Source organism: Stenotrophomonas sp. 57 (assembly GCF_030291075.1).
Classification (GTDB): Bacteria; Pseudomonadota; Gammaproteobacteria; order Xanthomonadales; family Xanthomonadaceae; genus Stenotrophomonas.
Genome location: NZ_CP127407.1, coordinates 1167306 through 1282341, shown reverse-complemented (window position 1 = coordinate 1282341; position 115036 = coordinate 1167306). Strand labels below are relative to the sequence as shown.

The 115036-nt window shown below is 64.4% G+C and carries 105 protein-coding genes and 1 tRNA gene; 42 read left to right on the top strand and 64 right to left on the bottom strand.

Annotated elements, in window-relative coordinates; all coding sequences use genetic code 11:
- The first annotated feature begins 98 nt into the window (after positions 1–98).
- A complete protein-coding gene (locus tag QP512_RS05890; protein WP_286071311.1) occupies positions 99–386 on the top strand; it encodes a helix-turn-helix domain-containing protein in 288 nt (95 codons plus the stop codon).
- A gap of 753 nt (positions 387–1139) precedes the next feature.
- On the opposite strand, the gene QP512_RS05885 is transcribed toward QP512_RS05890, so the two are convergent.
- Positions 1140–2162: a TauD/TfdA family dioxygenase gene (locus tag QP512_RS05885; RefSeq protein ID WP_286071310.1), complete on the bottom strand. Its 1023-nt coding sequence runs from the start codon at positions 2160–2162 to the stop codon at positions 1140–1142.
- A gap of 111 nt (positions 2163–2273) precedes the next feature.
- On the opposite strand from QP512_RS05885, the gene QP512_RS05880 reads away from it, so the two are divergent.
- A complete protein-coding gene (locus QP512_RS05880) occupies positions 2274–2933 on the top strand; it encodes a hypothetical protein (protein ID WP_152904752.1) in 660 nt (219 codons plus the stop codon).
- Positions 2934–2992: 59 nt separating this feature from the next.
- On the opposite strand, the gene QP512_RS05875 is transcribed toward QP512_RS05880, so the two are convergent.
- The 3 genes from QP512_RS05875 to QP512_RS05865 form a co-directional block, all read right to left on the bottom strand.
- Positions 2993–3436 carry a hypothetical protein gene (locus tag QP512_RS05875; protein ID WP_286071309.1) on the bottom strand — a complete coding sequence of 148 codons (444 nt, stop codon included), beginning with the start codon at positions 3434–3436 and terminating at the stop codon, positions 2993–2995.
- 131 nt (positions 3437–3567) lie between these two features.
- Entirely contained in the window at positions 3568–4341 is a 774-nt protein-coding gene (locus QP512_RS05870) for a nucleotide-binding protein (RefSeq protein WP_286071308.1), read from the bottom strand.
- 11 nt (positions 4342–4352) lie between these two features.
- Positions 4353–6248: an integrase gene (locus QP512_RS05865; protein WP_286071307.1), complete on the bottom strand. Its 1896-nt coding sequence runs from the start codon at positions 6246–6248 to the stop codon at positions 4353–4355.
- 202 nt (positions 6249–6450) lie between these two features.
- Here QP512_RS05865 and mutS point away from each other — a divergent pair, with 202 nt between their 5' ends.
- From mutS to QP512_RS05850, 3 genes are all read left to right on the top strand, one after another.
- A complete protein-coding gene (gene mutS, locus QP512_RS05860) occupies positions 6451–9006 on the top strand; it encodes a DNA mismatch repair protein MutS (RefSeq protein WP_286071306.1) in 2556 nt (851 codons plus the stop codon).
- 325 nt (positions 9007–9331) lie between these two features.
- On the top strand, positions 9332–10843 hold the full coding sequence (locus tag QP512_RS05855; protein WP_286071996.1) for a catalase: 1512 nt from the start codon (positions 9332–9334) through the stop codon (positions 10841–10843).
- Between the two features lie 108 nt (positions 10844–10951).
- Positions 10952–11554, top strand: coding sequence for a DUF937 domain-containing protein (locus tag QP512_RS05850; RefSeq protein ID WP_286071305.1), 603 nt, complete (start codon positions 10952–10954; stop codon positions 11552–11554).
- A 31-nt stretch (positions 11555–11585) separates the two neighbouring features.
- On the opposite strand, the gene QP512_RS05845 is transcribed toward QP512_RS05850, so the two are convergent.
- The 3 genes from QP512_RS05845 to QP512_RS05835 form a co-directional block, all read right to left on the bottom strand.
- Positions 11586–12776, bottom strand: a complete 1191-nt coding sequence (locus tag QP512_RS05845; RefSeq protein WP_286071304.1) for a cellulase family glycosylhydrolase — start codon at positions 12774–12776, stop codon at positions 11586–11588.
- A 141-nt stretch (positions 12777–12917) separates the two neighbouring features.
- Complete coding sequence (locus QP512_RS05840) at positions 12918–13325, bottom strand: RNA-binding S4 domain-containing protein (protein WP_099552426.1); 408 nt, start codon at positions 13323–13325, stop codon at positions 12918–12920.
- Between the two features lie 9 nt (positions 13326–13334).
- Positions 13335–13574: a hypothetical protein gene (locus QP512_RS05835; protein WP_111203361.1), complete on the bottom strand. Its 240-nt coding sequence runs from the start codon at positions 13572–13574 to the stop codon at positions 13335–13337.
- Between the two features lie 62 nt (positions 13575–13636).
- On the opposite strand from QP512_RS05835, the gene QP512_RS05830 reads away from it, so the two are divergent.
- On the top strand, positions 13637–15109 hold the full coding sequence (locus QP512_RS05830; protein ID WP_286071303.1) for an MATE family efflux transporter: 1473 nt from the start codon (positions 13637–13639) through the stop codon (positions 15107–15109).
- Between the two features lie 73 nt (positions 15110–15182).
- Here the strand turns inward: QP512_RS05830 and QP512_RS05825 are convergent, their stop codons facing one another.
- The 10 genes from QP512_RS05825 to ffh all read right to left on the bottom strand — a co-directional run bounded on the left by QP512_RS05825 (position 15183) and on the right by ffh (position 22255).
- Positions 15183–15590, bottom strand: a complete 408-nt coding sequence (locus tag QP512_RS05825; protein ID WP_286071302.1) for a DUF1801 domain-containing protein — start codon at positions 15588–15590, stop codon at positions 15183–15185.
- Between the two features lie 38 nt (positions 15591–15628).
- Positions 15629–16063 carry a DUF1801 domain-containing protein gene (locus QP512_RS05820; protein WP_286071301.1) on the bottom strand — a complete coding sequence of 145 codons (435 nt, stop codon included), beginning with the start codon at positions 16061–16063 and terminating at the stop codon, positions 15629–15631.
- Positions 16064–16143: 80 nt separating this feature from the next.
- On the bottom strand, positions 16144–16524 hold the full coding sequence (locus tag QP512_RS05815; protein ID WP_286071300.1) for a DUF6404 family protein: 381 nt from the start codon (positions 16522–16524) through the stop codon (positions 16144–16146).
- Between the two features lie 82 nt (positions 16525–16606).
- Positions 16607–17008 (bottom strand): 50S ribosomal protein L19, encoded by a 402-nt coding sequence (gene rplS, locus QP512_RS05810; RefSeq protein ID WP_005408597.1) that lies wholly within the window; start codon positions 17006–17008, stop codon positions 16607–16609.
- A 154-nt stretch (positions 17009–17162) separates the two neighbouring features.
- Positions 17163–17921, bottom strand: coding sequence for a tRNA (guanosine(37)-N1)-methyltransferase TrmD (gene trmD / locus QP512_RS05805; RefSeq protein WP_286071299.1), 759 nt, complete (start codon positions 17919–17921; stop codon positions 17163–17165).
- A gap of 8 nt (positions 17922–17929) precedes the next feature.
- The gene (gene rimM / locus QP512_RS05800; protein ID WP_286071298.1) at positions 17930–18442 is read right to left on the bottom strand and encodes a ribosome maturation factor RimM; all 513 of its coding nucleotides are present in this window, start codon (positions 18440–18442) and stop codon (positions 17930–17932) included.
- A gap of 44 nt (positions 18443–18486) precedes the next feature.
- Positions 18487–18747, bottom strand: a complete 261-nt coding sequence (rpsP, locus tag QP512_RS05795; protein WP_286071297.1) for a 30S ribosomal protein S16 — start codon at positions 18745–18747, stop codon at positions 18487–18489.
- Between the two features lie 99 nt (positions 18748–18846).
- Positions 18847–19659, bottom strand: a complete 813-nt coding sequence (locus tag QP512_RS05790) for an aminotransferase class IV family protein (protein WP_286071296.1) — start codon at positions 19657–19659, stop codon at positions 18847–18849.
- On the bottom strand, positions 19656–20732 hold the full coding sequence (locus QP512_RS05785; protein ID WP_286071295.1) for a nitronate monooxygenase: 1077 nt from the start codon (positions 20730–20732) through the stop codon (positions 19656–19658). Before QP512_RS05785 ends, QP512_RS05790 begins: the two co-directional genes overlap by 4 nt.
- 146 nt (positions 20733–20878) lie before the next feature.
- Positions 20879–22255 carry a signal recognition particle protein gene (ffh, locus tag QP512_RS05780; protein WP_014036403.1) on the bottom strand — a complete coding sequence of 459 codons (1377 nt, stop codon included), beginning with the start codon at positions 22253–22255 and terminating at the stop codon, positions 20879–20881.
- A gap of 122 nt (positions 22256–22377) precedes the next feature.
- Between ffh and ccsA the strand changes: the two genes are divergently transcribed.
- Positions 22378–23172, top strand: a complete 795-nt coding sequence (ccsA, locus tag QP512_RS05775) for a cytochrome c biogenesis protein CcsA (RefSeq protein WP_286071294.1) — start codon at positions 22378–22380, stop codon at positions 23170–23172.
- A 99-nt stretch (positions 23173–23271) separates the two neighbouring features.
- On the opposite strand, the gene QP512_RS05770 is transcribed toward ccsA, so the two are convergent.
- The 4 genes from QP512_RS05770 to radA form a co-directional block, all read right to left on the bottom strand.
- Positions 23272–23736 carry a hypothetical protein gene (locus QP512_RS05770; protein WP_286071293.1) on the bottom strand — a complete coding sequence of 155 codons (465 nt, stop codon included), beginning with the start codon at positions 23734–23736 and terminating at the stop codon, positions 23272–23274.
- 94 nt (positions 23737–23830) lie between these two features.
- Positions 23831–26137, bottom strand: a complete 2307-nt coding sequence (locus QP512_RS05765) for a tetratricopeptide repeat protein (protein ID WP_286071292.1) — start codon at positions 26135–26137, stop codon at positions 23831–23833.
- Between the two features lie 48 nt (positions 26138–26185).
- Entirely contained in the window at positions 26186–28042 is a 1857-nt protein-coding gene (locus QP512_RS05760) for an ATP-binding protein (RefSeq protein WP_286071291.1), read from the bottom strand.
- A gap of 155 nt (positions 28043–28197) precedes the next feature.
- Positions 28198–29574 carry a DNA repair protein RadA gene (gene radA / locus QP512_RS05755; RefSeq protein ID WP_014646395.1) on the bottom strand — a complete coding sequence of 459 codons (1377 nt, stop codon included), beginning with the start codon at positions 29572–29574 and terminating at the stop codon, positions 28198–28200.
- A gap of 149 nt (positions 29575–29723) precedes the next feature.
- On the opposite strand from radA, the gene QP512_RS05750 reads away from it, so the two are divergent.
- Positions 29724–31781 (top strand): bifunctional diguanylate cyclase/phosphodiesterase, encoded by a 2058-nt coding sequence (locus QP512_RS05750; RefSeq protein ID WP_286071290.1) that lies wholly within the window; start codon positions 29724–29726, stop codon positions 31779–31781.
- Between the two features lie 114 nt (positions 31782–31895).
- Here QP512_RS05750 and cyoD read toward each other — a convergent pair whose 3' ends face one another.
- From cyoD to QP512_RS05705, 9 genes are all read right to left on the bottom strand, one after another.
- The gene (cyoD, locus tag QP512_RS05745) at positions 31896–32237 is read right to left on the bottom strand and encodes a cytochrome o ubiquinol oxidase subunit IV (protein WP_005408584.1); all 342 of its coding nucleotides are present in this window, start codon (positions 32235–32237) and stop codon (positions 31896–31898) included.
- Positions 32237–32875, bottom strand: a complete 639-nt coding sequence (gene cyoC, locus QP512_RS05740) for a cytochrome o ubiquinol oxidase subunit III (protein WP_286071289.1) — start codon at positions 32873–32875, stop codon at positions 32237–32239. The genes cyoD and cyoC overlap by 1 nt, the downstream gene beginning before the upstream one ends.
- A complete protein-coding gene (gene cyoB, locus QP512_RS05735) occupies positions 32872–34869 on the bottom strand; it encodes a cytochrome o ubiquinol oxidase subunit I (protein ID WP_286071288.1) in 1998 nt (665 codons plus the stop codon). The genes cyoC and cyoB overlap by 4 nt, the downstream gene beginning before the upstream one ends.
- A gap of 2 nt (positions 34870–34871) precedes the next feature.
- Positions 34872–35912, bottom strand: a complete 1041-nt coding sequence (gene cyoA / locus QP512_RS05730; protein ID WP_107230228.1) for a ubiquinol oxidase subunit II — start codon at positions 35910–35912, stop codon at positions 34872–34874.
- 699 nt (positions 35913–36611) lie between these two features.
- The gene (locus tag QP512_RS05725) at positions 36612–42251 is read right to left on the bottom strand and encodes an RHS repeat protein (RefSeq protein WP_286071287.1); all 5640 of its coding nucleotides are present in this window, start codon (positions 42249–42251) and stop codon (positions 36612–36614) included.
- A gap of 233 nt (positions 42252–42484) precedes the next feature.
- On the bottom strand, positions 42485–42802 hold the full coding sequence (locus tag QP512_RS05720; RefSeq protein ID WP_286071286.1) for a hypothetical protein: 318 nt from the start codon (positions 42800–42802) through the stop codon (positions 42485–42487).
- 150 nt (positions 42803–42952) lie between these two features.
- Positions 42953–43348 (bottom strand): hypothetical protein, encoded by a 396-nt coding sequence (locus QP512_RS05715; protein WP_286071285.1) that lies wholly within the window; start codon positions 43346–43348, stop codon positions 42953–42955.
- A gap of 1392 nt (positions 43349–44740) precedes the next feature.
- A complete protein-coding gene (locus tag QP512_RS05710; protein ID WP_286071284.1) occupies positions 44741–45103 on the bottom strand; it encodes an RHS repeat-associated core domain-containing protein in 363 nt (120 codons plus the stop codon).
- Positions 45104–46501: 1398 nt separating this feature from the next.
- The gene (locus QP512_RS05705) at positions 46502–46900 is read right to left on the bottom strand and encodes a hypothetical protein (protein ID WP_286071283.1); all 399 of its coding nucleotides are present in this window, start codon (positions 46898–46900) and stop codon (positions 46502–46504) included.
- Between QP512_RS05705 and QP512_RS05700 the strand changes: the two genes are divergently transcribed.
- Complete coding sequence (locus QP512_RS05700; RefSeq protein WP_286071282.1) at positions 46899–47132, top strand: hypothetical protein; 234 nt, start codon at positions 46899–46901, stop codon at positions 47130–47132. The two genes, QP512_RS05705 and QP512_RS05700, sit on opposite strands and share 2 nt — an antisense overlap.
- A 19-nt stretch (positions 47133–47151) precedes the next feature.
- On the opposite strand, the gene QP512_RS05695 is transcribed toward QP512_RS05700, so the two are convergent.
- The 3 genes from QP512_RS05695 to QP512_RS05685 all read right to left on the bottom strand — a co-directional run bounded on the left by QP512_RS05695 (position 47152) and on the right by QP512_RS05685 (position 49341).
- Complete coding sequence (locus QP512_RS05695) at positions 47152–47568, bottom strand: hypothetical protein (protein WP_286071281.1); 417 nt, start codon at positions 47566–47568, stop codon at positions 47152–47154.
- Complete coding sequence (locus QP512_RS05690; protein ID WP_286071280.1) at positions 47565–48539, bottom strand: RHS repeat-associated core domain-containing protein; 975 nt, start codon at positions 48537–48539, stop codon at positions 47565–47567. The genes QP512_RS05695 and QP512_RS05690 overlap by 4 nt, the downstream gene beginning before the upstream one ends.
- Positions 48540–48906: 367 nt before the next feature.
- Positions 48907–49341 carry a hypothetical protein gene (locus QP512_RS05685; protein WP_286071279.1) on the bottom strand — a complete coding sequence of 145 codons (435 nt, stop codon included), beginning with the start codon at positions 49339–49341 and terminating at the stop codon, positions 48907–48909.
- Between the two features lie 336 nt (positions 49342–49677).
- Here QP512_RS05685 and QP512_RS05680 point away from each other — a divergent pair.
- Positions 49678–50723 (top strand): IS3 family transposase gene (locus tag QP512_RS05680; protein WP_286071995.1). Its coding sequence is split into 2 segments (ribosomal slippage): positions 49678–49876 and positions 49876–50723, totalling 1047 coding nucleotides; the frame shifts between segments, so codons are not numbered across the junction.
- Positions 50724–51595: 872 nt separating this feature from the next.
- Here QP512_RS05680 and QP512_RS05675 read toward each other — a convergent pair.
- The 3 genes from QP512_RS05675 to QP512_RS05665 form a co-directional block, all read right to left on the bottom strand.
- Positions 51596–52000, bottom strand: a complete 405-nt coding sequence (locus QP512_RS05675) for a hypothetical protein (protein WP_286071278.1) — start codon at positions 51998–52000, stop codon at positions 51596–51598.
- Positions 52001–52271: 271 nt separating this feature from the next.
- A complete protein-coding gene (locus QP512_RS05670) occupies positions 52272–52799 on the bottom strand; it encodes an RHS repeat-associated core domain-containing protein (RefSeq protein ID WP_286071277.1) in 528 nt (175 codons plus the stop codon).
- 346 nt (positions 52800–53145) lie between these two features.
- A complete protein-coding gene (locus tag QP512_RS05665; RefSeq protein ID WP_227199533.1) occupies positions 53146–53598 on the bottom strand; it encodes a hypothetical protein in 453 nt (150 codons plus the stop codon).
- Positions 53599–53713: 115 nt separating this feature from the next.
- On the opposite strand from QP512_RS05665, the gene QP512_RS05660 reads away from it, so the two are divergent.
- The gene (locus tag QP512_RS05660) at positions 53714–54274 is read left to right on the top strand and encodes a hypothetical protein (protein WP_286071276.1); all 561 of its coding nucleotides are present in this window, start codon (positions 53714–53716) and stop codon (positions 54272–54274) included.
- Between the two features lie 733 nt (positions 54275–55007).
- Here the strand turns inward: QP512_RS05660 and QP512_RS05655 are convergent.
- A complete protein-coding gene (locus tag QP512_RS05655) occupies positions 55008–55541 on the bottom strand; it encodes a hypothetical protein (protein WP_286071275.1) in 534 nt (177 codons plus the stop codon).
- 149 nt (positions 55542–55690) lie between these two features.
- Here QP512_RS05655 and QP512_RS05650 point away from each other — a divergent pair, with 149 nt between their 5' ends.
- Positions 55691–56032 carry a helix-turn-helix transcriptional regulator gene (locus tag QP512_RS05650; protein ID WP_126927925.1) on the top strand — a complete coding sequence of 114 codons (342 nt, stop codon included), beginning with the start codon at positions 55691–55693 and terminating at the stop codon, positions 56030–56032.
- A 5-nt stretch (positions 56033–56037) separates the two neighbouring features.
- On the opposite strand, the gene QP512_RS05645 is transcribed toward QP512_RS05650, so the two are convergent.
- The gene (locus QP512_RS05645) at positions 56038–57240 is read right to left on the bottom strand and encodes a site-specific integrase (RefSeq protein WP_286071274.1); all 1203 of its coding nucleotides are present in this window, start codon (positions 57238–57240) and stop codon (positions 56038–56040) included.
- A gap of 345 nt (positions 57241–57585) precedes the next feature.
- On the opposite strand from QP512_RS05645, the gene QP512_RS05640 reads away from it, so the two are divergent.
- Positions 57586–57888, top strand: a complete 303-nt coding sequence (locus tag QP512_RS05640) for a hypothetical protein (RefSeq protein WP_286071273.1) — start codon at positions 57586–57588, stop codon at positions 57886–57888.
- Positions 57889–57896: 8 nt separating this feature from the next.
- Positions 57897–58370 (top strand): hypothetical protein, encoded by a 474-nt coding sequence (locus tag QP512_RS05635; protein WP_286071272.1) that lies wholly within the window; start codon positions 57897–57899, stop codon positions 58368–58370.
- A gap of 415 nt (positions 58371–58785) precedes the next feature.
- On the opposite strand, the gene QP512_RS05630 is transcribed toward QP512_RS05635, so the two are convergent.
- From QP512_RS05630 to QP512_RS05605, 6 genes are all read right to left on the bottom strand, one after another.
- Positions 58786–59325 carry a hypothetical protein gene (locus tag QP512_RS05630; RefSeq protein WP_286071271.1) on the bottom strand — a complete coding sequence of 180 codons (540 nt, stop codon included), beginning with the start codon at positions 59323–59325 and terminating at the stop codon, positions 58786–58788.
- Positions 59303–60262, bottom strand: coding sequence for an RHS repeat-associated core domain-containing protein (locus QP512_RS05625; RefSeq protein WP_286071270.1), 960 nt, complete (start codon positions 60260–60262; stop codon positions 59303–59305). Before QP512_RS05625 ends, QP512_RS05630 begins: the two co-directional genes overlap by 23 nt.
- 252 nt (positions 60263–60514) lie before the next feature.
- Positions 60515–60590, bottom strand: a tRNA-Thr gene (locus tag QP512_RS05620).
- Positions 60591–60648: 58 nt separating this feature from the next.
- Entirely contained in the window at positions 60649–60915 is a 267-nt protein-coding gene (locus QP512_RS05615) for a hypothetical protein (RefSeq protein WP_286071269.1), read from the bottom strand.
- A gap of 194 nt (positions 60916–61109) precedes the next feature.
- A complete protein-coding gene (locus tag QP512_RS05610) occupies positions 61110–62114 on the bottom strand; it encodes a 2-hydroxyacid dehydrogenase (RefSeq protein WP_286071268.1) in 1005 nt (334 codons plus the stop codon).
- Positions 62115–62211: 97 nt separating this feature from the next.
- Positions 62212–65079 (bottom strand): autotransporter outer membrane beta-barrel domain-containing protein, encoded by a 2868-nt coding sequence (locus QP512_RS05605; RefSeq protein ID WP_286071267.1) that lies wholly within the window; start codon positions 65077–65079, stop codon positions 62212–62214.
- 236 nt (positions 65080–65315) lie between these two features.
- Between QP512_RS05605 and QP512_RS05600 the strand changes: the two genes are divergently transcribed.
- From QP512_RS05600 to QP512_RS05580, 5 genes are read left to right on the top strand one after another with little or no spacing between them, the layout of a single operon-like run.
- Complete coding sequence (locus QP512_RS05600) at positions 65316–65843, top strand: RNA polymerase sigma factor (RefSeq protein WP_286071266.1); 528 nt, start codon at positions 65316–65318, stop codon at positions 65841–65843.
- The gene (locus QP512_RS05595; protein WP_286071265.1) at positions 65840–66808 is read left to right on the top strand and encodes a FecR domain-containing protein; all 969 of its coding nucleotides are present in this window, start codon (positions 65840–65842) and stop codon (positions 66806–66808) included. Before QP512_RS05600 ends, QP512_RS05595 begins: the two co-directional genes overlap by 4 nt.
- A gap of 14 nt (positions 66809–66822) precedes the next feature.
- The gene (locus QP512_RS05590; protein WP_286071994.1) at positions 66823–69609 is read left to right on the top strand and encodes a TonB-dependent receptor; all 2787 of its coding nucleotides are present in this window, start codon (positions 66823–66825) and stop codon (positions 69607–69609) included.
- 47 nt (positions 69610–69656) lie between these two features.
- Positions 69657–70613: a hypothetical protein gene (locus QP512_RS05585; protein WP_286071264.1), complete on the top strand. Its 957-nt coding sequence runs from the start codon at positions 69657–69659 to the stop codon at positions 70611–70613.
- Positions 70610–71329, top strand: coding sequence for a hypothetical protein (locus tag QP512_RS05580; protein ID WP_286071263.1), 720 nt, complete (start codon positions 70610–70612; stop codon positions 71327–71329). Before QP512_RS05585 ends, QP512_RS05580 begins: the two co-directional genes overlap by 4 nt.
- 22 nt (positions 71330–71351) lie before the next feature.
- Here QP512_RS05580 and QP512_RS05575 read toward each other — a convergent pair whose 3' ends face one another.
- The 7 genes from QP512_RS05575 to murJ all read right to left on the bottom strand — a co-directional run bounded on the left by QP512_RS05575 (position 71352) and on the right by murJ (position 81113).
- Positions 71352–72047 carry a lysoplasmalogenase gene (locus tag QP512_RS05575; protein ID WP_286071262.1) on the bottom strand — a complete coding sequence of 232 codons (696 nt, stop codon included), beginning with the start codon at positions 72045–72047 and terminating at the stop codon, positions 71352–71354.
- The gene (locus QP512_RS05570; protein WP_286071261.1) at positions 72044–73927 is read right to left on the bottom strand and encodes a peptidase M61; all 1884 of its coding nucleotides are present in this window, start codon (positions 73925–73927) and stop codon (positions 72044–72046) included. Before QP512_RS05570 ends, QP512_RS05575 begins: the two co-directional genes overlap by 4 nt.
- Before the next feature lie 228 nt (positions 73928–74155).
- The gene (ispH, locus tag QP512_RS05565; RefSeq protein ID WP_286071260.1) at positions 74156–75106 is read right to left on the bottom strand and encodes a 4-hydroxy-3-methylbut-2-enyl diphosphate reductase; all 951 of its coding nucleotides are present in this window, start codon (positions 75104–75106) and stop codon (positions 74156–74158) included.
- Positions 75107–75133: 27 nt separating this feature from the next.
- Positions 75134–75658, bottom strand: a complete 525-nt coding sequence (lspA, locus tag QP512_RS05560; protein ID WP_006424833.1) for a signal peptidase II — start codon at positions 75656–75658, stop codon at positions 75134–75136.
- Positions 75658–78489: an isoleucine--tRNA ligase gene (gene ileS, locus QP512_RS05555; RefSeq protein ID WP_286071259.1), complete on the bottom strand. Its 2832-nt coding sequence runs from the start codon at positions 78487–78489 to the stop codon at positions 75658–75660. Before ileS ends, lspA begins: the two co-directional genes overlap by 1 nt.
- Entirely contained in the window at positions 78486–79433 is a 948-nt protein-coding gene (locus QP512_RS05550; protein ID WP_286071258.1) for a bifunctional riboflavin kinase/FAD synthetase, read from the bottom strand. Before QP512_RS05550 ends, ileS begins: the two co-directional genes overlap by 4 nt.
- 75 nt (positions 79434–79508) lie before the next feature.
- Positions 79509–81113 carry a murein biosynthesis integral membrane protein MurJ gene (murJ, locus tag QP512_RS05545; RefSeq protein WP_286071993.1) on the bottom strand — a complete coding sequence of 535 codons (1605 nt, stop codon included), beginning with the start codon at positions 81111–81113 and terminating at the stop codon, positions 79509–79511.
- A gap of 117 nt (positions 81114–81230) precedes the next feature.
- On the opposite strand from murJ, the gene rpsT reads away from it, so the two are divergent.
- A complete protein-coding gene (gene rpsT / locus QP512_RS05540) occupies positions 81231–81500 on the top strand; it encodes a 30S ribosomal protein S20 (RefSeq protein ID WP_005408560.1) in 270 nt (89 codons plus the stop codon).
- A 221-nt stretch (positions 81501–81721) separates the two neighbouring features.
- Here the strand turns inward: rpsT and cgtA are convergent, their stop codons facing one another.
- The 3 genes from cgtA to rplU form a co-directional block, all read right to left on the bottom strand.
- The gene (gene cgtA, locus QP512_RS05535) at positions 81722–82774 is read right to left on the bottom strand and encodes an Obg family GTPase CgtA (RefSeq protein WP_286071257.1); all 1053 of its coding nucleotides are present in this window, start codon (positions 82772–82774) and stop codon (positions 81722–81724) included.
- A 193-nt stretch (positions 82775–82967) separates the two neighbouring features.
- Positions 82968–83231 carry a 50S ribosomal protein L27 gene (gene rpmA, locus QP512_RS05530; protein WP_005415704.1) on the bottom strand — a complete coding sequence of 88 codons (264 nt, stop codon included), beginning with the start codon at positions 83229–83231 and terminating at the stop codon, positions 82968–82970.
- An 18-nt stretch (positions 83232–83249) separates the two neighbouring features.
- Positions 83250–83558 carry a 50S ribosomal protein L21 gene (rplU, locus tag QP512_RS05525; RefSeq protein WP_005408557.1) on the bottom strand — a complete coding sequence of 103 codons (309 nt, stop codon included), beginning with the start codon at positions 83556–83558 and terminating at the stop codon, positions 83250–83252.
- A 340-nt stretch (positions 83559–83898) separates the two neighbouring features.
- On the opposite strand from rplU, the gene uvrA reads away from it, so the two are divergent.
- The 3 genes from uvrA to QP512_RS05510 are packed head-to-tail and all read left to right on the top strand — an operon-like array spanning position 83899 to position 88084.
- Complete coding sequence (gene uvrA / locus QP512_RS05520; protein ID WP_286071256.1) at positions 83899–86892, top strand: excinuclease ABC subunit UvrA; 2994 nt, start codon at positions 83899–83901, stop codon at positions 86890–86892.
- On the top strand, positions 86892–87299 hold the full coding sequence (locus tag QP512_RS05515) for a thioesterase family protein (protein ID WP_006424673.1): 408 nt from the start codon (positions 86892–86894) through the stop codon (positions 87297–87299). Before uvrA ends, QP512_RS05515 begins: the two co-directional genes overlap by 1 nt.
- Before the next feature lie 59 nt (positions 87300–87358).
- Entirely contained in the window at positions 87359–88084 is a 726-nt protein-coding gene (locus QP512_RS05510; protein WP_286071255.1) for an enolase, read from the top strand.
- A 38-nt stretch (positions 88085–88122) separates the two neighbouring features.
- On the opposite strand, the gene QP512_RS05505 is transcribed toward QP512_RS05510, so the two are convergent.
- Positions 88123–88569 carry a copper chaperone PCu(A)C gene (locus QP512_RS05505; protein WP_286071254.1) on the bottom strand — a complete coding sequence of 149 codons (447 nt, stop codon included), beginning with the start codon at positions 88567–88569 and terminating at the stop codon, positions 88123–88125.
- 34 nt (positions 88570–88603) lie between these two features.
- On the opposite strand from QP512_RS05505, the gene QP512_RS05500 reads away from it, so the two are divergent.
- The 4 genes from QP512_RS05500 to QP512_RS05485 all read left to right on the top strand — a co-directional run bounded on the left by QP512_RS05500 (position 88604) and on the right by QP512_RS05485 (position 92227).
- The gene (locus tag QP512_RS05500) at positions 88604–89380 is read left to right on the top strand and encodes an enoyl-CoA hydratase/isomerase family protein (RefSeq protein WP_286071253.1); all 777 of its coding nucleotides are present in this window, start codon (positions 88604–88606) and stop codon (positions 89378–89380) included.
- A gap of 100 nt (positions 89381–89480) precedes the next feature.
- Positions 89481–90389 carry an acyl-CoA thioesterase II gene (tesB, locus tag QP512_RS05495; RefSeq protein ID WP_005412623.1) on the top strand — a complete coding sequence of 303 codons (909 nt, stop codon included), beginning with the start codon at positions 89481–89483 and terminating at the stop codon, positions 90387–90389.
- Between the two features lie 4 nt (positions 90390–90393).
- Positions 90394–90903 (top strand): pathogenicity-like protein, encoded by a 510-nt coding sequence (locus tag QP512_RS05490; protein ID WP_286071252.1) that lies wholly within the window; start codon positions 90394–90396, stop codon positions 90901–90903.
- A gap of 106 nt (positions 90904–91009) precedes the next feature.
- Complete coding sequence (locus tag QP512_RS05485) at positions 91010–92227, top strand: RNA polymerase sigma factor (RefSeq protein ID WP_286071251.1); 1218 nt, start codon at positions 91010–91012, stop codon at positions 92225–92227.
- A gap of 51 nt (positions 92228–92278) precedes the next feature.
- Here QP512_RS05485 and QP512_RS05480 read toward each other — a convergent pair whose 3' ends face one another.
- Positions 92279–92839: an EF-hand domain-containing protein gene (locus QP512_RS05480; protein ID WP_286071250.1), complete on the bottom strand. Its 561-nt coding sequence runs from the start codon at positions 92837–92839 to the stop codon at positions 92279–92281.
- A gap of 156 nt (positions 92840–92995) precedes the next feature.
- On the opposite strand from QP512_RS05480, the gene QP512_RS05475 reads away from it, so the two are divergent.
- The 3 genes from QP512_RS05475 to QP512_RS05465 all read left to right on the top strand — a co-directional run bounded on the left by QP512_RS05475 (position 92996) and on the right by QP512_RS05465 (position 95301).
- A complete protein-coding gene (locus QP512_RS05475) occupies positions 92996–93751 on the top strand; it encodes an arginyltransferase (RefSeq protein ID WP_286071249.1) in 756 nt (251 codons plus the stop codon).
- Between the two features lie 37 nt (positions 93752–93788).
- Positions 93789–94997 (top strand): endonuclease/exonuclease/phosphatase family protein, encoded by a 1209-nt coding sequence (locus tag QP512_RS05470; RefSeq protein WP_286071248.1) that lies wholly within the window; start codon positions 93789–93791, stop codon positions 94995–94997.
- Positions 94998–95064: 67 nt separating this feature from the next.
- Positions 95065–95301 (top strand): hypothetical protein, encoded by a 237-nt coding sequence (locus QP512_RS05465; protein ID WP_049447054.1) that lies wholly within the window; start codon positions 95065–95067, stop codon positions 95299–95301.
- A gap of 62 nt (positions 95302–95363) precedes the next feature.
- On the opposite strand, the gene purT is transcribed toward QP512_RS05465, so the two are convergent.
- On the bottom strand, positions 95364–96551 hold the full coding sequence (purT, locus tag QP512_RS05460; protein ID WP_279914571.1) for a formate-dependent phosphoribosylglycinamide formyltransferase: 1188 nt from the start codon (positions 96549–96551) through the stop codon (positions 95364–95366).
- Between the two features lie 137 nt (positions 96552–96688).
- On the opposite strand from purT, the gene QP512_RS05455 reads away from it, so the two are divergent.
- From QP512_RS05455 to QP512_RS05430, 6 genes are read left to right on the top strand one after another with little or no spacing between them, the layout of a single operon-like run.
- Complete coding sequence (locus tag QP512_RS05455; protein ID WP_286071247.1) at positions 96689–97570, top strand: SPFH domain-containing protein; 882 nt, start codon at positions 96689–96691, stop codon at positions 97568–97570.
- Positions 97571–97615: 45 nt separating this feature from the next.
- The gene (locus QP512_RS05450; RefSeq protein WP_286071246.1) at positions 97616–97795 is read left to right on the top strand and encodes an Arc family DNA binding domain-containing protein; all 180 of its coding nucleotides are present in this window, start codon (positions 97616–97618) and stop codon (positions 97793–97795) included.
- The gene (locus QP512_RS05445; protein WP_286071245.1) at positions 97792–97971 is read left to right on the top strand and encodes a DUF4177 domain-containing protein; all 180 of its coding nucleotides are present in this window, start codon (positions 97792–97794) and stop codon (positions 97969–97971) included. The genes QP512_RS05450 and QP512_RS05445 overlap by 4 nt, the downstream gene beginning before the upstream one ends.
- A 2-nt stretch (positions 97972–97973) precedes the next feature.
- Positions 97974–99263 carry an alpha/beta fold hydrolase gene (locus tag QP512_RS05440; RefSeq protein WP_286071244.1) on the top strand — a complete coding sequence of 430 codons (1290 nt, stop codon included), beginning with the start codon at positions 97974–97976 and terminating at the stop codon, positions 99261–99263.
- Positions 99260–99853, top strand: coding sequence for a PH domain-containing protein (locus QP512_RS05435; RefSeq protein WP_286071243.1), 594 nt, complete (start codon positions 99260–99262; stop codon positions 99851–99853). The genes QP512_RS05440 and QP512_RS05435 overlap by 4 nt, the downstream gene beginning before the upstream one ends.
- Before the next feature lie 9 nt (positions 99854–99862).
- On the top strand, positions 99863–100672 hold the full coding sequence (locus tag QP512_RS05430; RefSeq protein ID WP_286071242.1) for a M15 family metallopeptidase: 810 nt from the start codon (positions 99863–99865) through the stop codon (positions 100670–100672).
- 394 nt (positions 100673–101066) lie between these two features.
- On the opposite strand, the gene QP512_RS05425 is transcribed toward QP512_RS05430, so the two are convergent.
- The 4 genes from QP512_RS05425 to QP512_RS05410 form a co-directional block, all read right to left on the bottom strand.
- Positions 101067–101438 carry a DUF423 domain-containing protein gene (locus QP512_RS05425; RefSeq protein WP_286071241.1) on the bottom strand — a complete coding sequence of 124 codons (372 nt, stop codon included), beginning with the start codon at positions 101436–101438 and terminating at the stop codon, positions 101067–101069.
- 104 nt (positions 101439–101542) lie between these two features.
- Positions 101543–102616, bottom strand: coding sequence for an SRPBCC family protein (locus QP512_RS05420; RefSeq protein ID WP_286071240.1), 1074 nt, complete (start codon positions 102614–102616; stop codon positions 101543–101545).
- Between the two features lie 233 nt (positions 102617–102849).
- Positions 102850–103491: a response regulator transcription factor gene (locus QP512_RS05415; protein ID WP_005408537.1), complete on the bottom strand. Its 642-nt coding sequence runs from the start codon at positions 103489–103491 to the stop codon at positions 102850–102852.
- The gene (locus QP512_RS05410) at positions 103491–104687 is read right to left on the bottom strand and encodes a sensor histidine kinase (RefSeq protein ID WP_286071239.1); all 1197 of its coding nucleotides are present in this window, start codon (positions 104685–104687) and stop codon (positions 103491–103493) included. The genes QP512_RS05415 and QP512_RS05410 overlap by 1 nt, the downstream gene beginning before the upstream one ends.
- Before the next feature lie 150 nt (positions 104688–104837).
- Between QP512_RS05410 and QP512_RS05405 the strand changes: the two genes are divergently transcribed.
- The 5 genes from QP512_RS05405 to QP512_RS05385 are packed head-to-tail and all read left to right on the top strand — an operon-like array spanning position 104838 to position 107864.
- Positions 104838–105434 carry a GNAT family N-acetyltransferase gene (locus QP512_RS05405; protein ID WP_005408535.1) on the top strand — a complete coding sequence of 199 codons (597 nt, stop codon included), beginning with the start codon at positions 104838–104840 and terminating at the stop codon, positions 105432–105434.
- A complete protein-coding gene (gene minC / locus QP512_RS05400) occupies positions 105380–106225 on the top strand; it encodes a septum site-determining protein MinC (RefSeq protein WP_286071238.1) in 846 nt (281 codons plus the stop codon). Before QP512_RS05405 ends, minC begins: the two co-directional genes overlap by 55 nt.
- 37 nt (positions 106226–106262) lie before the next feature.
- A complete protein-coding gene (minD, locus tag QP512_RS05395; protein ID WP_057496225.1) occupies positions 106263–107072 on the top strand; it encodes a septum site-determining protein MinD in 810 nt (269 codons plus the stop codon).
- 2 nt (positions 107073–107074) lie between these two features.
- Positions 107075–107335, top strand: coding sequence for a cell division topological specificity factor MinE (minE, locus tag QP512_RS05390; protein ID WP_005408532.1), 261 nt, complete (start codon positions 107075–107077; stop codon positions 107333–107335).
- Positions 107336–107381: 46 nt separating this feature from the next.
- Entirely contained in the window at positions 107382–107864 is a 483-nt protein-coding gene (locus QP512_RS05385; RefSeq protein ID WP_286071237.1) for a hypothetical protein, read from the top strand.
- A gap of 143 nt (positions 107865–108007) precedes the next feature.
- Here QP512_RS05385 and QP512_RS05380 read toward each other — a convergent pair whose 3' ends face one another.
- The 3 genes from QP512_RS05380 to QP512_RS05370 form a co-directional block, all read right to left on the bottom strand.
- A complete protein-coding gene (locus QP512_RS05380; protein WP_286071236.1) occupies positions 108008–109252 on the bottom strand; it encodes a DUF819 family protein in 1245 nt (414 codons plus the stop codon).
- Positions 109253–109379: 127 nt separating this feature from the next.
- Positions 109380–111458: a S9 family peptidase gene (locus tag QP512_RS05375; protein ID WP_286071235.1), complete on the bottom strand. Its 2079-nt coding sequence runs from the start codon at positions 111456–111458 to the stop codon at positions 109380–109382.
- Positions 111459–111652: 194 nt separating this feature from the next.
- On the bottom strand, positions 111653–113617 hold the full coding sequence (locus QP512_RS05370) for an oligopeptide transporter, OPT family (protein WP_099553005.1): 1965 nt from the start codon (positions 113615–113617) through the stop codon (positions 111653–111655).
- A 200-nt stretch (positions 113618–113817) separates the two neighbouring features.
- Here QP512_RS05370 and QP512_RS05365 point away from each other — a divergent pair, with 200 nt between their 5' ends.
- Positions 113818–114966: a heparan-alpha-glucosaminide N-acetyltransferase domain-containing protein gene (locus QP512_RS05365; RefSeq protein WP_286071234.1), complete on the top strand. Its 1149-nt coding sequence runs from the start codon at positions 113818–113820 to the stop codon at positions 114964–114966.
- Positions 114967–115036 lie beyond the last annotated feature (70 nt).

Below are 115036 nucleotides of genomic sequence, written 5' to 3'. Positions count from 1 at the left end.
TTCAGCCTGTGACTACGCCGACAACCCCGCGAGCGATCGTGGCCGCGCGCTTACGTCAAGCCCGCGAATGGCGGGGCCTGAGCCAACGGGAAGTGGGGATGCGAATGGCGCTGGACAAAGACACGGCATCGGCACGAATCTCCCGCTATGAATCGGGGGCAATGTCTATCAGCCTCGAAGCACTCTTCGAGCTGGCGCAGGCGTTGGACGTGCCGCCGGCCTACCTGCTGGCGACGACGCCGGCGATGGCCGACGCTATTTTGGCACTGGGCGTTCAAAGCGAGACCCAGCAAGGCAAACTCTCCCAAGTCCTCGAGGGGCTCACCGCGCTCCCACCCGGTAAGCGGAAGCAAGCCATTGACCGCCTCTTGGCAGACCCCGGATAGCCGATAGCGATTGTTCTGTCGGTGCAGGCAGAGTAAGAGGCTCGTGCTCGGTCGAGACCACGCCTTGGTCGCCTCCATAGCACGCGCCTCTTGGCTAACTTCCAGAAGTTGAAAGCCAGCGTTTAGGGTTCCATAGCGTGGTCAGGACATCTCAACGCAGTCAGCTCGAATGCACAGTGTGGGCGTGCCGCCTCAGTGCGACCCAATCTGCGAAATGGTTGCCTGTCCCTTCACAAGAACAGCGGCGATAAGCCATCCCCGGCAACACTCCGACCCGAGTCTGCGTTGAGATAGGCCGCCTGCAGCTGCCCTGCCTCCAAGACAGCGTGAAGCTCGAAGCAATCTTCCCGTCGTCGAAGCGGCCGCCCCATGTCGGACCACCGCCCGCATCCTTGACAGGAGCCGTTGCCATCATGCGCCCAGCCTTCGGCGACCAGCAGCCGCAAACAAGCTCGCTAGGCAGGATGCCTCGCAGCACTCCCGCCTCGGCATGAACACCGTGAGCGGCCTTGGTGCCTTTCGAGTGACAAGCAAGTCCCTCATCCTTCACCAGCGAACACCCACGCGCCGGATGTAGTAGGTCAATGGCAATTGGCCCTCCCCCCGCCTCCCAGATCGCCGCTGGGCAATTGCCGCCCCTGCCTCTGGGTCGCCGATCAACAGTCCAAATCAGCGAGGCCTTGAAAGGTGGCTGCCCTTTCAAGGCGAACGTGATCCCCACACCACGACGCTCTATACTTTACGAATCCGGGATTAGGGAAACAGACAAAAACTGCTTCCTTGGATCAGGTATGCCTGCGCGTGTCGACCGTCAAGAGCATAGGAGCGAACGAGCCAGCGGCTTTTTCCGCCTTTGGCGTCGCCAACCTTGCTCCGTCCATGCAACGCCCGGCGATTGCTTACCAAGAGGATGTCGCCAGGCTCAAGGGGAACAGACTGGACATGACTGGCCACAGCACTCTTGAATGCCTCAAGTGCATCCATCCCTACCTGGTCGTCCTCGTCGGCGGTGACTTTCGTGTGGCTGAACCTGACCCACCGTTCCGCGTTTACCGTGTCACGAATTACTGCTGCACCACGCACTGAATGCCGAACTCCCAGCTTCGCAATCGTTCCGTCCTTGAAAGTTTCCTGACACACGACGGTGAACTTCCGCTGCATCAGCTCCTTGATCACGCCTTCGTCAAGGTCTTCCAGAATTTTTGCGAGGGGCATGATGGTCGTAGGAACTCCATCCGGATTGCGCAGCGCACCCAAACAAACGAGATCTGGGGAGGGCGCGACACCTGGATAGTGCGGATCCTTCTCCCCTGGGAAAGGAAAGCTCATGGCATCTGTATGCCCTCGCATATGCTTCTGCGATTTGAACGCCGTTTGTCCATCCCCCCCCATACCGACAAGGTTCACGAAGAGGTTGCCATCGTTTTCTGATCCATAAGACACGGTTAGCTTGCCGATGAGAGCATTGGCCCCAATCACGCAAAGCTGAAGCGCAGCGGTGGTCCCCGTCATTGGAACGGGGACAAATGCAGAGGGTGTCTCGGGAAGGTCTTCCCCTGGAACAAATACCCCTTTGAACAAGGCGACACCGTTTTGCTCCAAATCCTCCTTGATCTGAGCCGCAGCAACCGCGCAGTCAATTCTCTGCGCCAGTTTTGCGCAAATTGCCTGTCCGGCCACAATTGGATCGAGGACCGCCATCGAAAGCGTGTCAGCGTTTTCCTTGCAGAATTCAGCCACAGAATCACGTAAGGCGTGCGCAATACCTACATCCATGTTTTCCCCTGTAGACCCCCAACTTGACGGGCCTAAAATTAGTGATACAAAATTGATACACCCTTCACGTAGGCGCTGCCAGTGTTAGCTACCAGTCTGAGGAGTCAGCCCATGCCCTCTACTACCCACGGGAACGATCTGAGAGATCTTCAGCGACTCATCGAACACGCGTCGAACCAACTGCATTCGAGAGCGAAGCTAATTGGTGCAGCTTGCACATATTACAATGATAGCAACCACGCGTTTGAAGTTCATGCCACTCTTGGTAGAAGGGAACTTCTTCTTGGCAAGGGCTTCAATGAGGAGCAGGCGCTTGCGGCCGCGGTTGAACTTTTGATGCCTGATTTCCTCAAGCGAACGGCGGCGCACATTGCCCCTAAGGCTGTATCCGCCGAATCACTTCCGAACAACGCTCGTGTTGTACGACGGCCACGTCGAACCATTGGAGTTTCGGCACCGGAATCCTTGTGGTCTGCAGTCAAATCCGCGGGGGAAGGTGCGAAGCAATCGTCAGTTGTTCGAATGCTGCTTCGTAAGGGTATGAACCTATTCGACGAAGGACTGAAGCACGATAGGTCCAGCAAGGTCGACGAACGATTTGAGGAAGCGCTGACTGCCTACCGGGGCCCCAGCAGACCGGTCATGGCGCGAGTCGATGAGCCGCTTTACTGTGAGCTCTTGGTCACTGCCCATGAACACGGTCGGACCCTGTCGTCGTTCTCCGCAAGCTGCTTGGCTGTCGCTCTTAATGCCCAACAAGCGGTGGGCTGAACTTAGCTCTGCATCGGTCGCGTTGAGGCAGACGCGACAGACGGAATGCTAAGGATGTATCAGCCCACCTTGTCGGGTCGCCGCCTGGCATGCAGGAAGCTAGCGAAATCGTCGTCCCCAACGTCCTTAGCCTCCGCTTCTGGATCCCCCTCTTCCACGCTCGCCCCTGCACCAATCAGCGCCTCGGCGACCTGACACTTCGCCTCGAAATCGAGCTCCAAGTCACGGGCCAGCCAGACCAAGGGAGGCTGATCCTCATCGTCGTCTGTGTAGGTATACGCGTCCGGGTCCAGGCCGGCAGCCAAAAGCGCCCTCACAAGCTCCACATCCCCCATCACGCAAGCGTTATGCAGCTGGGGATACATCAGTGACCGCCCGCGCTCCTGGACGCTTTCTGGCAGCGCCTTCACTGCGTCCAGCATCTCATCGAAGCGCTCACGGAAGGCCTCACTTCCGCTGTAGAGGTCGTCGAAGCCCATGGCGGCTGCAATGTCTGTGTGCATATGATTCTCCCTCTGACGTTGTAGGACCATTACCTAGCCTAGTGCTACGCGCTGCGGCATCGGCTAAGGCAAGACCGCGCGCTGTCCATGAAACAGACCCGTAGTCGCCTCAACCGGGTCTGTTCCCCAATTCACGACCCTTCTTTGTCTCGGGCGAAAGGCCGCACGGACACACCCATCGCATCCCCTGGCGCCCAACGCGCCTCCAGATCGCTGGCCCGCTGGGCTGCCTGGGCTTCGCGAAGTTTTTGCATAACTATCTGAAGCACGTTGGCGTAGGCGGCATGGTAGGGCTCACGCGTCTCCCCGTTGACCCAGGGCGCCTGCAAGGCCTGCTCGACTGTGGCATCCCATAAATCGCCCCGTTCAAGTGCACCGCTCAGCACATCGTCACTCACCACCAAGACATGACCGGCCACTTGGCCGTCCACCAATGCCCACTCATGGGGAACCACGGCAATGTCATCGAGCGTGGCCAGCGATGCGATGCGCCCCAACTTCTTCTGCAGCCGGCTTGCATCGTCCCGCGCCTGCCGCAAGGCCAATTCGATTTCCAGCTCACGGACCCGTTGCTGGGCCGCGTCCAGTTCGTCGATCAGGCGACGCTCTTTGACACTGCGCCCCACGCGTGAGGCCTGCCAAGCGACAAGTTCGGTGTAGGGGTAACGAACATGCTCGTTCGCCCCTCCACCAGCACGGCCGGCCCCTTTCACGAAGGGCGGCCCTGCAGGAGGCGTTCGACGGCGCCACTCTCCAAGCGTGTCGAAGTGGACTCCCAGGTAACGCGCCGCTGCCTTGGTGCTGATCGTCGGAGGCGGCAAGCCCGCGGCGGCTTTGTTCAGCTCAGCATCCAGTGCCGCAGAGCGCTGCTCCAGGTAGTCCTCTTCTTTACGCTGGCATTCCATTGGGTCGCTCCTTACTGGGCGTCGCGCCGGTTTCTTGCTGAGAAAATGGAGACTGGGGCATCGCCGGCCTCGTCCAGCCGAGGCTTGTCCGTTCCCTTCAAGCGATTCCAGACGCGAGGACTGGTCGCGACCATGTGCTCTTCCACGCGGCCCATGGCCTCGCGCAGCTTTGACCATTCTTGCTCGGTGTAGCGTTCGGAGACAGCGGCCATGCGATCTTCGCCGCGGCCCAACGTCCTGTGGTGGAGCAGTTGGGACACGATCCGGCTCTCGCCAAACAATAGGGCCGCGTAGCGACCGAGCGTGCGACGCAGGTCGTGGATGGTCAGACCGATGTCGACCTCTGCCCGCAGATCGAGCAACCCCGCGTCCCGACGCACGTTCGCCACGATGCTCTTGCTGTCCGAGTAGTGCCCCGTCGTGCTGCGATCTGATCGGGCCGGGAACACGAACATGGTTTTGGCCAGCGCGCGGCGTGACCTCTCCACCTCTTTCTCCAGCCGGTCGAGCAGATCCCGGCGTGCACGCCTGGCTCGGGCGGCGCCCAGCACTTCTTCCGCGTCCGCCAAGTCTTGCTTGAGCTTGGTTTCGTCCGCGCGCTCGTCGAACCGCCGCTGCAAAATCTTTTCAGCAAAGTAGGCCACCGGCAGGTAGCGCTCCTCACCGTTCTTGGTGTCAAACAGGTAGACCTGAGAGCCCGCTCGCCTCGTGTAAGGGTTGACCTCATCCGGTGCTGCCAACCAGACCCAGGACACTTCCGACTGGCGCAGCTCGCCCGGGGAGCACCGGTCAAACCAGCGCAGGGGAGCGGCCTCGCCGCGGCGGGTGCCCCAGAGCAGGGTCAGCAGCAGGTAGTCCGCGCCGGTGGCGTTCAAGCCACCTTGCTCGTCCCGCCGAGCCAAGATCACCTTCAGGACCGTGGGCAGCGTCTCGTCCCCCAACGGGTTGCGCACTTCCGCGCGCTCGTAGTGCCGGCGCAGTGCTTGCGAGTCCCGCAGCATGTCGTCGTCGTGGATGACTTGGAACGGGTTGTAACGCAGCACCGGCTCCCGCTGCTGCTGGGCCGCCGCTTTGCGTTCCCGCTTCAGCGCCAGGTCGACCGCCCTCTTCGCGTCTGTGAACGCGTGCTCGGTCGACGCCAAACCGGCCGCTTTGACTCGCTGGATGTACTTCCCGGTCACGCCCAACGCTTCGAGCTGTTGCGTGGAGAGCTCGGCCCAATCCGGTTGATCAGCCAGCGCTTGGCGCATCGGGGTGGGGATCCGGTTGGAGCGCACCATGGACGATCGCCGCAAGCTGTCGAACGCACGGTGGATGTCCTTGTCCAAAAGCTGAAGGATCGGTTTTTCCGCCAGCCCTACTTCTGGGCGGGCAAACCGCGCCAGGCTGTCCTGGATTGCCCGGATGCTGGCGGGCTTGGCTTTCTTGTTGCGCACGCGCTTCTGCAGGTCCTCAACGTAGGCCGCAAAGCAGTCCGCCAGCGTGAGCCCCTTCAGCTCAACCAACTGCTCGGCTCGGGCCTCCTCTTTCGAAGGATGCTCGCCCGTCTCCCGAACCACGGCCAATTTCCGCCGGGCCAACTCGTAGGCTTGCTCCGGTCCGATGTCGGTGACGCTGCCCAAGGAGAACCGACGAACCCCGGCCGGGCCTCGGACCACGACTTCGTAAGTGGTGCGGGTGGTGCCCACGTAGAAGCCAAAGCCCGTTGGCGCGCCCTGATTGCCGTCCAGGACGCGGTAAGGCTTTCCGGCGTCTCCGGACAGTCGAGGGGCGATGACCACCCTTCCCTGCTTGCCTTCGACCGGGCCTTTGGCCACGCTCAACTCGCAGATTTGCCGGTAGGTCAGCTTAAACTTGGTGCCTCGGCGGCGCGGGGCCTCTGCCTGCGCCGTAACAACCGTATCCATGGTCGATCCGCCGTCTGTCCGTCGCAACATCGATTTGATCCTCTTTGAGTGACTAGCGCAACCGCGGCGCAACGAAGAACCCCGTTACTTGCCGCAAGTGGCCTGGATTGATCGCTACAACCCGTAGGAAGTTCTCTTGCAAACCACTGATTCAAAAGCGAAACCGTCTGCATCGAAGGCCAGCGCAGAGCACACGCCCCTCATGAAGCAGTTCTTCGCAGCCAAGTCCGACTATCCGGACCTGCTGCTGTTCTTCCGCATGGGCGACTTCTACGAGCTGTTCTACGACGACGCCCGCAAGGCCGCACGCCTGCTCGACATCACCCTGACCCAGCGCGGCAGCTCCGGCGGCGCGCCGATCCCGATGGCGGGCGTGCCGGTGCATGCCTACGAAGGCTACCTGGCGCGGCTGGTGGCGCTGGGCGAATCGGTGGCCATCTGTGAACAGATCGGTGACCCGGCGCTGGCCAAGGGCCTGGTCGAGCGCAAGGTCGTGCGCATCGTCACCCCTGGCACGGTCACTGACGAGGCGCTGCTGGACGAGCGCCGCGACACCCTGCTGATGGCCCTGTCGCGCAGCAAGCAGGGCTACGGCCTGGCCTGGGCCGACCTGGCCGGTGGCCGCTTCCTGGTCAACGAAGTGGAAACCGACGACGCGCTGGAAGCCGAACTGGCCCGCCTGGAACCCGCCGAGCTGCTGGTACCCGACGAGGAGAACTGGCCGGAGTTCCTGCGCCAGCGCACCGGCGTGCGCCGGCGTGCACCGTGGCTGTTCGATGCGGACAGCGGCCGCCGCCAGCTGCTGGCCTTCTTCAAGCTGCATGACCTCAGCGGTTTCGGCATCGACGACAAGCCGCGCGCCACCGCCGCGGCCGGCGCCCTGCTCGGCTATGTCGAGGAAACCCAGAAGCAGCGCCTGCCGCACCTGACCTCGATCGCGATGGAAACTGCAGGCGAGGCGATCGCGATGAACGCCGCCACCCGCCGCCATCTGGAACTGGACACGCGTGTTGACGGCGATACCCGCAATACCCTGCTGGGCGTGCTCGACAGCACGGTGACGCCGATGGGCGGCCGCCTGCTGCGACGCTGGCTGCACCGCCCGCTGCGCCTGCGCGAGGTGCTGGTGCAGCGCCACCACGCGGTGGAGACCCTGATCGACCGCGGCAGCGACGCCGACATCCGCGAACAGTTCCGCCGCCTGGGCGATCTGGAGCGCATTCTCACCCGCGTGGCGCTGCGCTCGGCGCGCCCGCGCGATTTTTCCACCCTGCGCGATGGCCTGGGCCTGCTGCCGGCGGTGCGCGAGGTGCTGGCGCCGCTGGATTCGCCACGCCTGCAGGCGCTGCACGCCGCATTGGGTGAGCACGACGAGTGTGCGCACCTGCTGGCCAGTGCCATCGCCGACATGCCACCGCTGAAGCTCAGCGATGGCGGCGTGCTGGCCGATGGCTTCGATGAAGAGCTGGACGAGTTGCGCCGCCTGTCCACCCATGCCGACCAGTTCCTGGTCGACCTGGAACAGCGCGAGCGCGAAAGCAGCGGCATCGCCAGCCTCAAGGTCGGCTACAACCGCGTGCACGGCTACTACATTGAAATCAGCAAGGGCCAGTCCGACCGCGCGCCGGTGCACTACACCCGCCGCCAGACGCTGACCAATGCCGAGCGCTACATCACCGAAGAACTGAAGGCGTTCGAGGACAAGGTCCTGTCCGCGCGCGACCGTTCGCTGTCGCGCGAGAAGTACCTGTACGAGCAGCTGCTGGATACGCTGGGCGGGCAGCTGGAACCGTTGAAGCAGTGCGCCGCTGCGCTGAGCGAACTGGACGTGCTGGCCGCCTTCGCCGAGCGCGCGCAGGCGCTGGACTGGGCGCGCCCGGAACTGCAGGCCGAGCCCTGCCTGAAGATCGAACGCGGCCGCCACCCGGTGGTCGAAGCCGTGCGCGAACAGCCGTTCGAGCCGAACGACCTGGACCTGCATCCGGACCGTCGCATGCTGGTGATCACCGGCCCGAACATGGGCGGCAAGTCGACCTACATGCGGCAGAACGCGCTGATCGTGCTGCTGGCCCACATCGGCAGCTTCGTGCCGGCCAGCCGTGCGCTGATCGGCCCGATCGACCGCATCCTGACCCGCATCGGTGCCGGCGACGACCTCGCGCGCGGGCAGTCGACCTTCATGGTCGAGATGGCCGAGACCAGCTACATCCTGCATCACGCCACCGCGCATTCGCTGGTGCTGATGGACGAGATCGGCCGCGGCACCTCCACCTACGACGGCCTGGCACTGGCCGATGCGGTGGCCCGCCACCTGGCCTACCAGAACCGCTGCTACACGCTGTTCGCCACCCACTACTTCGAGCTGACCGCGCTGGCCGACGAACAACACGAGGGCGGCCGCAGCGGCATCGCCAACGTGCACCTGGACGCGGTCGAGCATGGCGAAGCGCTGGTGTTCATGCACGCGGTGAAGGACGGCCCGGCCAACCGCAGCTTCGGCCTGCAGGTGGCCGCGCTGGCCGGCCTGCCACGAGCGACCGTGGCGCAGGCCCGTCGCCGCCTGGCCGAGCTGGAGCAGCGTGGCGGTGAAAGCCACGCCGCCGAATTGGCGCCGCAGGCGCTGGATGCCCCGCAGCAGTTCGGCCTGTTCACCGCACCGACCAGCAAGGCACAGGAAGCGCTGGCCACGATCGATCCGGACGAGCTGACCCCGAAGCAGGCGCTGGAAGCCCTGTACCGGCTGAAGGCGCTGCTGTAAGCGCAGCGCTGCGGGAGGCCTTGGGCCCGGGGAGTTTCCCCGGGCTGATGAAAGACTCCGCGAATCCGATTCTGCATTTCAATTGACAGAATCTATCAACCTGAACGGATCATTCGATTATTCATTTCATCTGGCCCTAGCTACAGTCGAGTGAAGATGTTTCCAAGTCTTCACCGCCACCAGGAGCCAGCCGATGAGCCAGTCCGACAACAACAACGCCAAGTGCCCGTACCACACCGCCCCGTCGCCGGAGCAGGGCGCCGAGCAGCAGCGCGAGCTGAGCACCACGCCCAGGCAGAAGCATGGCGATGACCAGGTCACGCCGATGACCACGGCCTTCGGCGCACCGGTGGTGGACAACCAGAACAGCAAGACCGCCGGCCCGCGCGGCCCGCTGCTGATGGAAGACGTGTGGCTGCTGGAGAAGCTGGCCAACCTCAACCGCGAGATCATTCCCGAGCGCCGCATGCACGCCAAGGGCTCGGGCGCATTCGGTACCTTCACCGTCACCCACGACATCAGCAAGTACACCCGCGCCAAGCTGTTCGAGAAGGTCGGCAAGCAGACCGAGATGTTCGCCCGATTCACCACCGTGGCCGGTGAGCGTGGCGCCGCCGACGCCGAGCGCGACATCCGCGGCTTCGCGCTGAAGTTCTACACCGAAGAAGGCAACTGGGACCTGGTCGGCAACAACACGCCGGTGTTCTTCCTGCGCGACCCGCGCAAGTTCGCCGACCTCAACAAGGCGGTCAAGCGCGATCCGCACACCAACCTGCGCAGCGCACGCAACAACTGGGATTTCTGGACGCTGCTGCCCGAAGCCCTGCTGCAGGTGACCGTGGTGATGAGCGACCGCGGCATCCCGCGCAGCTTCCGCCACATGCACGGTTTCGGCTCGCATACCTACAGCTTCACCAACGCCGACGGCGAGCGCTTCTGGGTGAAGTTCCACTTCGTCAGCCAGCAGGGCATCGAATCGCTGACCGACGCGCAGGCACAGATCCTGGTCGGCCATGACCGCGAAAGCCACGGCCGCGACCTGTTCGCCGCGATCGAGAAGGGCGACTTCCCGAAGTGGAAGCTGTTCATCCAGGTCATGCCGGAACTGGAGGCGGAAACCTACCGCGTGCACCCCTTCGACCTGACCAAGGTGTGGCCGAAGAGCGACTACCCGCTGATCGAAGTGGGCCAGTTCGAACTGAACCGCAACCCGGTCAACTGGTACCAGGACGTGGAGCAGTCGGCATTCGCACCGAGCAACCTGGTGCCGGGCATCGGCCCGTCGCCGGACAAGATGCTGCAGGCACGCCTGTTCGCCTATTCCGATGCGCAGCGCTACCGCCTGGGCGTGAACCACCACCAGATTCCGGTGAACGCCGCACGTTGCCCGGTGCACAGCAACCACCGTGACGGTGCGATGCGCGTGGACGGCAACTACGGTGGCCTGCCGCACTACGAGCCGAACAGCTACGGCCAGTGGCAGGAGCAGCCGGAGTACCGCGAGCCGCCGATGAGGATCCGCGGCGACGCCGACTTCTGGAACTTCCGCGAAGACGACGCCGACTACTTCAGCCAGCCCGGTGCGCTCTTCCGCAGCTACAACCAGGCGCAGAAGGACCGCCTGTTCGCCAACACCGCCCGTGCCCTGGGCGATGCGCCGGACTTCATCAAGCAGCGCCACATCGACAACTGCAGCAAGGCCGACCCGGCCTATGGTGCCGGTGTCGCGGCCGCGCTGAAGGCGCTGGCCAGCCAGCCGTCGGATCCGTTCAAGCCGGCGCAGCCGGAAGCCGACTTCCCCACCGCGACCCCGGGCGCCGAAGACATCGAGCTCTGATCGCCCTGTCCCCTATACGGCACGCCGCCTCCCCGTGAGGCGGCGTCGCCGTTTTAACGGTCCGCGTCGTATCGTCTGCACGCCCAACCCCAATCAAGGAGCCCCCTGATGAGCCTGACCGATGAACTTCTCTCAAAGTTGCAGGGCGCCCCGCTTCAGCAGGTGTCGCAGCAGCTCGGCATCAGCGATACCCAGGCGTCCGGTGCGATCAGCGCCGCGCTGCCGGTGTTGATGGGAGCACTGGGCAACAACGCCTCGCAGCCGCAGGGCGCACAGGCCCTGCTCGGGGCATTGCAGAACAACCACAGCGGCCTGGACCTGGGCAGCGTGCTCGGTTCGGTGCTGGGCGGCGGTGGCGGTGGTGCCGCCAGCGACGGCGCTGGCATCCTCGGCCACATCTTCGGCGGCAGCCAGCAGAAGGTGGAAACCGGCCTGGCCCAGGCCACCCAGCTCGACAGCGGCCGCACCAGCCAGCTGCTGCAGATCCTCGCCCCGATCGTGATGGCCTTCCTCGCCCAGCGCCTCGGCGGTGGCCAGGCCGATGCCGGCTCGCTCAGCCAGGCGCTGGGCCAGGAAAAGCAGCACGTGCAGCAGCAGGGCGGTCTCGCGGGCGGGCTGCTTGGCAGCCTGCTGGACCAGGACGGCGATGGCCAGTTGGGTGTGGGCGACCTGCTGAAGCTGGGCGGCAACCTGCTCGGTGGCAAGCGCTGACCGGAGGTGTCGCCGGGCATGGCCCGGCGTCTTACCGGTTGCCCGCCTTCAGCCGCTCCAGGATCGGTGCGAACACCGGAGCTTTCATTGAACGCGGCGGCGCCACGGTCTTCCCCTTCTCCTGCGCCTGCCAGTACGACCACGGCAGCGGACTGTCGCCCAGCTCGTAGTCCATGCCATCCCAGCCATCCTCACGGAAGGCGTAGAAGGCCCAATGCACCTTCTCCTGCTCCAACACCTGCAGCACGTCCTGCAGGTAGCGGCGGCAGTCGGGCCAGCGCCGCATGCAGCCGAACTCGCCAACCACCATGCGGTTGGCGCCCACGCCATGCGTCTTCGCCCAGTCCATCGGCTGCTGCAGGTAGCTGCGGACACGCGTGGCGTCCCAGCGTTCGCTGCGTTCGCCAAATGGCACCACGCCCGGGTAGCGATACGGCGTGGTGCGCTTCTGGTTTGGCGCGCTGGTGGCGACGTACGGCTCATACATGTGCACGCTGTACAGCAGTTTCGAGTCCGCCAGCGGCGCCGGCCAGTAGTTGAAACCGTCCGCAGCGGCGTACCAGCCGGCATCCAGCATCAACGGCATGTCCGCATCGACCTCGCGGATGCTGGCGATCAGTTCCGAATAGAAACGACGCAGATCGCGCGGCCCATCCTGTACACCGGTGTACCACCGGCGCATGGCCTCTGCCGAAGCATGCTCGGCCAGGCCAGCACCGTATTCGGGAACCGGTTCGTTGATCAGGTTGTAGGCGGCCAGCGCGGGATGGCCCTTCAATGCCGTGGCGAGGTCGCTCCAGAAGCGCCGGGCCGGCACGTGATTGTCGAAGGACTGCCACAGGCGCGGGTCGACCTTGTCGCCGTTGTGCTGCTTCCAGCGCAGCAACGGCAACGACAACGGAGTCAGCACCACGTTCAGCCCTGCCGCGTCGGCATCATCCAGCACCCGGCGCAGCGTGGCCAGGTCGGCCGGAACCAGGCCGCGGTAGTCATCGGCATTGCCGATCAGGAAATCACGACCGCCCTGCCCCTTCCACTTGTCTGGTACCAGGCGCACCCAGGTCGCGCCGGTCGCGCGCAGGGCATCGAAGTAGGCCCGATCGGGCGGCGACATGTTCATGCTGTTGCCGCCGCGTTGCGGAGTATCCCAGAAGGTGATGTCGGCGGCGTACACCGGGGCGGCGGCGAGGGTCAGGCACAGCAGGCTGTGGCGCAGGCGCATTGCGATCTTCCATGACAGGATGTTCCGACCCTGCCGGAGGCCTGCCCAACAACGGCTGACCGGAACCTTGCCCGCCGGGCATGGCCCCGCGCTACCGACGGAATCCCGCGCACATGGCATCCGCCATGCATGGCGGATGCGTCACAGCGCGTCGATGTCTCCCAACGCACGGATCAACCGCCGCGCACGCTTGTCCGGCTTGTGCTCCGGCGGCTGGAAGCCGTCGCGCGCGGCGATGCGCAGCGCACGCTGCTCGGCACGGCGCGCCTTCGAGGCCTCGCTCTCCGCATACAGCTGCTGCGCCGCCGGTGCCGGCCCGCGCTGATCGCTCAGGCCCAACACCTGGATCTCGAAATGCTCCTCGCCACGATCCACCTGCAGCTGTTCGCCCACCCGTACCGCGCGCGAGGATTTCGGGCGCTGCCCCGCGACGCTGACCTTGCCGGTTTCGATGGCCTGCTTGGCCAGGCTGCGGGTCTTGAAGAAACGGGCCGCCCACAGCCAGATGTCCAGGCGGACGCTGGGCGACAGCGGGGGAAGTTCATGCATCGATCTGGACTACTCCGGTGGCTTGTTCAGGGGACGTGGATGATCAGGGTCGGTACGGCAGCCGGTGCCGCCGATCAGGGTCGGCACACCCGCAGACAGATCCTGGCGCTGGCTGCCGACCAGGCATTCAGGCCGGTCGGTCGGCCGCACCTGGGTATCGCCCAGCCGGTCACCTGTCGAACATGCGGCCAGTGTGGCGCCGATCAAGGCCAACGCCAGAGCCCGTGTCACCTGCAGTCGTTGATGCATTGCCACATCCCGCAAACCGGCTTGGTGCTAGTGTGCGCCTCCCGGGATTCGATCACCACTCCATGGCCAAAGCGCCGCTTGACCTGACCTCCGGCCCGATCGGCCGCAACCTCCTGTTGTTTTCGCTGCCGATCCTGGCAGGCAACATCGCGCAGTCGCTGAACGGGTCGGTGAATGCGGTCTGGGTCGGACGCTTCCTCGGCGAGGCGGCACTGACCGCCACCGCGAATGCCAACAACATCATGTTCTTCCTGATCGGCTCGGTGTTCGGCTTCGGCATGGCCTCGACCATCCTGATCGGCCAGGCCATCGGCGCACGCGACATCGCGCAGGCGCGGCGCGTGGTCGGCACCAGCGCCACCTTCTTCATCGGCCTGTCGGTGATCATCGCCATCGCCGGTTGGTTCACGGCGCACCCGCTGCTGGCGGCGATGGGCACCCCGGCCGCCTCGCTGCCGCTGGCCGAGGCCTACCTGCGGATCATCTTCCTGGCGATGCCCACGCTGTATGCGTTCGCCTTCCTCACCGCCGCGCTGCGCGGTGCGGGCGATTCGCGCACGCCGTTCCGCTTCCTGCTGGTGTCGGTGGCGCTGGACATCGTGCTGAACCCGGTGCTGATCTTCGGTATGGGGCCGTTCCCCGCGCTGGGTATCGCCGGTTCGGCCTGGGCCACCCTGGTGGCGCAGACGCTCTCGCTGGCCGGCCTGCTGCTGTACATGCGGCACAAGCGCCACACGCTGTGGCTGGGCCGCGCCGACATGCGCCTGTTCAAGCTCGACCTGACCATCCTGAAGGCACTGGTGCTCAAGGGCGTGCCGATGGGCCTGCAGATGGTACTGATCTCGCTGTCGGTGATCCTGCTGATGACCATGGTCAACCAGTACGGCACCGATACCGGCGCCGGTTATGGCGCCGCGCTGCAGCTGTGGAATTACCTGCAGATGCCGGCGATGGCGATCGGTGCAGCGTGTTCGTCAATGGCCGCGCAGAACGTCGGTGCGCAGCGCTGGGATCGTGTGCGCGGCACCGCGCGCCAGGGCGTGCTGTTCAACTTCCTGCTGACCGGCGCACTGATCCTGCCACTGGTGGTGTTCGACCGGCAGCTGCTGGCCCTGTTCCTGCCACCGGCCAGCCAGGCGCTGGATATCGCCCGCCACCTCAATCACGTGGTGATCGGCTCGTTCCTGTTCTTCGGTGTCAGCTTCGTCATCTCCGGCGTGGTGCGCTCCACCGGCGCGGTGATCCCGCCGCTGCTGATCCTGGCCGGCTCGCTGTGGGGCGTGCGCGTGCCGTTTGCCGAACTGCTGCAGCCGTACTGGGGCGCCAATGCGATCTGGTGGAGCTTCCCGGTCAGCTCGTTCGTGTCGATGCTGCTGTCGCTGGCGTATTACCGCTGGGGCGGCTGGCGCAAGGCGAAGATGATCGGCAAGCCCTCGCACGCCGAGGAACTGGCCACGCCGTCGGAGATTCCGGCCTGCCCGCCATCACCGGTGGCCGATCCGGATGCGGCGCTGGATGTCACTCCGCCGCGATGAGGTGGGTGCGAACCGTTGGCCCGCACAGGCATAGCCTCCCAGCCGAGCGTGGGCTCGGCGCTACAGGAAGCGGTCAGCGTTTCTTCTTTGCGGCGTTGAACTTCGCGGCTTCCCGCAACAACGCCTTCAACGCCGCGGCATTGGGCATCGCACCTTCATGGATGTCGATCGCACGCCGCGTGTTGCCGTCCAGGCTGGCGTTGAACAGGCCCTTCGGATCGGCCAGCGCCGCACCGTTGGCGAAGGTGAGCTTCACCGCCTGCCTGTAGGTCTCGCCGGTGCACAGGATGCCGTTGTGCTCCCACACCGGCGTGCCACGCCACTTCCAGGTTTCCTGCACGTCAGGCAACGCCTCATGGATCAATGCACGCACGCGGGCCAGGGTTTCGCCGCGCCAGTCGCCCAGCTCGGCGATGCGGGCGTCGATCAGGGTGGAGGCAGGAGTGCCCGCGTCGGCGGGATCAGGCGAATGGGGAGCCATCAGCGGTTCTCGTCGGCAAGGAGATCGTAACGGTGGACTTACATGCGTTCGCCAGGCAATGCAGCCGCCTGGCGCACCCAGTCGAGGAACTGTGCCTCATCCCGCACGCCATCCTGCTCGATGTGCAGGTAACGCGCATCGGCACTTCTGGACGGCTCCGGCGGCACCGGCGTCAGTGCGGCGCCTCGAAAGAACGCCACCTTGATGTAGCCGGTGAAGCAATGGACGCTGAGGAACCAGCCTTCGCCCGGGGCCACCGCGTACATCGGCGAATTCCACTTCACGGCCTTGTGCACGCCCGGGACGGCCTGTTCGACCAACGCATCCAGCTGTTCGCCGATCGGACGTTTCCAGCCAGGCATGGCGGCAATGTACGCCTGCACCGGGGCATTGCCCTCGCCCTTGGCGATCTGCGGGTTGCCGCCGGACAGCAGCGTGGGTGCGGCGGAGGGTGCGGTTCGCTTGGCAGGCATCGCACAGCACCTCCATCGGGATGATGCCGGCAGCCTAGCGCGACGCGCGCCTGTCGGTCACGGCGCGGTGCGCCATCGGTTCAGTCCGCCTGCCCCGCGCGGAACTGGCGCCACTCCGGCAGCTTGCGGTGTCGACGCAGCGAGCGCATCAGCGCCGCCATCACCACGCCGAACAGCGCACCGGCCAACAGCCCGGCCACCAGCAGCAACGCCAGCGGGCGTTCGCTGCCCTGCCACAGCATCAGCCACATCAGCGCGGCCCAGAACAGGCCGAACAGCAGGCCCTGCACCAGCGCATTGATGCCGAAGCCGGCGAGGATCGGTGGCGGCAGGGCAATGCCCAGGCGCCACAGCAGGCGGTGCAGCAGCGGCGCCGACTGCACGCGCGCCAGCCCCCTGCCGTCGAGAAAGCGCAGCGCCGACTGGATCGCAACCGGATAGCGCGGGTTGACGTCGTTCATCCGCTGATCGTGGCCGATGCGATGCCGGAAACGCAAACGGCCACCCGAAGGTGGCCGTCGCGGCAACAACCGAAGTTGTTTATCAGGCCTTTTCGGCCAGACGGGCAGCCTTGGCGGCAGCCGCGGCAGCCAGGTCTTCCTTGATGCGGGCAGCCTTGCCTTCCAGGCCACGCAGGTAGTACAGCTTGCCGGCGCGGACCTTACCACGACGCTTCACTTCGACCGAGTCGATGATGGCGCTGTGGGTCTGGAAAACGCGCTCGACGCCGTAGCCGTGCGAGATCTTGCGGACGGTGAACGAGGAGTTCAGGCCGGCGTTCTTGGTGGCGATGACGACGCCTTCGTAGGCCTGCACGCGCTCGCGGCTGCCTTCCTTCACCTTCACGTTGACGACAACGGTGTCGCCCTGGCTGAACTTCGGCAGTTCACGGGTGATCTGGGCGGATTCGAATTCCGCGACGATGGACTTGTTCAGCTTGCTCATGGGTTACACCGATTCTTGTTCGGGTGGGCGTGTCGTGTCGACAACGTAGGCTCATGCAGTCACCGGACTGTGCTGCACGTTTGTTGTGGGTATTGCGCGCGCCGGCCGTGGCTGGCGGTAATTGGTCATGATAGCCGATAAAGCCAGCCCTGCGCTAGGGGTTGGCCTTCTGTTTCCGGGCCTGGCGGCCCTGTTCCAGCAGTTTGCGGTCGGCCTTGCCCAGCGCCTGTTCATCCAGCAGGTCCGGGCGCCTCTCGGCGGTACGGACCAGCGACTGCTGACGGCGCCAGGCAGCGATGGCCGCGTGGTTGCCCGAGCGCAGCACATCCGGCACATCACCCAGCGGATGCTGGGCCGGCTGGCTGTAATGCGGGCAGTCGAGCAGGCCAAGGTCACCCTCGAAGCTGTCCTGCGCCGCCGATTCAGCGTCATTCAGGGCACCGTCCTGCAGCCGGGCCACGGCGTCGATGATCACCGCCGCACCCAGTTCGCCGCCGGACAGCACGTAGTCGCCGAGGGAAATCTCCTCGTCGACGTTGGCCTCCAGGAAACGCTCGTCGATGCCTTCATAACGGCCGCAGAGCAGGACCAGGCGCGGCAATGCCGCCAGTTCCCGCACCTTGGCCTGGGTCAACGGCGCACCCTGTGGGCTGAGGTAAATCACCCGCGCCGGGGTCGGATCAGCATCGCGGATCGCCTGCAGGCAGGCCTGCAGCGGCTCGATCAGCATCACCATGCCCGGGCCACCGCCGAACGGACGGTCGTCCACCCGGCGGTAGTTGCCTTCGGCGTAATCACGGGGGTTCCAGCCATGCAGGCTGAACAACCCCTTCTCCTGCGCGCGCCCGACCACGCCCAATCCAGCGGACTGGGCGAGGAACTCGGGAAACAGGGTGATGACGTCGAAACGCATGCTCACACTCAGAACTCGGGATCCCAGTCGACCACGACCAGGTTGGCCTCGAAGTCGACCGATTTGACGAAGTCCGGCTGCACGAACGGAATCATCCGCTCACGGTCACCCCGGACCACCACCACGTCATTGGCGCCGGTGCTGAACAGGTGTGAGACCTGGCCCAGGGCAACGCCCTCGGTGGTCTTCACATCCAGGCCTTCCAGGTCCACCCAGTAATACTCATCGGGCTTCGGCGGCGGCAAGGCACTGCGGGCCACGTAGATCTCGGTGCCGCGCATCGCTTCGACCGCATTACGGTCCTCGACGCCGGGGAAACGGGCGACCAGGTGCTTGCCGCTGTCGCGGCCACGCACACCTTCAATCGTGGTTTCCACGCCTGACGGGCTGCGCACGATCCACGGCTGGTAACGGAAAATGGCGGAACGTGGCTCGGTCCAGGACTCGAGCTTGATCTCGCCGCGCACACCAAAAGCGCCGACAACCCTGCCCAGCAGGATGCGGCGCTCGATATCTTTCATCTGCTTCAACCAGGAGGGCCACGCCGAAGCGTGGCCCGTCAGGATCAGGCCGCAGCGGCCTGGGACTTGGCCGCTTCCTTGATCAGGTTGCGGACCTTGTCGGTCGGCTGGGCGCCGTTCTTGACCCAATGGTCAACGCGGGCCAGGTCCAGCTCGATGCGCTTCTCGCCGCCCTGGGCGACCGGGTTGTAGAAACCAACGCGCTCGATGTTGCGGCCGTCGCGCGCGCTGCGCACGTCGGTGACGATGATGTGGTAGAACGGACGCTTCTTGGCGCCGCCGCGGGTCAGTCGAATCTTGACCATGGTGTTTTTCCTATTGCCCAGTCGCCAGGATGGCGAGGTAAGCGGGCGATTATAGCGGCAGAGCCCGGCCGAGCCAACCCCGGGGGTGAACTTCCGGGGTCAGGTCCCTTTTGCGGCGCAGAAGGGATCTGACCCGAATCTGTCCCAACACACCGCCGCCAGCACCGCCCTTGCCTGTTCAGCCAAGGCCTGCGAGCCGGGCAGGACATGCCCGTCAATGGCCTCCAGCGCCCACAGGCCGCTGGCATTGCAGGCAAAAGCCGCCTTCACGCCGGCCAGACCGGCCAGCCGCAGCGGCTGCGTCAACTGCGCGCCGGGCCAATGCTGCTTCAGCAGCGTCTCGGCGATCCCGCGCAGCGCCGGCGCCTGCGGCCAGAGCAGCCGTTCACCATCATGCACGGCCAGATTCCAGGTGCTGCCCTCGCTCACGTCGCCATCGGCGGTCACGAACAGCACATCGTCGAATCCTTCCGCCATCGCCGCACGTCGCTCGGCAAACAGGCCGAACGTGCCCACGTGCTTGATCTGCGGCAATTCACGCTGCCAGACCACGCTGCGTACACGCTTGGCCGCCGTCAGCGTCACCGGCGCGGACACCGCCACCAGCACGTCCACCGGCACCGCCGCCAGCGGATTGCGGAAATCGAAGTGGCGCGAGTACACCGTCACCCGCAGCGAGGCATCGGCCTGCCGGGCCTGCTGCAGTGCCTGCGCCATCCAACCCCGCACCTGCGCCGTATCCAGTGCGCTGCCGAACAGCTCGCGCGTGGCCTGCGACAGCCGCGCCAGATGCAGGTCCAGGCCCTGCACGGCGTGGTTACGCACCTGCAACGAGGTGAAATGGCCGTAATTCACCAGCGCGGGCAACACATCCTCCACCTGCGCCGGCTGGCCGTTGCAGGTCAGCGTCATCGCAGCAGTGCCTGCGCCTGTTGCCACATGTCGCGCAGCACGTCGGCGGCGGGTGCTGCCGGCGCCATCCACGCCGACTGCCCGGCCCAGGCCTGCATCGCCGCCAGGCGGTTTTCCTGCGCCGCCTGCCTGCGCATCGGCGCGGTCAGGGCACGCTGCACCGGGTACGGACGTGGCGCCGGGGCACCCTCCGCGGCAGCGGCGCGCACATACGGCGTGGCCAGGCCACGCCCCAGCCGACCACTGAAGGCGCGGGTCGGCCAGGTGTCTTCCGGTTCGCTGGCGGCCAGCCCGTCGGCCCATGCCGAGGCGATCGCTGCTTCGGGCGTGCGCAGGAAGGCCGTACCGATCTGCACGGCACTGGCCCCCAACGTAAGCGCTGCAGCGATGCCGCGGCCATCGGCGATGCCACCGGCGGCGATCACCGGAATCTGCAGGTGATCGGCCAAACGCGGCAGCAGCGCGAACAGACCCACCAGCTGGCGCTCGGCCAGGCTCGGGTCGAACGCACCGCGATGACCACCGGCTTCGGCGCCCTGCGCCACCACCGCGTCGGCGCCGGCGTCCTGCGCGGCGCGCGCTTCGGCCAGCGTGGTCGCGCAGGCGATCCAGGCGATGCCGGCGTCCTTCAAGTGCTGCACGTGGCGCGGCGACAGCACGCCCATGATGGTCGAGGCCACCGCCGGGTGCGCGGCCAGCAAGGCAGCGAACTGTTCGTCGAAATCGACCGGCGTGGCATCGGCGGCACTGGCGGGCACGTCCGGGCCCCATTGCGCGAGGAATGCGCGGCTGGCAGCTTCGGCGGCGACATCACGGGTCGGTGCCGGATCCGGCACCCACAGGTTCACCTGCGCCGGGCCGGTCGAAGCGGCGCGGAAATCGTCCATCCAACGACCGATATCCGCCGATGACGACAGCACCGCGCCCATCGCCCCCATGCTGCCGGCGTTGGCCAGCGCAGCCGACAACGGCACCGGGCAGGCACCGGCCATCGGGGCCAGCAGGATTGGAACGGAAACGCCAAAGCGCCGGCAGAACGCCTCGACGCGGGAAGCTACGGCGGAACTCTGCATGACGGCCCATCGTTTCTGACAGGCCCCCATGGTGCGCGCAGGACGGGGGTGGCGTCGAGCCCGTTGCCCGACCGCCTGCTGCGGCGCTTGCGCCGCCGCCCGAGCGTGGGCTCGGGCGCTGCATCACACTGCGACCGGGGCCGTCATCAACGGAACGGCATGCCACGGCCGCCCATGGCGCCCATCATGCCCTTCATGCTGCGCAACATGCCCTTCATGCCGCCGCCGGCCATCTTGCTCATCATTTTTTCCATCTGCATGTACTGCTTCATCAGCTTGTTGACGTCGGCCGGGGTCACGCCCGAGCCCTTGGCGATGCGCGCGCGGCGCGAGCCGTTGAGCAGGTTCGGGTTGCGCCGTTCCTTCTTGGTCATCGAGCCGATGATGGCGATCATGCGCGGCACTTCCTTGCCCTGGCTGACCTGCTGCTTCAGGTGGTCGGGGATGTTGCCCAGGCCCGGCAGCTTGTCCATCAGGCCGCCGATGCCGCCCATGTTCTGCATCTGCTCAAGCTGGTCACGCATGTCGTTCAGGTCGAACTTCTTGCCCTTGGCGACCTTCTCGGCCAGCTTGGCGGCCTTGTCCTTGTCGACCTGCTGCTCGACCTGCTCGACCAGCGACAGCACGTCGCCCATGTCGAGGATGCGGCTGGCGATACGGTCCGGATGGAACACATCCAGGCCTTCCGGCTTTTCGCTGACACCGACAAACTTGATTGGCTTGCCGGTGATGTAGCGCACGCTCAGCGCGGCACCGCCACGGGCGTCACCGTCGGTCTTGGTCAGCACCACGCCGGTCAGCGGCAGGGCATCGCCGAAGGCCTTGGCGGTGTTGGCCGCGTCCTGGCCGGTCATGGCGTCGACCACGAACAGGGTTTCGGCCGGGTTCACCGCCGCGTGCAGGGCCTTGATCTCGGCCATCATCGCTTCGTCGATGGCCAGGCGGCCGGCGGTATCGACCAGCAGCACGTCGACGAACGACTTGCGTGCATCGTCGATGGCGGCGCGGACGATGGCCTCCGGCTTCTGGTCGGCGCTGGACGGGAAGAACAGCACGCCGACCTGCTCGGCCAGGGTCTTCAGCTGCTCGATCGCGGCAGGACGGTACACGTCGGCCGAGACCACCATCACCTTTTTCTTGCGCTTTTCCTTCAGGTGCTTGGCCAGCTTGCCCACCGTGGTGGTCTTGCCGGCACCCTGCAGGCCTGCCATCAGGATGATGGCCGGGGCCGGAACATTCAGGTTCAGGTCGCTGGCTTCAGCACCCATCACCGCGGTCAGCTCGTCGCGCACGACCTTGATCAGGGCCTGGCCCGGGGTCAGCGACTTCAGCACTTCCTGGCCGACCGCGCGCACCTTGATGCGCTCGATCAGCGCCTGCACCACCGGCAGCGCCACGTCGGCTTCGAGCAGCGCGATGCGGACCTCGCGGGTCGCCTCGCGGATGTTCTCTTCGGTCAGGCGGCCACGGCCACGCAGGCGCTCGATGGTGCCGGAAAGGCGCTGGGTCAGGGACTCGAACATGCGGCGCAACCTGTCTGAAAGCGGGGGACAATAAGGCAGACAGTATAACGGGTCCGCCCCTGTCCCCGGGCTGCGGCGCTGCGGCCGTCGCCACCACCGCAGGGGTATGCGAAACTGCAACGATGACAATCGTTCTCATCGCCGTCCTGCTGTACCTGGCTGCCAGCGCCCTGCTGGTGCGCGCGCTCGGCCGCGATGGGACCGCTGGTGCGCCTGCCTGGCTGTGGCCGGCCCTGCCGGCGATGGTGCTGCATGGCGGCTACCACGTGATGGTGGCGATGCGCACCAACGGCGGGCCGGACATGCACTTCTTCGCCGCGCTGTCGCTGGTCGGCCTGGGCATGGCCTGGCTGACTTCGCTGGTCGGTGCGCGCGGGCGGATGTCGGCGCTGGGCGTGGTGGTGTTTCCGCTGGCCGCGGTACTGCTGCTGGCCTACCACGGCTACGGCCACGAACCGAGCAAGGTGCTGGGCTGGCGCCTGGCCACTCATGCCTGGCTGGCGCTGCTGGCCTACGCGACGCTGAGCATCGCCGCGCTGCTGGCGATCATGCTGTGGCTGCAGGAGCGTGCATTGCGCCGTCGTGAGTTCCGCCCGTGGCTGCGCGCACTGCCGCCGCTGGCCGACCTGGAATCGCTGCTGTTCCGGGTCATCACCGTCGGCTTCGCGCTGCTGACCCTCACCCTGGTCACCGGGGTGCTGTTCGTCGACGACCTGCTGGCGCAGAAGCTGGTGCACAAGACCGTACTGAGCGTGCTGTCGTGGCTCGTGTTCGGCGTGCTGCTGGTCGGCCGCCGTCGCTACGGCTGGCGCGGGGTGAAGGCGGTGCACTGGACGCTGTCGGCGATGCTGTTGCTGCTGCTGGCCTTCTTCGGCAGCCAGTTCGTGATCGAACTGGTGTTCGGGCATTCGCGATGAAGGCGTGCCGACCGACGGTCGGCACCCGCCCAACATCACCTGGTAGTGCGGGCCGCTGGCCGGCAACGGGAACGCATCATGCGTGGATGCCGTACGCGATCAAGGCAGCGGCTGGGCCAGGATCTTCCGCACCGAACGACCACTGTTGGTGACGATGTCATCAACCTGCCAGCACCCCTGCCCGTGGCGCACCATTGGCAGGCGGGTCAGGTAGGCCTTCTTCCACACCGAATAGCGCATCTCGACCTGGCCGGCGGAGGCCGAAGCTTCCTTCCAGCTGTAGCGCACCGGGGTTTCGATGTCACCGTCCTGCGCATCCAGCCACGGATCCGAATCGATTGTGCAGATGCCCTCTTCGCGCTGCTGGCAGGCGCGCTCTCCACGCAGTGCCTTGCCGAAGGCAGGGCTGACCAGCGCCGGCGGCGGCTCCAGCAGATCACCGTTGCCCGTCGTTGCCTCGTAGAAGGCACGGGCCACCGCCTCTGGTTCCTGGCAGGCGGGCGCGGCCTGTGCGGCTGGCGCCAACAGCAGGCCGGCAATCAGCAACATCCCTGTCTTTCGCATGTCCAATTCCTTTGGTCGTGATGGCGATCTGTTGTAGAGCCGAGCCCATGCTCGGCTGCGTTCCAGCATAAGCCGAGCGCAGGCTCGGCTCTACTTACAGCCCGTAACGCTCGATCACGTCCAGGTGCGGCTGGCGATCCTGGTCGCAGGCTTCTGCCAGGCGCAGCCAGCAATGCGGATGCGGCCACGCTGCGGTGTGCTGCTGCAGGAAACGGTGCAGCGCCAGCGGCGCATGGTCCTGCGGCTGGGCCACGGTGAACAGCAGGCCGGGCAGCGTACCCTCTTCCACATCGGGGTCGGTGACGGTGTAGTCCGGCCGGCTGTGTGACCACACCTTCCACCCCTGTGCTTCGGCCGCCTCGACGAAGGCATTCCAGGCCTCTTCGCCCGGGTGCGCGCCATCGATCATCCAGCTGCGGGCGAAGCCGCCGCGCTCCAGGACATGCACCTGCGCATAAGTCGGGATGAAATGCTCGCGCGCCTCTTCTTCCTCCGGGGCCGGATGCACCAGCGCCGCATCGAACACCACCCAGTCACCCACCTGCTGGGCGCGGTTGGACGGCGCGTTCTCGACGATGCGCGCGGTCACCGGACCGCTGCGACGGGCGTAGTACTCCATCGGTTCGCCGTTCTCTTCGCTGCGGATGATCACCCATCCCCACGGCTCTTCGACCACGCCGTCCTGGCTGGACAATTCCATGCCGATCGCTGCCGCCGAACGGCGCACCGCGTCCCAGTCACGCGCCGCGCTGGCGGCACTCATGTGGTCCCAATGCGCGGCGTTGGGTTCCTCCAGCAGCTCCACCAGCTGCGCATAGCAGGCCTGTGCCTCGCTGAAGCGGCCGGTTTCCATGTACATGCGCGCCAGCGTGCCGCGCGCGCCGTGCGAGCCCGGAGACAGCTCCAGAAGCGATCGGGCCGCCTGCTCCAGCGCCGGCCAGTCGGACACGCGGCGTGCACGCTGCACCTCGCACCAGTGGGCGAACACCGGCACGCTGCCGCGATAGAGATCGGCCAGCTGGCGCAGTCCGTCGTCGTCGCCCTGTTCGGCCAGCCAGCGCATCAGCGTGTAGGCGGCCGGGCCATCGTGCTGCGTATGGCCGCGCACGAATCGCCACAGCAGCGACCGCGCCTCGGCCTGCGCGCCGCAGGCATTCAGTGCCGAGGCGGCCATGTCGGCCAGCGCCTCGTCATCGGGCAGCTCGGCATGCGCCTGCAGCAACCACTGCGCTTCGCGCTCGGGATCGCGCGACTGGTTCTGCTCGCCCTGCGCGTCCAGCCATGCCAGCAGCTCGCCCGCCGGCACCGGCAGTGGCGCGACGTCCGGCAACGCGTCGATGCGCGCGGCCAGGCCTGCCACCAGCGCCGCAGCACCCCGATCCTGGCGCAGCTGCATCAGATGGGTGCGGGCCAGTTCCAGCTGCCGCAGTGCGACCCAGCGCGCGCCACGCTGCAGCGCCAGCTCCAGGCTCAGTGCCGCCACCTCGATCAGCAGGCGGTGCGAACCTACCCGTGCGAAGTGCTCGATGATGGTGTTGAAGCGCGTGCCCAGATCCCAGGTATTGCGTTCAGGGGCGCGCTGGCACAACGCAGCGGCGGTGTTTGCCCACAGCCGCCAGTAGTTCGGGGTCAGCTCGCTCCACGGCACCAGCTGCTGCAGCGCCTCTTCGTCGCGGCCCAGCTGGGCCAGCGCCCAGGCCTTGGACAAGCGACGCGGCACCGTGCAGTTGGCCGGTTCGTACTCCCCGGAGGCTGCCACTTCGGCTTCGCGCTTCTCGATCAGCGCCAACGCTTCTTCGGCACGGCCCATGCCAAGCAGGATCTTGATCTGCATCTCGGGGAAGCTGTCGAACACTTCCTTGCCACAGGCTTCCACGGCATCGGCCTGCACCTGCAGATAGTCCAGCGCCTCCTGGCCACGGCCATCATCGAGCAGGGCATCGGCCTTCTCGCAGCTCAGGCACTGGAAACAGGCCCAGCTCGGATCGATGCGGCCAAGGGTTTCGTCGCATACCTCGACGCGCTCGGGCACCCAGCCCGGGCCATCGATGTTGCCGTAGCAGGCGGCCAGATCCTGGGTCACGCAGATCGACTGCGGGCATTCCAGGGTGTCTTCGCGGTGCGCACGCTCGAACAGCGCGACCGCCTCGCCCAGCGCACTCTCGCCTTCAACGCGGTTGCCGACGCGGTTGCGCAGCGCCCAGTGGCCGACGTAGACGTCGACCCACGGATTGTCCAGCGCCTTGCCCAGCGCACGTGCTTCGGGCAGCAGTGCATCGACGCGGTCGACGCGCAGTTCGCTCACCTCGTCGGCGAGCCGGTTGAGCAGGTGCGCGTTCTGCGCCTGGCCTGCCTGGCGCAGGTCACCCTGCAGTTTTTCGACCCAGTTCCAGATGTCCATGGGGTAAGTGCTCCTGTCTAGCGAAGGCTGGATGAGAGGGGGCGGTGCTCAGCGCAGCATCTGCTGCAGGGCACCGGCGATATCGGTAAAGGCACCGTTGAGGTCCGGGCCGGACGTGGCAGTCGCACGGGCCAGCGGACGGCCCTGCGCGGCGACGATGATCTTCAGCGAACGCAGCAGGCGTGCTGCGGCTTCGGCCTGCGGGTGGCCGTCCCGCTGGGCACGCAACAGTGCCTGCACGGCCGGATTGTCGAGGTTGAGGTACAGCCGCGACGGCGCGCGCGATTCGATGCGCGCGGTGAACTGCCGGGCCAGGCGCAGCGCCGCCATTGAAACGCGCTTGTCGTTCTCGTCGTCTTCCAGGCGCTGCTTCAGTTCGGCCTCACGGTCGGGCACCACCACCACCGGCAGCGCCTCCGGGCTGAAGCGTGCCGGCAACAGCTGTTCGCCGTCACCGAGCTGCTCGTGCAGCCATGCCAGCTGCGTCTCGTCGAGGCTGTCGTCGCTGCGGAACAACGCACGGTTGCCCTGCTCGGTGCCCAGTTCAACCAGGCGCAGGCCCTTGGCCTGGGCCCAGCGGCGCAGGAACGGCACCACCGCATAGCGATGGCCGTGCGCCACCGGCACGCCCATCGCACGGAACAGCATTTCCTCGAAGCCGCCGCCATTGTCGAGGATCACATGCACGGCGCCGCGCGCCGGCAACGCGCTGGCCGGCAGGTCACCCTGTGAGGTCGGCACGCGCACGTGTTCCAGCAGCAGGTCGAACAGGCGGTCATCGCACAGCGCTGCGCCGAGCAAGGCCTCATTGTGCCGCGTGAGAACGCGTCGCCACGCCTCCGGCTGCTGCCGCGCGACGTCGGCCAGGCCGTCGATCAGCGCTTCCAGCAGTGCGTGCTGCACGGCGCGGTACTGGTCGTCGCGCTGCAGGTCCTCGCGGCTGGCGGTGGGCGTCAGCCGCGAGGATTCGATCACCCCGCCAATGAATCCCGCCCAGGGCGGCAACAGGTCGCGGGCGTCATCGTCCAGCAGCATGCCACGCACGAACACCGACAGGTTGCGGTTGTCGCTGGTGCCATAGGTCGCCCCGTCCTGCACCCACAGCAGGCCGGTGGCATCACTGTTGCCATCGGCACGCAGCGGCACGGTGACGATCGGCTCGAAATCATGCTCGAAGCGCGCGGCGAACTGCAGCGCCTGGCGCCGCGCCTGCACCGGATGCAGGGCAACATCGCCCTGGCTACGCCACGGCGGCGGCTCGGGATTGAGCGCCTCGGCCGCACCACCGATGAAGATCGGTTCGGACAGCAGCGCGCAGTAGCGGCCCAGCACCTCGTGCAGGCGCGCCTCGTTGGCCAGCGGCAGGAAGTCCGGATGCAGCTCCAGCTCCACCTCGGTACCGACCGCGCGTGCCGGCACTTCACTGACGGTGTACTGCTCGGCGTTGCTGGACACATACAGGTGCCCCAGATCCGGCGTCTGGTACGAGGTGGTACGCACGCTGACCTTGCGCGCCAGTACGAAGGCGGACAGGAAGCCGAGGCCGAACATGCCGATCAGGCCTTCGTCGTCCTCGCCGCCCTGGCGCAGGCCACGGGTGTAGCCGACGCCGACGGTGGCCAGGTAGTCGTGGATTTCTTGGCGGGTCAGGCCGGCACCGGTGTCGGTGATGCGCAGCACGCCGGCGACGGCATCCACCTGCACCGAAATGCGCGACGGCACCTCGACCCCGGGTTGCTCGATGCGACGGCGGATGATCGAGTCGTGCGCGTTCTGCACCAGCTCACGCAGCGCCACCACCGGGGTGGAATACAGATGCTTGCCCAGCACCGTCATCAGTCCATTGAGATCGACCCCGGCACGACGGATCTCGGCGTTGGGGGCGGTGAGCGCGGTGTCCTGCATGTAATCGTTTACTCCTGGGCACGGAAAGGCGCCAGAGGGCGCCTTCGTCGAGCGGGAAAGCTAGCACAGGGAAGCTGACCGTTGCCGTGCACACCGCCGCATTCCGCACGCGCGAAGGCAACGCCGGGCCATGCCCGGCGGGTGCGCGGCAGGCATCACGCCGCGTCGATGGCCTCGGACAGGCGCTCCACCGCGATCACTTCCATGCCTTTCACCGATCCGCCCTTGGGCGCATTGGCCTTGGGCACGATGGCGCGCTTGAAGCCGTGGGTGGCCGCCTCGCGCAGGCGGTCTTCGCCATTGGGCACCGGGCGGATCTCGCCGGACAGGCCAACCTCGCCAAAGGCGATCGTTTTTTCCGCCAGCGGCCGGTCCTGCAGCGAGGACAGCACCGCCAGCAGCACCGGCAGATCGGCGGCGGTCTCCTGCACACGGATGCCGCCCACCACGTTGACGAATACGTCCTGGTCGCCGACCAGCACACCGCCGTGGCGATGCAGCACGGCCAGCAGCATGGCCAGGCGGTTCTGCTCCAGGCCGACCGCGACACGGCGCGGGTTCGACAGCGGCGAGGCATCCACCAGCGCCTGCACCTCCACCAGCAGCGGACGGGTGCCCTCGCGGGTGACCATCACGCAGCTGCCCGGCTGATGGGTGCTGCCGCCGGAGAGGAAGATCGCCGATGGGTTGGAGACCTCCTTCAGGCCCTTGTCGCCCATCGCGAACACACCCAGCTCGTTGACCGCACCGAAGCGGTTCTTGAAAGCGCGCAGCAGGCGGAAGCGGCTGCCGCTCTCGCCTTCGAAATACAGCACCGCGTCGACCATGTGCTCCAGCACGCGCGGGCCGGCGATGCCGCCCTCCTTGGTCACATGGCCGACCAGGAACACCGCGGTGCCGGTCTCCTTGGCAAAGCGCACCAGGCGCGCCGCGCTCTCGCGCACCTGGCTGACCGAACCCGGTGCAGCGGTCAGGCTCTCGGTCCACAGGGTCTGCACCGAATCGGCCACGATCAGCCGCGGGCCGGCCTTGGAGGCGTGCTGCAGGATCGACTCGACACCGGTCTCGGCCAGCGCGTTGACGCCATCCAGTGGTAGTTCCAGCCGGTGCGCGCGGCCGGCCACCTGCGCCAGCGACTCTTCGCCGGTGACGTACAACACCGGTAGTTCGGCGGCCATCTTCGCCACCGCCTGCAGCAGCAGAGTGGACTTGCCGATGCCCGGGTCGCCACCGACCAGCACCACCGCGCCTTCGACCAGGCCACCGCCGAGCACGCGATCAAACTCACCGATACCGGTACTGACCCGGCGGTGCTCGGTCTGCTCCACGTCCTTCAGCGCGGTGATCTTCGGCGGATCGATCTTGCCGGCCCAGCCGGCCCGGCGCGACGCCGGCGCCTTGGCCGCCGCCGCGCTCTCCAACACGATTTCCGACAGCGAGTTCCAGGCGTTGCACTCGGTGCACTGGCCCTGCCACTTGCTGAATTCGGCGCCGCATTCATTGCAGACGTAGGCGGTGCGGGCTTTTGCCATCGGATGATTTCCAGCAACGGGAACAGGCGTGGCAGGATAGCCGAGCCGGGTCGCAGGTGCTGCGACCGCTCAAGTCCTGCCCACCCGCGCCGATAGGGGTCGCGGGCGTGCGCCTTGCGGGCGCCCCTTCCTCCCCCACTGGATTCAACATGACTGGCAGTTACAGTCAGAGCTTGGTCATCATCTCCTTGCTGGTGGCCATTCTTGCTTCGTACACGGCGCTGGACATGGCCGGCCGCCTGGCCACGGCCGAGGGACGCGTGGCCCGCTGGTGGCTGGCTGGCGGCGCGGCGGCGATGGGCCTGGGCATCTGGTCGATGCACTTCATCGGCATGCTGGCCTTCGACCTGCCGATCCCGGTCGGCTACGACCTCGGCATCACCCTGCACTCGCTGGCAGTCTCGATCGGCGCATCGGCCTATGCGCTGTGGCTGGTGTCACGGCCCAGCCTGCCCTGGCGTCGGCTGCTGGCCGGCGCCGTACTGATGGGGCTGGGCATCGCGGCCATGCACTACCTGGGCATGGCCGCGATGCGCATGCAGCCGGGCATCGACTACCACCCCGGCTGGTTCGCCGCTTCGATCGCGGTAGCCATCGGTGCCGCTGGCGCCGCGCTGTGGATCGCGTTCCGCCTGCGCACCGAACAGCACCACACCCTCCTCCTGCGTGCGCTCGCATCGCTGGTGATGGGCCTGGCCATCGTCGGCATGCACTACACCGGCATGGCCGCGGCGGGTTTCCCCGAAGGCAGCATCTGCGGCGCCGTCGGCAGTGGCGGCATCGATACCCGCTGGCTGGCGGTGCTGGTGATCGTGACCACCGTGGCCACGCTGGGTATCGCCCTGGTCGCCTCGCTCTTCGACCGGCAGATGCGCGTGCGCACCGGCCTGTTGGCCGATTCGCTGGCGCATGCCAACGACAGGCTGATCCAGGCCGCCCTGCATGACCCGCTGACCCAGCTGCCCAACCGCATGCTGCTGCAGGATCGCATCGAGCAGGCCATCGAGAAGGCGCGGCGCCGCAACCACGCCGTGGCGGTGATGTTCTGCGACCTGGACGGCTTCAAGGCGGTCAACGATGCCTATGGCCACCAGCTCGGTGACCGCCTGCTGGTGGCAGTGGCGCAGCGCATCGGCGGGCTGCTGCGCCCGCAGGACACCTTCGCCCGCCTCGGCGGCGACGAGTTCGTGATCGTGCTGGCCATCGACATTCCCGACGATGCCGTGGTCGTGGCCGAGCGCATCATCGCTGCCGCGGGAGAGCCGTTCACCCTGGACGCGGCCGAACTGCAGGTCAGCGCCAGCCTGGGCATCGCCCTGTATCCGGATGATGCCCGCAACGAACGCGAGCTGATGGCGCATGCCGATGCGGCGATGTACCACACCAAGGAAACCGGCCGGAACGGCTATACCTTTTTCACGCCGTCGATGCAGCTGAGTGCCAACCGCCAGCTGCGCCTGCTGCAGGATCTGCGCAAGGCGATCACGCGCAACGAGCTGGTGCTGCATTACCAGCCCAAGTTCCCGGCAGCCGGTGCACCGGCCACCGGCGCCGAGGCCCTGCTGCGCTGGCAGCACCCGGAGCTGGGCCTGCTGGCACCGGATGTGTTCATTCCCATTGCCGAACGCAGTGGCCTGATCCTGCCGATCGGCGACTGGGTACTGGACCGCGCCTGCGCGCAGCTGCGTGCGTGGCACGATGCCGGACATGCCGAATGGTCGATGGCGGTGAACCTGTCGCCGCTGCAGTTCTCCTCGCCGGCCCTGTTGGACAGCGTGCGCGAGGCACTGCAGCGGCACCGCATCGCACCGGCGTGCCTGACCCTGGAGATCACCGAGACCACGGCGATGAAGGATGTCGATGCCAGCCTGGCGATCCTCAACGACCTGACGGCGATGGGGGTGCACATCGCCATCGACGATTTCGGCACCGGCTATTCCAGCCTGCTGTATCTCAAGCGCATGCCCGCCACCGAACTCAAGATCGACCGTGCATTCGTGCACGATCTGGAGTGCAACGCCGAGGACGCCGCCATCGTGTCGTCGATTATCGCGCTCGGCCGCACCCTGCAGCTGCAGGTGGTGGCCGAGGGCGTGGAGACCCAGGCACAGCGCGAGTACCTGAGCGAGCTGGGCTGCGACCAGCTGCAGGGCTACCACCTGGGGCGGCCGATGGAAGCCGACGAGTTCCTGCGCCGGGTGGGATGAGGTTTGGCGTTGGGGTCGGATCCCTTGCCGCAGGCAAGGGATCCGACCCTATCCACCCGCCAACAGAAAGGCCGCCCGAGGGCGGCCTTTCTGCGTGGCAACGTCGCGAGGAGGTCAGTGCATCATGTGCACGTTCATGTTGTGCATGACCCACAGGGTACCGACCACGATGATGCCGATCACCACCACGGTGAAGGCCGCAGCGTTGACGTTCCAGCGGCTTTCCGAAGAGCGGTCCAGGTGCAGGAAGAACACCAGGTGGACCAGCATCTGCAGCACCGCGGTGATGGCGATGACGACACCGTTGACGGTGCGCGAGAAATCGCCGGACATCACCATCCAGAACGGGATGACGGTCAGCACCACCGCCAGCACGAAGCCGATCAGGTACGACTTCACGGTGCCATGGCTTTCGCCGCCGGTGCCGTGGTCGTGTGCATGGTTGTCATGTGCCATTACAGGGCTCCATTGAGGTAGACGACGGAGAACACACCGATCCAGATCAGGTCCAGGAAGTGCCAGAACAGGCTCAGGCACGCCATGCGGGTCTTGTTGGTCGGGGTCAGGCCGTACTTCTTCAGCTGCACGAACATCACCAGCAGCCACAGCAGGCCGGCGCTGACGTGCAGGCCGTGGGTACCGACCAGGGCGAAGAACGCCGACAGGAAGGCACTGCGGTCCGGACCGTAGCCCTGGTGGATCAGGTGCTGGAACTCCCACACTTCCATGCACATGAAGCCGAAGCCCAGCAGCCAGGTGATACCCAGCCACAGGTACATCTGGCCCATCTGCTTGCGGTGCATGGAAATCATGCCCAGGCCGAACGTCAGCGACGAGGTCAGCAGCAGCGCGGTTTCCCACGCCACGAACGGCAGCTCGAACAGGTCCTTCGCGCCGGGGCCACCATCGGTACCGCCTGCCAGCACCACGTAGGTGGCGAACAGCGAGGCGAAGATGAGGCAGTCGCTCATCAGGTACACCCAGAAACCGAAGACGGTGTTGCCGCCGGTGTCGTGGTGCTCGTGGTCGTCATGGCCATGGGCCGCCGCGTGCGCGGCGTTCCCGTGGCTCAGGGTCGAGGTATTGGTGCTCATGCCTTCAGCTCCGACTTCACCAGGCCCTGGGCTTCCAGGTGCTTGCGGTGTTCGTTCTCGATGCGTTCCACCTCGGCGGCCGGGACCCAGTAGTCCACGTCCTGGTCGAAGGTGCGGTAGATGAACGTGGCGATCATGCCGACGAAGCCGACGATGGCCAGCCACCAGATGTGCCAGATCATCGCGAAGCCGAACACCAGGCTGAAGGCACCGATGACAACGCCCGTGCCGGTGTTGCGCGGCATGTGGATGTCGGTGTACTTGGCCGGCTTCGGCCAGGCTTCACCACGCTGCTTGCGCTCCCAGAAATCGTCCAGTTCGGTGACTTCCGGCAGGGTGCCGAAGTTGTAGAAGGCCGGCGGCGAAGAGGTTTCCCACTCCAGCGTACGGGCATCCCACGGGTCGCCGGTCAGGTCGACGGTCTTCTTGCGGTCGCGGATCGACACGGCCACCTGGATGATCTGGCACAGGATGCCGGCGCCGACAATGAAGGCACCGCAGGCAGCCACCAGCAGCAGCGGCTCGTAGGCCGGGTTGACAGTGCTCTGCAGGCGACGGGTCATGCCCATGAAGCCCAGCACGTACATCGGCATGAAGGTCACATAGAAGCCGATGAACCAGCACCAGAACGCGCACTTGCCCCAGAACTCGTTGAGGCGGAAGCCGAACATCTTCGGCCACCAGTAGGTGATGCCGGCGAACATGCCGAACACCACGCCGCCGATGATGACGTTGTGGAAGTGGGCGATCAGGAACAGGCTGTTGTGCAGCACGAAGTCAATGGCCGGGATCGCCAGCATCACGCCGGTCATGCCGCCGATGACGAAGGTGACCATGAAGCCGATGGTCCACAGCACCGGGGTGGTGAAGTGCACGCGGCCACGGAACATGGTGAACAGCCAGTTGAAGATCTTCACGCCGGTCGGGATCGAGATGATCATCGTCGTGATGCCGAAGAAGGCATTGACGTTGGCACCCGAGCCCATGGTGAAGAAGTGGTGCAGCCACACGATGAACGACAGCACGCCGATGCAGGCGGTGGCGTAGACCATGCCCTTGTAGCCGAACAGCGCCTTGCGCGAGAAGGTCGCGATGACTTCGGAGAACACACCGAACGCCGGCAGGACCAGGATGTACACCTCCGGGTGACCCCAGATCCAGATCAGGTTTATGTACAGCATGGCGTTGCCGCCACCGTCATTGGTGAAGAAGTGGGTGCCCAGGTAACGGTCCAGGGTCAGCAGCACCAGAGTGATGGTCAGCACCGGGAAGGCGGCGACGATCAGCACGTTGGTCACCAGGGCGGTCCAGGTGAACACCGGCATCTGCATCAGCTTCATGCTGGGGGTACGCATCTTCAGGATGGTGATGAAGAAGTTGATACCGCTCAGCGTGGTACCCAGGCCTGCGACCTGTAGACCCCAGATGTAGTAGTCCATGCCGACGCTTGGACTGTATTCGATGCCCGACAACGGCGGGAACGCCAGCCAGCCGGTAGCAGCGAACTCACCGATCCACAGCGACAGCATGATCAGCACAGCGCCCGACACGAACAGCCAGAAGCTGAGCGAGTTGACGAACGGGAACGCGACGTCGCGCGCACCGATCTGCAGCGGCACGGCCAGGTTCATCAGGCCGGTGATCAGCGGCATCGCCACGAAGAAGATCATGATCACGCCGTGGGCGGTGAAGATCTGGTCGTAGTGGTGCGGCGGCAGGTAACCCTCGGACCCGCCGACGGCGAGCGCCTGCTGGGTACGCATCATGATGGCGTCGGAGAAGCCGCGCAGCAGCATGACGAAGGCGACGATGAGGTACATCACGCCGATCTTCTTGTGATCCACCGAGGTGAACCACTCCTTCCACAGATAGCCCCACAGCTTGAACTTGGTGATCAGGGCCATGACGCCCAGGCCACCCAGCACCGCGCCGACCAGGGTGGTCAGCACGATCGGATCGTGGGGGATCGACTCAAGAGAGAGTTTTCCCAACATGTTCATTCTCCCGAACCCGCGTGGCCAGCATGGCCAGCGTGTTCGTGTTCGGTGGCATCCAGGTTTTCACCCGATTCCTTGGAATCATGCGCGTCACTGGGGGCGTGGCCCTCGTGCGCTTCATGGCTGGCGGCATCGGCAGCGGCGGCACCGGCATGTTCATGCTTCATGCCGTAGTGCTTGTTGTCGCCCATGTGCTTGGCGATGACCCAGTTGAACAGGCCTTCTTCGGTCTTGCCGAAGTAGGTCACCGGGTACCACTCGGCGTTGCGTGCTTCACCCAGGGCCTTGAACGAAGCCTTGTCCAGCGTCTGCTCGCCGGCGCGGACCTGGTCCAGCCACTGGCGGTATTCGGCATCGGTGACCGAGTAGGCGGTGAAGTGCATCTTGGCGAAGCCCGCGCCGCTGTAGTGCGAGGACATGCCCGGGAATTCACCGGTCTCGTTGGCGATCAGATGGAGCTTGGTCTCCATCGCGGCCATCGAGTAGATCATGCTGCCCAGGTGCGGGATGAAGAAGGCATTCATCACCGTGTCGGACGTGATCTTGAAGTTCAGCGGCGTGTTGACCGGGAACTTGATTTCGTTGACGACCGCCACCTTCTCTTCCGGATAGATGAACAGCCACTTCCAGTCCAGCGAGATCGCCTCGATGGTGACCGGCTTGACGTCCGATTCCAGCGGCTTGTACGGGTCCAGCGCGTGCGACGAACGCCAGGTCAGGACCGCCAGCACCAGCACGATCATGCAGGGAATGGACCACACCACCACCTCGATCGCCGTCGAGTGGGACCACTTCGGCTCGTAGCGGGCCTTGGTGTTGGAGGCGCGATACTTCCACGCGAAGGTCAGGGTCATGATGATGACCGGGATGACGACCAGCAGCATGAGCACGGTAGCCGTGATCAGCAGGGTCTTCTCATCCTGGCCGATCTGGCCCTTCGGACTGAGGATGGCCACGGCATCGCAGCCGGTGAGCATCACCAGCAACGACAGCAGCAGGCCCGGGCGCAACCAGCGCCCAAGGGTTTTCAACGGAATCATCGGTCGATCCAATTGCGAGGGAATGCCGTTCCCCGTCCTGCCTGTCCCGGCAAACGCCGGTCCCGCCGGTCCGGAAGACAGGCAGGGAGGTGGGGTCGAGTCAGCCTTTCAATTTTAGGCCGTCACCCACCATTTAAGAAAGGCATTGACAATGATCGGGCGCAGGAAAGGCCCGTTTCAGGCTGCGACACGTTGTCGCAGTGCGCAACTGCGGCGGGCAGAACGCGGGGGGGAGGATGCGTTCCCCGGGTTGAGGCAAAGGAGAACGCCAGCATCGGCACAGCGAGATGAACGAGTTCAGGTTCAAGCCCCGTTCCAGAGACTCTTCGTCAATCAGCCCTATTGATAGCCTGACACCGCCTTTTCGCCCTCATCAAGCGACTGGACCATCGTCCGTGCGAGCACCTTCAGCGTCTCTGGTTCGCTCTGGAAGACGCTGCCCGATCTGGCCACCCACGATATGCAGGTGAAATCCAAGGCGATGGCCTGGCAGAGCGCAGTCGTGCCTGGGTCCAAGCACCACGCGAATCCAGCGACTACCGCCGAGGAATCAGAAGGAACCAGTGGAGCCGCGACGCCTGCCATTTCTGGCAGGCCCGCCCCACCAGGAAGGGCAGGCCGCCAAGCCACCTGCCCTCCTTGACTCTCAAGGCAACCTACCTTGGCTGTATCACCCGGCCCAAAGCGCAGGGCGAAACATCAAAGCGGATTCTTAATGGACTGCTGCAAGAACGGCGGAGACGAGTATTGCGAGCAGCCAGATGCGTTGCACGCTTGTACGACATGAGACGCTGCGCAGTAGTATGCGCCCGCTCGCGTGAGGTCATGCTCTGGTCCTGAGTACTGAACTTGCCCGGTAGGAGCAGCTTTCAGATTGTAGGTCGTTGCACCCGCTGACACCGTCCAGCGAACGGAGCAACTGACCTTCAATGTCGTTCCAACGTAGCGCTCTGTCTTTGCCGAATACATGATCGCCGGCGTTGGCGGAATGGGCGCCGGCGCAATGTATAGCTGAACTACGTTCGAGTAGTCACTGCATCCTGCCGCATTGCAGTCCTTCACCCTGAAAGCGTAGCTTCCAGATTCAAGGCGCTGCGCCGTTGCCGACAAACTTCCAGTACGCGAGACCAAGTCCCACGCCCCACCATTCATCGACTTCTCTAGATCGAAATCATGGGAACCACCGCCAGTGCCAGGACCCCAACTGAAAGTGTAGCCGTTTGCATCATTGTAGGCCGGCCCAGAAAGCAGCGGAGGCGAAGGGCGCGCAATGACATTGATCGAACCCGAAGCCGAGTAGGGCCCAGCACCCGACCCGTTGATTGCACGAACTCGATAGCCATATGAGCCGACTGGCCTTCCGGAGAATGACCTGGCACCAATGTTGCTGTCCTGCACCTGGACCCAACTCCCTCCGTTGGCGCTTTCCTCAAGGAGATAGCGTTCCGCTGCAGCTACGCCTGTCCAGGTGACCGTGTAGCTTCCGTTGATCGACAGCGTTGGCACACTGATCTGTGGCGCTGCCGAAGGCGGATACTGAACGAGGATGTTTGCCGCCGAGCTGCTACCACCACACCCTCCCGCGTTGCAGGCCATGACCCGGTATGCGTAGGTGCCGGCCATCTTTCCAACAAAGGCACGGAGCGCAGCAGCCCCAGAGTAGGTCTGTTGCCAACCTGCACCATTTGCGCTTTCCTCAAGCGTGTATCGATCAGCTCCCTGTATCGCCGACCAGGAAACAGTATAGGAGCCATCGACACTGCGACCGGCGAGGTTGATGGTTGCGACGCCCGCAGGAGGGAACACTACCCCTACATTGACACTGGCGCTTGGTGCACCGCAGCCACCGGCATTGCACGCAAAGACGCGATAGCCGTAGTTTCCCGCAGACCTTCCGGTGAAATTGCGCGAGGCAACATCTTCCTGCAGCACCACTGACCACCCTCCCCCGCCAACGCTCTCCTCCAAGCGGTAGTGGGCGGCGCCAGTGACGCGGGTCCAACTCACACTGTAGGTGCCATCGGAGGAGATCGTCGGGGCGCTGACAATGGAAGTACCGGAGGGAGGCAACTGGACGCGAATGGTGGCTTGGGAGCTCCAAGTGCTACAGCTGCCAGCACGGCATGCCCGGACCCTGTAGTCGTAGGTGCCGGAGCCGTTACCAGGTGCAATCCAGGATTTGCCCGCCCCTGTGTAAGCCCCATGCCACACTCCCCCTTGCACGCGTTCTTCCAACTCATAGGAAGTCGCTGCGCTGCTGCCACTCCAGCCAACGGCATAATCACCGCGGGAACTGAACCCTGCCAGGCTCAGCACCGGCGTCGACAACACAACGTCGCCAACAATCTGGGCGATCAGGCTTCCATTCAAATAGACATACTCCATGCCTCGTCCCGTGGTGTCCTCCTGTCTCCGCAATACCCCATCCATTCCATAGAGCGACAAGCGGCCAGTGCCATCGGGACGAAGGTTGGCAACGCGACGCCCATGCCCGTCGTAGCGGTAGGCCTCCACCCCCATCACTTCGCGCAGTCTATTGCCGTGATCAAAACGGTACTGGATGCCATTGCGGGCGCTAAGGTTGCCTTTGCTGTCATAAGCCAAGCCGATCGTCGTCGCACCATCGTCAGCGCGGACATTGGTAATCCGGTTGTTGGCGTCGTACCAGTAGTTGAACTGGCGGATACCACCAAGATGCGCGGTACGCAGGTTGTCGACGGCGTCATATGAATACATCGCTATGCCGTCTCCGCCAAAACCCGCTGATTGGGCCCGAACCAGCCGGTCAAGACCGTCATAGGCCATGGTCTTCGTGCGCCTGCTTTCAAGAATATCCTGGATGCCGCTGACATTGCCCATTCCGTCGTACGTGTAGGCGTTATCAAGGGCCCCGCCCTCCTGGACCCGCGCTGGGAGCTGCCGAGCGTTCTGCTGCATGACATGCTGAATACCATTGCCGTAGGTGAAATTCCGCATGCCTCCGTTGGGGTGATAGCCGAGAGCGACTGCATAAGAGCCGGCGCGGGTCGGTTGCGCCAACCCATTGGGCGCGTAGTCAATGAACATGCCACTGGGGTACCGGATGCCCGACAGCACGCCGTTCGCATTGTAGGCGTACCCGATGGACCAGTTATGCCCTTCCAGCTCACCACCGGTTTCACCGGCAAGCAATCCGCGGCGGGTGTAGGTGTATGCGTTGACTACGTCGGGAGCGGCCTTTGCCTTGGTGATGATCTGATCGGGCTTTCCATTGGCAGCATATCGCCAGGTCTGGTCGCCATTTCCATCAGGGAACAACAGTGTTTTCAGCCTGTTCCGTGAGTCATAGGTCCGGGATACCCTGCTTTCTACGGCCCCGGCAATCAAACCCGTAGGATGACACCCCATGGATGCGTCAAGTCCTGCGGCCGACCACGTCAGGTTTCCAGCACCGTCGTAGCCCGTCAGCGTCACCCCGGTTTCTGGCTCCAACTGACGGCAGACGCGTCCCTGAGCATCATAGGTATAGCTTCGAGTAATCGTTCCCATTCCATCCGCCGCGCCCCTGGTAATCGAAAGCGGCCTATTGAATACGTCCCGAGTCACCCGCGTGATCACCCCCTCCGGCTGCCGTATCTCCCGGGGTAACTCATAGGAGGGCTGATCAAATGCCTGGAACCAGGTCTGCTCTGATCGTCCATCTGGACGCGTCGACAGCGTATAGCTTCCCTGACCATCCGAGCCATAGGCTGTTGACGTAGTCAGCAAGCCCAGCTCGCTGTCCTGCGAACGGCGCACGACGCGCCCGATAGCGTCGTACTGCGTCCAGACTCCTTTATCCGGAGTACTTGAGGCCGAAGGATACGATGAAAATACGTTGCGCCCCTCGTGGTCGTATTCGTACCCAGTGAAACGCTCGGTGCCGGGGGCATTTGCGGTATCGAGCTCGCGCAACAGCAACGTTCGCCACATTGCATCCAGATAGCGGATCTTGCGCCCCGTGCCGGTTTCGACCGTGTAACGCCAATGGCCCGGAGGCAATCCATATTCGCCAACGTTAACCCGCTCCAAAGCCGCCGTGACAGGATTCCAGGCAACGGAATCACCTGCAGCGAAATCAGTACGGACCAGCCGGCCCATAGGGTCATACTGGTAGCTGGTCGTGTAGCCGCCCTCGTCAGTGGACTGCGCTATCCAGCCGTTATCCTCCACGCTTGCAGATATCGAGGCGCCATCCGGGAAGGTTATTGCCTGGGGAACGCCACGCTTCCATGCACTGAAGGACGTCATGTTTCCATTGCCGTCGCGGATTGCAGAAACAGTGCCATCTGCGTGGTACTCAATGGACTGCGCAACGCGCCCGAACTCTTTGATTGTGGCCGGCGCAGCTTCAGCGTTATAGATGGTCTCATATGCCAACGCACCATTCACGCTGAGACTCTTGGTCTGCCCCATGACCCACTTGGCCAAGTTGTCGTGGAACTGAGTACCTTCAATCCGGGCGGGCGCCCCGGCTACGCTGCTCTGTTTGCTGACGGCAACCGGGCGCGCCAGCGTGTCGAACTGCTGCACTGTCCAGCCAAAGTTGACTCCGTCCTGGGTGACCGTCTTCGACAGCAAGGGGCGATGGAGCTCCGACGGGAAGCCTGCCTGACGGTAACGTGGACTAACTCCCCAACGCGCTGGATAGTTGCTATCTGCCAAGCTCAAGTCATAGGTGAGGCGCTCTTTACGCAGTAATTCGCCACTACTGCTTCGAACTTCGGTATCAAGCAGCTTACCTTCGTTGTATCGATAGGAATTACCATACTTATATCTGACGGAACTTCCGTCCGGAGCCGTGATCGCAGTTGATTTCGAGCCTGCACAGTCATCTGACGTACACAGAGGCGCCGTACAGTCGAGCACTTCAGGCGGACATACCGGAAACTTGGGATCTGCAGCAAGATACTTGTAGCTGCTGCCCGTGCTGTACGCATAGGTCCATTGCATCGGCTCAATTCCGACACCTGACAGCGTTTTGCTGACAAGGGACAAGCCGTAGTGCGCGGGTGGTATCCAAGCGATGTCGTCGGTTCGATCATTGAATGGACGAGTAACGTTCTTGCAGTACAAAGGAACATTGCTGCGCCCGTGGAGAACGATGCCTACCGTGAACTGTGCGGACAGGCCCGAAGGATGCACCATGCTCCCTGAGAAACTCAACGGGCCATAGGGCTCGCCCTGTCGAGCACAATTGCGTGAATTCTGATCTCCGGGCTCCCCGATCACGTACTGGATGCTGGCCCGACCCAAGCCGCTGAAATCAATGGACCACTGCGTTTGATCAGGCTGGCGGACACCGGTCAGTGTGCGTCTACCACCATCGTTTGTATAACTGTAGGTCCACACACGACCGTTGGCTGCAACCTGACTTACGTTTCCTTCGCTATCGTACTGAACCGCAATCGAGCGCCCATCGCTGCTGTCAATGCGCGTCAGCCTTACTGTCTGATTCCAGGCATTCGAGTACGTGTATGAGACCCAGTTTCCATACCGATCCTCGACCCGCGTTGGGTAAATGTGGTTTTTCTTTCTTGAGACCCGGCGCTCAATGGTCTTAGCAACATTGGAGACAACCTGGGCAGTCTGCGAAACAAGCGCCGGCTCAGCGTCCTGTGCCATCCAATCGAATCGATAGCGATTCCCGTTCGGCGTCACGGCCTGGAAGCCCTCCCCCGCCCCATTGGCCAATGCAGGAAGACAGGAGATACGGATGTTGTCACCCGCAGTCCAGTGGTAGGTCTCACCATCACCCGGAACAGGCACGTTACCTTCGATGTGCAGCAGCTCACCACCACCTTCAGGCAACTGCAAGGTGACGCCATCCCAATACTCGTCCGGTCTTATGTACTCGGTACCCACCTGAATCGGAATGGGACGCGCATCATAGATGCTGGCCACGGAGCAACGGCGGTTAGGCTCGCCCGTAGCGGAGACAGTCCAGTCCGGAGCGAAGTCAGCTGACAGAGAAGGCAGCTGGATTTCCCAATCTGCCATCGCGAACGACCGGTAGAAAACGCCAGGAATCGGGTTGTTCCTCACGTTGAAGCGGCGCTCGAATCGTACTGGCAACTCATTGTTGCCCGGCATATCGACGTCAGTCGCCTTGAAGGAAATCCCTCCCATGTACGTATCGACTTCCTCCCCGAAGGAATTGCTGCCTACCACAGTAGGCTCGGAAGCACTACCCACACGGCTTCCGTATTCCTCCCAAACCTTGCGTTCTTGGGCATAACAAACACTGGTGATCGAGAGTAAAACCATCACTGCAGCGTTCACGGAGTTGCGCGAAGGCAACTTCAAGGCGAATCCGTTCAATCAAGTATCCTCGTTGTTACTGCAAGCCGAATTTTCGATCAACGCACCGTACACTCACGCGCAGAATCAGACGCAATTCAACAGGGGTCCGCCAGATGCCTCCCACAAGCAGAACCAGAGACGCTCGCTTGGCAGGTTCCGGAGAGAAGTTGACCAGCCTGTCCTTTGAGCTTGTCTCTTGCCTACCTATCAGGAAGGGAGCATGTACCAGCCCACCAACAACGGGCAGTCATTTATGCCCCCACCTCCCAAGGACCATCAACCATTCTCCCCCGCCATATGCCTTCTATTCCAGGCGAAACAATGATGATCCTGGCGATGAGATCACCGTCTGATCCTGTCATGAGCATCCCTTGCTCGAGAACCAGTTGCCCTCTTCTGAGGTCCTCCAGCGTCCCCGTGAGGTTGAGTCTCAGGAAACCCTCAGGATCCTTATTATTGAAATCGACAAATATTCTGGACCCAGACATCCATGGCCTCTGCAACCTTTCAACGACAGGAACCAGATTGGATACTGCAGGAAAAGAGTCAACTGGCTGCTTCTCGCTCAAGCCCCACGACTGTGATGCAAGTCGGGGGAGACCCTGCCCGTGGAAGTAACCTCACCTCCCCGTCGCTCACCTGCCCAAACGTCGTGGCGCCAACCTGACTGTGAGTTACGTTGCTGCACAGTTGCCAGAACGACGCTCCATTTGCACTCTCTAGGGAGAAACCGAAGAGGCCTGCTGGATGTTGACCGGCCCCTTCCCAATCCCTGCCGCTGAATCTGCCAACTGCGGATCCATATACCGCTGCTGCATGCAGCTCAACCCGGTGGCCGAGTCGCCCACATGCCCGGTATACCCCGGGCCATCCGTGACCTGACCACCGACCACAGCACCGTAAGGCTCGTAGTCGTAGCGTTTGATCACGTTGTCGTTGGCATCGTTCTCAGCAACAACCGAGCCAAGCGCGCCCGTGTGGATGTAGGTGACCGTCGTTTGTGCCACTGCGGCTGGTGACAGGCCAAGGCCAATCAGCAGCACGCAGCACAGCCAGGCACCCAAGGCCCCCAGCTTCCGAAATCGTTCTTCAAATCCCCTGAAGCGGGTCGGCACGCCGCCTGCAGTTCCCCCGAACCTGCGCATCCTTCCAATCCCTGAAAGAGCCTTGAAGCAAGGCTGGGTATTCATAGCACAGGAATGGCCGGGTGCGGTTGCCAGATCAGGAACAGGGGGCGGCGCTAAGCGCCTGGGAAGCCGGGCTGGCCGCGAGATTCGGAATTTGGGGGCTGCCAGCCATGGGCTGGCACTACTGGGGCCGGCATTCCGCCGGGTATGGCCCCGCGCTACCAGAGCACAAAAAAAGCTCCGACCAAGGCCGGGGCTCTTCTACAACTGGTGCCGGAAACAGGAGTCGAACCTGCGACCTAACGAATCCAGCCGCGCGCCCCCCCCCCCCCCCCCTACTAGCGACCGACGCCTGGCAACTGATAGGACAAGCTCAACCCCAAGGCTCGCAGTGATAGCACGTTGCCAGTGGGCTCGTCGTTGCAACGCAGAACGCAACAGCCTCATCCTATCTCCCGCCCCTCCATCACGCTGACCAGCAGTACAACGGACTTCCAAAAATACCGTGAGCTCCTAGCTGCTCGGGCCTCCCCCCCCAAAAGGCATAGAACAGATCCTCCTGTGCCCTATACACCAACCAGCGCCCCCCCTCCTTCGCGACGCACATCCCAGAGATCTCTTCACCATCGTCAAATCCCGGAATACCTGGCGCCATTACCACCGCAGACAGTTCAAATGGTTGACATGCATTCCGCCTGATGTCATTCGCAAGTTCTTCAAGATACTCGCTCGGATTCATGCCCGAATCGATATAGACATCGGAGCCATCGGTTAGGCGCGACTCCAATAGATCATTAAGATCGCTCACAGGCCCGACCTCTCTGGCGGCGGAGGCGGCTTGGGGTAATGTAGTGTCTCATGAGGCATTTCACCATTTGCCGGAATATCGATTCGAGGGCCAGAACCCGCATTCCCTGGCCGATAGATTACTCCGTTCTCACCAACCTGCGCCCTCTCTGGCAATCGTGAACCTTCAGGCGCTGGACCGAACTCCCCGCCGGTCAAAGTACCGAAATCCTTCAGTCCATCCCCCACACCACCATTGCCCGGTGCCAGCGGACCGTTATTGACACGCCCTCCCTGCTGCCTGCTTCCCTTATCCTCAGTTCCTACCAATCCTCCAGGCAACGCGGGAGCATCACCTTTGGGTGATTGAGACTGCTGAATAACTGGCAGAATCGACTCGACCGCATTCCGAAGCAGCCGCCCTCCATACACTGTCCCCACGTATACATAGTCTACGGCGCACGTAAATCCGCTGGTACATTCGATTGTGCATGACCTCTCACCACATGTGGCGGACCTTCCATCCGGATCCGTGAACTTGTACGGATTCCCGTTCGCATACCGATACCGGTTGAACTGCCCAACCGGCTGCTCTTACGCCGTCACCGGATCCACCGACAGGAACACCCCAAGCTGCGGGTCCATGTAACGCTGCTGCATGTAGCTCAGTCCGGTCGACGAATCGCTCACATGCCCCGTGTATCCTGGTCCGTCCGTGACCTGACCACCGACTATGGCTCCGTAGGGCTCGTAGTCGTGGCGCTTGATCACATTGCCGTTGGCATCGCTCTCGGCGACAACCGAGCCCAAGGCGTCCGTATGGATGTACGTGATCGCCGTCTGCGCCATTGCGGCTGGCGACACGCCAAGGCCAATGAGCAGCACGCAGCAAAGCCAGGTGCCAAATGCCCCCAACTTGCGAATTCGATCCTCAAATCCCCTGAAGCGGGTCGACACACCGCCTGCAGTTCCCCCGAACCTGCGCATCCTTCCAATCCCTGAAAGAGCCTTGAAGCAAGGCTGGGTATTCATAGCACAGGAATGACCGGCTGCGGTTGCCAGGTCAGGAACTGTGCGAGGAGCTAAGCGCCTGGGAAGCCGGAGGGGCGGGTAAATCGCGAGACTCAGAAATCGCGGAGTGCCAGTCATGGGCTGGCACTGCTGGGGTTGCCGGCCAGCGGCCGGCACTACCAGAGCATAAAAAAACCCGGCCAAGGCCGGGGCTTTTCATTACAACTGGTGCCGGAAACAGGAGTCGAACCTACATTTCATCTCAGTCCCGGGTCTGTCGGCCCAGCGATATTTCCGGTTCCGACCGTCCTGTCCAGACTCTCCTCAAATACCTCACCATCTTCAATGTAGAGCTGGACTTCGTGGTCGGATGATAGCCGGATGTCCAGTACCCATACTTGCGGCGCGCCAGCAAGCGCATCGCACAGATCACCCGTAGACACCTCTAACGGCCTGTTCACCATCCGCTCTCGAAGATGACCCAAGGTCGCTTTTGACTCCACTCCCGAAGGGACATCCAAATGCGATAGCAGCCAAATATCATTCGTGCTGAAGTTCTTTCTTAACGCCTCAACCACCCTGTCTCCCGTGATTGGGAAGCCCCAAGCGTTTACGGTCATGACTATCCGCCTCCGTTAAGCGGCCGCGCGGGTCCGCGTGAAGGAGTGCCCCCGGTAGCACTCGGCTCGTAACGACGTTCGTGCGGGTTCGTATGACTGCCCGGCCGGCCGTGGTCAGTAAAATCAATAGTCTTTACCGGCCTCCCGTGACCGTGCAACTCGCTTACGGCAGCAACCCTAGGGGGAACGGTTTCCACAGGAATGGTTCCGGCGCTGCAGGGAGGCGGGACCTCGTCACCGGTCCGACATGAGACAATGGATAAAACCATTGCAATCATCAGAATGCGGTTCATTCAACGCCCTTGATTACTGGTGGGGGAGCAGACTTTGACCGTGCCATTCGTATCGCCGTAGCTTTTCCGGACGGGCTCATCCAGCTCACGCACAGCTCAGGTCTCTACGCTTGTCGCCCGCGCCTCCTCCGGAGATACGCCGACTTTGATTTGTATAACGCCGTTACTCTCCGAGCTGGACTGCGGCGCAACGAGGGAAGACTTGAAAGCGGACAGACCAACCCGATCATGCTCGGCAGCATGGCTCACCTCGTAACCGCCGAGACTGGATCTTCCCTGAGGATTTGATGCGGAGTCCAGAGGTGACATCAATACGGACTGTCCTTGTGTATTCGCCATATCCAAAATCGCCATTACAGTTGAACTGGTGCCGGAAACCGTAGTCCAACCTGCCACGCAAGCACCTCAAAACAGAAAAATTGCGTCTTCCCTCAGCCAGCCGAAAAACCAGGCACAGCCTCGGCTATCGCCGCGACAATGTCATCCACGGTCAACCCAGCGTCGAAAGCCTCGAGAGCCAGGTATTCTCCAGCATATGAATCAAGCCCACCGGACTGAGCCAATGCACTCCAAACCAAGCGATCGACTGGATTCGAATGCTGCGAACCATTCATTCTCACCGAGAATAGATCGAACCAAAATTTATAGTCAGCAGCCTCGCCTCGAAGCCAAAAATCCCGAGCCGCATTAACTGCAGCCAGTATTTCCCCGTCAAGGCGTTCTCCAAGGTAGTCACACGACACAATCGCTAGCCTGGCCCTCGCGCCACCATTTCGCTCCAATCCAGCAACATCAAGAAGATCGTCAAGAGCGTCGATCAGCTGGCGCATGCGCACACGCGATGTTTTTTCGTCATTCATAAATACACCTTATAACGGAGGTTTCTTAACTGGAGGAATGGCGCGAACACCTTGGTCTTTCGCCACGGCAGCACAGCTGCTGCTGGATGAACACAAAAAATCCGATGCCAGAAGACTGGCATCGGATTCTGATTGGCTCAGCCGCTTAAGTGAACAGCATTACGGCACTGCCAAGGTTCTTTCATGGTGCACCGTCGGCTGACAGGGTCAGCCCAGCGAAATCAACCGATACTTCCGGCGCAATGCGGAATGCATTTCATGAAGACGTCAGCGGGCTGTTGCTCAGCCTGCTCCGCCAGCGCCTGCAGAAAGTCCGCATAGGATCCTACGGCGGGCAGATCCCTGTAGTCCGATCCAGCCCAGAACACGAACCCGATGTTCATCTCGAACGCACGCTTCACCAGACGGGCGATACGCGAGCCTTCCACATCCGAGTTGGATCTGATGCGCAGGTAGACGTCGTTGATCAGATCACTGGCATCCCCAGCAACTGCGGCGCAACTGACTACCTGTTCTGCCCCAGGGAAGTAGAGGTCGGCAACCCCAGCCAGGAAGTCACTGTTCCGCGCAGACGCCATCTCATCACGCCATGTTCCCTCTGCGGCAGGATTCTGCTCGAACAGGATGAACTGACTCATGGACCACCTCGATCCTGTCGATTTTCTCTATGTCTCAGCGAGCCATCTTTCAATCCGGCATCGCCCTTCCTCATCGATTCCGCGAGAGGTGTATCGATTCGTTTTCCACTACTGGGGTCGGGACCATGTGCATGTGCGCGCGGATCGCCCGCGTGAGGGTGTGAACCGTGGACTTGCACCCACCCCGGGTTTCGAGGATTTGGCGCCGACGTTGGAACCAGATCCATATCTTTACCCGGCGGGAGAATCACTCCGTCATTTGTGGCAGTCCAGACCTTCCTTCCGTCTGCCGCAGCACTGGCCCCCTGTTCGCCACGGCGTGCGGAATCCATTGCTTTGTCTGCAATCCTGACCGCTTTGATACTAGCTCCCGCGCCACCAGGCACAAAAGGAACTGCGGCCGCGACAGTGTCAATCGCGACACCAACGGAGTCGACTACCCCAGCGCCAATATTCCCTTGACTGAAGTTCGAGTACGCACTCGACGCGCCCATGGCGATGTTTGCCACATCCCAAACCGTCTCGACAATTTGACCGTCCGGGTCTTTGAACTTATAGGGATTTCCGTTGGCGTATCGATAGCGGTTGAACTGGTCAACGGGAGCGTCATGCGCAGTTACAGGATCCACGGACAAGAACATACCAAGCTCAGGATCCATGTACCGCTGCTGCATGTAACTCAGTCCGGTCGCCGAGTCACTCACATGCCCGGTATACCCCGGCCCATCCGTGACCTGACCACCCACCACGGCCCCGTAAGGCTCGTAGTCATAGCGCTTGATCACGTTGCCGTTGGCATCGCTCTCGGCGACAACCGAGCCCAAGGCGTCCGTATGGATGTATGTAACCGTCGTCTGGGCGACTGCGGCTGGCGACACGCCAAGGCCGATCATCAGCACGCAGCACAGCCAAGCGCCTAAGGCACCCAGCTTGTGAATTTGATCTTCAACTCCCCTGAAGCGGGTCGACACACCGCCTGCAGTTCCCCCAAACCTGTGCACCCTTCCAATCCCTGAAAGTGCCTTGAAGCAAGGCTGGGTATTCATAGCACAGGAATGGCCGGGTGCGGTTGCCAGATCAGGAACAGGGCGCGGCGCTAAGCGCCTGGGAAGCCGGGCTGGGCGCGAGATTCGGAAATTGGGGGCTGCCAGCCATGGGCTGGCACTACTGGGGCCGGCATTCCACCCGGCATGGCCCCGCGCTACCAGAGCACAAAAAAAGCTCCGACCAAGGCCGGGGCTCTTCTACAACTGGTGCCGGAAACAGGAGTCGAACCTGCGACCTACGCCACAACCACTCGTATATCGAACGGGGGAACCAGACATTCAGCGTTCAAGCTCAACACCTCTCGTCGTCAGCGGGCGAGCTGGAGAAGAAGACTGCATCGCCTTCTTGAGCAAAAATTTCCGAAACTATCAGCGGATCACTCTTGGAAAGGTCATACGGACAGAACACTTCCGCGCAATACGCATCCCGATGTTCCAAGAACACTTTAACCGCATCGAGACCAGACTCATCATTCTGCGGCAACCATGCATTAGAAGCTATGCCATATGCGATCGCACAATCCTTCCGCTCCTGCAGCGCCAACTGAAGCAGCCTCATCCGACCTGCGGCGCCTCCACCATTCATCTTGACGCCCGCATGCACCATATCTCCAGTAGATGCAAGGTAAACTCCAAATGGGTGAAACTCACCATGCTCTACAAGCATCTTTCTGGCGAAATTAAGAATGTCTTCGAGCATTTTCTCGACTTGTTCTTTGGGCGTCATCTTTTAGGTCCTAAGTCATCTCGTCGAACAATTGTTGACTGCCGTTCTACCGTAAAGCTTACCTTAGTATTTGTGCCAGTGACGACAACATGCTCTCGCCCAGTCGCCTGAGCATGTTCCCGCTGCGCTCTGAGTTGCGACGAATCAGACAGTCGTTTTGTATCCTTAATTTCGCCAACCTGTCGAGAATTCTTGAAATCAGGACCTGCGACGTCCCCCCGAGATTGAGTAGCGCGACGGTTTGGAGTCCAATCCTCAACGACAAGGAGATTGGACGTGAAGAAGCGCTTTTCCGAAGAACAGATCATCGGCTTCCTGCGCGAGGCCGAGGCGGGCATGCCGATCAAGGACCTATGCCGCCAGCATGGCTTCAGTGAGGCCTCGTACTACCTGTGGCGCAGCAAGTTCGGTGGGATGAGCGTGCCCGACGCCAAGCGGCTCAAGGACCTGGAAGCGGAGAACACACGCCTGAAGAAGCTGCTGGCCGAGCAGGTGTTCGAGAACGACGTCATCAAGGATGCGTTGCGAAAAAAGTGGTGACCGCATCGGCACGCAGGTTGCTGGTGCGGAGCATGGTCGAGAAAGGGCTGATCGAGCGGCGCGCGTTGGTGGTTGCACGCATGAGCGCCAGCGCGCTGCGTTACGAGCCCAGGCCGGACCACAACGTTGAACTGCGCGAGCAGATCGCTGCACTGGCACACAGGCATCGACGTTACGGCGTGGGCATGATCCATCTGAAATTGCGACAGAAGGGGCATGTCGTGAATTACAAGCGCGTGGAGCGCCTTTATCAGCAAGCAGGTCTGCAGGTGCGTCGCAGGAAGCGCAAGAAGGTACCTGTCGGTGAGCGTCAGCCTTTGCTGCGCCCGTCCGCCGCCAATCAGGTGTGGTCGATGGATTTCGTGTTCGACCGCACCGCGGAAGGCCGAGTAATCAAGTGCCTGACCATCGTGGACGACGCCACCCACAAGGCCGTGGCCATCGAGGTGGAACGGGCTATTTCCGGGCAGGGCGTTGCCAGGGTGCTGGACAGATTGGCCGTTCAACGCGGTCTGCCGCAGGTGATCAGGACAGACAACGGCAAGGAGTTCTGTGGAAAAGCGATGGTGGCGTGGGCTCACGAGAAGAGAATTGCCCTGCGCCTGATCGAGCCGGGCAAGCCGAACCAAAACGCTTACGTTGAGTCCTTCAACGGGCGGCTACGCGATGAATGTCTGAACGAGCACTGGTTCCCGACGTTGCTCCATGCCAGAACCAGTATCGAAAGCTGGCGGCGCGACTACAACGAGGAAAGGCCTAAACGAGCACTTGGCGGACTGACGCCCGCCCAATACGCCGCGCAGTTGGCTGGCAAGAGGGATAAGATCAGCACCGGACTCTAAACCCGACCGCTACTGAGGACGGGGGGACGTCGCAATGTCGGCATCGATAGCCGAGGGCACACTTACTTCGCCCGACCAGTAGCGGTCCAGCAAGCCAGGAGCCAATTCGCTAGCAGATCCGAGAAGCCCTGTCTCCACAATTCTGGCCAGAAGCTCGTAGCTATCACTGTTCATCCCCAAAGCCCCCCCTTGGGCAGGATCAGGACGGAAGCTAACGCGCCCGTCATTTGGACTTAGCTCTTGCTTCCCCCCTGATCGGGCAGGGAGCATCTCCCAACCTAACCAACCACGGGCTCCAGTTTATGCAGTTGGATGAGGATCGTCCGCATGCGATTTGATCTAAAGGGAACCTACCGCCGGCATGCAGGGCTTGCCGTCGAGATCCGCTGCATCGGCTGAGATACTGATCATGCCTCCTGACTGCATCTCAACCTTCAAACAAACTCCGCCATCCATTGACGAATCGTCCCAGGAGGCCTCATTGATTGAACTGCTTGGCCCCCAGTGCTCTCGCCTATCAGCTGAGAATTCGCGTAGACCTCTGAAAAATATCGACCGGCTCAAAGAGCGTTCGTCCAGCACAATGAGCACCGCCGAGCTTGCAGCCCAGTCGATTCGTATCCCCAGAAGCGTCCAATCGTGCATCAGGACCTCACTTTGCCTCGAGGGGAAGATGCGCTCCCGGTGATTCCGGAGCGACATGCTTCCCATTGATATCCAAACGTTGGCCACTAGCATCATTCACATGACAATGGGGCCACAGGCAGCGGCGTCCGTGTGGATGGATGACATCGGGCGAGTTGTCCATAAGTGGCGATAGAGCCAACTTGGGACAGGATGCGAGGGGATGTCTGGATGCCGATCGTCCTCATCTAGGCATCTGCAGGCATCAGAGAAGGCACGACACGCGAGAGAACTTCAACGCAGACATCGTCGGAGAAGACCGCATAATGCGCCATATTGTCCGAAGAATGAACACCACCGCTCGAATTATCCAACCACGTCAACAACGATGAGCTGGTTGCACGCATCAGGTTATGCCCGGCCACCACTACTCCTGACTCCCAGTATTCTTGGAGACTTCCCTCCTGAGTAATTCGAACGGTCAGCGGCGTTGCGAACATCAGAATCCACGCCTTCCTTCCGGTATTCTCGAACAAATCTACAGTCAGAGACCCGTCAATCGAATATCTGACTTCCCCCACATTCCACGAGTAATCCTTATCAATTCCGTCAGGTCGCCACTCTTCAAAATTTGCAGAATGCTGTCCCATCATGGCTTCTTCCCATATCTAAACTCATCAGTGGTTCGACCATCCTGGCGCTGAATCTCCAGCGTCGGCCGTCCATCCTTGGAGTAATTCCTGTCAATCACTCGACTTCCATCCTCCAATTGCCCCACGCGAGTTCCGTTGGCCTTTGTGTCGACATCCTTGGGACCCAGCGCGTCAAAATCCTTTGCTTTCTGATCTGATTCGGCTCCTCTATCCCATACCCGGGTGCCTCGGGCAGTGACATTTTCAATAGTCGATTTACCTCGTAGTCCGGCTACGCTATCGGGCGACTGCTTCCCCCTCCCCCCTCCGTGGAGTCGGCCGGATCAGTCCCTTCACTCCGCTGGGTGGAATCAATTGCATTTGAGACTAATCTTCCCCCGTACGCTATCGTCAGAATTGCAGGAAGCGCCAGAGCATCAGCGATGGTGTTCACCTCACCAGAACATCGATTCTCGTTACAAGTGACTGCACGTCCATCAGGATCAGTGAACTTGTACGGATTGCCGTTCGCATACCGATACCGATTGAACTGCCCAACCGGCTGCTCATACGCCGTCACCGGATCCACCGACAGGAACACACCCAACTGCGGATCCATGTACCGCTGCTGCATGTAGCTCAGTCCCGTGGCCGAGTCGCTCACATGCCCGGTATACCCCGGGCCATCCGTGACCTGACCACCGACCACAGCACCGTAAGGCTCGTAGTCATAGCGCTTGATCACGGCTCGGGAACCCCTGCGGCTCGCGTCCCTTACGTCGCAAGAAGCGATGGACGTAGTGTTTTCGATACGCTTCATAGAAGCTCTGCGTGCGCTCGTACGCACTCATGTATCGGTACGTCAGATGTGCAGATCGCGCAAAGTCCGGCTCTTCATTGAAGTCGCTCGGCGCGATCCACTCCCGTGCTTGGACCATCTGTTCTGTCGCCAGCGCTTCAGACCCAGCCCTCTTTGCCGCTGCCAATTTCTGGGCACGACGATATGCTGCCATTGTCATTGTTGGACCTCATTTCTGATAACCCGGCCAGGACCGACTAGATGGTTGGCGTGACGCGCGCTGCGTCACGTTCCGGTAAGCGCTGGGTGCGAAGGGCCCTTCCACACCTAGCGCGGGAACTACGTGCCTTATGGAGTGCGGGATTTCTTAACGGCTGACGAGATCGAGCTCCATGACGTGCAACTGCACATCAGCAGAAACAAGCATCGCAGGCGTGATGCGCTTCTTGCCGCAGTGGCGCAGGTAGGTCACGGCACGCTGAACGTAGTCGCGGTAATTGATACCGGTCATGTCAACCATCTGGCGAGCCTTCCAAATCGCACGGAACATCGAGGCATCGCATACGCGCAGGTCGAAGCGACGGTCAGTAGTCCCGATGTAGCGCTGCAGCATGTTCGCAAACTCAGTAGTGGCCTCGAATGCAGTCATCTCGCTGTAGGTGGAGGCGCGATGGATTTCGCACGCCTTGTCCGCGACCAGCTGCTCACCACCCATGATCGTTTCAGAAATTGAGCTCTGCGCGGCGTGCAGCGCGTCCCTGCCCTCGCGCTGCGCGGCGAAGAGGCGGGTGGAACGATCAATATTGTTGTGCTTGTGCATAGTAGCTCTCCTAGTTGATAGCGGCCGCGAAATTGCCGTCGCTGGAAACAAGGTTGCCAAGCACGTAAGTGGCGGACCCATTGAATTCAACTGGTCCACCATCTTAGGATGTGGCATGAGCCAACTGCCGCACGCCGAATTCAAGGCGCTAATGATCTTGATCAATGGGCTCTCAAGCGATCTCGAGGCCCGCTTGAAGACATACAAGTTGTCTACCTCAGCTTTCCTGGCACTAGATGCGATTGCCCGGACAGAAGCCCGAAGTGCGTATCCGATGACCCGTGCCAGTCTTGCTAGGATGATCAACACAACACCCGGATCAATGTCGGTGCTCGTCTGCCGCATGAAGCGCGACGGCCTTGTGACAGAAAAGTCGCTGAATGAACGCTCTAAAGCGCTTGCCACTACGAAGCTAGGTCGCTCGATGTTGGCCGGAGGATCGGTCGCTTGGGAGGACACCTTCGACGGCCTTAGCGAGGCGCTCTCGCCCACGGCGAAGAAGCAGCTCCTAGAGACCGTGGCTAAGCTGAACCTGATTCGTACGCATGAACAGGATGAGGGGCGCAGGGTTGCTTACATGCGCACACTGTCGAAGAAGGAAACGAAGATCGCAGTAGGGAAGCATCAGGAGGAATCGAGGGCTGCTGCTTCGCGAGCGCGCGCCCGGTTCGACTAAGCATGCCTGTATGGAGTTGTCCGTACCTCGCTTCCACTTCGTCGGGCAGGCACTGCGTTCTCCGCGTACCACCTAGGACTTCGCGACTTGGATGGGGATGATCCTGACCCTCTGCTCGATAGCAGCCTCAGCGATGCCAACCAATCGCGTCATAGCGCGCGTCGGACTGAGCAGCTACATCCCTGGATGCATAGTCGACGGAGCGCCCCGATCGCGCGGCAGGGCGTGCCAGTACGCTTCTGACTACGGATAACATCCTCAATAGAAGATGGCCCCAAATAGCAAACATTGGCACATACGAAAGGCCCGCTGACATCTCTGCCAACGGGCCCGATCAAGCTAGCGAGCAAGTTATCGAGGGCGAATGCCGAACCCAAGCAAGACAGCCCCAGCGACGGTCAGAGCTTGTCCCACAGCGAGCGCGTGCATGTTCGCTATGTTGCTGTAGCCGCTTGCTGATGGGTTGATCAGGAAGTAGAGCCCGATCCCAAGCCCAGCTAGGCCCAACACCACGCACAACGTCGCAGACCCAAGCTCCTGCCCTGCGCTCGCGGTAGCGCGATTCGATTCAACAATTGCCTTGGGCAGGTCCGCATAGCACTTAGGACACTTCGCGGATGATCTGCCCGAGGGGATCGCAGCATGACAAGCCGGGCATTGATAAAGATTAGTTGCTGAATCGCTGGTTTGCATGTTCTCTCCTCCATGATTGGACGTGCGAGGGTTTCCGACATCAGCCACCGGTTGAACTGCCTATCTGAGCGTCCTTGACCAGATCACGCAGCGCAGCGCGCTGCTCATCATCCAGGCTGTATTCGGTATCGCAGACCCGGACCTCGATCCTCTTGGCACCGGCGAAAGCCGCCACTTCTGCCAAGGTCATCTTCTTGCCGAACGAAAGGATGGCGTACTCGTATCGATTGAAAGCGGGCATGTCGCTGGGAAGCGAAACAGCCTTTCCATCCACAAGCATGTCAAAGCTCGTACCGGCACAGCGAACGTCATAGGACATGTTGAAGGTGACGATGGCCGAGACGGTGAAAGAGTCCAACTTCGTCACGGCGCGGTCTCCGTCTACCACGCTCTGCAGGCTCAGAGAAATGCCCCTGCTGGTCTTCGACAGCTCCGATAGCTCCACTTTGGCCTCGTAGGAGGTTCGATCCTTGAAACGGTCGTATGACCGCTGTTGTTGAGCCACTACCTCCCCGGGAACAACAGCCGTCAGCACCAATGACATGACGGCAACATGCGTAATCCGGTTCTTCATCCCAACGTCCCCGACTGAGCGCTGACGGGCCCGGCCACCCCTTGCGGCCAGTCACACCTCGCACAGCGTCATATACTTATATGGTAATGACTTCTACTGATCAGGTATATGGCCCATGCTGCTGCAGGTTCACAGACCGTTCCCTTCGCGTGCCCTCGCCCACTGTCATTACTGCAACGTTTTCCAAGCGGCTTTCCGAAGCTCGAGCACTGCGCGGGCTGTCCCAGCGCGCGCTGGGAGCGCTGGTGGATAAGGACCAGGACAAGAACCGGGGTGCCGTGCTGATCAACAGGTACGAGCGCGAACGAAACCAAGCCGACATGACCAAGGCTGCAGAGTTGGCCAAGGCATTGGATGTACCGGTCGCCTACCTGTTCGCCGAGGACGATGACCTAGCTGCGGCGATCTTGGCTTTCGCCAAGCTTCCCTCTGCGGAGCGTCAAAGGATGCGGGAAGAGCTCGAGCGTTTGGCTGGAACGCAGAGGGGCTAGCCCGCTCACGCCGCCAGCTTGGCGACAGCCGCCGCCAGTGTGTCCGGGGCCAAGTGGGCGTAACGAAGAGTCATGGTGATGTCAGCATGACCCAAGAGCTCTCGCACGGTGTTCACGTCCACGCCTGCCCGCACCAAGCGTGAAGCGAAATGATGGCGCAGATCATGGAAGCGGAACTCTTCAATGCGGGCATCGGCTATGAGTTTTCCCCACCCCTTCTTGATGTCGGTCACGTCGAAGACCTTGCCCGCACGGCGTTCGCCCGCTTGTCTAGCCCAACGCTGCAGGACTTCCATAGCTTCGACATTCAGCGGGATGTGACGTTGCCTACCGGACTTGGCGTTCTCGGCCTGAATGGTCAGCATCTTGGCTTCCCAGTTGATGTCCGCCCATGTCATCGACAACAGTTCACCCCGCCGCATGCCGGTATTGATGGCTGTAAGGACCACCGGTGTCAGGTGATCGACATAGCCGTCCATCGGCAGATCAGGCAGAACCACTTGCCGGTACTTACGCCGGGCCGCATTCGCGTTAGCCCTCCCCTCAACCCCCGCTAGATCGCGCGCTGCGAGCGCGGCCCGGAGCATCGCTTCTTCGTCCGGAGACAGGAACCGAACCACCTTGCGGCTAGCTGCTGATCGCTGACGCATGCCCATCAAAGGATTGGTTTCGATCAGCTTCCACTCAACAGCCCGGGACAAGGCAGACCGCAGGCAAGCAAAGTCGCGCGCTGCGGTAGCCTTGGTGACTGCATCGGGGCCAGTGACACGCCCGCGCCACCATCGCTCCATCGTGGGCACGTCGATTTCGATGATCTGACGGCGTAACAGCCACGGGAACACTGATCGAATGCGGTCTGGGTACTGACGACCGCCCTTGAGCTCAGCTATCGCCCAAGGTTCGAAGTGATCGTTGAGCAATGTTTCGAGCGTGCAGCTAGTGGGCTTGGACTTTGCGAGCGCCGGCAATCCGGACTGAACGTATTCAGCAACCGCTTGCCGAGCTTGGTCCCGGGCCTGATCAAGTGACAGATGTTCGACCGAACCTAAGGTACGACGTTTACCGTGCGCCCAGGTCACGATCCAAGCCTTATGCCCTGAAGGCTGCACACGCAGGATCAGGCCGCGAACCTGAGCGTCCCTGAGCTCATAGGGGCGATCCCGGGGTTCAGCCCTGAGAACGATGCGTTTGGTGAGGGCGGATGACATCGGGCGGGGTGTCCGTGAGTGGCGATAGAGCCAACTTAGGACAGGATGCGAGGTGTTGTTTGGATGAGGATCGTCCGCAGCTGAGAGTTAGACATTGAAAGCTCAGCAGTGACAGCCTGCAACCCTTAAGTTATGGGGCGCCGCGCCGATATGTTCCGAGGAGAATCGCCAAGGGGCGGCCTCCACCTCCCGCACTGATGACAGCGCATAATCCAACGACAACAGGCCCAACCCCTCCAGTAAGTGAGCGTACCCGAGCAGATGCAGCCAAGCGGAACATGCATGATATAGACAACAACACCAGCATCATCCAATGTTTTCACAAAAGAAAGGAATCAATCAACAATGAAAAGAAGTGAACTTGTCTACTCATACTTTGAACGCCTGCTATCAGCAGATAACCAAAGAGATGAGCTAGAAATAATTCGAGCCGAATTGGATGGCCTTGTTTTCACTGAAAGCAATAAGCCGATCGACAAAGCAACGAAGGTCAAAATACTTGAGGAACTGGAAGACCTCCTAAAGTCAACGCCCAGTCTCGAAGACCTAAGCGAGTCGGCCTCCTATCCAAAGTCGGAATCGACCGCATCTGACAACAGCGACGTACTCGCAGTGATAAAGGCCATGAAGGCGAAGGCGAAGCAATGAATATAGACTTGAGCGACGGGATCTCAGCAGCAAGCCTAGCAACCTCCATTGCAGCGATCATCATAGCAAAACGTTCAAGCAGCAGAACATTCAAACTTCAGAGCGCCACTACGGAAACAGAAATTTCAAATTCAATAGAAAATGCCAAGGCTCGCCTTAATGACATAGCACTTTCCTTGACGGCACTAATAGCTAAAGAGGAAAGCGGGGCCTTGGATGCAGTGGAAAAATCAACACTAGATAAACAGCGGATCATCCTTGGATCGGCCGAACAATCACTTATTAATGCGTATGATCATGCGTGCTCGAAATACATCGATGGAAAGGTAGACAAAGGCAGATTCAAAAAAAACTACCAAATTGAGATTCGTCGACTTGTGCAGAACGAAGAGTTGAAACATCGTTTCGATCCCATTACCAGCCCCCACAGGCCGATACTCAACGTGTATGAAGAGTGGGAAAATCCGGAGCGCGGGAGCTAGCGCCGTCTAACCTGCATCCATTCACTGACAGAGAACGCGCCAGTGCTCTGCGCTGGCGCTTCACCGCTCACAATTTAGCGCACTAGTAAGATAGCGCCCAACGCAATCGGCACTAGTGCAGCGACCACATCAGGATGTGTGCCTAAGTGGCAAGGAAGCCGAGTGATCAGCACCAATCTGTGGCTTCACCATGGACGCGATGCATCCACATCTAGTAGTTGTGGCAGCCAACCAGCAATGTGTTGCGAGCATCTCCTCACCAATCAATGGGTTCCGTCCCGCCACCAACAAAAAACCCCGACCTGGGTCGGGGCTTTTCATGCAACTGGTGCCGGAAACAGGAGTTGAATCTGCGACCTACGCATTGTCGGGCGGCAGACATGACTGAGACGATTGGGCACACCCAGTGAAAGAATCAGCCCACCTCTTCAATCGATACGTAGACGTAGTCATTTGCCGGAAATTGCCACGAACGGGGGGCTACATCTCCCGGCAAAGTCAAGAGCAGTGCACCCGGCACGTCCACCGCAACGACTGAGAGGATACGGTCATCAGAGAAGCGCAGGCGAATACCAGAGTCAACGATCAATCCAGCACCTTGCCAGCGAACGACTTCAACACACGTAACGTCAAGTGCTTCCGAAAGCTCTAGATTGACCCACTCACATTCCGATTCAGTCAGAGCACTCGACAAAATCTCAACATTAATGGTTCCAAATTCGTCCCATCCTTGAACAACGGTACTGGACGATGTAACTTCAAGAGACACATTGGAATCAAAGCTGAAGACTACCTGCCAAGCTAGGTTCGCCGTCTGCGTAGAGGGAAACCTGCAAGCCAGAAGCCGACGCCCCTGGAGCAGCTGAGCCACTTCACTCGGCTTCGCACCATTCCACTGCATCGGCAAATAACGCGTGTCGTCCGGAAGTACTTCAATCGTAGTGTAGGGTTTCATGTGGCTTGTCACCATTTGCCGGGATGTCGATACTCTTGCCGCCCGAGCTGTTCGTCTGGCGACCAAAGACGCCATTCTCTCCGATCTGTGCTCCAGGAGGAGCGCTGTCCCCGCGAACCGCGGGCCTTGTTTCTCCGGCGAGAGTCTTGAGGTCTTCGTCGTAGTTCCCGGTGCCACCGAACTCCGGCTTCAGATTGCCACTTGTATGCCGCGTGCCGTTCTTATTCGACCCTGCCAAGGGGCTGCTCTGATCACCTACCAGATCCACTGGCAATGCCGGTGGCTTCGTGCCTGTGGGGGCTGCTGTGGAGCCGGACGGATCAGCCGACTCATTTCGTTGAACCGTATCGATCAGGTTTGAAAGCAACCGACCGCCGTAGGCCACCGTTAGAATGACAGGAAGAGCTAGAGCATCGGCTATGGTATTGACCTCACCAGCACACCGCTTTTCATCACACGTGACGGCCCGTCCATCAGGATCGGTGAATTTGTAAGGATTCCCGTTGGCATATCGGTACCGATTGAACTGCTCAACCGGTTTCTGATACGCCGTCACCGGATCAACAGACAGGAACACACCCAACTGCGGATCCATGTAGCGCTGCTGCATGTAACTCAGTCCGGTCGCCGAGTCACTTACGTGCCCGGTATACCCCGGTCCATCCGTAACCGGACCACCGATCACGGCACCGTAGGGCTCGTAGTCGTAGCGCTTGATCACATTGCCGTTGGCATCGCTCTCAGCCACAACAGAGCCCAGCGCGTCCGTGTGGATGTAGGTGACCGTCGTCTGTGCGACTACCGCTGGCGACAGGCCAAGGCCAATGAGCAGCACGCAGCACAGCCAGGCGCCCAATGCCCCCAGCTTCCGAATTCGATCTTCAAATCCTCTGAAGCGGGTCGACACACCGCCTGCAGTTCCCCCGAACCTGCGCATCCTTCCAATCCCTGAAAGTGCCTTGAAGCAAGGCCGTGTATTCATAGCACAGGAATGGCCGGGTGCGGTTTCCAGATCGGGAACAGGGCGCGGCGCTAAGCGCCTGGGAAGCCGGGCTGGCCGCGAGATTCGGAAATTAGGGGCTGCCAGCCATGGACTGGCACTACTGGGGAACTCGCATTCCGCCGGGCATGGCCCGGCGCTACCAGACACAAAAAAGCCCCGACCAGGGCCGGGGCTTTTCATCAAACATGGTGCCGGAAACAGGAGTCGAACCTGCGACCTACGCATTACGAATGCGCCGCTCTACCAACTGAGCTATTCCGGCTTAGCAGGTAATTATAGAGGGTGCCGGTCAGCAGGTCAATTGAAGCCTCCCCCAGGGTCTATCGCTGCCCCGCCCGGCCGCGGCGGATCGACTGAACGGCCAGGAAGACAAAGAACAGGCAGAAGAACACCAAGCCAGTCAGGGCAATATCGTGCATACCGCCCAGCTGCCCGCTCGTGGTCCGGCTCCACAGGTAGCGGACCGCCAGGATGATGATCAGCAGCACTACCATGAGGTTGACCCACTTCAGGGCACCTCGGAACGTCGTCTTATTCATAGGTACAGGCATCGTCGGCGGCCCCTTCGCCGCCTTGATGGTACGCATCACATTTCGAGCCGTCGCGCCGCGCCACAGCACGGGCGCTCGACGCCATCGCATGCGATCCGGACGCCATTGAAGCCGCCATCGAAGCTGGCATCGCCGTCCGCCACCAGCCCCCTTCGACTACGCCTCGCGTTCGTGTGGATCCGGGGATATGGCGCGCGACGAAGCAGGCGTCGCAGTCACGATGTGCCGGATCAGCCAGCCCCCACTGCATTGGCGCACACCCGTCCGGCCGCAAAATCCTTCAGGTTCCCCAGCGTGATGGCCGAGATCTCCTGCAGCGCCTCCACGGTGAAGAAGCCTTGGTGGCCGGTCACCAGCACGTTGGGGAAGTTCATCAGGCGCTGGAAGGCCTCGTCGTCGATGATCTCGCCGGACAGGTCCTGGAAGAACAGCGCGCTTTCCTGTTCGTACACGTCGATGGCCAGGTGGCCGAGCCGGCGCGACTTCAGCGCGCGGATCACCGCATGGGTGTCCACCAGTGCCCCGCGCGAGGTATTGACCAGCATCGCACCCGGCTTCATCCGCGCCAGCGAGGCGTCGTTGATCAGGTGCTGGGTTTCGGGTGTCAGCGGGCAGTGCAGCGAGACGATGTCGGCGCGCGCCAGCAGTTCGTCCAACCCCACCATGTCGCCCACGCCGACGAAGGTTGGCGACGCATACGGGTCATGCCCCAGTACCGTGCAACCCATGCCCTTGAAGATGCGCGCAGTGGCCAGGCCGATCTTGCCGGTACCCACAATGCCGACGGTGCGCCCATGCAGGGTACGCCCCAGCAGGCCATCGAGCATGAAGTTGCCTTCGCGCACGCGGTTGTAGGCGCGGTGTGTCTGCCGGTTGAGGGTCATCACCAGCGCCAGCGCATGCTCGGCCACGGCTTCGGGCGAGTACGCAGGCACCCGCGCAACGAACAGGTCCAGCGCTTTCGCGGCGGCCAGGTCCGCATTGTTGAAGCCCGCACAGCGCAGCAGCACCGCGCGCACACCCAACGCATGCAGCGCATGCAGCACCGGTGCATCCAGCCGGTCGTTGACGAACACGCAGACCGCTGCGCAGTCCTGTGCCAGCGCCGCCGTATGCACGTCCAGCGCCACATCGAAGTACACGAAGGCAAAGCCGTCCCCACACGCATCGCGCTGGTTGGCCTCATCAAGGAAACGACGGTCGTAGGGACGGGCACTGAAGACGGCGATCTGCATGGTCGGGCCTGGGTGGAATGCCCTGCCGACCATACCGCAGCTGCGCCCGCGTTGGGATGGCACCGGCGATGCGGACATCGCCGGTGCCACGTGCCACTCAGAACCGGTAGCCCAGGCCCAGCATCACGCCGTTCTGGATCTGCCCGTCCCGGCGCTCGCCCACATAGTCGGCCATGATCGACAACCGTTCGCTGGCGCGGCTGGTCACGCCCAGGTTCCAGGCCAGCACCTGCTCGCCCACCGCCTGGCTGCTGGCGCCGAACACCAGGTCCGGTGCTGCAGCAAAACCGGTGCTGTAACGGGCCTGCGAATCGCCCAGCTCCTTCTGCCAGACCACCCGGGCGCGCGGGGTGATGCGCTCGCCGTTGTTGCCTTCGAACGTCTTGAACAGCTGCAGGCCCGCACCCACGCGGATGCTTTCCAGGCTCCCGCTGCGACCGATCAGTGCTCCGGCGCCCTGCCCTTCATTGAAGCGCGTGGCCGAAGTGCGCGCGTAATCCACCACCGGCAGCAGCGGCTGGATCACCAGGCCCTTGCCGGTGGTGAAGGAGAACGCGTGCTCAACCCGCGCGGAAACTGCATCGTTGTTGTACTTGGCACGCAGCGGCTGCTGCAGGCCGTCGATACCACTCACGCTGCGTCGGGTGTCGTGACGCAGATCGGTATAGCGCACCGCTGCCGACAGATAGCCGCGCGAATAGGTCGCATCCAGATACCCGCCGATATCCAGCGCGCGCACGTCACCGCTGAAGTCGGAACCGTCGCTGCCCTTGGTCGACATGTCGGCCGCCGCCACGCTGACACCCAGGGTGACGCGGTCATCGGCCACGCGGGTGTCAGCACCGACCACGATGCCGCCGACGGTGTGGCTCAGGCCAGCCACGCCGCCATCGGCATCGATGCGGCCATGGCTGGCGAACCCGCGCGCCCACAGGCCATGGCTGGCATCAGCGCTGCCACCGCTACCACCCGCCGCCGGCTCGACCAGATGCATGGCCAGCTGGTTGAACAGGCTGCCGTGGCGCATGCCCGGCTGCGCCGACACCGACTGCGCGGCCTGCGAAGCCAACCCGTCTGCATCGCCGCCACTGCGCATCGCCGCCTGGTGCTGTTGCACGACGTTGCCGATGCTGCCGACCAGTGCATTGTCTGCCAGTCGAAGGCTGGCGTGCGCGTCACCGCGCAGAACACCGGCCTGCTGGGCAATCACGTCACGGTCGGCGAACTGCAGTGCGCCCAGCAACAACTTCAGACCATCGTCCTGGCGATTGCTGGCCGTCGCCAGCGCGCGTCCCAGACCGTCGCCCGATGTGCCGTTGGCAAACAGTCCCAACTGGTCGAATCCGGGATTGGCCGTCAGCCACAGGCCTTCTGCCGTCTGCTTCACATTGAAGCTCAGCAGCGAGTTGTGGCGTGGGCGGAACACCTCACCGCCTTTGATGCTGGCGCTGTAGCCGGTATCGCCCAAGCGCACGGCCTCTTCGAACCCGCCCTGGTAGATCGGGCCCTGCACGAGATCGCGACGGAAATCCTGGCCGTAGTAGCCCTGCGCCACGTTCAGTTCGAGGAAGGCGCCCTTGGAGATCACCAGTGCGCCGTCGGTCTGCTGGCTGTCGAAGAAGCTGCCCACGCGGATGCGGCCACTACCGGCGCCGCCGTTCTCGGTGACGTCGAACAAGACCTTGCCGCCCGGCATGATGTTGACGTAGCCGTGGGTGACCAGATCGCCACCGCGCGGCATCAGCGTGCCGTAGACACGCAGGCGGTTGAAGCCATCCTCGCGCCAGGACGGTCGCGTCCCGCTGGCCAGTGCACTGAGATCCATCGCGGTACCTGCCACGTCACCGTGGCCAACCAGCATGCCGGCGCTCATCACGCGCACCTCCGAAGCACGCAGCGCGCCCCCCTCCAGGGCGATGGTGCCGTTGTCGACCAGCATGAAGTCGGCACCGGTGGTCGCGGAGGTCCGCCATGTGGCGCCATTGGTCACGCGGATCACGCCCATGGAGTCGTCCAGCGTGGACACATCCAGGTCGCCCAGGCGCAGCTTGGACAGCAGCAGGGCCTTGTAGGTGGGATCGTTCTGGTAGTCCTGTACCGAATTCGCGCCGATGCCCTGCGGACCGTTGCTGGAAGCGTTGTAGATGCTCTGCGCCAGGTTGATGTAGGTGGACTGCCAGTTGGTGTTCCAGCGCGCGAAATCGTCATCGACGAAGGTCTGCAGCTGGCGACCGGTGCGCAGGTAGCCGGGATTGATGTCGCCGCTCACGTTCGCACTCACGTTCAACGTATCGCCTGGATCGCGATAGCCGTTCGCAGTGATGATCCTGTTGCTGTAGATGTCCTGCCCGGGGAACGACTCCAGCCTGCTGCCGCTGCCGTCGGGGTCGAAGGTGACCGAGGGACCGGTACCGCGTGCCGGATCGCGGAACACCAGCAACCCGTTCGGCTGCACCACCTCGTACATGGCCTTGTGCAGCAGACCGGCATCCATGCCTCCACCGTAGTTGCCGGTATAGATCTGGGTCATGCGCGGCGACGGCGTGTAGATCACCTTGCCGCCGCTGCTGGCCGCGTGGATCTGCACCGAGTCGATGATCGGCAGGTCGCCGGCCAGATACCGTTCGACGCCACCGGACTGCATGATCGAGCAGGACGAGATGCAGTGGCCGGAGACGATGGTGTTCAGTCCGGAAGTGCGGATGATGCCCTGCAGCCACTCGCCGGCGATCAACGCGCCACCATTGGACGTGCGCAGCACTACCTCACGGATCGGGCGGCCCTCGGCCTGCGCCTTGGCCAGCAATGCGGGCAGCGACACCACGTCGGCATAGGTCACCCCGCCACTCAGGAAGATGCGATCGCCCTGCACGTGATAACTCATTGCCATGACGTCATCAGTCGCCGCGAGGGTGCCAACGCCCATCAGCCCGGCCAGGGCCAGGCTCAACTTCGAATACTTCATGTGTTCTCTCTCCACCCGCAACACGCGGGTCCAGAGCCAAACGGCCGAGCGGCGGGATCTCCCCCAGCGCATCTGGCGTAGAAAAATGAATGCATTCACAATGTGACAGCGCGTGCTGCACACTCTTCCCCATCCGGTCATCGTCGCGTAAAACTCGATGACGCATCCGCCAATGTCCGCCGAGGCCTGTCCTGTCCGCCCCGTCCCCCCTTCTCCACCGCGCGCCGGAGCCGCCTGTGCCAACGGACGCCTTCATCGCGTTCGTACGCGAGGAACGCACGCCGCTGTGCGCGTTCCTGCGCACGCGCGGCGTCGGCCCGGAGGATGCGGAGGACATCGCGCAGGACTGCATGGAACGGCTGATCCGTTATCGCGCACACGGGACCGACGAACTGCGCCTGCTGCTGTATCGTATCGCCCGCAACCGCCTGGCGGATCGCGGCCGTTCGCCACAGACGCGACCGCATCTGTCACTGGCCGAGCATGATGGCCACGATGAGCCCACCAGCCCATCGCCGGACCCATTGCGCCAGGCAGAGTCCGGGCAGATGCTGACCCTGCTGCGGCAGGCCCTTTTCAAACTGCCCGAGCGCGCGCGCGAGGTGTACCTGCTCAACAGGATCACCGGCATGAGCTATACACAGATCGCGCGACACTGCGGAATTACAGCCAAGACCGTGGAAAAACATATCGCCCGCGCCCTGCAGGGCCTGCGCCAGGAGTTGGGACCGGATCCGCTGCACAACGACAGGGATATCGAATGAGCAGCCACCGGCACACGGAAGACGCCTCGCTGTTCGAACGCGCCAGCACCTGGGTGGCGCGGCTGGAAGCCCCGGACTGCACCCCTGCCGAACGCGAGTCATTCGAAGACTGGCTGGCGGAGGATCCTGCCCACGTCAAAGCCTGGGTGCAGGCCGAAGACCTTTTCCAGCAGGGCCAGGGCTTGGCCGCGGATCCGTGGCTGCGTACTGCTGCGGCACGCGCGGCGCGGCCACCGCGTCGCCGCTGGCTGCCTGCGTTGGCTGCGGCCGCCGGTATCTGCCTGGCCATCGGCGTGGGCTGGATGGTGGCGGTGGATGGCAACCCTGCCGCGCAGCGCTACGCCAATGACACCCATCAGACGCAGCAGCTGACCCTGCCCGATGGCAGCGTGGCCACGCTCGATGCCGGCACGACGCTGCACGCCCGCTTCGGCTGGCGCCATCGCGAGCTGGACCTCGAACGGGGCCGCCTGCAGCTGCAGGTCGCGCCCTCGAGCAAGGCGTTGCAGCTGCGCGCCGGCAACAGCACGATCCGCGATATCGGCACGACCTTCCAGGTCGAGCGCCTGCACGATGGCCTGGTGGAAGTTGCGCTGCTGGAAGGCGCGGTGGAAGTCAGCAACGGCGCGGCCCAGCACACGCTGTCGCCCGGCCAGCAGTTGCAGGTGCTGCCGTCCGGGCGCATCCAGCCCGGTCCGGCGCTGTCTTCCACGGCGGCAGCCGAGGGGTGGCTGCACGGAAAGCTGGTGTTCGATGCCACACCGCTGTCGATCGTGGTCGAGCGCATGAACCGCTATGGCCGTACACCACTGGTGATCGCTGATCCGGAGATCACCGATCTGGCGGTGAGTGGCACGTTCCGCGCAGGCGACGCACAGGAGTTGCTGTCGGCGCTGGAACTGGGCTGGTCCGTTGCTGGCCAGACGCGCCCGGATGGCGCGCTGGAACTGCGCCGCACGTACTGAGGAGGCGCGCAGTGATGGCAGGACCGGGCACGCTGCAGTGGGGGCTGCTCCGCTCCCTGCTGTGCCTGGCGTTGCTGGTGCAGGTGCTGCCTGCGGCCACCGCCGGTGAATCCACGGCCGTCCGTGACTACCGGATCAGCGCGGGCCCGTTGCCATCGGCATTGCAGCAATGGGCACGGCAAAGTGGCATCGCCCTGGTGTTCGATGCCCGTGAGCTTGCCGAGCTCCACGCCAACGGCACCCACGGCATGGCCGATCCCGCATCGGCCCTGAAGCAGCTGGTTGCCGGCATGCCCGTGACCATCCTGCGTACGCCCTCCGGTGGCTTCGTGGTCCGCCGCATCCGCACCGCCCCCGCCGCCGTGCCGCCGGTTCCCGCTGTCGTGGTGCGCCGCCCGCGCACGCCCCCGCAATCGCCACCCGAGATAGACCTGGCGCCGATCCATGTCACCGGCAGCAGGCTGCCACGCACCTCGGTGCAGACCACCCTGCCGGTAACCACGATCGATCGCGCCGACATCCTGCGCAGTGGCTACGGCAGCCTGTTCGATCTGCTGCGGCACCTGCCGGGCATGAACGGACTGCCCGCGATGAGCAGCGCCCGCAGCGGTGATTCGCAGTACCTGCCGGTCGGGGCTGCCGCCACCACCAGCCTCGATGGCATGGGACCGCGCGCCACCCTGTTCCTGGTCAATGGCCGGCGCCTGCCCCGCTACCCGATGGTGTCCCTGGAACAGGGCGGACTTACCGACCTGGGCGGCATTCCACTCAGCTTTGTCGAACGCATCGAACTGGTGCGCGGCGGTGCCTCGGCCATCTATGGCGCCGATGCGATGTCCGGCGTGGTCAACATCATCCTGCGCGACCAGGCCGACGGCCCCGAAGCCACCTTGCAGACCGGCCTGAGCAGCCGTGGTGACGCCGGCCAGTACCGCGTGCAGGCCGCCACCGGTGGCCTGCGCGGGAACGGTGACCGCTGGTTCGCAGGCATCGACCTGCATCGCATCGAGCATCTGGCGGGAGACCAGCGTGACTGGCACGCGGAGACGTCGCAGTATCTGATCGGCGCCTTCCGCGATGGCTATTACTGGCCGGCGAAGCGTTGCGATGGCCCCCTGCAGCGACGCGATGGCGCGTGCTGGTTCGACAGCGCGCGCCCGCGCTCGCTGCAGCCTGCCTCGGATACCGCAGCGGGCTACCTGCGCTACCGGCACGAGCGCGGCGAAGGGCGCTATGCCTATGCCGAGGCCCGCGCCAGCCATAACCGGCAACGCTTTGACCTGGGCCCCACCGCGGTTGCACTCGGCCTGTATGGCTTCACCTTCAACAGTGTCCTGCGCGAGGCCGGCAACGTGCGCCCGCGCGTGCGTGCCACCGACGCCGACCTCACCTTCGGCATCGGCCACGACCAGGGCCGTCGCAGCTGGGATGCCGGCCTCAGTGCACAGCGCAGCGACGTCACCCTGACCACGTCGGGCACCGTGCGCGCCGTCCCCCTGATCGAGGCCGCGCAGTCGCTCCGGTTCCTGCCCGGATTCGACGTGCTGCCCGCGGATGAAGCGGCGACGTTGTTTCCATCGATCCGCAACCGGGGCCTGACCGAACAACTGCAGGGATGGTGGGGCATGCAGCGCCAGCTGGTGGCCCTACCGGGCGGAAACGCACAGCTGGCGACCGGTATCGACCTGCGCCATGAGCGCTGGACCTCGCACCCGGACACGTTGCTGAGCCAGGGCGACCTGGCGCTGGGATTGCCGCAGCAACAGCGCCGCCTGTCGCGGCAGAGCGGCGGCGCCTACGCCGAGCTGGGCCTGCCGCTTGCACCACAACTGCGCATGGACCTGGCCGCACGCTGGGACCGCGACGGCGACTACACGGCGTTCTCGCCCCGCGCCGGCCTGCGCTGGACGCCCTCGCCGCAGTGGTCGTTCCTGCTGGCCAGTGGGCGTGGTTACCGCGCCCCCAGCCTGTTCGAGCAGCGCCGCCCGCCGGGACAGTTCGGCACCCTCACCCTGCCCGCGTCCCCGGCGCTGCCACCGTGCGCGCAACGCACACCCGACGGCCGCTGCGTGGTGACCGCGGACGTGGAAGAAAACACCACGCTGAAAGCGGAAAGCTCGCGCAGCCATTCGCTCGCAGCGAGCTGGTCGCCCAATGATGCGTTCTCATTGTCGCTGACCCACAACATCGTCGATCTGCGCAACGAAATCCTCGCGCTGCAGCCTTCCGATGCGGTCTGGAACCGCAATACGTGGCAACTGGATGACGAAGGCAACCTGAGCAGCCTTCGCCTGTCGTTCGACAACATCGGCCGCACCACGTCCCGCAACTGGGTGCTGCGCGGGGAGTACCGCATCGATGCCGGCAGCGATGGTCAATGGCTGTTCTCGCTGGATGCACTGAATCAGCAGGAACTGCGCCGCCGGCGCGACCACGAGCCGGCGATCAACCTGCGCGGCCACGTCACGCCCGGCATGGCCGCTGTGTTGAACGTGCAGTGGCAGAACAGCAACTGGGACATTGCCCTGCGCGGCAACCAGGTGGGCCGCACGCGCGCATGGCTGCCCGGCGCCGAGTGCCCGCAGGATCAGATCGAACAGAACCACTGCATGAATCCCCGCCAGCTGCGCTGGAACCTGCACCTGGCACGACGGCTCGGTCCGCGCGTCGTTGCAGCGCTGGACGTGCACAACGTACTCGACACGCAGCCGGTGAACTATCTGGTCGGCAATGGCGGGCAGATGCCGGGCCTGGATGATCCACTGGGCCGCTACTACCTGCTCACCCTGCAGTTCCGCTGAGCGTAGTACGCTAAGCGGCCTGCTCCACCAGCCTGCCACCTCCCCCCATGAAAGCCTATCTCTGGTTCTGGGGCGCGTTCCTGCTGTTCTTCGCGTTGCCCTTCCCCTGCATCCTTTATTTCGGCACCTCCTGGCCGGTGGCGCTGGCTGATCGCAGCATGCCATGGCTGTCCCTGCTGCTGCTTGTGCTGTCGCTGGCTGCATGGCTGTCTCTGCTGTTCGCCTTCCTGCATTTCCTGCTGCTCGGCCCGCCGCGCGCCCTCCATCGCGTGCGGTCGATCCTTGCCGATGGCGAACCACGCGATGCGCTGATCGAACACGCCGAGCAGACCGGTGTGCACGTGCGCGGATTCGCACAATGGAAGCTGCAGCTGTCCTTCCGGAACCTGTCGGGCACGCCGATCAGCGAACAGCTGCTGGTGGTCGACAGCAAGCCGCAGCTGCAGCGCTACGGCGTCGGAAGGCACGTCGATGCACGCCTGAGCCGGATGCCGGGCGCGTTCCCGAACGTGGTGCTGGAGGGTGCCCAGCCCGAACTGGATATCGCCAGCCTGTGGCGGCGGAGCATCGGCGCTGCGATCGGCATCGTCCTGGTAGCTGCGGCCTATGTGGCGGCCTACCGGCTGCAGAGCGAGGGCCTTGGCTGGACCTTCCTGTCCTTCGGCCACCCGCTGCTCGTGTGCCCACTGGTGCTGTGTGGCTACATGCTGGGGCTGCGCCTGCTTGGCCGCATGCTGCACGCCGATGCCCGCGGTGATGCGCTGAAGTATCGCGGCATCGGTGTGGAGGCCCGGGTACTGAAGGTGCGCCAGACCGGCACCTACCTCAACGAGCAGCCGCAGGTGGAGTTCCAGCTGGAATACATCGACCGCGAAGGCAACCTGCAGCAGGCCCGCGTGCGCCGCTTCATCCCGCTGATTGAACTGGCCAACATTCCGCGCGAACACGTGCGGCTGCTGTACGACCCGGATGACCGCAGCAACGTGCGCCTGGAGGGGGTATGAAGCAGCCCCCTTCCACCCGGCGGGTGTTTTCGCTGGTGCTGCTGGTGCTGGCCGGGGCTGCCGTGGCCGGCGGCGCCCTCGGCACGATCGGCGAGACACTGAGGCCGTCGGTACCGCCACCGCGCGCGGCCGATCCACGTGCCTCGCAGCCGCCGCGCGAGCGGGCCACATCACTGGCACCCGCACCCGGGCCGCAGCCCACCCTGGTGTCAGACCGCAGCAACCGGCTGTTCGATGCCCAATACCTGCAGGGTGCGCGCCAGGCGCTGGAGCAGCTGCCTGCCTTGTCCGGGCATCGGCTGACGGTGTTCCACAGCATCCACTTCCATGACGATGGCCGCATCAACCTGGACCTGGTCGATCCGCAGCAGCCGGACCACGTCGACAGCTACCACTTCGAACGCGGGCAGTGGCGCAAGGGCAACCCGGTGAACCCGCAGCAGTTCGCGCCCACCATCAGCCTGCAGCGCAGCAGCACGCCGCTGGCCAACATCGATTTCGATGCCGTACCACGTGTGGCGCGGGCACTGCAGGAACAGCGCAACGCACTGCAGCATCCTGCTTCAGAGGTCGGCCACGTCTACGTGATCGTGCGCAAGGCCGGCAAGCTGGTATGGCTGCCGGACGAGGTTGCAGGCGACCGCGAATCGGCACGCCTGCAGTTCGATGCACAGGGCATCGCGCGCAGCGTCAAGAGAGTGGACGGAAGGAATTAAGTCGCCATGGGCTTCAAGGCAATCACGGCTTGATCCCCTGCGTCCCCATTTTCTGCTCTACGGAGCGGGCGATGGCGTACTGCGCAGCGTAGTAAGTGGACAGCACCAGCAGGCTGGCCAGCGGCAGACCGCCGGCGAAGCGGTCCCAGGCCAGCAGTGAATCGCTGGCGACGAACAGCAATGCACCTGCCGCGGCCCAGCGGGCGCTTCGAGCTTCCACGGCATCGGGCTGCGGGCTGCGCCACTGCCGTGCCAGGGCCAGCACCGCCATCGAGGCCAGCACCACCACATACGCCAGCACCGGAATGCGCATCGGTGCGGGCAGGTGCGGCCACAGGCCAAGTACGTTGAGCACGGCAAACGTCGCCAGCAGGACGCTGGCCGCCAACAGCCCACGCCCCGCACGCAGGCCATCGCGGAAGGCCACGATGTAGCAGAGGTGGGCCAGCAGGAACGCGACCAGCCCCGGCACGAACGCATCCATCGGCAGCATCAAAGCGATGTCACCCACGCACGACAGCAGCATGCCGGCCAGCACCGCGCGTCGATAGAACGGCTGCGTGGGATCATGCACGCGCCAGACGATGGCAGCGATCAGCAGCGTGGTGGTCGGCTTGGCCAGCCAGTGCAGCCAGCGCCCGTCACCGTGCAGGAACGCACCGACGATGGCCAGGATCGCCATCAGCAGGATCACGCCATCGCGGGCGCGCGGCTTCATCGCGCCTTCCACAATTCTGCGAGGCGGTCAGGCTTGCCGGCGATACGCTCCAGCACCGGGTACTGCAGGCCACCGTGGTAGACGATGCTCATCGTTTCGATGCGGTCGAACTGCTTCACCAGCAGCACGATCGGCGCCTTGTCCTTCGCTGCCGCAGCCACCGCGTCCTTCAAGCGCTGGCTGCTGTACTCACGGCCGCCAACCGCGATCACCTTCATGCCCGGTGCAAGACCGGCGTTGAACGCCGGGCTGTCCCAGATCACATCGCCGACCGTACCGCTGTCGAGTACGGTCGCGCCCAGCGAATAGGCGAGCAGTGCCGCCTTGGCGCGTTTTTCCTGTGCCTTGTAGGCATCGTTCGGGGTGTCGCGGTAGACCAGCCTCCAGCCGGCCGCCTCCAGGCCACCGGTCAACGGACCATGGCCGTCCAGGCGGCCACGGAGGAAGCTTGCCCAGTCGTACGGTGCGATGCCGTTCAAGGTCGCGACCACGTCATCGAAGGTGTATGTGTTGACGTCCCAGTCGCCATTGCCGACGCCGAAGAATGCACGCGCGAAGTCATCCAGGCTGCGACGGTTGCCGCTCAACTCACGCAACTTGCCTTCCACTTCAAGCCACAGCATCTGGCCGCCGGAGTAATAGTCCTCGCTCATCTGGTAGTTGCGGTACGGCAACGTGCGGCGCTGGGCGATGGTCGGGTCGTTGGTGGTGTCCTGCAGTGGGCGCCAGGCCAGCCCCGGGCGGCCACGGTCATAGGTCGCGGCCACATTGGCCAGCATGTCGCGCGCCTGCGCGCTCGACCACAGCCCCGAACGCGCCGCCAGCACCTGGCCCCAGAACTGGGTCTGCCCCTCGTACACCCACAGCAGGCTGTCGCCCATCGGCACGTTGAAGTTGGCGGTGGCCAGGTCGGCGCCACGGCGGTACTTGCCGTTCCAGGAATGGGTGTATTCGTGCGGCAACAGGTCACGCATCCAGGCGTTGCTGTCCCATTCGGTGAAATAGCCCGGATCGGCACTGTTCTCGCTGGAGCGGTGATGCTCCAGGCCGATGCCGCCGAGGCGGTCGGTCAACGCCAGCAGGAATTCATAATGGTTGTAGTGACGCGCGCCATAGAGCTTGTCGGCCTGCTGCACCAGCGCGCGGTGCAGGCTGATCTGCGCATCGGTCGGCTTCAGCGACTTGGCCTCGTCGGCGAACACATTGAGGTGCACCGGCACCTTCGCGCCGGGATCAAGATCGATGCGCTGGTAATGCTCGCCAGCGAACAGCGGCGAGTCGACCAGATGGTCGTAGGAAATCGGCTTGAACACCACCGTGTCGCCGTCGCGATGCGCGGTTTCCAGTGCGGTGGCGAACGACCAGCCCTTGGGCAGGATCACGCTGGCCTGCGTCTGCAGCTGGCGCGCATCGACACCGGCCGGGTACAGCGAGTTGGCGTTCCACTGCAGGTTGAGCATTTCCGGCGTCATCACCACCCGCCCCTGGCTGCCGCCCTGCGAGGACAGGAAGTCGAAGTGCGCGACGATCTCGCTGACGCCCTCGGGCACGTCCACCTTGAACGCATAGACGTTGAACTGGTCACGCTGCCAGGCCAGCGGCTTGCCGTTGGCGGTGACGCGCAGGCCCGCCAGTTTGTCGATCGGGCCGGTGGGCGAATGGTTGCCGGGAATCCACTGCGGGTACAGCAGGGTCATCGGACCCGGCTTGGCCGGCACGGTGGCGGTGACCTTGAAGATGCGGCGCGCGAGGTCGCGTGCATCCACGTCGATGCGCAGCAGGCCGGGCGCCGCCGCGTTGGCCGGTGGCGAGGTCTGCGCCAGTGCAGGCGTGGCCGCCAGCGCGAACAGCAGGGACATCACCAGGGCACGGGTCTTCATCGGGCAGCATCCAACAACGGAGAATCCTCCGATGCTAGGCCTGTAGAGTGCCCTGCCCCATGGCCAAAGGTCATGGGGCGCCCAAACCCCACCAGAAGCGGCAAACCCGGCAACAAGGCCGTGAGCGGCAGATCCACGCCATGCGTGGATGGGCTGCATCCAGAAGCAGTGCGAACCCAGGTTCGCACCCACCTCGCGCAGGTTCGCAGCCGCCCGAGTCAGGTCCGGTCAGTCGACCAGGCGCAGGCGCAGTTCCTTCGGCAGCGCGAACACCATCGATTCCGGTTCGCCATCCAGCTCGCCGACGCCGGTCGCGCCCAGTTCGGTCAGGCGTGCCAGCACGCCATCGACCAGTACCTGCGGCGCCGAGGCACCGGCAGTGACGCCGATGTGCTGCTTGCCTTCCACCCAGCGCGGGTCGATCTCGTGCGCACCGTCGATCAGGTACGACTCCACACCTTCGCGGCGGGCCAGTTCGCTCAGACGGTTGGAATTGGAGCTGTTCGGCGAGCCCACCACCAGCACCAGGTCGCAGCGCTTGGCCAGGTCGCGCACGGCGTCCTGGCGGTTCTGCGTGGCGTAGCAGATGTCGTCGTTCTTCGGGCCCTGCATCGCCGGGAAGCGCTCGCGCAGCGCATCGATGATGCCGCGCGTGTCGTCCACCGACAGCGTGGTCTGGGTGGTGTAAGCGAAGTTTTCCGGCTGGTTGATGTGCAGCGTCGCAACCTGCTCCACATCCTCGACCAGGTAGATCTGGCCGGTACCGGCTTCGCGGTTCCACTGGCCCATGGTGCCTTCCACTTCCGGGTGACCGGCGTGGCCGATCAGCACCACGTCACGGCCGGCACGGCAGTGGCGGGCCACTTCGAAGTGGACCTTGGTCACCAGTGGGCAGGTGGCGTCGAACACCTTCAGGCCACGGCGCTCGGCTTCCTGGCGCACCGCCTGGGACACGCCATGTGCGCTGAAGATCACCGTGTTGTTGTCCGGCACTTCGTCCAGTTCCTCGACGAAGATTGCGCCGCGCTGCTTCAGGTCGTCGACCACGAAGCGGTTGTGCACCACTTCATGGCGGACGTAGATGGGCGCGCCCAGCGTTTCGATCGCGCGCTTGACGATCTCGATCGCACGATCGACACCGGCACAGAAACCACGCGGGTTGGCGAGCAGCACATCCATCAGTTCAGTCTCCCGGCGGCGGCCGGCTTACGGTTTCGGGTTGGCATTATCCGCCTTTTTGGCGGACTTGCCGTCGAACAGGCCAAACAGGGCGATGCCGATGGCACCGACCACGATGGCCGAATCGGCGATGTTGAACGAGGGCCAGGTATAGCTGCCCACGTACCACTGGATGAAATCGACCACGTGACCGTGCACCTGGCGGTCGATCACGTTGCCGATGGCACCACCGATGATCAGCGCATACGGCACCGCGGCCTTCCAGTTGCCACGGGCAGTGCCGCGCAGCCACCAGGCCATCAGGCCGCTGATGGCGATCGCCAGCGCGGTGAAGAAGTACTTCTGCCAGCCACCGGCGTCGCTCAGGAAACTGAATGCCGCACCGGTGTTGTAGGTGCGGTACCAGTTCCAGAAGCCGTCGATGACCACCACCGGCTGGAATTCCGGCAGGCTCGACAGGACCCAGGCCTTGGACCACTGGTCCAGGCCGATGATGACCACCGACAGCAGCAGCCAGACCAGGGCGTTCGGATGCGGGCGCGCAGTGCTCATCAGAACCAGCTCCGCAGTTCGCCGGCGCCGGTGACGTTGCTCACGCAGCGGCCGCACAGTTCGGGGTGATCGGCATTGCTGCCGACATCGGCGCGGTGGTGCCAGCAGCGCACGCACTTGGCCTTGCTGGTCGGCTGGGCGCTGACGAACACCTCGTCGGTGGTCGCCGGGCGCACCTGCACGTCACCACTGATGAACAGGAAGCGCAGCTCTTCGGCCAGCGGCTGCCACTTCGCGGCCTGCTCCTCGTTGGCGGCAATGGTGATTTCCGCTTCCAGCGCGGCACCGATGGCACCGTTGGCGCGCATCGGTTCCAGCACCTTGGCCACCTGCTCGCGCACAGCCAGCAGCTGGTCGAAATCGGCCGCGTTGAGCTGCGCATCGGCCGGCAGCGGCGCCAGGCCGTCGTACCAGGTGGTGAACAGCACGTGCCCGGCATGCTCGCCCGGCAGGTAGCCCCACAGTTCGTCGGCGGTGAAGGTCAGGATCGGTGCGACCCAGCGGGTGAACGCTTCGGCGATGTGGTACATCGCGCTCTGCGCCGAGCGGCGACCGTGCGAATCGGTCGGCATCGTGTACAGGCGGTCCTTGGTCACATCCAGGTACAGCGAGCCCAGGTCCACGCTGCAGAAGTTCAGCAGCAGCTGCACGATCTCGGCCATGTTGTAGCCGTCGTAGGCCGCCTTGATCTTCTCCTGAAGCTCCCACGCGCGATGCACGATCCAGCGGTCCAGAGCGACCATCTGGTCGAGCGGTTGCAGGTGCTGGGCCGGATCGAAGCCGTCCAGGTTGCCGAGCAGGAAGCGTGCGGTGTTGCGCAGGCGACGGTAGGCGTCGGCGTTGCGCTTGAGGATCTCCTGCGACAGCGACATCTCGTTGCTGTAGTCGGCCGAGGCGATCCACAGGCGCAGGATGTCCGCGCCCAGCTTGTTCATGATGTCCTGCGGCTCGATGCCGTTGCCCAGCGACTTGGACATCTTGCGGCCGTGCTCGTCCACGGTGAAACCGTGGGTGAGGCACTGCTTGTAGGGCGCGCGCTTGTCGATCGCCACGCCGGTCAGCAGCGAGGACTGGAACCAGCCGCGATGCTGGTCCGAACCTTCCAGGTACAGGTCGGCCGGCTTGCCGAAGCCACGCGCGGCGAGCACGCCTTCATGGGTCACACCCGAATCGAACCAGACGTCGAGGATGTCGGTGACCTTCTCGTAGTCGGCCGCTTCAGCGCCCAGCAGTTCGACGGCGTCAAGCGAGTACCAGACGTCGATGCCCTCGGCTTCGACGCGGTCGGCGACCTGCTGCATCAGCTCCACCGAGCGCGGATGGATCTCGCCCGTCTGGCGATGCGTGAACAGTGCGATCGGCACGCCCCAGGTGCGCTGGCGCGAGATGGTCCAGTCGGGGCGACCGTCGACCATGCTCTGGATGCGCGCCTTGCCCCAGGTCGGGAACCAGCCGACGGTGTCGATGGCGGCCAGCGCATCGTTGCGCAGGTTGGCCTTGTCCATCGAAATGAACCACTGCGGGGTGGCGCGGAACACCACCGGCGTCTTGTGGCGCCAGCAGTGCGGGTAGCTGTGACGGATCGGATGGAAGGCCAGCAGCGAACCGTTGTCGCGCAGCACGCCGACGATGGCCTCCTGCGCCTTCCACAGGTGCTGGCCCGCCAGCACCACGTCACCGGCCGGCGGGGTCGATTCCAGGTACACGCCACGGCCGTCGATCGGAGTGACCTGCCCGGCGTTGTACTTGTCCAGCAGGCCGTACTTCTGGCTCACCACGAAGTCTTCCTGGCCGTGGCCGGGGGCAGTGTGCACCGCACCGGTACCGTCCTCGTCGGACACATGGTCGCCGTTGAGCACCAGGATCCCGCGTTCCGGGTAGAACGGATGCGCCAGCAGCTGGTTCTCCAGCGCCGCGCCGGTGGTTTCACCGTGCAGCACCACGTCGCCCACGCCATAGCGCTGGAGCGCGCGCTCGGCCAGCGCGGCGGCCAGCACCAGCCAACGGCGCTTGCCGTTGTGGGCCGGGCCTTCGGCCAGGACGTAGTTGATTTCCGCACCCAGCGACACCGCCAGCGAGGCCGGCAGCGTCCACGGCGTGGTGGTCCAGATCGGCACCGCCACTTCCACGTCGGCCGGCACGCTTACGCCGAACGCCTGGCCGATGGCCTGCGCATCGCGTGCGGCGTAGGCCACGTCGATCGCGGGCGATTCCTTTTCCTGGTATTCGATCTCGGCTTCGGCCAGCGCCGAGCCACAGTCGAAGCACCAGTACACCGGCTTGGCGCCGCGGACCAGGTGGCCGTTGGCCACGACCTTGGCCAGCGCACGGATCTCGTTGGCTTCGAAGTCGAAGCTCAGGGTCTTGTACGGGTTGTCCCAGTCGCCGGTCACGCCCAGGCGCTTGAAGTCCACGCGCTGGATGTTGATCTGCTCTTCGGCGAACTCGCGGCACTTCTGGCGGAATTCAACGGCGTCGAGCTTGGTGCCGACCTTGCCCCACTTCTTCTCGACCGCGATCTCGATCGGCAGGCCATGGCAGTCCCAGCCCGGCACGTAGGGCGCATCGAAGCCGGCCAGGTAGCGCGACTTGACGATGATGTCCTTCAGGATCTTGTTGACCGCGTGGCCGAGGTGGATGCGGCCGTTGGCGTACGGCGGGCCGTCGTGCAGCACGAACAGCGGGCGGCCGGCGGCGTTGTCGCGCAGCTGCTGGTAGAGCCCCTGCGCTTCCCACTGCGCCAGAATGCCCGGCTCGCGCTTGGGCAGGTCGCCGCGCATCGGGAATTCGGTGGCTGGCAGGTTCAGGGTGGTCTTGTAGTCCTGGCTCACGCAGTGGCTCGCAATCTATGTTCGGAAAGGATGGCGCGCGCCTGTTCGGCGTCACGGTGCATCTGGTCGGTCAATGCCGCCAGATCATTGAATTTCTCTTCGTCGCGCAGCTTGGCGACGAACTCCACGTCGATGTGGCGCCCGTACAGGTCGCCCTGGAAATCGAACAGATGGGCTTCCAGCAGTGGCTCCACGCCCTCTACCGTCGGCCGCGTGCCGAAGCTGGAGACCGACGGCCACGGCTGGTCGAACACACCGTGCACCCAGGTTGCGTAGATGCCCGACAGCGCCGGCGTCTTCGGGAAACGCAGGTTGGCGGTGGGGAAGCCCAGCGTGCGGCCGAGCTGGCGCCCGCGCACCACCCGCCCGCTGATCGCGTAAGGACGGCCGAGCAGGTCGTTGGCACGGGCGAAGTCGCCCTCCTGCAGCAGCTGGCGGATTCGGGTGCTGGAAATGCGCTCGCCATGCAGGTCGACCGCTTCGATCTCGCCAGCAGTGAAGCCCAGTTCGGCGCCCATCTTCTGCAGCAGGGCCAGGTCGCCACGGCGGCGGTTGCCGAAGCAGAACTCCGGCCCGATCCAGACTTCGCGCGCGCCCAGGCGGTGGGCCAGCAGTCGGTGGACAAAATCCTCGGCCGGCATCGCTGCCATCGCTGCATCGAAGCGCAGCAGGCCGACCGCATCGACGCCAAGCTCGCGCAGGATCTCGACCTTGCTCCGCGCCAGGGTCAGCCGCGGCGGTGGTGTGCCCTGGGCGAAGAACTCACGCGGCAGCGGCTCGAAGGCCACCGCCACCGCGGCCACGCCCAAGGCGCGCGCGCGGGCGACCGCGTGGCGGACCAGCGCACGATGCCCCAGGTGGAGGCCGTCGAATGCACCGATACAGACCACGCTTCCGTTGGGGAACAGCTCCCTGCCCTCGACGCTTCTGAACAGCCTGCTCATCAACTCTCGTTCCAGCCCGACCGGGGCCGCCGCTTCAATGGTGTAACCCTGAAGTATAGCCGCCACAAGCGGTGATCAATGCCCGCGCAGGTCGCGCGGGCGGAAGCCCATCGCCACCATGGCCACCGCGTAGGTGGCGGCGCCGCCGCCGACCAGCAGCGACAGGCTGCCGATCCGCTCCCATACGCCCATCGCCGAGAACGCCGGCAGCCAATGCAGCAGGGCCAGCAGCGCGGCGACCATGGCCACGCAGGCCAGCAGCAGGCGCAGCAGATAGCCGCCCCAGCCCGGTCGGCGCCGGTAGACATCGGTCTTGCCCAGCCAGTACCACAGCAGGCCCAGGTTCAGGTAACTGGACAATGCGCTGGCGATGCCCAGCGCCAGGTGCAGGCCCGGCTGCTTGCCGATGGCCGCCATCACGCCCTGCGCCTTGAGCGCCTCCGGCACCATCACCTGGTACAGCACGGCCAGCAGGGCGAAGTTGAACACCATGTTGGCCACCAGCGCGGCCACACCGGCGCGCACCGGGGTCTTGGTGTCCTGGCGGGCGTAGAACGCCGGCAGCACAACTTTCAGCAGGGCGAACGCCGGCAGGCCGAAGCTCAGCCCGTACACCGACAGCGCGGTCATGCGGGTATCGAAGGCACTGAACTGGCCGTGCTGGAAGATCGTCGCGATCAGCGGCTCGGCCAGCAGCAGCAGGCCCAGCATGGCCGGCACCGAGATCAGCAGAGTCATGCGCAGGCCCCAGTCCAGCGAGCGCGAAAAGCCCTCGCGGTCGGTGCTGACGTGATGGCGGGCCAGCGCCGGCAGGATCACCGTGCCCAGCGCCACGCCGAACACGCCCAGCGGCAGTTCCAGGAAACGATCGGCCAGCGACAGCCAGGACTGCGAACCATCGGTCAGCTTGGCGGCGATGACCGTGTCCAGCAGCAGGTTGATCTGCGCCACCGACGAACCGAACAGGGTCGGCACCATCAGCGTCATCACCTTGCGTACGCCCGGGTGGCTCCAGCCCCAGCGCGGCAGCGTCAGCAGGTTGATCCCCTTCAGCGACGGCAGCTGGAACAGCAGCTGCAGGATGCCGGCGGCGAGCACCGCCCAGCCCAGCGCCAAAATCTGCTTCTCTGGAGTACCGCCCAGCCGCGGCGCCAGCCACAGCGCACCGGCGATCATGCACAGGTTGAGGATGACCGGGGTCAGCGCCGGCATCGCGAAGCGCTGGAAGCTGTTCAGCGCGCCACCGGCCAGGGCCGTCAGCGAGACGAACAGCAGGAACGGGAAGGTCAGGCGGAACAGGTCGACCAGCAGGCCCTGCTTCACCGGGTCGGTATCAACGCCACTTGAGAAGACCGAGGCCAGCTGCGGCGCGAAGATCAGCGCCACCGCGGTCACCAGCATCAGCACCCCACCCAGGGTGCCGGCGGTGCGGGCCATCAGTTCACGCAGCTCGGCGTGGCTGCGGGTTTCCTTCACTTCCGTGAACACGGGCACGAAAGCGGTGGCGAACGAGCCTTCGGCGAACAAACGCCGCAGGAAATTGGGTACCCTGAAGGCGACCCAGAAAGCATCAGTGATGGCGTTGGTGCCGAACGTGGTGGTCACCACGAAGTCCCGGACAAGTCCGAGAACGCGCGAGACCATGGTCATGCTGCTGAACGACAGCAGGCCCCGCAACAACTTGGGTGAACTCACTCAGCGTCCCTCTTGACAATCGACTTGACGTGCATTTCTTACGCCATCATACTAGCTAGCTTGCTGTTCCCATAACACCGATTTTTTCAGGAAACCACCACCGTGGCCAATATCAAGTCCGCCAAGAAGCGCGCCAAGCAGACCGTCGTGCGCAACGCGCGCAACGTGGCTCAGCGCTCGATGCTGCGCACCGCTGTCAAGAAAGTGATCAAGGCGCTGGACGCCAACGATGCCGCCGGCGCCGAAGCCGCCTTCGCCGTTGCCCAGCCGATCCTGGATCGCTTCAGCGCGCGTGGCCTGATCCACAAGAACAAGGCTGCTCGTCACAAGAGCCGCCTGAACGACCGCATCAAGGCCCTCAAGGCCGCCTGATCCGGCGTTGCCGCCCCGCCCTTCGGGGTTGGGGCAGCAGACAAAAGCCCGGCCTTGGCCGGGTTTTTTGTTGCCTGCAGTTTCCGCCCTGTAGAGCCGAGCCCATGCTTGGCTGGCCGCGCGAACAGCAGCCGAGCATGGGCTCAGCCCTACAGAAGAGCGGTAGCCAACAAAAAAAAACCCGGCCGAAGCCGGGTTTTTCGAGCGGAAGCACAACGCCGTCATTGCGCGTCGCGGGCTTCCTGCTCCTCTTCCTTCTGGCGATCGAAGAAGGCCATGATCCGGCTCATGATCGGGAAGGTACCTTCACGACCCAGCGCCGAGACCAGGAACCACGGCTCCTTCCAGCCCAGCTCGGCGACGATCTGCTCGGCCGCGGCCTTGGCTTCGTCCTCGAACATCAGGTCAGCCTTGTTCAGCACCAGCCAGCGCGGCTTCTGCAGCAGCTCCGGATCGTGCTTTTCCAGCTCGCGCTCGATCGCACGCACCTGCTCAACCGGGGAAATACCCTCAACACCACCTTCCATCGGCGAGATGTCCACCAGGTGCAGCAGCAGGCGGGTGCGCTGCAGGTGGCGCAGGAACTGCGCGCCCAAGCCGGCACCATCCGCCGCGCCTTCGATCAGGCCCGGAATATCGGCAATCACGAAGCTGCGGTGGTTCTCCACCTTCACCACACCCAGGTTCGGGTACAGCGTGGTGAACGGGTAATCGGCCACCTTCGGCGTTGCCGCCGAAACGGCACGGATCAGCGTGCTCTTGCCCGCGTTGGGGAAGCCCAGCAGGCCGACATCGGCCAGCAGCTTCAGCTCCAGCTTCAGCGTGCGCTCTTCGCCCGGCTCGCCCGGCAGCGCCTGGCGCGGCGAGCGGTTGGTCGAGCTCTTGAAGTGCATGTTGCCCAAGCCACCGCGACCGCCCTTGGCCACCAGCAGGCGGTCGCCGTGCTGGGTCAGGTCGCCGATGACTTCATCGGTGGCAACGTTGATCACCACGGTGCCGACCGGCACGGTGATGGTCAGGTCTTCGCCGCCCTTGCCATAGGCCTGGCGGCCCATGCCGTTCTCGCCGCGCTGCGCCTTGAAGACGCGCTCATGGCGGAAGTCGACCAGGGTGTTCAGGTTTTCGTCGGCGCGGATGTACACGCTGCCGCCCGCACCGCCGTCGCCGCCGTCCGGGCCGCCGAGCGGAATGAACTTCTCGCGACGGAAGCCAATGCAGCCGTTGCCGCCGTTGCCGGCGAACACTTCGATTTCTGCTTCGTCTACCAGTTTCATTGTTTCGATGCCTGCGATGGGCGCGGCCTGACTGCCGTCGCCTTGAATGTCATGCCGGCCGCGGGCCGGCAACCCGGCATGGCCGGTCTTGCGTTCACTCTAACGAAAAGCCCCGCCGAAGCGGGGCTCTCCATGCAACGTGCTCTTCATCCAGCACAGCCATGCCGGGGCATGGGTGCCGGCGATGCCTGGATCAGGCGTCGGCCGAGACGATGCTGACGGTACGACGCTTCTTGGCGCCCTTGACCGAGAACTCCACCTTGCCGTCCACGAGGGCGAACAGGGTGTGGTCACGGCCCAGGCCAACGCCCGAACCCGGGTGGAACTGGGTGCCGCGCTGACGCACGATGATGTTGCCGGCTTCGATGGCCTGGCCGCCGAAGATCTTGACGCCCAGGTACTTCGGGTTGGAGTCGCGACCGTTGCGCGAGGAGCCTACGCCCTTTTTATGTGCCATGACTGCTTCTCCTGATGCTTAGCCGGCGATGCCGGTGATCTCGATTTCGGTGTAGTACTGACGGTGACCCTGACGCTTCATGTGGTGCTTGCGGCGACGGAACTTGATGATCCGGACCTTGTCAGCACGACCCTGGGACAGGACCTTGGCGGTGACGGCAGCGCCCTTCAGCGCATCGCCCAGCTTCACGCCGTCGCTGTCACCCAGCATCAGGATGTTGTCAAACTTGATCTCGCTGCCGACTTCGACTTCGAGCTTTTCAATGCGGAGCTTTTCGCCCTGCGCCACGCGGTATTGCTTACCGCCGGTGACCAGTACTGCGTACATGACCAGGCCTTCCTCTGTAGTTATTGTGGTCTGAGCTGCCGCCATCGAGGGCGGACAGGAGCGGGATTGTACGCAGATCAATGGGCGCCGGTCAAGTCAACCCCTGGGCGGCCCTACCGCCTGTCCCAGTAGAGTCGAGCCATGCTCGGCTGAACGGTTCGGGGTCCAGGCAGCCGAGCGTGGGCTCGGCTCTACACAAAGCTGTCGCCGTGTCTCACAAGGTGAGACACGGGGCTGGCATTGTCGCCCATTGCCCCCATCTGGTCACCTCGGTAGGCTGACCGATTGCCGTTCCCTGCTGGCCCGGCACCCAGCCAACGCCCCCACAACCGGATCCCCCATGGCGATGGATTTCATCCGCATCCGCGGCGCGCGGACGCACAACCTGAAGAACCTCGACCTCGACCTGCCTCGCGACAAGCTGATCGTGATCACCGGCCTGTCCGGCTCGGGCAAGTCTTCGCTGGCGTTCGACACCATCTATGCAGAAGGCCAGCGCCGCTACGTCGAGTCGCTGTCGGCCTATGCGCGCCAGTTCCTGAGCGTGATGGAAAAGCCGGACCTGGACCACATCGAAGGCCTGTCACCGGCGATCTCGATCGAGCAGAAGTCGACCTCGCACAACCCGCGTTCGACGGTCGGCACGATCACCGAGATCTACGACTACCTGCGCCTGCTGTACGCCCGCGTCGGCACCCCGCGCTGCCCGGATCATGGCTACCCGCTGGAGGCGCAGACGGTCAGCCAGATGGTCGACCAGGTGCTGACCCTGGACCCGGAACAGCGCTACATGCTGCTGGCCCCGGTCATCCGCGACCGCAAGGGCGAACACGCGCAGGTGTTCGACCAGCTGCGCGCGCAGGGCTTCGTGCGTGTGCGCGTGGACGGCGAGCTGCATGAAATCGATGCGGTGCCGCCGCTGGCACTGCGCCAGAAGCACACCATCGAAGCAGTGATCGACCGCTTCCGCCCGCGCGAGGACATCAAGCAGCGCCTGGCCGAGAGCTTCGAGACCGCGCTCAAGCTGGGCGACGGCATGGCCTCGGTGCAGAGCCTGGACAACGCCGAAACCGCGCCGACGCTGTTCTCGTCCAAGTATTCCTGCCCGGTCTGCGACTACTCGCTGCCGGAACTGGAACCGCGCCTGTTCTCGTTCAACGCACCGATGGGCGCCTGCCCCGGCTGCGATGGCCTGGGCATTGCCGAATTCTTCGATCCCTCGCGCGTGGTGGTGCATCCGGAGCTGTCGCTGGCCGCTGGTGCGGTGCGCGGCTGGGATCGTCGCAACGCCTACTACTTCCAGCTGATCGCCTCGCTGGCCAAGCACTACAAGTTCGACGTGGACGCCGCGTGGAACTCGCTGCCGGCCAAGGTGCAGCAGGCCGTGCTTTACGGCAGCGGCGACGAAGCGATCACCTTCACCTACTTCACCGAAACCGGTGGCCGCACCCAGCGCAAGCACCGCTTCGAAGGCATCATTCCCAACCTCGAGCGCCGCTACAAGGAAACCGAGTCGCCGGCGGTGCGCGAGGAACTGTCCAAGTACATCAGCGAGCAACCGTGCCCGGAATGCCATGGCGCGCGCCTCAACAACGCGGCGCGCAACGTGTTCGTGGCCGACCGACCGCTGCCGGAGCTGGTGGTGCTGCCGATCGACGAGGCGCTGAAGTTCTTCAGTGAACTGAGCCTGCCGGGCTGGCGTGGCGAGATCGCCGCGAAGATCGTCAAGGAAATCGGCGAACGCCTCGGCTTCCTGGTCGACGTCGGCCTGGATTACCTGACCCTGGAGCGCAAGGCCGACACCCTGTCCGGTGGCGAGGCGCAGCGCATCCGCCTGGCCAGCCAGATCGGTGCCGGCCTGGTCGGCGTGATGTACGTGCTTGACGAGCCGTCGATCGGCCTGCACCAGCGCGACAACGAACGCCTGCTGGGTACCCTCACCCGCCTGCGCGATCTCGGCAACACGGTGATCGTGGTCGAGCACGACGAGGATGCCATCCGCCTGGCCGACTACGTGCTGGACATCGGCCCGGGCGCGGGCGTGCATGGCGGCGAGATCGTCGGCCAGGGCACCCTGCAGGACATCCTGGAAGCCCCCCGCTCGCTGACCGGCCAGTACCTGTCGGGCAAGCGCGCGATCGAGATCCCGGCGCGCCGGCACACGCCGAACCCGAAGATGACCCTGCACCTGCGCGGGGCGACCGGCAACAACCTGAAGGGCGTTGACCTGGCGATTCCGTCGGGCCTGCTGACCTGCGTGACCGGTGTGTCCGGCTCGGGCAAGTCGACCCTGATCAACGACACCCTGTTCTCGCTGGCCGCCAACGAGATCAACGGCGCCTCGCACCCGATCGCCCCGTACAGGGAGATCGATGGCCTGGACCTGTTCGACAAGGTGGTGGACATCGACCAGTCGCCGATCGGCCGCACCCCGCGTTCGAACCCGGCCACCTACACCGGCCTGTTCACCCCGCTGCGCGAGCTGTTCGCGCAGGTGCCCGAAGCGCGTGCGCGTGGTTATTCGCCGGGCCGTTTCAGCTTCAACGTGCGTGGTGGCCGCTGCGAAGCGTGCCAGGGCGATGGCCTGATCAAGGTCGAGATGCACTTCCTGCCGGACGTGTACGTGCCGTGCGATGTCTGCCATGGCAAGCGCTACAACCGCGAGACGCTGGAGATCCTGTACAAGGGCTTCAACATCAACGACGTGCTGGAAATGACCGTCGAGGATGCGCTGAAGCTGTTCGAGCCGGTGCCGTCGATCGCACGCAAGCTGGAAACGCTGGTCGACGTGGGCCTGAGCTACATCAAGCTGGGCCAGAGCGCGACCACGCTGTCCGGTGGTGAAGCGCAGCGCGTGAAGCTGTCCAAGGAACTGTCGCGCCGCGATACCGGCCGTACCCTGTACATCCTCGACGAGCCGACCACCGGCCTGCACTTCCACGACATCGAAGCGTTGCTGGGCGTGCTGCACAAGCTGCGCGACGAAGGCAACACGGTGGTGGTGATCGAGCACAACCTGGATGTGATCAAGACCGCCGACTGGATCGTCGACCTGGGCCCGGAAGGCGGCCATCGCGGTGGCACCATCCTGGTCACCGGCACGCCGGAAGACGTCGCGGCCTGCCCGCAGTCGTACACAGGCCAGTTCCTGGCACGCATGCTGCCCTCCACCAGCGCGCGCCCGGCGCAGCCCGCCGCCGTGGCCAACAAGCCCGATGCCCGCCCGCCGCGCAAGGTGAAGCCGGAGAAGCCGGCAAAGAAGGCGGTGGCTGCCAAGAGCACCGGCAAGTCCAGCAAGACCGCTACTGCCAGCAAGAAGAAGAAGGACGCCTGATGAGCAGCGAACACAAGATCCTGGCCCGCATCCCGATCAGCGTGCGCTGGCGTGACATGGACAGCATGGGCCACGTCAACAACGCCAAGTACATTTCCTACCTGGAAGAAGCGCGCGTGCGCTGGATGCTGGGCGTGGACGGCGTATCGATGACCGACCGCATCGCCCCGGTGGTGGCCGCGACCAACGTCAACTACCGGCTGCCGATCGTGTGGCCCAACGACATCCTGGTCGAGCTGTTCGTCGAGCGCCTGGGCAACAGCAGCGTGACCATCGGCCACCGCATCGTCGACCAGCAGGACGAGTCGAAGCTGTATTCGGACGGCAACGTGGTGGTGGTCTGGATGGATACGCAGACCGGCAAGAGCGCACCGCTGCCGGAGGCGATCCGCAGCGCGTCCACCTGACGTGCATCGGGGAGTGCGGGCCGCTGGCCGGCATTACCGACACTGATCAAAGGACTGACATGATCCACCAGACTGAACTGCGCGACCTGCTGCCCGGCATGGTCCCCTTCCCCGCCGAGGTCTTCCCTGCCGATCAGGCGTGGCTCGCGCAGCACCTGCTGCCGCTGCTGAAGATCGACCTTGGCGTACTGCGCCCGGAACTGGCTGGCCAGGTGGCGACGATGCTGTGCCCGATCGAGCCCTATGACGGCTGCATCGGCGAGACCACCGAAGCGCACCACAACGACTTTACCGGCACCAACTGGATCGCCTTCGAACTGACCGACGGCAACGAGATGCGCTTCCTCGGCAACGAGGGCTATTTCATCGGCGACCAGGTGGATGACAAGTACGCGCATGAGCACATCGCACAGATGCGCGAGAGCTATGCCAGGGCGCGCGACTACCATGCCACGCACGGGCGCCTGGCCTGCTACTCGCGCTTCGGCAAGGGTGAACCCAGCGAGCGCGATTATCTGGATACGTTGGGTGGCCCGATCGGTTTCGGCAACTGGACCGAGACCGCAGAGATTCCCGCGGCATTCGAACTGGGCTTCACCGAGGCTGCCGATGACCCCGACGCCCCGGATGACGCCGAAACGGTGATCATCACCCGCAACGGCAACAAGTTCTTTGCCGTGGCCGATGTCGCTGGCTACAACTGGTGCGCAACTGGTGCCGATGCCATCGTGATGTTGTACGAACCGGTGAGCCGCACGGTGCTGTTCTCGTACGACTGGACGTAGCATCCCGCCGGGCATGACCCGGCGAAACGGGCGATGCGTTACGGCGCCACCTTGCGCACCGTCAACGCCGCACTGGCTTCACCACCGCCCTCCAACTGCAGCCGCAGCGGCAACGCCTGCCCCTCCTTCAGCGCGCCACGGCCCTGCATCAGCATCAGGTGCAGGCCACCCGGCTTGAGTTCGGCACGCGCGCCGGCTGCCAGCGGCAGGCGCTCGATCGCGCGCATCCGGCTGACGCCATCGACGATCGTGGTCTCGTGCAGCGACACGTCGCCAAACACCGCGCTGCTTGCACCGGTGATCACCACCGCCTTGCCGCAGCCGTTGTGGATGACGCCGTAGCCAGCGGTCATCGGCATCGCGGGATTCGGTGGCAACCGCGCCCAGCCCTGCTCCACCGTGACGCAGGCCGTTTCTGCGGCCGAGGCCGATGCTGCAGCCGCACACAGAACCAACAGTACGCCAACGAATGGTTTGGTTATCATCGCCCAGGTTCCTTCTTCGCAACGAGACCGCAGCATGACGACGCTCATCGAGGTGATCAACCATGGCCCCATCCGCGAACTGCGGCTGGCGCGGCCGCCGGTCAACGCACTGGACACCGAACTGTGCCGGCAGTTGATCCACGCCATCGAGCTGGCGATGGCCGAAGACGCGCATGGCATCGTGCTGTCGGGCAGCGAGCGCATCTTCACCGGCGGCATGGACGTGCCGCACCTGCTCTCGCATGGCGATGACAAGCACAAGTTGCTGGACACCTGGAACGCCTTCTTTGGCGCCGTGCGCACGCTGGCCGAGAGCCGCATCCCGGTGGTCGCGGCGATCACCGGCCATGCGCCGGCGGGCGGCTGCGTGCTGGCCCTGTGCTGCGACTACCGGGTGATGGCGCGTAGCGCCGATCCGTCGCGTCCGTATGCCATCGGCCTGAACGAAGTACAGGTGGGCCTGATCGCGCCGGAGGGCATCCAACGCCTGCTGCGCCGTGCGGTGGGCGTGCACCGTGCCGGCGTGCTGCTGACCACCGGCTCGCTGGTGCCGGCCGAACAGGCGCTGCAGATCGGCCTGGTCGATGAACTGGCCGAAGGCGATCTGGTGGTGGCACGCGCCATCGCCTGGCTGCAGGACCTGCTCAAGCAGCCGCGCCAGCCGATGCTGCTGACCCGCGCCATCGCCCGCGCCGACCTGCACGAAGCGCTGCACCCGGACCTGATCCAGCTGGACCGCTTCGTCGAGGCCTGGTTCGCCCCGGACGCGCAGAATGCCCTGCAGGCCCTGGTCGCCCGGCTGGGCAGATAACGTTGGCCCGCGCCCGGGGTCAGATCCCGTTCGCAATGCGAAAGGGATCTGACCCTTGACCGGTATAATCAGGCCCTCTTTCACTGCTGTGGCCGCCCCCTTGAACGACACGCCCGAACCCGTCGTCTCCGAGCTGATCGACCTGCTCACGCTGGAGCGGCTGGAGGACAACCTGTTCCGCGGGCAGAGCCGCGACATCGGCACCAAGTACGTGTTCGGCGGGCAGGTGCTGGGCCAGGCGCTGGCCGCCGCGCAGGCCACGGTCGACAACGGCCGCCACGTGCATTCGCTGCACGCCTATTTCCTGCGCGCCGGCAACATCGACCACCCGATCGTCTACGACGTGGACCGCACCCGTGATGGCGGCAGCTTCTCGGTGCGCCGGGTCACCGCGATCCAGCACGGCAAGGTGATCTTCTTCTGCGCGGCTTCTTTCCAGCAGGCCGAAACCGGTGCCGAGCACCAGCACAAGATGCCCGAAGTGCCGCAGCCGGAAGACATCGAGCCGAACCGGCCACTGCCGGCCGAAGTGCTGGAACGGTTGCCGATCAAGGTGCAGCGCTGGCTGTCGCGCGGCGGCCCGTTCGAATTCCGCCACGTCTACCCGCGCGACGAACTGAACCCGCCCAAGCGCCCGCCCTACCACCAGGTGTGGCTGCGCCTGAGCGAGCCGGTCGGCGATGCTCCGGAACTGCACCAGGCCCTGCTGGCCTATGCCTCGGACTTCCACCTGCTGGGCACGGCGACCTTCCCGCACGGCATCAGCTACTACCACCCGCACGTGCAGATGGCCTCGCTCGACCACGCGATCTGGTTCCACCGCCCGTTCCGCGCCGACGACTGGCTGCTGTACTCGCTGGACAGCCCCAGCGCGCAGGATTCGCGCGGCCTGGCCCGCGGCCAGTTCTTCACCCGCAATGGCGTGCTGGTGGCCAGCACCGCGCAGGAAGGGCTTATCCGCGTGGTTCCCGACCAGGCCGCGGCCGCCGCCGTGCCGGCCAAGGAGTAAACCGATGCGCCAGATCTTCAGCAGCCAGCGCGTGGAAACCGTCGAAGGCGTGGCCGAGCTGCTGCGCGGGCACGGCATCGACGTCAAGGTGACCAACGGGCGCTCGTACAAGACCCGCCGCCGTGGTCAGTTCAGCTATACCGACCTGGGCAACGCCAACGCCTACCCGGCCGTGTGGATCGTGCGCGCCGACGATCAGCCGCGCGCGCGCGAAATCCTGCGCGAGGCCCGCCTGCTCGACACCACCCGCCGCGATCATCCCACCGCCGAGTTCGCTTTCCGCGACGCACCGGAAGCGGGCAGCGGCGGCCGCAGCTGGGCCTGGCGCATCCGCATCGCCCTGCTGGTAGTGATTGCCGGCGTGGCGCTGGTGATCGGCCTGCGCCATCGTGGTGCCCCGGCTCCGGCGGCACCGGCCCCTGCCCCGCAGGCCCAGCCTCAGCAGGCCCAGCCGGCCCCGCAGGCCGCGCCGGAAGAGGAAGAAGTGCGGGTCCGCATCCAGCCCTCGAAATGACGAACGGGTAGTGCCGGCCGCTGGCCGGCACTACCGTGCAGAAGGCCGGTCACACTTCGCACGCGGCTCCGTCATGGGACACAATCCCAGCAGGAGAGCCGCCGCCATGACGACGTTCGCCGTATCGATCGACCAGACCCTGGAACGCGAGCTGCCGGCGGCCGCCGGCGGCTGCCAGCACGCCTATGGCCGTATCGTGCTCGCCTGCCAGAACACCGTCACCGCCATTGCCCTGGCCATCACCCGCGACCGCCAGGCCAGCGAGGACATCGCCCAGGAAGCCTTCGTGAAGGGCTGGCAGCAGCTGCACCAGCTGCGCAGCTCGACCAGCTTCCTGCCGTGGCTGCGGCAGATCACCCGCAACCTGGCCCGCGACTGGTTGCGTGCGCAACGTGGCCGGCCCCTGACCGGCGAGGCGGCCGAGGTGGCACTGGGCATGGCCGCCGATCCGTCGCCGAGCACGGCCGACCGGTTGCAGCGCGTGGAAGAGGAGATCGCCGCCGAGGACATCATCTCCGCCCTGCCCGCCGACAGCCGCGAAGTACTGCTGCTGTACTACCGCGAGGGCCAGCGCTCGCAGCAGGTGGCCGACCTGCTCGGGCTCAGCGACGCGGCGGTACGCAAGCGCCTGTCGCGTGCCCGCGGCCTGGTCCGCGAAGGACTGCTGCAGCGTTTCGGCGAGTTCGCCCGCAGCAGCGCGCCCAGTGCGGCGTTCGCCACCACGGTGGTGTCGATGGTGCTGGTGGCCGCGCCCGGCACCGCCAGTGCCGCAATCCTGCTCGGCACCGGTGTCGGCATCGGTGGCAGCAAGCTCAGCCTCGGTGGCGCCAGTGCCGCCGGCGGTACCGCGATGGGCTCGCTGACCGCCGCACTGGGGCAACTGCACGTGATGCCGGCTGAAAGCTGGGGAGCGGTCATCGGTGGCGTGGTCGGCGGCACGGTCGGCAGCTACTTCGGTGGACGCTTCCTGATGTCGTACGCCCGCAGCAAGGCCGAGCGCGCCGACGTCCGCCATTTCCTCTATCTCAATATCGGCACCTGCATGCTCTGGTGCCTGACGATCCTGATGGCAGTGCTGCTGCAGGCGCCGCTCTGGGCCGTCCTGCTGGTGCAGGTCGCGGGCCTTGCCGTAGTCAACTACCAGTGCCTGGTACCGCTGCAGCGGCTGATGGCGCCGATGATCGCGCGTGACTCGCTGCAGCGCGGGCTCACCGGGACCAACTGGAAGTACGAGGCCATGTACGGCCGCACCGGCATCATCGCCATGAACCTGATGGTCATCGCGCTTGTGCTGTATTCGCTGGTGCGGAGCGGCCGGCTGTAACGGACAACGCCGGCGATGCGCCGGCGTTGTCGTCAATCACTGCATTGAAACTCAGCGCTGCGGCTTCGGCGCGCTGCCATCACGCGGGCCACCGTGGCGCGGGCCGCCGTGCATCGGGCCCTTGGCCGCGTCGAACTCGGCCTTGCTCAGCTGGCCGTCCTTGTTGGTGTCGGCGGCGGCGAACCAGGCATCACGCATCTGCTTCATGCGCAGCTCGCGATCGGCCTTGTCCAGGTAACTGTCCTTGTTGACATCGAGCTGGTCGAAACGGGCAGCCAGGCGCGGATCGGCCTTGGCTTCCTCGCGGCTGATGCGGCCGTCCTTGTTGACGTCCAGCTTGGCCCAGCGTTCACCGCCATGGCCACGGCGGCCGTGCTTCCAGCGCGGCATCTCGTCGCGCGAGAGCTTGCCGTCCTTGTTCTTGTCCAGTTCGTCGAACTTCGCAGCCAGGCGCGGGTTTGCAGCCGCCTCGCTACGGTCGATGACGCCGTCGCCGTTGGTGTCCAGCTTGGCCGGGCGCTGCGCCGGTGCGGTCGGGGTGTCGGCCGCCAGCGCGATACCGGAAGCGGAGGTGCCGAGCAGCAGGGCCAGCAGCAGGGGGGTACGGATCATGAGTTCACTCCTGGAGATGGGAATTGCGTCGGGGTGGTCACTTCACCCTCGGGGAACAACAACGCCCGGGCGTGGCATCGGTTGACGCCGCGGCCGGTTCCATTCATCCGGCGGACAGTCGCCGCCACTGCGACGGGCTGGGGCTATGCTGTGCCCATGGCGATACACGGCGACAGAGACGACGAACTGCGGCTTTTCCAGACCGGCGAGCACCCCTGCGGGTACTGGTCGGACCGGGTGGCGCGCGACCTGGTGCTGGACCCGCACGACCGTCGCCTCGGCGGCCTGTATCCGCTGGCCCTGAGCTGGGGCTTCCGACGCAGCGGCGATCTGGTCTACCGCCCGCATTGCGCGCACTGCCAGGCCTGCGTGGCAGTACGCATCCCCGTGGCCCGCTTCGCCCCGGACCGCAGCCAGCGCCGTTGCGCCGCCCGCAATGACGACCTGGAGGTGCGGATCACCGCCGCCACCGCCCGCGACGACCTGTTCGCGCTGTATCACCGCTACCTCACCCACCGCCACGCCAATGGCGGCATGGACGACCATGGGCCGCACGAGTTCGAGCAGTTCCTGATCGGCAGCTGGTCGCACACCCGCTTCATGGAAATGCGCCTGCCCGGGCACGACGGCCAGCCCAGCCAGCTGCTGGGGGTGGCGGTGACCGACGTGACCGAGCATGGCCTGTCGGCGGTCTACACCTTCTTCGACCCGGACCACGCCGCACGCGGGCTGGGCACCTTCGCGATCCTGCAGCAGATCGAGTGGGCCCGCCGCGAAGGGCTGCCGCACGTATACCTGGGCTACTGGATCCGCGGCCACCAGAAGATGGACTACAAGCGCCGCTTCCATCCGCTGGAGGCCTACGACGGCCGCCGCTGGCGCGATTTCGACAACGAACTGGACGGGCGCTGACAAACCGCTGACACCGGGCCGGGTGCAGAATAGGGGGATGAACGCCAAACCCCTGATCCTCGGCCTGGCCCTGCTCTGCGGCGCCACCACCCCCGCCTTCGCCACGTCCCCCGCGATGACCGAAAAGCCGTCCACTGCGCTGCGCCTGGCCACCTACAACACTTCGCTGTACTCCGACGACGCCGGCGGCCTGATCAAGGAGCTGGAAGGCGACAGCGAGCACGCGCGCAAGATTGCCGCCGTGCTGCAGCAGGTGCGCCCGGACCTGGTGCTGCTGAACGAGTTCGACTTCGACGATGCCCACCGCGCCGCCGACCTGTTCCAGAAGCGCTACCTGGAAGTGGCCCAGCCCGGCGGCGGCAAGCCGCTGCACTTCGCCTACCGCTACCTGGCCCCGGTCAACACCGGCGTGCCCAGCGGCCTGGACCTGGACAACAACGGCGTGGTCGGCGGCGAAGGCCGCAGCCGCGGCAACGATGCGTGGGGTTACGGCCTGCACCCGGGCCAGTACGGCATGCTGGTGCTGTCGCGTTACCCGATCGATGAAGCCAAGGTGCGCAGTTTCCAGCTGCTGAAGTGGAGCGCGATGCCCGGCGCGATCCGCCCGGTCGATCCGCGCACCGGAAAGAGCTTCTACAACGACCACGTGTGGTCGCAGCTGCGCCTGTCGTCGAAATCGCATTGGGACGTGCCGGTGAAGACCCCCGCCGGTGTGGTCCACGCGCTGGTCTCGCACCCGACCCCGCCGGTGTTCGACGGCCCGGAGAAGCGCAACGCGGCGCGCAACCACGACGAACTGCGCCTGTGGCAGGAGTACCTCTCCAAGGGTAACAAGCCGTGGTTGTGCGACGACAAGGGCCAATGCGGTGGCCTGGCGCAGGACGCACGCTTTGTGATCCTGGGCGACCTGAACAACGACCCCGTCGACGGCGATGGCCGCCATGAAGCGATCGTCGAGCTGATCGAGAACGCCCGCGTGCTGCGCTACCCCACCCCGCGCAGCATCGGCGGCGAGCAGACCAGCCTGGCCTATGCGGCCAAGGGCATCGAGCGCAAGGGCGCACCGCTCCACGCCACCGGCGATTTCGGCCCGAAGTCGGGCACCATGCGCCTGGACTACGTGCTGCCCTCGACCGGTTTCGACTACGTGGGCAGCGGCATCTTCTGGCCGGCCAATGAAAGCCCGGAAGCGAAGATCGCCGACGGCAGCGACCACCACCTGGTGTGGGTGGACGTGAAGCCGTAAGGCGTCCTTACAGAAGGCGGCGTCCCTTTGTTAGAGTCCAGCAACGGAACGGCAAGGGGAGCCACACGTGAAGAAGAATCTGCTGATCATTGCCGGCGTTGCTGCGGTGATCGCGTTGCTGATGGCCATGCGCCAAAGATGGGTATTCACCCTGCTGCCGCTGGTGCTGATCGGCCTGATTCCGGCCGCAGTTGCCTGCTGGAAGGGCTACGCCGATCGCTTCGGTACCTGGTGGCTCTATGGTTCGACGCTGGGCATCGTCGCAATCATTCATGTGACCGTGCTGCCATGGCGTAGGCGCTAGTACTTGCAACGGCGATTGCAGAGCCGAACCTGTGCTCGGCTCTGCAAAAAGCTGATGCAGGTTCAGGGGCGCAGTTCGACACCGATGGCGTCGGCTGCATCACGCGCGATGGCTCGCGCTTCGTCGATGGTTTCAGCGCGCGCCAGGGTCACGCCAACGCGGCGATGGCCGTGCACGCTCGGCTTGCCGAACAGGCGCACGGCGGTGTCCGGCACCTGCAGCGCGGCGGCGACGTTGTTGAAGTACGGCACGCCCTCGCCATGCGCCAGCAGCGCGCACGACGCCGACGGGCCGCTCTGGCGGATCACGGGAATCGGCAGGCCGAGGATGGCGCGCGCATGCAGCGCGAACTCGCTCAACTCCTGCGATACCAGCGTCACCAGGCCGGTGTCGTGCGGGCGCGGCGACACTTCGCTGAACCACACTTCGTCGCCCTTCACGAACAGCTCCACGCCGAACAGGCCCCAGCCGCCAAGGTCGTCGGTGATCGCACGTGAGATCTCCTCGGCACGTGCCAGTGCCGCGCTCGACATCGGCTGCGGCTGCCAGCTTTCGCGGTAGTCGCCGTCCTTCTGCAGGTGGCCGATCGGCGCGCAGAACGACGTCCCGCCAGCGTGGCGCACGGTCAGCAGGGTGATCTCGTAATCGAAATCGATGAAACCTTCGACGATGCAGCGGCCAGCACCGGCACGGCCGCCGGTCTGCGCGTACTCCCAGGCCGGGGCGATGTCCGCCTCGCTGCGCAGGGTGCTCTGGCCCTTGCCCGAGGACGACATCACCGGCTTGACCACGCACGGCAGGCCAATGGCGGCCACCGCGGCGCGGTACTCGGCCTCGGTATCGACGAAGCGGTACGGCGAGGTCGGCAGGCCCAGGGTCTCGGCGGCCAGGCGGCGGATGCCTTCGCGGTCCATCGTCAGGCGCGCGGCGCGCGCGGTCGGGATCACCCGCAGGCCCTGCTCCTGCTCCAGCTGGACCAGGGTCTCGGTGTGGATCGCCTCGATCTCCGGCACTACCAGGTGCGGCTGTTCCTGGGCAATCAGCGCGCGCAGCGCCATCGCGTCCAGCATGTCGATCACATGCGCGCGGTGCGCAACCTGCATGGCCGGCGCATCGGCGTAGCGGTCGGCCGCGATCACTTCCACGCCCAGCCGCTGCAGTTCGATGGCCACCTCCTTGCCGAGTTCGCCCGAGCCCAGCAGCAGCACGCGGGTGGCGGAGGGAGACAACGGGGTTCCAAGCTTGGCCATGGCGGTTCCAGCAGCGATGTGAAGGCGGGTGGGCATTCTAGCTGGCCGGGCACCCCGGCCATGGCATCCGACGAACGGTAGTCGACAAGTGATATCACTTTGATATCTTCAACTCGAACCCTCAAGGACGTACCGCCATGAAAGAGAAGTCGCTTGCCTCCCTCAACGGCCTCGGCACCCTGGCCGGATCCCTGCTGGCCGCGCTGGCCGGCGGCGCGCTGTTCGTGCTGGGGGTGGCGGCCAAGGCCAGCACCGGCTCACCCAACCTGCTGCTGATGCTGGCCGGCGTGCTGGTCATCGTCGCTGCGGTGTTCATCCTGGCCGGCCTGTACACCATCCAGCCCAACCAGGCCGCCGTGCTGAGCCTGTTCGGCAAGTACGTGGGCACGGTCAAGGACAACGGCCTGCGCTGGAACAACCCCTTCTATGCCAAGCGCCGGGTCAGCCAGCGCGTGCGCAACTTCGAAAGTGGCAAGCTGAAGGTGAACGAGCTGGACGGCAGCCCGATCGAGATCGCCGCAGTGATCGTCTGGCAGGTGGTCGACGCCTCCGAAGCGGTCTACAACGTGGACGACTACGAGAGCTTCGTGCACATCCAGTCCGAATCGGCACTGCGCGCGATGGCCACCAGCTATCCCTACGACCAGCACGAGGATGGCCAGCTGGCACTGCGCAGCCACGCCAGCGAGATCTCCCAGCACCTGAAGAACGAGCTGGCCGAACGCCTGGCCGATGCCGGCGTGCAGGTGATCGACGCGCGCATCAGCCACCTTGCCTACGCCGCCGAGATCGCGCAGGCCATGCTGCAGCGCCAACAGGCCAACGCCGTGATCGCCGCGCGCACGCGCATCGTGGCCGGTGCGGTCGGCATGGTCGAAATGGCCCTGGCCGAACTGCAGAAGAACGGCGTGGTGGAGCTGGACGAGGAACGCAAGGCGCACATGGTCAGCAACCTGCTGACCGTGCTGTGCTCGGACCGCGGCACCCAGCCGATCGTCAACGCCGGTTCGCTGTACTGAACCACCCTCGCAACGGGGCGCCCCACCGCCCCGCCAGGAGTTTTCATGAGTGAGAAGAAAGCCTATCCGCTGCGCATCAACGCCGAGGTCCTGGCCGCGGCACAGCGCTGGGCTGACGACGAACTGCGCAGCCTCAACGCGCAGATCGAATACGTGCTGCGCGACGCACTGCGCAAGGCAGGACGCCTGCCAAAACCCACGCCATCGCCGGAGAACAAGGAATGAGCACGCGCTGGAGTTACCAGACGATTGAAGTGAAGACCTCGATGATGGGCGTCCTCAAGGCCGAGGACATCCAGAGTGAACTGACCCGACAGGGAATGCTGGGCTGGGAACTGGTCAACATCATCATTCCGGCGCCGATGCGCCCGGCCATGCTGGTCTTCAAGAAGGAGCAGTAGCCATGTCCCGTCGTCGCAGACTGCTCATGTTGTCACTGGCTCTGCTCACTGCCCCGGCCTTCGCCGCTGAACCAGAACAGGTGGCCAATCGGCTGCTTGACCACCTGCAGGCCGGCCAGATCGCCGATGCAGAGGCGATGCTGACCACGCAGATGGCCGAGGCCGTTCCCGCCGACAAGCTGGGCGCGCTGTGGAAGTCACTGGGTGACCTGCAGCAGCGAGGTGCCCCCGAAGTCAGTACGCAGCAGGGCATGCACCTGGTGGTGGTGCCGCTGCAGTTCGCCAGCGGCCGCGTCGTTGCACAGGTGGCGGTGGATGCGCAGGACAAGGTGGCCGGACTGATGCTGCGGCCCGCTGCAGCCGACAAGGCACCCCCGCCACCGGCCGATGCCGACTACAGCGAAGTGGATTTCAGCGTGCCGCAGACACGCGGCGCCCTGCCCGGCACCCTGGCGCTGGCGAAGGGGAAAGGCCCGTTCCCGGCGGTCGTGCTTGTGCATGGCTCGGGTCCGCAGGATCGCGATGAGACGATCGGTGGCAGCCGCCCGTTCCTCGATGTGGCGCGCGGCCTGGCAGCCCAGGGCATCGCCGTGCTGCGCTATGACAAGCGCACCTTCGCCCGCCCGCAGGATTTCGCCAATGACCGCTTTACCGTCGATGACGAGACCACGCTGGATGCGGAGGCTGCACTGGCCAGCCTGGCCGCCGACCCGCGCGTCGACCGCAAGCGCGTGTTCGTGATGGGCCACAGCCAGGGCGGCATGCTCGCCCCGCGCATCGCCAGCCGCTGGCCGCAGGCGCGCGGCGCGATCCTGTGGGCCGCACCGGCACGCACCCTGCTGGAACTGCTGCCGGAACAGAACCGCTACCTGATGGCACTGGACGGCAGCATCAGTGCGCCCGAGCAGGCCTTCCTCGACCGCCTTGACGCCCAGATCGCCGCAGCACGCAGTGATACACCGGCGCCAGCGGGCGAACTGCCACTGGGCGTTCCTCAATCGTTCTGGAAGAGCGTGGAGGCGGTCAACGCACGGGCCGATGCACAGGCCCTGCACAAACCACTGCTGATGCTGCACGGCGGCCGCGATTTCCAGGTACCCGATGCCGACTGGGTGCTGTGGCAGAAGGCGCTGGCCGGCCGCAGCGACGTGCAGTGGCAGGCCTATCCGGCGCTCAACCACATCGGCATTGCCGGCAGCGGCCCCAGCTCGCTGCAGGAATACGCGCAACCGGGCCATGTCGATGCGACGCTGATCAATGACGTGGCCACCTGGATCAAGGCGCAGCGATGAGCGGCAGCGACCCGAAGCGCTTCGACGTGGCGGAGAGCTCGCCGTTCCGCGTCCTGTGGGTGGTCCTGCCGCTGCTGCTGGCCTTCGCCATCAGCGTCTACGCGCAGCTGCACACCGCCCGCGACAACGCGCCGTGGATGGAAGTGACCCTGTCGCCGCCGTGGTTCCGCATGGGCGGCAGCGCGGCATGGAGCCTGGTGATGATCGCCGCGCTCGGTATCGGGCTGGGCCTGGCCTTCTTCCGGCGCCGGGTGGAGTTCGATGGCGACGTGCTGGACGTCCGTTCAACGATGTACCGACGGCGCGTGCCGGTGGCGCAGCTGCGACTGGACCAGGCCGAGGTGGTCGACCTCGGCCGCGACCGGCGCTATGGCATCCGCTTCAAGACCAACGGTTATTCGATGCCCGGCTTCCATTCCGGCCACTTCCGCCTGCTGGGCGGCGGCAAGGGCTTTGCCCTGGTCACCGACCGCAGCCGCGTCCTGGTGCTGCCGGTACGCGATGGCAGCGCGCTGCTGCTCAGCCTGGACCGGCCACAGGCGCTGCTGGAGGCACTGCGCAAGGTGGCCGCACCGGCACCACAGCAGTAAGCTGAGGCGATGCAACGACGCCCGCCCCTGCTGATCAATACCGAAGCCATCGAGCTGTGGCCCGCCGATCTGCTGCGCGCACGCAGCAATGCCGATGCGCGCCTGCTGGCACAGGCGCAATGGGTGCTGCGGCGCAAGCGTGATGGCCGCTACCTGGCAGCGGTGCTGACGCGCGGCGTGCATTCGCTGGTGCCGCGCCTGCCGCGCGAGCCCGGTGTCGAGGACGCTCTGGCGCTGCTGGATGCGCGGAATGCACGGCCGTTCGCCGCGTCGCTGGAAGATCAATGGCTGCCATTGGCCGGGCTGCAGCAGCGCCTGCAGCAGCTCGGCCTGGACCCGCAGCGTTACGCCGACGACAGTGGCCTGCCGCTCGAACCCGAACCCTGCCTGCTGCACTTCGCCGGCCGTGATCGTTTCGCCCGCCCCCTTTGGCTGCGCCGCGACCCCGCACAGGGCTGGCGACGCATGCGCCTGCACGCAGCGCGGGATGGCATCGCACTGGATGCCATCTCCGGCTTCCGCAGCCACGCCTACCAACTGGGCATTTTCGAACGGAAGCGCGCGCGCGGTCTGAGCGTGGCGGAGATCCTGAAGGTCAATGCGGCGCCGGGCTTCAGTGAACATCACAGCGGCTACGCGCTGGACATCGGAACACCGGGCGATGCGCCGGCCGAGGAATCGTTCGAAGCCACCGACGCGTTCGCGTGGCTGCAGGCGAATGCCAGCGGACATGGCTTCCATCTGAGCTACCCCCGCGAGAATCCGCACGGGATCGTCTACGAACCGTGGCACTGGTGCTGGAAGCCGGCCACCAGCTGAGCCCCTCGTGGCAGCCGCAAGGCGAACTTCATGGAGCTTTCCGGGCGGATTGCGCGCGCGCCCACCACGAGATGGAACAAGAAGGCAAAGACAGAAGCCGGTCGCTTCGCTCGAAGCCTCTATAACGGATCAGCGCGCGGCTGTTGGGTCCGCCTTCAAGCGAGCCGAGCACCGCAGGTCCGGCGAGGGCGAAGAGGTGCGGGTGTCTGAGCGCAGCGAGTTCCCGCACCGTCCCTCGACGGGCCGAGAAGCGCGGGGGACCGGTGCGCAGCACCGGCTCGCGGCCGGCGGCGCGTTTCTTTTGGTTGCTTTTCTTTTCGCGCGAAAAGAAAAGTAACGCCCATGAACGGTGCAGATCGCATCAGCATGGATCGAAGCAGCAACGTCGACTCAGTCACCGCCTCAATGCATTGATCGCCAGCAGCACCCATCCGGCCATCATGCTGGTGCCGCCAATCGGTGCCATCCGCGTCGGCCACTGCCACAGCGCGCCGCCCACCAGGCTGCCGGAAAACAGCAGCACGCCCAGCAGCAGCACGTACAGCGCCAGGTGCGCGATCGCGCCCTGCGCGCGCGGCCCGAGCGCCGCCAGCACCGCGCCATGCGCGAACGCATACAGCGCGGCCATGTTCAGATGCTGCTGAGCCAGCGGGTCGGCCACGCCGTGCGATGCGTAGGCGGACAGGCCGATCGAGGCGGCCGCCAGCAGCGCGCCAACACAGGCCAGCAGGGAAGGCTTACGTGCGCGACGTTCCAGATTGAACATGAGGGGTCCTTGCGCAGCGCCCTTTGCCGGGCGCCAGATGAAAAAAAACGCGCCGCAATGAGCGGCGCGTTTTTGTGTCCAACATCACATGGGTCAGCCGAGGCTTACTTGACGGCCCAGTAGATGTCGTAGGTACCTTCCGGGGTGAACGACTTGTCGATGCCGTCCTTCCAGGATTCGTACGGACGGTCGATCACTTCGTTGCCCGAGGTCACGGCCCAGGCGCGCAGGCCGTTGCGGGCCACGTCCAGACCCGCCATGTGGCCGGTGTAGGCCGCATGTGCCGAACGGTGCGGAGCAACGTGCAGGTACTTCACCGGAGCGCCGCCGTCGATCTTGACGGTCAGGGCTTCAGCGGTGGCACCTTCGGTACCCTTCTTCTTCACCGGCTGGGCGACGTCGAAGGCGTACTTCTCCTGGCCGAAGTCGGTGGTGATGATGCGGAACGGACCGGCGGCTTCAAGGCCATTGGCCTCCATCACGCGCTTGATCCACTCCTGGTTGTCCTTGATGGACTTGGTGATCGTGTCCTGACCGCGGTCCACGTTACCGGCGTTGACGACCAGCAGGTCTTCCGCCGGCACATCGACGATGCCCAGATCGGTCAGCGGGGCTTCCGGGGTGCGGTAGTCGACGTTCGGCACGGTCGCCAGCATGTTGGCCATGCGCGACAGACCCATCTTGATGTCGTCGCCGATCTGGCGGCTGACATACAGGCCTGCGTAACGGCCGAACAGGTCGAAGCCGTACTTCACCGAGTAGTCCTGGGTGATCTTGACGTTGCGGCCGCCCTTGCCGGTCGGCTCCAGGGTGAAGGTGGTGACCTTGTCGTGACCCTTGGTGCCATCTTCGATGGCGATCGCAACGCGCTTGTTCTCTTCGGCGTCGGTGATCTTCCAGGAACCGGTGCCCAGGTCCTTGGAGGTGAAGTCGAGGGTGGCGCCCTTGCCGGAGGCCGGGCCGGACAGCTTCAGTTCAACGGCGGGATCGCGCAGTACCAGCGGGTTCCAGTCCTTGAAGCGGCGCAGGCTGCTGACCGTGTCGTACACGATCGTCATCTTGCGGTTGGTCTCGATGCTTTCGGTGATGTGACGCTCGCCCGGCAGACAGACGCCAATAATGACGAACAGGCCAGCCACGATCCCCAAGGCGATCAGGAACTCGATAATACGGGTCATTCAGAGAGTCTCCGGGGCCGATCCCACGGCCGGGTTGATTGAAGCGAAGCGCCAATCCTAGCAGGCTTCGCGGGCATTGTTTATCGGGATTGGCGCACCGGTTTCCCTGCCGGCTGCGTATTTGTATGGACAAAGAGTTCGAAGGGTAACGCATACGCCACCCGGCAAGTAGGGGGCAACCTTGGCCGCAACCCCCTGCCACCACCCAAGCCTTTGTATCAGAACGGTTTTTCTCAGACCAACTGGAGTTCGAATGCCTTCAGCACGGCACGCGTACGGTCGCGCACGCCCAGCTTGGAGAGGATGTTGGACACGTGGTTCTTGATCGTGCCCTCGGCCACGCCCAGCGAGTTGGCGATCTCCTTGTTGGAGAAGCCGCTGGCCATCAGCCGCAGGATCTCGGTCTCACGGTCGGTCAGCGGGTCCGGGCGGTCCAGGCTGACGAACTCGTTGCGCATGTGCTCCAGGCCCGACAGCAGGCGCTGGGTCACGGCCGGCTGCACCAGCGAGCCGCCCTCGGCCACGGTGCGGATGGCACCGACCAGCTGCGCCAGGGTGACGTCCTTGAGCAGGTAGCCTTTGGCACCGGCCTTGAGCCCGGCCAGCACCAGCTGGTCGTCGTCGAAGGTGGTGAGGATGATGGTCGGCGGCAGCTGTTCCTGCCGCGACAGTACCTGCAGCGCTTCCAGTCCGGACATCACCGGCATGCGCATGTCCATCAGGACCACGTCGGGACGTACCTGCGGTATCAGCTCGACCGCCTGCCGGCCGTCGCCAGCTTCGGCCACCACCTCGATGCCGTCGTCGAGCGCCAGCAGGGAGCGGATTCCCTGCCGCACCAGGGTTTGGTCGTCGACCAGGCAGACGCGAATCATCAACGTACTCCTTCAGGAACCTTGGTAAGGGCGGCCACCAGCACCGTTGCAGGTACGGTCGCGCGCACCCGGAAGCCTTCGCCGGGACGGGTCTCGATCTGCAGCTGGCCACCACATTGTTGCAGGCGCTCGCGCATGCCGCGCAAGCCATTGCCAACGTTGACCATATCCGCGCCGACGCCGTCGTCGCGGGCTTCCACCACCACCCGGTCGGGGGCTTCACGGTACACCTTGATCCAAAGGTGGCGGGCACCGGCATGGCGCACCGCGTTGGTGATGATCTCCTGCGTGCAGCGCAGCAGCACGTGGGCCCGCTGCGGGTCCTCCACGTTCAGCGGGTCCTCGATATCCAGCTGGATGTCCAGCGAGGGGACGTTCTCGGTCAGCGGGCGCAGCGCCGCGCCCAGCTCGATCGCGCCGGTCTCGCGCAGCTGGCTGACCACCTCGCGCACGTTGCCCAGCAGCAGTTTGGCCAATGCATGGGAGCGCTTCACATGCTCCAGCGCCTGCCCTTCGGCCAGGTGCCCAGCCACTTCCAGGTTCAGGGTCAGCGCGGTCAGCTGGTGGCCCAGAAGGTCATGCAGTTCGCGCGAGATGCGGGTGCGCTCATTGACGCGGGCACTCTCGGCCAGCAGGGCGCGGGTGGCACGCAGCTCTGAATTGAGCCGGCGCTGTTCGTCGCGCGCCTCGGTCTGTTGGCGGGCAACCAGGCTTGTCACGAAGATGAACATGGAGAAGCCGCCATACAGCAGCGACTGCATCACCGCTTCGAACAGCGGGAAGCGCAGCAGCATGTAGTAGACCGGGGCCACCGCCAGCTGGCTGACCAGCAGCCACAGCACGCCCAGCCGCACCGACAGCATCCACGGGATGACCCCGGCGGCCACCATCATCAGGATGCTGCCCAGGCCCGAACCGCTGAGGAAGCTGACCCCCAGCGCCGAGATCGTCAGCAGCAACAGCAGCCCGCGGTCCAGCCAGCTGGTGTGGCTGTCGCTGCGCAGGATGCGGGTCAGCCAGTAATAGGAGGTACCGAAGGACAGATAGGCGACGAACAGCAGGACCGCCCAGCCCCCCATGTCGCCGCGGCTGTGCAGGTTCTCGAACTGCGAGTACGCCAAGGGCAGACCGACCATGACCCAGGTGAACAGGCCGGCCAGGCGGAGGACGCGGGTATGGCTGAGGACTCCCAACATGCCAGCACTCTACGGGCCCGGCCTGCACACCGCACCCCACGGAAGTCATGCCTGCCCGGTCGCCTGTTCATGCCGCAGCCCACCCCGGGCATGCAATAATCGTGCGCAGGGTCCCTTGATGGACCAACCGCGTTACCCCACGGAGTCACAATGTCGATTGTCATCCGCGACGTGCGCGAGCACGAGCTCGATTCCGTCCTGGCTTTGAACAACAACGCTGGCCTGGCCATCCTTCCCCTGGATGCGGCCCGCCTGCGCCTGTTCTACGAAACCGCTGAGTATTTCCGCGTCGCCGAGCGCGACGGCAACCTGGCCGGCTTCCTGATCGGCTTCGGCAGCGACAGCCAGCACGACAGCAGCAACTTCGCCTGGTTCAAGCAGCAGCTGGACACCCCGTTCTTCTACATCGACCGCATCGTGGTCGCCAGCCGCCGTCGTGGCGGTGGCGTCGGCCGTGCCTTCTATGCCGACGCGCAGAGCTTTGCCGAGCTGCGCTACCCGCAGATGACCTGCGAAGTGTTCCTTGACCACGGCGCCGATGCCGCCCTGCTCTTCCACGGCAGCTTCGGCTTCCGCGAGCTGGGCCAGAACACCATGGCCCAGGTCGATGTGCGTGCCAGCATGCTGGCCAAGGAACTGTGCAGCTACCCGTGGGTCCAGGAGACCTACGGCGGCAAGCTGCCGGATGTGGCATGGACACGCGCCCGGCAGCTGCCGGCGCAGGCACAGCGGCCGACGGGGACCTGAGCGTGGCGGTGAATTTCGATTACGAACAGGCCGGTGAACTGAAGATCGGCCAGGTGGGCATCGCCAACCTGCGCATCCGTACCCTTGATGTCGAGCGCCTTGTGCAGGAAATGCGCGAGCGCGTGACCCGTGCGCCGAAGCTGTTCGGCCGCGCGGCGGTGATCCTCGATTTCGGCGGCCTGAGCCAGGTGCCGGACGTGGCCACCGCGCAGGCACTGGTCGATGGCCTGCGCAGCGCCGGCGTGCTGCCGGTGGCGCTGGCCTATGGCACCAGCGCGGTCGACCTGCTCTCGCAGCAGCTCGGCCTGCCGCTGCTGGCCAAGTTCCGTGCCCAGTACGAACGTGCCGAGGCCGAAGCGGCCCCGCCGCCGCCCGCGCCGGAACCGCGTCGCGCCGTGCGCGCCGAACCGAAGCCAGCCCCGGCCGCACCGGTGGCCAAGGTCGCCGATGCGGCCGCACCGCAGCCGGGCCGCATGCAGCTGGGCAACGTGCGTTCGGGCCAGCAGCTGTACGCGGAGAACTGCGACCTGACCGTGATGGCCACCGTCGGCGCCGGCGCCGAGGTCATCGCCGATGGCAGCATCCATATCTACGGCACCCTGCGCGGCCGCGCGCTGGCAGGGGCCCAGGGCAACACCGCGGCACGCATCTTCTGCCGTGATTTCCATGCGGAACTGGTGGCCATTGCAGGCCACTACAAGGTACTGGACGATGTTCCGGACAACCTGCGCGGCAAGGCCGTGCAGGTGTGGCTGGAGCAGGACCAGATCAAGATCGCTGCGCTGGACTGACGCAGCCCCAAACTAATGCAGAACCAGGAGAAGTCCTTTGGCTGAAATCATCGTAGTCACCTCCGGCAAGGGCGGCGTGGGCAAGACCACTTCCAGCGCGAGCCTGGCCTGTGGCCTGGCGCGGCGCGGCAAGAAGGTGGCGGTGATCGACTTCGACGTCGGCCTGCGCAACCTCGACCTGATCATGGGCTGCGAACGGCGCGTGGTGTACGACTTCGTCAACGTCGTGCACGGCGAAGCCACCCTCAAGCAGGCCCTGATCAAGGACAAGCGCTTTGACAACCTGTACGTGCTGGCCGCCTCGCAGACCCGCGACAAGGATGCACTGACCCAGGAAGGCGTGGGCAAGGTGCTGAAGGACCTGGCCGCCGACGGCTTCGACTACATCATCTGCGACTCGCCGGCCGGCATCGAGAAGGGTGCGTTCCTGGCGATGTACTTCGCCGACCGTGCGGTGGTAGTGGTGAACCCGGAAGTGTCCTCGGTGCGCGACTCCGACCGCATCATCGGCCTGCTGGACTCGAAGACCCACAAGGCCGAATCCGGCCAGAACGTGCCCGCCTTCCTGCTGCTGACCCGCTACACCCCGCTGCGCGTGGAAACCGGTGAAATGCTGAGCATCGCCGACGTCGAGGAAGTGCTGGGCCTGAAGGCCATCGGCGTGATCCCCGAATCGGGCGACGTGCTCAATGCCTCCAACAAGGGCGAACCGGTGATCCTGGATGTCGAATCCGCAGCCGGCCAGGCCTATGACGACGCCGTCGCGCGCATCCTCGGCGAAGATCGCCCGATGCGCTTCACCAACGTCGAGAAGAAGGGCTTCTTCAGCAAGCTGTTCGGAGGGTAAGCATGGGCCTGTTCGATTTCCTCAAAGCGAAGAAGACCACCGCCGAAACCGCGAAGAACCGCCTGCAGATCATCATCGCGCAGGAACGCAGCCACCGCGGTGGCCCGGACTACCTGCCGCTGCTGCAGCGCGAGCTGCTGGAAGTGATCAAGAAGTACGTGAACATCGACGTCGACGCGGTGAAGGTCGACCTGGTGAAGGATGGCCAGCACGATGTGCTGGACATCTCCGTGGCGCTGCCTGAAGGCCCGGACAAACCCTGATGCCCTGCCCCGCCCGTGCCTGCATGGGCGGGGCTGCGTGAGCTGCATGACCGATACGACAACCGCCGCGGACATCACCTGCGTGGGCGACATCGCCTTCGCCGACGCCCAGTGCCTGCTCGCCGCGCATGGCCTGCTCCTGCACCATGTGGCCGCAGGCGAACCGATTCCCGGCAGCTACTGGGGAGAGCCCGAGGCGGGCATCATCGCCAGCAATGTCTATGTGCGCGATGACACCCCCGTGCATTCGATGCTGCACGAAGCCTGCCACCTGATCGTATTGCCACCGGAACGGCGCGCGCAGGTGCATACCGACGCCACCGATTCGGTGGCCGAGGAAGATGCGACCTGCTACCTGCAGATCGTGCTGGCCGGGCGGTTGCCGGGTGTGGGAAGTGCGCGGTTGATGGCCGACATGGATGCCTGGGGGTACACGTATCGGCTGGGGTCTACGAAAGCGTGGTTCGAGCAGGACGCCGAAGACGCAAAGGCGTGGCTGGTCGAACGCGGATTGCTGCAGGCGGCGTAACCGCCGCTGGTGGGTGCGGACCTTGGTCCGCACCATTCGCGCATGGCGTGGCTCTACTGTAGCGCCGAGCCCATGCTCGGCTGCTTTTGCATTCGTGCAGGTGACGACGAGGAGCAGCCGAGCATGGGCTCGGCGCTACAGGATCAACCCTGCCCGGCCAGCGCGCGCAGGGTGATGCCAACGATGTAGGCCAGGTACGTGCCGGTCGCATAGCCCATCGTGCCCAGCAGCACGCCCACCGGTGCCAGCGCCGGATGGAACGCCGCAGCCACCACCGGTGCCGAGGCCGGGCCACCGATGTTCGACTGCGAGCCGATGGCGAAGTAGAAGAACGGCACTTTCAGCAGCTTGCCCAGGCACCACAGCAGCACGATGTGCACGCTGATCCAGATGATGCCCAGCAGGAACAACCATGGGCGATCCAGCAGCGCCAGCAGATCCATCTGCATGCCGATGCAGGCGATGAGGAAATACAGCAGCAGCGAACCCAGCCGCGACGCGCCCGCCCCTTCCAGGTTGCGCGCACGGGTGAAACTGAGACTGAGGCCGAACGTGGTCGACAGCACCACCACCCACACGAACGGCGCATCCAGGCTGAACTGCGCAGCCCAGCCGACATTCGCCTTGAACCATGCCGCCAGGGGCGCCCCGATCGCGTGTGCAAGGCCGACGCCACCGAAGGCCACCGCCACGATCAGCATCAGGTCGGTGAGGCTGGGAATGCGCTCGTGCTCGGCCTGGAAGCGCGCAATGCGCTCCTTCAGCTCATCGATGGCCGAGGTATCAGCACCACTGCGTGCGTCGATCTTCGCCGCGCGCCCGGCCAGGAAGATCAGCGCGGCCATCCACACGTAACCGACACCCACGTCGACCACCGCGAACTGGCCGAACGTGGTCGCGTTGACGTCGAACACTTCACGCATGGCCAGCATGTTGGCGCCGCCACCGATCCAGCTGCCCGCCAACGCGGCCATGCCGGCCCAGGTGTCACCGGCCACGGTTTCCGGATGCACCGCGCGCATCAGCAGGAAGGCCACCACCGCACCGAGCATGATGCTGGCCGAAGCGCCCAGGTACATCAGCACCAGCTTCGGGCCGAGCCGCAGGATGCCCTTGATGTCGACCGCCAGGGTGAGCAGGATCAGCGCCGCCGGCAGCAGGATGTCGCGCGCGATCGGGTTGTAGAGCTTGGTGTTCTGCCCGTCGATCAGGCCGACGGTGTTGTAGATGCCGGGAATCAGGTAGCACAGCAGCAGCGCCGGCACGAACGTGTAGAAGCGCTTCCACAGGCCCTGCTCGCGCGAGGCGGTCCAGAACACGGCGCCGAGGGTGGCGGCGATCAAACCGAAGACGACGATGTCGTTCTGGATCAGAGCAGTCGAAGGCATGCATGCGCTCATGTAGAGCCGAGCCATGCTCGGCTGCTGTTGGCGGGAAAGGAGGCACAGAGCAGCCGAGCATGGCTCGGCTCTACAACAAGCAGAGCGCCGCCCCGGGGGTCGGCGCTGGACCGGCTTATTCGCCGATGTGCTGCTTCAGCCAGGCGTTGACGGTGTCATGCCACAGGATGCTGTTGTTCGGCTTCAGCACCCAGTGGTTTTCATCCGGGAAGTACAGGAACTTCGATTCGATGCCCTGGCGCTGTGCAGCGGTGAACGCAGCCAGGCCCTGCTCGACCGGAATGCGGAAGTCCTGCTGGCCGTGGATCACCAGGATCGGCTTCTTCCAGTCCGCCACGTGGTTGACCGGGTTGAACTTCTCGTAGTTCGCCGCCTTCTGGTACGGGGTACCGCCCTGCTCCCACTCGGTGAACCACAGTTCTTCGGTGGCGTAACCCATCATGCGCTGGTCGAACACGCCGTCATGGTTGACCAGGCACTTGAACGGGCTGTTCCAGTTACCGGCGATCCAGTTGACCATGAAGCCGCCGTAGCTGGCGCCCAGCGCACAGGCCTTGTCACCGTTGAGGAAGGAATACTTCTTCAGCGCTGCGTCCCAGCCCTTCTGCAGGTCTTCCAGGGGGCGGTCGCCCCAGTGCTGGCTGATTGCATCGGTGAAGGCCTGGCCGTAGCCGGTGGAGCCGTGGAAGTCGATCATCACCACCGCATAGCCCTGCCCAGCGTAGGTCTGCGGGTTCCAGCGGTAGCTCCAGCCGTTGCCGAAGCTGCCCTGCGGGCCGCCGTGGATCAGGAACGCGACCGGGTAGGACTTGCCTTCCTGGTAGTTGTGCGGCTTGACCACGTAGCCGTGCACCGTGTCGTTGTTCCAGCCCTTGAACTCGAACTGCTCGTAGTCGCCGAAGGACACGTCCTTCAGCACGTCGCCAGCGGCCGGGGTCAGCGCGCGCAGCTCGCCGATCGGCTGGCCCGCGGCCGGGAGCAGGCCGACCAGCACCTGGTCGTTGCTCTTCAGGCTGTTGCGGGTGATGGCCACGCTGTTGCCGGCCACGTCCACGGCAGTAACGCTGCCATCGCCGATCAGCTTGGTGGCCTTGCCGCTGGCCACGTCGATCTGGAACAGCGGGTGCTCGCCGAGGTCATCGGCGGTGGTGTAGATGCTGGCGCCGTCAGCGGACAGGGCGATGCCACCGGCCGAACGGTCCCACTGCGGGGCAATCTCGCGGGTCTTGCCGCTGGCCAGGTCCATCGCCATCAGGCCGAAGCGGTCGGCCTCGAAGCCCGGGCGCTTCATCGCACGGTAGAACAGGGTCTTGCCGTCGGCACTGAACACCGGGCCGGCATCCCAGGCGGGATTGGACGCGGTCAGGTTCACCGGCGCCTGCTTGCCGGCAGCGTCGAAGCGGTACAGGTCGAAATTGGTCGACCACGGCTCCTGCTTGCCGGCCACGCGGATGCTGGCCACCACGCTGGCGCCATCCGGCGACCACACGAAATCGTCATTGCCACCGAACGGCTTGGACGGTGCATCACCATCGATGGTGGCGCTCAGCGCCGAAGCGCCCTTGACCGGACCGGCCTTGGCGGCCGGTAGCGGCGCCACGAACAGGGTGTTGCGGCGGCCGTCGTTCCAGGCATCCCAGTGGCGCACGAACAGCGAATCGAAGACCTTGCCGCTGGCCTTGGCGCCGGCGATGTCCTTCAGCTTCTTCTCGGTGCAGGCCAGGTCCGAGGCGCAGGCCTGGAACACGCCGGCGCTGAACAGCACGCGGTCGTCCTGCGGCGACACGTGGTAGCTGTCCACGTCGACCGCGAAATCGGTCAGCTGGCGCGGGGTGCCACCGCTGAGCGGCTGGGCGTACAGCTGCTGGCTGCCGTTCTTGGCGCTGAGGAAATACACGGTCTGGCCATCGGCCGACAGCGAGGCGGAATTGACGTTCCAGCCGGCCGGGGTGATCTGCTTCGGCGGTGCCGCGTCGCGGGTGCGCAGGTTGCGCGCGAACAGCGCGGTGGAGGCCTTCAGGTTGGCGTCCACGCTGCGCTTGGCGAACACCACGGTGCCACCGTCCGCGGTCAGTACCGGCGCGGAAACGCGGTCCATGGCCACCATGTCGCGGACTTCCAGGCCACGGGCAGCGGCAACGCTGGGCAGGGCGGCCAGCAGGCTCAGTGGCAGCAGGGCATGACGCAGTTTCATCGGGGTCTCCGCAGGACGGCAAAAAACCGATGGTAGGCCCGTGCGGCCGGGGCTGCCAAGGCCATCGGTCATGGCTGCCCGCGGGGGCTCGTCCCACCGCCAGAAAAAGCAAACCGCGCCGTAGCGCGGTTTGCGGGGGGACTGCGTCGGGGTCAGAGCCCTTCCCGTTGGGCAGGTATCCGCCCCCCTTGGCATTACGCCACGGCGCGCTTGCCGGTGCGGTAGATCAGCCAGCCGACCAGGAACAGCACGGCCAGGCCGATCCACTGTGCGCCCGGCAGGTGGAACGGCACGGCCAGCACGTCGGCGCGGCTGCTGACCACGATCGGAATCGCGATGGCGATGCCCATCAGCGCCTCGCCGGTGATCAGGCCGGCGGCGAACAGCACGCCCGGCTTGTGCACGCGGTCGCGGCCTTCTTCGTCATCGGCGCGCACCTTGTGGAAGCGCTCGACCAGGTAGGCGATCAGGCCACCGAGGAAGATCGGCACCATCAGCTCCAGCGGCAGGTAGATGCCGATGGCCGCGGCCAGCACCGGCACGCGGAAGCGGGCGTTGCGCGACTTCAGCCAACTGTCGAAGGCGATGATGGCGGCACCGACCACGGCACCGATGCCGATGAAGGTCCACGGCAGTTCACCACCGAACAGGCCCTTGGCCACCGAGGCCATCAGGTTGGCCTGCGGCGCGGCCAGTGCGTTCGGGTGCAGCTCGGACTTCACGCCGATGCCGTAGGCGGTGGCCAGCAGGTTCAGCACCGGGGCCATGATCAGCGCGCACGAGAACGCACCGATGCCCAGCATCAGCTGCTGCTTCCACGGCGTGGCACCGACGATGTAGCCGGCCTTGAGGTCCTGCAGGTTGTCACCGCCGACCGCGGCGGCGCAGCACACCACCGCACCGATCATGATCGCGGCCACCGCACCCAGCGGCGCACCACCGGCACCGACCGGCTTGAGGCCGTCGGCGCCCAGCAGCACGACCAGTACGGCCGAGGCGAACAGGATGGTGGAGATGGTGATGCCCGAGACCGGGTTGTTGGACGAACCGATCAGGCCGGCCAGGTAGGCCGAGACCGACACGAACAGGAAGCCGGCGACGATCATGATGAGGGTCATCGGGATCGACACGTGCCACTGACCGACGATGGCCTGGTACAGGGCCAGCAGCGGCAGCACGAAGGCCACCAGGGCGACCAGCATCCACTTCATCGGCAGGTCGCGCTCGGTGTGCGCCAGCACCGGGCCGCCACTCTTGCGGGCAGCCGCGAAGCCGCTCTTGACGCCGTTCAGCAGCGACTTGCGCAGCGAGATCAGGGTCCAGATGCCACCGATCAGCATCGCGCCGACGCCCAGGTAACGCATCTTCGCGCCCCAGATGGCGAACGCGGCTTCGGTGGACGAAGCGGTGGCCACCGATGCGGCCAGCGCCGGATCGGTGTTCATGAAGAACGCCTGGTAGATCGGGATGGCGATGTGCCAGGTCAGGATCGAACCGGACACCACCACGATGCCGACGTTGAGGCCGACGATGTAGCCCACGCCCAGCAGCGCCGGCGACAGGTTGGTGCCGATGAAGGCGGTGACCTTGGAGCTGCCGACATAGGCCGAGGTGGCCCAGGCGTCAGGGATCAGGCGCATGCCACTTTCCGCGGCCAGCTTCACGAACGCGCCGATCACTGCCGACAGGCCGAGGATCTTCAGGCCCGGGCCCGGGTTCTCACCGGCCTTGAGCACTTCGGCCGCGGCCTTGCCTTCCGGGAACGGCAGCGGATCTTCAACGATCATCGAACGGCGCAGCGGCACCGAGAACAGCACGCCCAGCAGGCCGCCCAGACCGGCGATGCCCAGCACCCACCAGTACTTGAAGTCCGGCCAGTAGCCCATGATCACCAGCGCGGGGATGGTGAAGATGACACCGGCGGCGATCGACGAGCCGGCCGAGGCGCCGGTCTGCACGATGTTGTTTTCAAGGATGGAGCCACCGCCCAGCAGGCGCAGCACGCCCATGGAAATCACCGCGGCGGGAATGGCGGTGGCGATGGTCAGGCCTGCGAACAGACCGAGGTAGGCGTTTGCGGCCGACAGCACCACCGCCAGCACGATGGCCAGGGCCACTGCGCGGAAAGTGAGCTGCTTGGGCGCAGCGTCGTGGTTCATGGAAGCCCCTGCTGGCAAAAAATCCCTGCCACGCTAGCGTTCAGGACAGATCAAGTCCAGCGTGCCAAAGGATGGGGGCCTGTGCTGCAGCGCAATGGGCCAGTACGTGGACCGGCAATCGACCGACCCGGCAAAGTCCGGTTGGGCACGCCGCAAATGATATGTTATATCTTAATGCTACCTTGTTGTTCCTGCATCGCATGCCCCCTTCCCCCTCCCCCCGCCTGGCCTCCATCGACCAGCTGCGCGGCACCGTGATGCTGCTGATGTTGCTGGACCACGTGCGCGAGACCTTTTTCCTGCAGTACCAGGTGAGCGACCCGATGGATGCCTCCACGGTCTCGCCGGCCCTGTTCGCCTGCCGCCTGCTGGCCCATCTGTGCGCCCCGGTATTCGTGTTGCTGACCGGCCTTTCGGCCTGGCTGTACGGCCAGCGCCAGGCGGATCCGCGCCGGGCCACCGCAGCTTTCCTGCTCAAGCGCGGGCTGTTCCTGGTCGTGCTGGAACTGACCCTGGTGAATTTCGCCTGGACCTTCCAGCTGCCGCCGGACACGCTGTACCTGCAGGTGATCTGGGCCATCGGGCTGAGCATGATCGCGCTGGCCGGCCTGTTGTGGCTGCCGCGCCCGGCCCTGCTGGTGCTGGGCGTGCTGCTGGTGGCCGGCCACAATCTGTTCGATGGGGTGCGGGTGGAAGGGAATGGCGTACTGGCCGTGCTGTGGAAGGTGCTGCACCAGCGCGACTGGATCGACGCAGGGGTGATGCGCCTGCGCACCTCCTATCCGGTGCTGCCGTGGATCGGGGTGATCGCACTGGGTTATCTGATGGGGCCGTGGTTCACCCGCGAGCGCGCACCGGAGCAGCGCCAGCGCGGGCTGCTGTGGACAGGCGTCGGCGCGCTGGCCCTGTTCGCATTGCTGCGGTTCGCCAACCAGTACGGGGATGCCCCCTGGCAATACCAGGCCACGCCGCTGCGCACCTGGCTGAGCATCCTCAACATCACCAAGTACCCGCCGTCGCTGCAGTTCCTGCTGCTGACCCTGGGCGTGGGACTGCTGTTGCTGCGCCTGTACGAATGGCCACCCCTGGCGCGTGCGCTGCGCCCGCTGGCCGATATCGGCGCCGCGCCGATGTTCTTCTACCTGCTGCACCTGTATGTGCTGAAGGGGCTGTACCTGGCCGCGCTGGCGATCTGGGGACCGACGCACGGTGACCTGTACGCACTGGATTCGGTGGCCGGCCTGCTGCTGGTGGCCTGTGCGCTGGCGGTGGTGCTGTACCCGCCGACGCGGGCCTTCGCGCGGTTCAAAGCGCGAAGGCGCGATCTGGCGTGGTTGCGATACCTGTGATCGCCCAGACCAGTCCGGCAATCCACGCATGGCGTGGATCCACTGAAAGCGGATCGGGCCACAGGCCTAT

Bases quoted from the DNA above. Each gene is read 5' to 3' on its own strand.
- QP512_RS05790 (WP_286071296.1), bottom strand. From the start codon at position 19,659: ATGACGCTGACCTGCAACGGCCAGCCGGCGCAGGTGGAGGATGTGTTG.
- QP512_RS05475 (WP_286071249.1), top strand. From the start codon at position 92,996: ATGGCGATACACGGCGACAGAGACGACGAACTGCGGCTTTTCCAGACC.
- QP512_RS05855 (WP_286071996.1), top strand. From the start codon at position 9,332: ATGACCACGGCCTTCGGCGCACCGGTGGTGGACAACCAGAACAGCAAG.
- QP512_RS05640 (WP_286071273.1), top strand. From the start codon at position 57,586: ATGAAAAGAAGTGAACTTGTCTACTCATACTTTGAACGCCTGCTATCA.
- QP512_RS05785 (WP_286071295.1), bottom strand. From the start codon at position 20,732: ATGCAGAGTTCCGCCGTAGCTTCCCGCGTCGAGGCGTTCTGCCGGCGC.
- radA (WP_014646395.1), bottom strand. From the start codon at position 29,574: ATGGCAAAAGCCCGCACCGCCTACGTCTGCAATGAATGCGGCGCCGAA.
- QP512_RS05875 (WP_286071309.1), bottom strand. From the start codon at position 3,436: ATGCACACAGACATTGCAGCCGCCATGGGCTTCGACGACCTCTACAGC.
- QP512_RS05685 (WP_286071279.1), bottom strand. From the start codon at position 49,341: ATGACGCCCAAAGAACAAGTCGAGAAAATGCTCGAAGACATTCTTAAT.
- rpmA (WP_005415704.1), bottom strand. From the start codon at position 83,231: ATGGCACATAAAAAGGGCGTAGGCTCCTCGCGCAACGGTCGCGACTCC.
- QP512_RS05645 (WP_286071274.1), bottom strand. From the start codon at position 57,240: ATGTCATCCGCCCTCACCAAACGCATCGTTCTCAGGGCTGAACCCCGG.
- QP512_RS05660 (WP_286071276.1), top strand. From the start codon at position 53,714: ATGAGCCAACTGCCGCACGCCGAATTCAAGGCGCTAATGATCTTGATC.
- rplU (WP_005408557.1), bottom strand. From the start codon at position 83,558: ATGTACGCAGTACTGGTCACCGGCGGTAAGCAATACCGCGTGGCGCAG.
- QP512_RS05440 (WP_286071244.1), top strand. From the start codon at position 97,974: ATGTCCCGTCGTCGCAGACTGCTCATGTTGTCACTGGCTCTGCTCACT.
- ispH (WP_286071260.1), bottom strand. From the start codon at position 75,106: ATGGATGTGCTGCTCGCCAACCCGCGTGGTTTCTGTGCCGGTGTCGAT.
- minC (WP_286071238.1), top strand. From the start codon at position 105,380: ATGGACACGCGCCCGGCAGCTGCCGGCGCAGGCACAGCGGCCGACGGG.
- QP512_RS05490 (WP_286071252.1), top strand. From the start codon at position 90,394: ATGCGCCAGATCTTCAGCAGCCAGCGCGTGGAAACCGTCGAAGGCGTG.
- QP512_RS05765 (WP_286071292.1), bottom strand. From the start codon at position 26,137: ATGGACATCTGGAACTGGGTCGAAAAACTGCAGGGTGACCTGCGCCAG.
- QP512_RS05505 (WP_286071254.1), bottom strand. From the start codon at position 88,569: ATGATAACCAAACCATTCGTTGGCGTACTGTTGGTTCTGTGTGCGGCT.
- QP512_RS05750 (WP_286071290.1), top strand. From the start codon at position 29,724: ATGACTGGCAGTTACAGTCAGAGCTTGGTCATCATCTCCTTGCTGGTG.
- QP512_RS05820 (WP_286071301.1), bottom strand. From the start codon at position 16,063: ATGCCTGCCAAGCGAACCGCACCCTCCGCCGCACCCACGCTGCTGTCC.
- rimM (WP_286071298.1), bottom strand. From the start codon at position 18,442: ATGAAAGATATCGAGCGCCGCATCCTGCTGGGCAGGGTTGTCGGCGCT.
- ffh (WP_014036403.1), bottom strand. From the start codon at position 22,255: ATGTTCGAGTCCCTGACCCAGCGCCTTTCCGGCACCATCGAGCGCCTG.
- rplS (WP_005408597.1), bottom strand. From the start codon at position 17,008: ATGAGCAAGCTGAACAAGTCCATCGTCGCGGAATTCGAATCCGCCCAG.
- QP512_RS05380 (WP_286071236.1), bottom strand. From the start codon at position 109,252: ATGCCTTCGACTGCTCTGATCCAGAACGACATCGTCGTCTTCGGTTTG.
- cyoC (WP_286071289.1), bottom strand. From the start codon at position 32,875: ATGAGCACCAATACCTCGACCCTGAGCCACGGGAACGCCGCGCACGCG.
- cyoB (WP_286071288.1), bottom strand. From the start codon at position 34,869: ATGTTGGGAAAACTCTCTCTTGAGTCGATCCCCCACGATCCGATCGTG.
- QP512_RS05455 (WP_286071247.1), top strand. From the start codon at position 96,689: ATGAAAGAGAAGTCGCTTGCCTCCCTCAACGGCCTCGGCACCCTGGCC.
- QP512_RS05625 (WP_286071270.1), bottom strand. From the start codon at position 60,262: ATGCGCAGGTTCGGGGGAACTGCAGGCGGTGTGTCGACCCGCTTCAGA.
- minE (WP_005408532.1), top strand. From the start codon at position 107,075: ATGGGCCTGTTCGATTTCCTCAAAGCGAAGAAGACCACCGCCGAAACC.
- QP512_RS05430 (WP_286071242.1), top strand. From the start codon at position 99,863: ATGCAACGACGCCCGCCCCTGCTGATCAATACCGAAGCCATCGAGCTG.
- mutS (WP_286071306.1), top strand. From the start codon at position 6,451: ATGAAGCAGTTCTTCGCAGCCAAGTCCGACTATCCGGACCTGCTGCTG.
- QP512_RS05835 (WP_111203361.1), bottom strand. From the start codon at position 13,574: ATGCATCAACGACTGCAGGTGACACGGGCTCTGGCGTTGGCCTTGATC.
- cyoD (WP_005408584.1), bottom strand. From the start codon at position 32,237: ATGGCACATGACAACCATGCACACGACCACGGCACCGGCGGCGAAAGC.
- rpsP (WP_286071297.1), bottom strand. From the start codon at position 18,747: ATGGTCAAGATTCGACTGACCCGCGGCGGCGCCAAGAAGCGTCCGTTC.
- QP512_RS05845 (WP_286071304.1), bottom strand. From the start codon at position 12,776: ATGCGCCTGCGCCACAGCCTGCTGTGCCTGACCCTCGCCGCCGCCCCG.
- QP512_RS05405 (WP_005408535.1), top strand. From the start codon at position 104,838: ATGTCGATTGTCATCCGCGACGTGCGCGAGCACGAGCTCGATTCCGTC.
- QP512_RS05500 (WP_286071253.1), top strand. From the start codon at position 88,604: ATGACGACGCTCATCGAGGTGATCAACCATGGCCCCATCCGCGAACTG.
- QP512_RS05615 (WP_286071269.1), bottom strand. From the start codon at position 60,915: ATGCGTACCATCAAGGCGGCGAAGGGGCCGCCGACGATGCCTGTACCT.
- QP512_RS05665 (WP_227199533.1), bottom strand. From the start codon at position 53,598: ATGCACAAGCACAACAATATTGATCGTTCCACCCGCCTCTTCGCCGCG.
- QP512_RS05575 (WP_286071262.1), bottom strand. From the start codon at position 72,047: ATGAAGCCGCGCGCCCGCGATGGCGTGATCCTGCTGATGGCGATCCTG.
- QP512_RS05385 (WP_286071237.1), top strand. From the start codon at position 107,382: ATGACCGATACGACAACCGCCGCGGACATCACCTGCGTGGGCGACATC.
- QP512_RS05830 (WP_286071303.1), top strand. From the start codon at position 13,637: ATGGCCAAAGCGCCGCTTGACCTGACCTCCGGCCCGATCGGCCGCAAC.
- QP512_RS05485 (WP_286071251.1), top strand. From the start codon at position 91,010: ATGACGACGTTCGCCGTATCGATCGACCAGACCCTGGAACGCGAGCTG.
- cgtA (WP_286071257.1), bottom strand. From the start codon at position 82,774: ATGAAACTGGTAGACGAAGCAGAAATCGAAGTGTTCGCCGGCAACGGC.
- trmD (WP_286071299.1), bottom strand. From the start codon at position 17,921: ATGCGTTTCGACGTCATCACCCTGTTTCCCGAGTTCCTCGCCCAGTCC.
- QP512_RS05470 (WP_286071248.1), top strand. From the start codon at position 93,789: ATGAACGCCAAACCCCTGATCCTCGGCCTGGCCCTGCTCTGCGGCGCC.
- cyoA (WP_107230228.1), bottom strand. From the start codon at position 35,912: ATGATTCCGTTGAAAACCCTTGGGCGCTGGTTGCGCCCGGGCCTGCTG.
- QP512_RS05675 (WP_286071278.1), bottom strand. From the start codon at position 52,000: ATGATGGGACAGCATTCTGCAAATTTTGAAGAGTGGCGACCTGACGGA.
- QP512_RS05655 (WP_286071275.1), bottom strand. From the start codon at position 55,541: ATGAAGAACCGGATTACGCATGTTGCCGTCATGTCATTGGTGCTGACG.
- QP512_RS05450 (WP_286071246.1), top strand. From the start codon at position 97,616: ATGAGTGAGAAGAAAGCCTATCCGCTGCGCATCAACGCCGAGGTCCTG.
- QP512_RS05580 (WP_286071263.1), top strand. From the start codon at position 70,610: ATGAAGCAGCCCCCTTCCACCCGGCGGGTGTTTTCGCTGGTGCTGCTG.
- QP512_RS05585 (WP_286071264.1), top strand. From the start codon at position 69,657: ATGAAAGCCTATCTCTGGTTCTGGGGCGCGTTCCTGCTGTTCTTCGCG.
- QP512_RS05420 (WP_286071240.1), bottom strand. From the start codon at position 102,616: ATGACCCGTATTATCGAGTTCCTGATCGCCTTGGGGATCGTGGCTGGC.
- QP512_RS05760 (WP_286071291.1), bottom strand. From the start codon at position 28,042: ATGCAGGACACCGCGCTCACCGCCCCCAACGCCGAGATCCGTCGTGCC.
- QP512_RS05435 (WP_286071243.1), top strand. From the start codon at position 99,260: ATGAGCGGCAGCGACCCGAAGCGCTTCGACGTGGCGGAGAGCTCGCCG.
- QP512_RS05425 (WP_286071241.1), bottom strand. From the start codon at position 101,438: ATGTTCAATCTGGAACGTCGCGCACGTAAGCCTTCCCTGCTGGCCTGT.
- QP512_RS05700 (WP_286071282.1), top strand. From the start codon at position 46,899: ATGCGCACACGCGATGTTTTTTCGTCATTCATAAATACACCTTATAAC.
- QP512_RS05605 (WP_286071267.1), bottom strand. From the start codon at position 65,079: ATGAAGTATTCGAAGTTGAGCCTGGCCCTGGCCGGGCTGATGGGCGTT.
- QP512_RS05630 (WP_286071271.1), bottom strand. From the start codon at position 59,325: ATGAAACCCTACACTACGATTGAAGTACTTCCGGACGACACGCGTTAT.
- QP512_RS05510 (WP_286071255.1), top strand. From the start codon at position 87,359: ATGATCCACCAGACTGAACTGCGCGACCTGCTGCCCGGCATGGTCCCC.
- QP512_RS05890 (WP_286071311.1), top strand. From the start codon at position 99: ATGCGAATGGCGCTGGACAAAGACACGGCATCGGCACGAATCTCCCGC.
- QP512_RS05885 (WP_286071310.1), bottom strand. From the start codon at position 2,162: ATGGATGTAGGTATTGCGCACGCCTTACGTGATTCTGTGGCTGAATTC.
- QP512_RS05825 (WP_286071302.1), bottom strand. From the start codon at position 15,590: ATGGCTCCCCATTCGCCTGATCCCGCCGACGCGGGCACTCCTGCCTCC.
- QP512_RS05375 (WP_286071235.1), bottom strand. From the start codon at position 111,458: ATGAAACTGCGTCATGCCCTGCTGCCACTGAGCCTGCTGGCCGCCCTG.
- QP512_RS05865 (WP_286071307.1), bottom strand. From the start codon at position 6,248: ATGGATACGGTTGTTACGGCGCAGGCAGAGGCCCCGCGCCGCCGAGGC.
- lspA (WP_006424833.1), bottom strand. From the start codon at position 75,658: ATGAGCACTGCGCGCCCGCATCCGAACGCCCTGGTCTGGCTGCTGCTG.
- QP512_RS05880 (WP_152904752.1), top strand. From the start codon at position 2,274: ATGCCCTCTACTACCCACGGGAACGATCTGAGAGATCTTCAGCGACTC.
- ccsA (WP_286071294.1), top strand. From the start codon at position 22,378: ATGACAATCGTTCTCATCGCCGTCCTGCTGTACCTGGCTGCCAGCGCC.
- QP512_RS05480 (WP_286071250.1), bottom strand. From the start codon at position 92,839: ATGATCCGTACCCCCCTGCTGCTGGCCCTGCTGCTCGGCACCTCCGCT.
- QP512_RS05610 (WP_286071268.1), bottom strand. From the start codon at position 62,114: ATGCAGATCGCCGTCTTCAGTGCCCGTCCCTACGACCGTCGTTTCCTT.
- purT (WP_279914571.1), bottom strand. From the start codon at position 96,551: ATGGCCAAGCTTGGAACCCCGTTGTCTCCCTCCGCCACCCGCGTGCTG.
- QP512_RS05445 (WP_286071245.1), top strand. From the start codon at position 97,792: ATGAGCACGCGCTGGAGTTACCAGACGATTGAAGTGAAGACCTCGATG.
- QP512_RS05410 (WP_286071239.1), bottom strand. From the start codon at position 104,687: ATGTTGGGAGTCCTCAGCCATACCCGCGTCCTCCGCCTGGCCGGCCTG.
- QP512_RS05695 (WP_286071281.1), bottom strand. From the start codon at position 47,568: ATGAGTCAGTTCATCCTGTTCGAGCAGAATCCTGCCGCAGAGGGAACA.
- QP512_RS05515 (WP_006424673.1), top strand. From the start codon at position 86,892: ATGAGCAGCGAACACAAGATCCTGGCCCGCATCCCGATCAGCGTGCGC.
- QP512_RS05370 (WP_099553005.1), bottom strand. From the start codon at position 113,617: ATGAACCACGACGCTGCGCCCAAGCAGCTCACTTTCCGCGCAGTGGCC.
- QP512_RS05870 (WP_286071308.1), bottom strand. From the start codon at position 4,341: ATGGAATGCCAGCGTAAAGAAGAGGACTACCTGGAGCAGCGCTCTGCG.
- QP512_RS05595 (WP_286071265.1), top strand. From the start codon at position 65,840: ATGAGCAGCCACCGGCACACGGAAGACGCCTCGCTGTTCGAACGCGCC.
- QP512_RS05415 (WP_005408537.1), bottom strand. From the start codon at position 103,491: ATGATTCGCGTCTGCCTGGTCGACGACCAAACCCTGGTGCGGCAGGGA.
- QP512_RS05850 (WP_286071305.1), top strand. From the start codon at position 10,952: ATGAGCCTGACCGATGAACTTCTCTCAAAGTTGCAGGGCGCCCCGCTT.
- QP512_RS05840 (WP_099552426.1), bottom strand. From the start codon at position 13,325: ATGCATGAACTTCCCCCGCTGTCGCCCAGCGTCCGCCTGGACATCTGG.
- QP512_RS05365 (WP_286071234.1), top strand. From the start codon at position 113,818: ATGCCCCCTTCCCCCTCCCCCCGCCTGGCCTCCATCGACCAGCTGCGC.
- uvrA (WP_286071256.1), top strand. From the start codon at position 83,899: ATGGCGATGGATTTCATCCGCATCCGCGGCGCGCGGACGCACAACCTG.
- QP512_RS05570 (WP_286071261.1), bottom strand. From the start codon at position 73,927: ATGAAGACCCGTGCCCTGGTGATGTCCCTGCTGTTCGCGCTGGCGGCC.
- QP512_RS05770 (WP_286071293.1), bottom strand. From the start codon at position 23,736: ATGCGAAAGACAGGGATGTTGCTGATTGCCGGCCTGCTGTTGGCGCCA.
- QP512_RS05815 (WP_286071300.1), bottom strand. From the start codon at position 16,524: ATGAACGACGTCAACCCGCGCTATCCGGTTGCGATCCAGTCGGCGCTG.
- QP512_RS05550 (WP_286071258.1), bottom strand. From the start codon at position 79,433: ATGAGCAGGCTGTTCAGAAGCGTCGAGGGCAGGGAGCTGTTCCCCAAC.
- QP512_RS05590 (WP_286071994.1), top strand. From the start codon at position 66,823: ATGGCAGGACCGGGCACGCTGCAGTGGGGGCTGCTCCGCTCCCTGCTG.
- QP512_RS05670 (WP_286071277.1), bottom strand. From the start codon at position 52,799: ATGAAGCGTATCGAAAACACTACGTCCATCGCTTCTTGCGACGTAAGG.
- QP512_RS05705 (WP_286071283.1), bottom strand. From the start codon at position 46,900: ATGCGCCAGCTGATCGACGCTCTTGACGATCTTCTTGATGTTGCTGGA.